Genomic DNA, 115,343 nt, shown 5'->3' with positions numbered 1-115,343 from the left:
GGAAACGGTCGCGGAAGGAGTAGATGCGCTCTTTGGCGCGCGACTTCTCTTCATCACGACGTGCCCCGCCAAATGCGGCATCAAAACCGTATTTATTCAGCGCCTGCTTGAGCCCTTCGGTTTTCATGATATCGGTATGCTTGGCGCTGCCGTGTACGAACGGGTTGATCCCCATCGCCACACCTTCCGGGTTTTTGTGCACAAGCAGTTCACAGCCATAGGCTTTCGCGGTACGGTCGCGGAACTCGTACATCTCACGGAATTTCCAGCCGGTATCCACGTGCAGCAGCGGGAACGGCAGGGTTCCCGGATAGAACGCTTTACGCGCCAGGTGCAGCATCACGCTGGAGTCCTTGCCGATCGAATACATCATGACCGGGTTGGCGAATTCGGCGGCCACCTCACGGATGATATGGATGCTTTCCGCCTCCAGTTGCCGCAGGTGAGTGAGTCGTTTTTGGTCCATAACCGTTCCTTAAGCCAGATTCACTACAGAAGAATCGAAATTTTCTGAGTCTGTTGTGTGTTGAAACCAGGCGAGCTGGTGATGCAGTTCCACCACTTCGCCGACCACCAGCAGTGCTGGCATGGGGGCGTCTTTTGCCAGGTTTTCGAGTTGTTGCAGGGTGCCTGTTTTTATCTGTTGATCCGCACGCGTCCCGCGCGAAATCACCGCCACCGGCGTTTCGCTGTCGCGGCCGTGTTGAATCAATTGTTGGCTAATTTCCGCGGCTTTCATCGTGCCCATATAAATCGCCAGCGTCTGGCGACTTTGCGCCAATTGTTTCCAGTCAAAGGGCGCGCTGTCCGCTTTATAGTGACCGGTGACGAACGTGACGCTCTGCGCGTAATCGCGGTGGGTAAGCGGTATGCCTGCGTACGCGGTTGCGCCTGCGGCTGCCGTCACGCCGGGTACCACCTGGAAAGGAATTCCCGCTTCTGCCGCCGCCTGAAGTTCTTCGCCACCGCGCCCGAAAATAAACGGATCACCGCCTTTAAGGCGCACCACGTTTTTGCCTTCTTTTGCCGCTTCAATCAGCAGACGATTCGTCTCGTGCTGCGCCACGGCATGGGTACCAGCACGTTTTCCAACGCATACCAACTCCGCATCACGGCGAATCAGTTCACGAACCGCATCGCTGACCAGATGATCGTAGAAAACAATGTCAGCTTGCTGAATGACCTGGAGGCCGCGCAACGTTAATAGCCCGGCATCACCCGGCCCCGCACCTACCAGAATAATCTCCCCCACGCGGCGCTGAGGCTGGGTCAACTCGTCCTGTAATGCCGCTTCCGCCGCCTGTTGATTGCCGGCAAGCAACATGTTGGCAATACGTCCCCGGAACACGCGTTCCCAAAATCGACGACGCTCGGCGGTGGTTTTCAGGTGCGTTTTGATCGCATGACGCCAGTAACTGGCCGCTTCGGCCAGCAGGCCTAAGCGCGTAGGCAGCAGCGCTTCAATTTTTTCACGCAGGATACGCGCCAGCACGGGGGCGGTGCCGCCGGAAGAAATCGCCACCAGCAGCGGCGACCTGTCGACTATCGACGGGAAAATAAAGGAGCACTGCGACGGGCTGTCCACCACATTTACCAGGCGTTGGCGGGCATTTGCTGCATCATAAATACGCTGATTGAGCGCGTTATCGTCCGTTGCAGCGATAACCAGGAACACACTATCAAGCTGTGTTTCCTGAAAAGCGTCAGCCAGCCATGAAATTTTGTTGTCTGCCACCCATTGTGTCAGTTCATCGCACAGCGTTTCGCTCACGATCTGAACGTGAGCGCCCGCGCGAAGCAGAAACGCAATTTTACGCGCCGCGGTGTCATCGCCGCCCACAACCAGGGCAGTGCGGTCTTTCACAGCGGCAAAAAGGGGCAGATAATCCACAGAGTTACAACTCACTAACAATCAGTCATAGAGCGACTATAGGGTGCCCCTTAGTGCAAATGAAATTACGAAATGGAATGAGTAGTTCCTCAAAGGAATAACAGCCTGGAAAAGCAAATATCAAAAAGTGCTTAACACCCTCTTTTTTGGGCATTTAAGAAGAAATGAAATTGTGTAATCACCGCCTCGGTTTCATACTGGCTGCGTCTATTTTTTTGCATTGTTTAAAGGATTTCCCTATGTCTTCCGCACTGCGTCGCCGACTCTTCGCGCTGGCGCTCGGCGTATGCTCTGCCTTCCCGGCACTGGCGACAACAACGTCGCCCGGTTCTATCGCGAACACCCAGGCTCGTTATATCGCAACCTATTTCCCAGGCCGGATTACCGGCACACCAGCAGAGATGCTGTCGGCAGATTATTTGCGTCAGCAGTTTGCCAAAATGGGTTATCAAAGCGATATCCGCACCTTCCACAGCCGCTATATCTACACCGCCCAGAATAACCGCCAGAACTGGCATAACGTCATTGGCAGCACCGTCATCGCGGCCCATGAAGGTAAATCGCAGCAGCAGATTATTGTGATGGCGCATCTGGACACCTATGCGCCGCAAAATGATGACGATGTGGAAAAAAACCTCGGTGGGCTGACGCTTCAGGGTATAGATGATAACGCGATGGGGCTGGGCGTGATGCTGGAGCTGGCCGAGCGTCTGAAGGATGTACCGACGGAGTACGGCATTCGCTTTGTCGCCACCAGCGGCGAAGAAGAAGGCAAGCTGGGCGCGGAGAATCTGCTGAAACGCATGAGCGACGCCGAGAAGAAAAATACGCTGCTGGTCATTAATCTCGATAATCTGGTCGTCGGCGATAAGCTCTATTTCAACAGCGGCGTAAAAACACCGGCGTCGGTACGAAAACTCACGCGCGACCGCGCGCTGGCGATTGCGCGCAGCCACGGCATTGCCGCGTTTACCAATCCAGGGTTGAATCCTGATTACCCGAAAGGCACAGGATGCTGTAATGACGCGGAGGTGTTTGATAAAGCAGGTATTCCGGTGTTATCTGTCGAAGCCACTAACTGGTCGTTAGGCAAAAAAGATGGTTATCAGCAGCGGGCAAAAACCCGCAGCTTCCCGGAGGGGAATAGCTGGCACGACGCGCGGCTGGATAATCAACAGTATCTCGATAAAGCCCTCCCGGGGCGAATTGAGCGCCGCAGCCGCGATGTAGTGAAGGTGATGATGCCGCTGGTGAAGGAGCTGGCGAAGGCGGGGAAGGTTTAGGTTAAAAGGGTGCCGGAGACCCAACCCTCACAATCCAATACGCGGGGTTTTACCCCCGCGTGATGGCTACTTCTTCGATTCGTAAGCGAGAACTGCCTTAAACTCCATACCACGCTCTCTGATACTTAACTCACACAACGAGTCGCCTACCATCAGCGTGAATCCCAGTACTGTAAAACACAGCACGATGATTGCCACAAGGGCATATTTTGTCAGCATGTCTTGCCTCCCTGCAAAGAAGAGACTAACATCCGAATTGTTTGGGTTCGAACGTAAGCCTCAGGTTGATAGAAATATCGCCTGGGGCTTTTGTCCATCTGGAACCTCGCGAATGCTTAACGCCAGACAGCCTCAAGCACCCGACGCCATTCTATGCCTGTTGATTCCCCCCGCTACGTTCACGTTTAAAATCAGGAATCCTTCTCGCAAAATAAAAACGCCCCCATCATTTCTGACAGAGGCGTCTCATTTATCCGGACAACATTTACCCTTCGTGTAATCCACATTCCCTTTTTAAGCCAAAGAAGCGCGTGTCTTCTTCCGCCATGCCGGGTTCCCATTTACGAGTTGTATGGGTATCACCGACGGATAAATACCCTTCATCCCACAATGGATGATATTTAAGACCGTGTTTTTGCAGGTACTGATAAATAGTTCGGTTATCCCAGTCGATAATCGGCAGCACTTTAAATACGCCACGCTGGATAGCCAGCACTGGCAAATTAGCGCGGCTGCCAGATTGTTCACGGCGTAATCCTGCAAACCAGGTTTGCGCATTCAGTTCTTTTAGCGCCCGGTTCATGGGTTCGACTTTGTTGATATCATTGTATTTTTCAATGCCTTCAACACCCTGCTCCCATAGTTTACCGTAGCGGGCTTCCTGCCAGGCTGCGCTTTCAGTGGCGCGATATACTTTCAGATTGAGCTTGAGTTTGTCCGTTAACTCGTCAATAAAACGGTAGGTTTCCGGGAACAGATAGCCAGTATCGGTAAGGATCACCGGGATATTCGGGCGGATCTGATTCACCAGATGCAGGCTCACCGCCGCCTGAATGCCGAAACTGGAAGAGAGCACATATTCACCAGGCAGATTTTCCAGTGCCCAGGCGACGCGGCCTTCAGCGTCCAGTTTTTCAAGCTCGGCATTCGTTTGGGCCAGCGCCAGAATGCGCTCTACCTTTGGCAGTTCGTTCAGGGTGTTTAGATCGAGTTTGGACATAATTACCTCTGCACTTTTCCCCTCACCCTAACCCTCTCCCAAAGGGAGAGGGAATGGTCAGGAGATGCGTTAATCCCACAAATCGCGCGCCGGGTCGAGCACCGGGCGGATAATGCCCGCACGCACCGTAAAGTCGCCGAAGCCTTCACCCGCTTCGCGCTCTTTCGCCCAGCGCCCTACCAGTTCATCAATCACCACAAGGATTTCAGCATCGGTGATGTTCTCTTTGTACATCCGCGGAATGCGAGTTCCCATCCGGTTGCCGCCGATATGTAAGTTATAGCGGCCTGGCGCTTTCCCGACGAGACCAATTTCCGCCAGCATCGCGCGGCCACAGCCGTTCGGGCAACCCGTCACGCGCAAAACGATATGCTCATCGCTGACGCCATGGGAGGCCATCACCGCTTCCACCTTGTCGACGAACGACGGCAGGAAACGTTCAGCCTCCGCCATTGCCAGCGGGCAGGTCGGGAATGACACACACGCCATCGAGTTTTCACGCTGCGGGGTGACAACATTCATCAGGCCGCTCGCTTGCGCAATTTTCTCAATCTTCGCTTTCTGGTTTTCCGGGACACCCGCAATGATCAGGTTCTGGTTAGCGGTAATGCGGAAATCCCCCTTGTGGATCTTCGCGATCTCCAGTAGCCCGGTTTTAAGGGGACGCCCCGGATAATCAAGGATACGACCATTTTCGATAAACAGCGTCAGGTGCCATTTGTCGTCGATACCTTTCACCCAACCGATACGATCGCCACGTCCGGTGAACTCATATGGGCGGATTGGTTCGAATTTGATCCCCGCGCGACGTTCCACTTCCGCTTTAAATGTCTCAACCCCCACGCGCTCCAGCGTGTATTTGGTTTTCGCGTTTTTACGGTCAGTACGGTTACCCCAGTCGCGCTGGGTGGTCACGACAGCTTCCGCCACCGCCAGCGTGTGCTCCAGCGGCAGATAGCCGAATTCGCTGGCTGTACGTGCGTAGGTTTTTTTATTGCCGTGTTCGATAGAAAGCCCACCGCCCACCAGCAGGTTGAAGCCCACCAGTTTGCCATTTTCCGCGATCGCCACGAAGTTCATGTCGTTGGCATGCAGATCGATATCGTTCTGCGGCGGGATCACTACCGTGGTTTTGAACTTACGCGGTAAATAGGTCTGACCGAGGATCGGTTCTTCATCAGTAGTCGCAACTTTTTCCTGGTCGAGCCAAATTTCGGCATACGCGCGGGTACGCGGTAGCAGATGTTCAGAGATTTTCTTTGCCCATTCATACGCTTCCGCGTGTAGCTGCGACTCGTACGGGTTCGAGGTGCAGAGAACGTTACGGTTCATGTCATTGGCCGTTGCCAGCGCATCAAGACCGACCGAATGCAGCATCTGGTGCACCGGTTTGACGTTCTTTTTCAGAATGCCGTGAAACTGGAATGTCTGACGATTGGTCAGACGAATGCTGCCATAGAGGGTGTTTTCACCGGCAAATTTATCAATCGCCTGCCACTGTGTAGGGGTGATCACCCCACCCGGCAGACGGCAGCGCAGCAGCATCGCATGACGCGGCTCCAGCTTCTGTTCAGCTCGTTCGGCGCGGATATCACGGTCGTCCTGCTGATACATACCGTGGAAGCGGATCAGCAGAAAGTTATCGCCCTTAAACCCGCCGGTCAGGCCATCGTTTAAATCTTCTGCAATGGTGCCACGCAGGTAATTGCTCTCAAGCTTCATGCGCTCGGCATCTGCCAGCTTACCTTCGACCACTAAAGGCCCTGGATGTTTTTCGCTCATTAGTAGACATCTCGCTGATAACGGCGCTCTACGCGCAGCTCACTTAAAAATTCATCCGCCGCTTCGGTGTCCATGCCACCAAATTCGGCAATCACTTCCAGAAGTGCCTGTTCAACGTCTTTCGCCATGCGATTAGCGTCGCCGCAGACATAAATGTGGGCACCGTCATTAATCCAGCGCCACAGCTCTGCGCCCTGTTCGCGCAGTTTATCTTGTACGTAAACTTTTTCTTTTTGATCGCGCGACCAGGCAAGATCGATACGCGTCAGCACGCCTTCTTTGACGTAACGCTGCCATTCCACCTGATAGAGGAAATCTTCCGTAAAGTGCGGGTTGCCAAAGAACAGCCAGTTTTTGCCCGGCGCTTCGTCGGCTGCGCGTTGCTGCATAAAGGCGCGGAACGGCGCAATACCGGTGCCGGGGCCAATCATAATCACCGGCGTTTCCGGGTTGGCTGGCAGGCGGAAGTTGTCGTTATGTTCGATAAAGACGCGAACTTCGCCCTCTTCTTCCACGCGGTCCGCAAGGAAGCTGGAGGCCCCCCCCGCACGGGCGCGGCCTTCGATATCGTAGCGAACCACGCCAACGGTGACGTGCACTTCGCTTTCCACTTCCGACTGCGATGAGGCGATAGAGTAAAGACGAGGCGTCAATGGTCGTAGCAGATCAATCAGGGCTTGCGCATCAAGCTGTGCCGGAGAGAAGCGCACCATGTCGACAATCGGCGTCGTCGACGCGTAGTGCTGCAACTTCGCTTTATCGCCCACCAGCGGCAACAAGGTTTCACTGCGGGTTAAGGTGGCGTAGTTCTCGACAATATTCGCGGTGTTGACGGTCAGTTCAAAATGCCACTGTAAGGCTTCTGCAAGCGGTAGCGTTTTGCCATCGACAGTGACGGATTCATCGCCTTTCAACCACAGCAGTTCAACCAGCTCTTTTACAAGTTCAGGATCGTTTTGATACCACACACCCAGCGCATCACCCGGCTGATAACGCAGGCCAGAGTCACCTAAGTCGATTTCGATATGGCGGACATCTTTTTCTGAGTTGCGGCCAGTGATCTTCTGATTAACGGACAAGCTGGCCGTCAACGGTGCTTCTTTGCTGTACGGACTGGTATAAATTTCATTCACCGCGCCCGTGGCCGCAACGGCAGCCTGCACGGGTGAATCTTTCGGTACGCGTGATTTCAATGTTTCGACGACGCGCGCACGCCATTCGCTGGCGGCTGCCTGATATTCCACATCCGCATCAACACGATCGAGCAGACGCTCGCCGCCAAGCTCCGCCAGTTTGCTGTCGAAATCTTTCCCGGCCTGGCAGAAGAATTCATACGACGTATCGCCCAGCCCCAACACCGCGAATGCAGTGCCATCAAGTTTCGGCGCTTTTTTCGAGAACAGGAACTTATGCAGCGCCACCGCTTCTTCCGGCGGCTCCCCTTCCCCTTGGGTGGAAGCCACGATAACCAGCAGTTTTTCTGACGCGATTTGTTTAAATTTATAATCCCCGGCATTCACCAGGTTCACGTTCAGCTTAGCGGCAAGTAAATCGTCACGGAGCGCTTCAGCAACGCGGCGAGCGTTACCCGTTTGCGAAGCTGAAATCAGCGTGATGGTTGGTGCGGCAACGGCAGCAGGCGTTGCTGCGACCGCCGCCGCACCTGGCTGCTGATTAAGCACGCCCCAGAAATAGCCAGAAACCCAGGCAAGCTGGGTCGGCGTTAAGTCAGTGGTGGCCGCCTGAAGGCGTGCCAGTTGCTCCGTATTAAGCGGCAGCAGCGCGGAAGGGGGGACCTGTGTTGTCATGCTTGTTATGTTCCAGTATCAAAGCTGTTTTAAATCGGGAAAAACAAAACTGAATGTAAGGTTAACGAGCTGGATAATAACAATTAAAGAAGGGTTGGAAATAACAAATAACCAAATGGACTAACCTGATTTCCCGGTAGTTAATAGCAATAAAAGTGATTGGATAACCTGTTGATATAATTAACAAATGACGTATAGACACAATCCATTACGCTCTTCGCGGCCATTTATGGGTTTTAATTAATGATAAAAAATGTGCTTTCCGGTACTATGCGGCGGTTTTTTCCGCAAGACTGAGAGTTCATGATGTCCACCACACTGTTTAAAGATTTCACTTTCGAAGCCGCTCACCGTTTGCCTCACGTACCCGAAGGGCATAAATGCGGTCGCCTGCACGGCCACTCCTTCATGGTGCGCCTTGAGATTACGGGTGAAGTCGATCCGCATACCGGTTGGATCATGGATTTCGCCGAACTGAAAGCGGCGTTCAAACCGACTTACGATCGTCTGGATCACTACTATCTGAATGATATTCCAGGCCTGGAGAATCCAACCAGTGAAGTGCTGTCACGCTGGATTTGGGAACAGGTGAAACCAGTCGTACCGCTGCTGAGTGCAGTGATGGTAAAAGAGACCTGTACGGCGGGTTGTGTTTATCGCGGAGAATAATTTTCTGCGAGGCGATGAAAGCCCGGTATACGCGACCGGGCTTTTTTATTAGGCAATATTCAAATACTTATGCGTCTGCATCGACAAGCGCCAGTTGCGCGCGATACAGGTATCAATGCACAGACGGGTCGCATCCTCTTTCTGGCTGATCGGCTGAAGCGCAATCACACGCTGTTTATCATCCGTCAGCGTCTCCAGCAGCTCGTCCAGCGCTTCAATGTCGCGTACTCGGCCTACCGGATGTTTAATTTCGTCGGCACGTTCCAGAGCCTGTGATAACACATCATAACCACCACGCATGTTCACTTTCGGGGAAACCGTCACCCAGGTGGTGTGCGTGCAACGTACTTCGTGAGTACCACTGGTTTCTATCTGGCAGCTGTAGCCATGTTGCTCAAGCAGCGTAGTCAGCGGGGTGAGGTCGTGAATGCACGGTTCGCCGCCGGTGATGACAACATGCTTCGCCGTCCAGCCCTGACGCGTAATGGCGGTTAACAGATCGTCTTCGCCTGCCGCGCCCCATTTATCGCTCTCTTTGGTTTTTGCCAGGATGCTGAACAGAGACACTTCCCGATCGCTAAGTTTTTCCCAGGTATGCTTGGTATCACACCAGGCGCAGCCCACCGGGCATCCCTGTAAACGAATAAAGATAGCGGGAACGCCAGTGAAGTAACCCTCGCCTTGCAGGGTCTGGAACATTTCATTAATCGGGTACTGCATAATCATCTCTGTAAAAGGGGTCTGCGGTAATTATCGCAGATTTCTGCGGGAGGGTCATGTTTGCTGGTGCTTTCACCTGCAGACACAAAAAAACCCGCCGAAGCGGGTTTTTATCAAGAGCTAAAAAGCGGGGCGATTAAGCCTGCCCTTTGATCTCTTTACGACCGTTGTACGGAGCTTGTTCGCCCAGTGCTTCTTCGATACGAATCAGCTGGTTGTATTTAGCAACACGGTCAGAACGGCTCATAGAACCGGTTTTGATCTGGCCTGCAGCGGTACCAACAGCCAGGTCAGCGATGGTAGCATCTTCAGTTTCGCCAGAACGGTGAGAGATGACAGCAGTGTAGCCAGCGTCTTTCGCCATTTTGATCGCAGCCAGAGTTTCGGTCAGAGAACCGATCTGGTTGAATTTGATCAGGATGGAGTTAACGATGCCTTTTTCGATGCCTTCTTTCAGGATCTTGGTGTTGGTTACGAACAGATCGTCACCAACCAGCTGGATTTTGTCGCCCAGTACTTTGGTCTGGTATGCGAAACCATCCCAATCAGATTCGTCCAGGCCATCTTCGATGGAGACGATCGGGTACTGTTTGGTCAGTTCTTCCAGGAAGTGAGTGAATTCTTCAGAGGTGAACGCTTTGTTGCCTTCGCCAGCCAGAACGTATTTACCGTCTTTGTAGAATTCAGATGCTGCGCAGTCCATCGCCAGGGTGATGTCTTTACCCAGTTCGTAGCCTGCTGCTTTAACCGCTTCAGCGATAACAGCCAGCGCTTCTGCGTTGGAACCCAGGTTCGGCGCATAGCCGCCTTCGTCGCCAACTGCAGTGTTCATACCTTTCGCTTTCAGAACTTTAGCCAGGTTGTGGAACACTTCAGAACCCATACGTACAGCTTCTTTCAGGGTTTTCGCGCCAACCGGCTGAATCATGAATTCCTGGATGTCGACGTTGTTGTCAGCGTGCTCACCACCGTTGATGATGTTCATCATCGGAACCGGCATGGAGTATTTACCCGGGGTGCCGTTCAGTTCAGCGATGTGAGCATACAGCGGCAGGCCTTTAGCGGCAGCGGCAGCTTTAGCAGCAGCCAGAGAAACGGCCAGGATTGCGTTCGCACCGAAGTTAGATTTGTTTTCAGTACCGTCCAGGTCGATCATGATTTTGTCGATGCCAGCCTGATCTTTAGCATCTTTACCCAGCAGAGCCTGAGCGATTGGGCCGTTAACAGCTGCAACCGCTTTCAGTACGCCTTTACCCATGAAACGGGATTTGTCACCATCGCGCAGTTCCAGAGCTTCGCGGGAACCAGTAGAAGCACCTGACGGAGCAGCTGCCAGACCGACGAAACCACCTTCCAGGTGAACTTCTGCTTCAACAGTCGGGTTACCACGGGAGTCGATGATTTCACGACCGATGATTTTAACGATTTTGGACATTAGGTTTTCCTCAGTACAAGTTAAACTAAAACTCCAGACAAACAACGCCCCTCATGGGGCGTTGCCGTTCTAACTTTTTTACTTACTTCGCCTGACGTTTCTGGTACTCGCTGGCGGCTTTTACAAAGCCTGCAAACAGCGGATGCCCATCACGCGGTGTAGAAGTAAACTCCGGATGGAACTGACAAGCAACGAACCACGGGTGATTCGGAACTTCGATGATCTCGACCAACTGATCATCCCCGGAACGGCCCGCAACGCGCAGACCTGCAGCTTCAATCTGTTTCAACAGCATATTGTTGACTTCGTAGCGGTGACGATGACGCTCAACGATGGTTGGCGCATTGTACAGCTGACGAACCAGGCTATCGTCGGAGAGCTGGCACTGCTGTGCGCCCAGGCGCATGGTGCCGCCGAGATCGCTCTTCTCGCTACGCACTTCAACATTGCCTTCTTCATCACGCCACTCGGTAATGAGCGCCACAACCGGGTACTTACAGTCTGGCACAAATTCCGTAGAGTTGGCGTTATCCATACCCGCCACGTTACGTGCAAACTCAATCAACGCAACCTGCATACCCAGGCAAATACCCAGATACGGAATATTGTTTTCACGCGCATAGCGTGCGGTAGCAATTTTACCTTCGACGCCACGGTAGCCGAAACCACCAGGAATCAGGATAGCATCTAAATCTTTCAGGATTTCGACGCCGCGTGTTTCAACATCCTGCGAATCAATCAGCTTGATGTTAACGCTCACGCGATTTTTCAGGCCACCGTGTTTCAGCGCTTCGATAACGGATTTGTAGGCGTCCGGCAGTTCAATGTACTTGCCGACCATACCAATCGTTACTTCACCTGCCGGATTGGCTTCTTCATAGATAACCTGTTCCCATTCAGACAAGTTAGCTTCCGGACAGTTCAAGCTGAATCGTTTACAAATATAATCATCCAACCCCTGAGATTTCAACAGGCCCGGAATTTTATAAATGGAATCGACATCTTTCATCGAAATAACGGCTTTTTCTGGCACGTTACAGAACAATGCAATTTTTGCACGTTCGTTAGCCGGGATCGCGCGATCGGAGCGGCAAACCAGGATGTCAGGCTGAATACCAATGGAAAGCAGTTCTTTTACAGAGTGCTGCGTCGGTTTGGTTTTCACTTCACCCGCGGCGGCCATGTATGGCACCAGGGTCAGGTGCATGAACAGCGCATGTTCACGACCAATATCAACCGCCAACTGACGAATCGCTTCAAGGAACGGCAGGGATTCGATATCACCAACCGTGCCGCCGATTTCGACCAGCACCACGTCGTGGCCTTCGCCGCCCGCCAGTACGCGTTCTTTGATAGCGTTAGTGATGTGCGGGATAACCTGTACGGTCGCGCCCAGATAGTCGCCACGGCGCTCTTTGCGCAGGACATCGGAGTAAATGCGGCCGGTCGTGAAGTTATTGCGGCGAGTCATTTTAGTGCGGATGAAACGCTCGTAGTGACCCAGGTCCAGGTCGGTTTCAGCGCCGTCTTCAGTAACGAACACTTCCCCGTGTTGGATCGGGCTCATGGTGCCTGGATCGACGTTGATGTACGGATCCAATTTCATCATGGTTACGTTGAGGCCACGGGCTTCAAGAATGGCTGCCAGGGAGGCTGCGGCAATGCCTTTACCCAGAGAGGATACGACCCCGCCGGTCACAAAAATATAGTTCGTTGTCATGCTGAACCTGAGAAGTTAGGGTGAAACGATGGAATAACCAGGACGGGAAAACAGTATACCCGAACATGACGAGCGCCACAAACTTTCATTCTCCCTCCCCTGTGTTCTTCAGGCCGCGTTAATGTTGGTTTTCTCCGGGTTTAACAGGGTATTACACTGCTATTCACCCGAGGAATTACTCCGTTATCACCTTGATGTCTCACGAATTAGTGATGAAAGCATCTCAGCACGGAGTCTCAACAGAGATAAGGAGTGAGAAAATAGCCGCTTTTGGCTAAATGTTTTTGACGCAAATCAAGCGCTTGTCATTTAGAAAATCACACAAATTGCGCTTGATCGCGAAATTTCCTTAGAGATCATGTTCCTGTCGTTTTACTTCCTGCCATACCTCTTCCATGGTATTCAGGTCTACTCCCGTCATTTCCAGGCCTCTGGCGGCGACGATTCGTTCAACTTCACGAAAACGGCGTTCAAATTTAAGATTGGCCTTTTGTAGCGCGGTTTCGGCTTTTACGCCTAAATGACGTGAAAGATTGACCGTGGCGAACAATAAATCCCCCACCTCCTCTTCCAGTTTGGCTTCATCAATAACCGCCTGCTTCGCTTCGTGCATCACCTCGTCGATTTCTTCATGCACTTTATCGAGCACCGGGCCAAGCGTGTCCCAGTCAAAGCCAACCGCCGAGCAGCGTTTTTGAATTTTGTGCGCGCGCATTAACGCCGGGAAACTGTGCGGAATATCATCCAGCGCGGAGGTCTGCGCTTTTTCAGCACGCTCTGCGGTTTTGATTTGCTCCCAGCGCGCCAGCACTTCGCTGCTGTTGCCTGCGGTCGCCTCACCAAAAATATGCGGGTGCCGGCGCTCTAACTTGTCGCTAATGGCCGCACAGATATCCTCGAAATTAAAACGCCCCTCTTCCTGCGCCATCTGGGCGTAAAACACCACCTGGAACAACAAGTCGCCGAGTTCACCGCGCAGATCGTCAAAATCTTCACGGGCGATGGCATCGAGCACTTCGTAAGTTTCTTCCAGGGTGTAAGGCGCGATGGTATTGAAGGTTTGTTCTTTGTCCCACGGGCAGCCAGTTTCCGGGTCGCGCAGGCGCTGCATGATGGTGAGAAGACGGGTGATTTGGTTCATGAAACATCCTGGTAAAATCGAAAACAGGTAGGCCGGATAAGGCGAAGCCGCATCCGGCACTATTGTAACGCCGGATACGGCTTCGCCTTATCCGGCCTACGGGAAATTAACCGCCGTGCAGACGTCGTGCGTCTATCACATCCGGCACCTGGTTCAGTTTGCCGAGCACGCGGCCCAGTACCTGAAGGTTGTAAATTTCAATGGTCATGTCGATGGTCGCCATCTGCTGCCGGGTATCGCTGCGGCTGGCAACGCCGAGGACATTAACCTTTTCGTTGGCAAGAATGGTGGTGATATCGCGCAATAAGCCGCTGCGATCGTTAGCGGTGACGCGCACGACCAACGAGTAACCTGCCGAGTAGCTTTCGCCCCACACGGCATCCACCAGACGTTCTGGCGCATGCGCGCGCAGTTCGACCAGTTGCTCGCAATCCGCACGGTGAACGGAAATACCACGCCCCTGGGTAATAAAGCCGACAATCTCATCGCCCGGAATGGGCTGGCAGCAGCGGGCAATGTGATGCATGAGGTTACCCACACCTTCTACCACCACACGACCATTGTCCTTGCTGCGGTTTTGCGGAGCGTAGGTTTTCTGCTGCAGCTGCTTAAGCGCCGCCGCATCTTCTTCTGCCGCGCTCGGCTTATTGAACTGCGCCTGCAGGAAGTTAACCATTTGGTTGAGACGAATGTCGCCGCCACCAATCGCCGCTAACAGCTCTTCCACATCGTTGAAGTTGTAACGCGGCAGCAGATGTTTTTCCGCTTCTTTCAGGCTGATACCCAAATGCTCCAGCTCGTCGTCGAGAATTTGACGCCCGGCCAGCACGTTTTTATCGCGATCCTGTTTACGGAACCAGGCGTGAATTTTTGAGCGCCCGCGGCTGGTTGTAACGTAGCCCAGGTTCGGGTTCAGCCAGTCACGGCTCGGGTTCGGCTGCTTCTGGGTGATGATTTCAATCTGATCGCCCATCTGCAACTGATAGGTGAACGGGACGATGCGCCCGCCAATTTTCGCGCCAATGCAGCGGTGGCCCACATCACTATGGATGTGGTAGGCGAAATCAAGCGGCGTCGAGCCCGCCGGTAAATCGACTACGTCGCCCTTCGGCGTAAACACGTAGACACGATCGTCAAAGACCTGGCTACGTACTTCGTCGAGCATTTCGCCGGAATCAGCCATCTCTTCCTGCCACGCAATCAGCTTACGCAGCCAGGCGATACGGTCTTCATGGCCGCTACGCGGGCCCGCCGCAGCCGTGCCCTCTTTGTATTTCCAGTGCGCGGCGACGCCCAGCTCAGCGTCTTCATGCATCTGTTTAGTACGGATCTGGATCTCAATCGTTTTGCCGCCCGGCCCCAACACGACGGTGTGGATGGATTGATAGCCATTCGGTTTCGGGTTGGCGACATAATCGTCAAATTCATCCGGCAGGTGGCGATAGTGAGTGTGCACTATCCCCAATGCAGCATAGCAATCCTGCAAACGCTCAGCGACGATTCGCACGGCGCGCACATCAAACAGCTCATCGAACGCGAGCTGTTTTTTCTGCATTTTGCGCCAGATGCTGTAGATGTGTTTCGGTCGCCCATACACTTCCGCCTTCACACCTTCGGTTTTCATCTCCGCACGCAGGTGCTCAACGAATTCAGAAATGTAATGTTCGCGGTCGATACGTCGTTCGTGCAGGAGTTTGGCAATGCGCTTGTACTCTGCCGGGTGCAGATAGCGGAAGCAGTAGTCTTCCAGCTCCCACTTCAACTGGCCAATACCGAGTCGGTTCGCCAGCGGCGCATAGATGTTGGTGCACTCTTTCGCCGCCAGGACGCGTTCATCTTCCGGCGCGTCTTTCACTTCACGCAGATGCGCGATGCGCTCTGCCAGCTTGATAACCACGCAGCGGAAGTCGTCGACCATCGCCAGCAGCATGCGGCGTACGTTATCAACCTGTTCGGAGGAGACGGAATCCGTGTGAGTGGCTTTTAACTGACGAATAGCCGCCATATCGCGCACGCCGTGAATTAGCGTGACGACCGATTTTCCGGCGCTTTCGGTCAGCACCTCTTCAGAGACAACGTTAGCGTCCACCAACGGGAACAGCAAGGCGGCGCGCAGGGTGTCGTTATCCATACTGAGCATCGACAGAATCTCAACCATTTCAACACCGCGCCAGAGCAGCAGCTCGGCGTCGGGGTGATTTTGAGTGTGCTGTCGACAATAATCCCAGGTCTCGGCTAAGCGCTCACACGACTGCTGGCTGGAAATTCCCAGACTTGAGATCCATTTTTGTGAGTCAAACTCACCAGCTTTATTTAGATGTGCACTTCTTACCGCAACCATTGTCCTCTCCTTAAGGGACCGGGCCTGTCGAAGTCGACAAGCCACAATTATTACTTACGCTCAAACAACACCATTGATTCCAGATGCCCAGTGTGAGGGAACATGTCAAGCATTGCCATACGCTGAATTTGGTAACCCGCACGTAATAGCGCTTCACTGTCGCGCGCAAGCGTAGCGGGGTTACAGGACACATAGACCATCCGCGTTGGCGCTAATTTTATAATATGTTGCATCACACCCGGCGCGCCGGCGCGGGCAGGATCGAGTAAAATTTTGTCAAAACCGTGTTTCGCCCAGCTCTGACGCGTCACGTCCTCTTCCAGATTCTCATGGAAAAATGTGACATTCTGTAAATTATTCAGCGCTGCATTTTCCTGGCCTTTCGCCACCAGCGCCGGTACGCCTTCTACGCCAATGACGCTGGCGGCGCGTTTCGCCAGCGGCAGCGTGAAATTCCCCATACCGCAGAACAGATCGAGTACCCGGTCCTGTTTCTGTACATCAAGCCATGCAAGCGCGGTGGCAACCATTTTTTGGTTTACGCCATCGTTCACCTGAATGAAGTCGCGCGGGCTGAACGTTAAGCGTAGTCCGTCTGAGGAATACCAGGGCGTTTCACCACTTACACGTTCAAGTATCTCGCTTTCAGGAGCGAGATACAGGGAAAGACCTGAAGAATGCGAAAAGCGTTCCAGTTTTTCTCTGTCCTGCGCACTCAGCGGCGCGGTATGGCGAAGCACCAGCAAAGGGCCGTTGTCAGCGCTCACTAACTCAACATGCCCGAGGCTGCGTTTGCCTTGCAGCGTATTCAGGCATTCGCGCAACGGCGCCAGCAATGCTTCAAGAGTGGGCACCAAAACAGGGCACTGCACCACATCGACGATATCGCTGGCGTTGGCCTTACGAAAACCCATCTGCAATTGCTGCGTTTTAGGCTGATAGTTCAGGCTCAGGCGCGCGCGACGGCGGTAGCCCCAGGGCTGGGCCGCAATCACTTCTTCGACTTCGCGCTTCATCAGGCGAGCCAGTGCGGCCTGTTTGCTGCGCTGCTGTAGTGCAATTGAGGCATGTTGCTGCTGGCACCCACCGCAAACGCCAAAATGCGGGCAACGCGGCTTTTCACGCGCCGGACTGTCGCTTAAGCGCCGTTTTACCTGCCCGCGGGCATACTGTTTTTTATCTTCCGTCAGGGTAATTTCCGCGCTTTCGTCAGGAAGTAATCCATTGATAAATAGCGCCTTACCATTGTGACGCGCAACACCCTGACCAAAGGGATCGAGGTCGCTGACTGTCACAGTTATGATCTGGCGCGTCGTCACGCGCCGTTTTGCAGAGTAGAATTGCGCCATCGTAGAGATTTTTCTCAATCAAACATATTACCCTGATTCTCCCACAACGGACCTTCATGACCAACTACAGCCTGCGTGCGCGCATGATGATTTTGATCCTGGCCCCGACCGTACTCATCGGTTTGCTGCTCAGCATCTTCTTTGTCGTTCACCGCTATAACGACCTGCAGCGTCAACTCGAAGACGCTGGCGCCAGCATTATCGAACCGCTTGCCGTTTCCAGCGAATATGGAATGAATTTGCAAAATCGCGAATCCATTGGCCAGCTCATCAGCGTATTGCATCGCCGCCATTCGGATATCGTGCGGGCAATTTCGGTGTATGACGAACATAACAAACTGTTCGTGACCTCGAACTATCAGCTCGACCCGACCGAACTACGCTTGCCCAACGGGCAGCCGTTCCCCCGGCGGTTGAGCGTCGTGCGCCACGGCGACATCATGATTTTACGCACGCCGATTATCTCAGAACATTATTCACCGGATGAATCCCCGCAATCCGAGGCAAAAACCCCAGTCAATATGTTGGGCTACGTCGCGCTGGAGCTGGATCTCCGTTCCGTGCGGCTTCAGCAGTACAAAGAGATTTTCATCTCCAGCGTGATGATGCTGTTCTGTATCGGTATAGCGCTGATCTTCGGCTGGCGTTTGATGCGCGACGTAACCGGGCCGATTCGCAACATGGTGAACACGGTTGACCGCATCCGCCGGGGACAACTCGATAGCCGCGTGGAAGGCTTTATGCTGGGCGAGCTGGATATGCTGAAAAATGGCATTAACTCGATGGCGATGTCGCTTGCGGCCTATCATGAGGAGATGCAGCACAACGTCGACCAGGCCACCTCAGACCTGCGTGAGACGCTGGAGCAGATGGAGATTCAAAACGTTGAGCTGGATCTCGCCAAAAAGCGCGCCCAGGAAGCGGCGCGCATTAAGTCTGAGTTTCTTGCCAACATGTCGCACGAATTGCGTACCCCGCTCAACGGCGTCATCGGCTTTACCCGTCTGACGCTGAAAAGCGAGCTGAATCCCACTCAGCGTGACCACCTGAATACCATTGAGCGTTCGGCGAATAACCTGCTGGCGATCATCAACGATGTGCTCGACTTCTCGAAACTGGAAGCCGGTAAACTGATTCTGGAAAGCATTCCGTTCCCGCTGCGTAACTCGCTGGATGAAGTGGTGACACTGCTTGCCCACTCCGCTCATGATAAAGGGCTGGAGCTGACCCTCAATATCAAAAACGATGTGCCGGATAACGTGATTGGCGACCCGCTACGCTTACAGCAGGTGATCACCAACCTGGTCGGCAACGCGATTAAATTTACCGAGCACGGCAACATTGACGTGCTGGTTGAGAAACGCGCGCTTAGCAACAACAAAGTGCAAATCGAAGTGCAAATTCGCGACACGGGAATTGGCATTCCAGAGCGCGATCAGTCGCGGCTGTTCCAGGCATTCCGTCAGGCCGACGCCAGTATTTCTCGCCGCCACGGCGGCACCGGGCTGGGATTAGTGATCACCCAGAAACTGGTGAAAGAGATGGGCGGAGATATCTCCTTCCACAGCCAACCCAATCGTGGTTCAACCTTCTGGTTCAATATTAATCTGGATCTGAATCCGAATGTGATCTCCGACGGGCCCTCCACACAGTGCCTGAAAGGCAAACGCCTGGCGTATGTGGAAGCCAATGCCGCGGCGGCCCAGGCCACGCTGGATATGCTGGCTTCAACGCCGCTGGAAGTCATTTACAGCCAGACCTTCTCTGCACTTCCCGTTGAGCATTACGATATGATGCTGGCGGCGATTCCGGTGTCGGTTCGCGATCTTGCGCACCATCGAGAGAAACTCGCCCAGGCGCGCGCCATGACCGATTATCTTCTGCTGGCGTTGCCGTGCCACGCGCAGGTGGATGCCGAAGCATTGAAAAAAGAGGGGGCGGCGGCCTGTCTGCTCAAACCGCTCACCTCCACGCGTCTGCTGCCCGCGCTTACGGATTTCTGTCACCTTACCGAGCCGGCGCTCATCCCGCAGGACAACGATTCGCGTCTCGCCATGACGGTGATGGCGGTGGACGATAACCCGGCGAATCTTAAGCTTATCGGTGCCCTGCTCAGCGATCAGGTACAGCACGTTGAGCTGTGTGAAAGCGGCAAGCAGGCCATTGAACGCGCCCGGGAAATGCAGTTTGACCTGATCCTGATGGATATTCAGATGCCGGATATCGACGGCATTCGCGCCTGTGAATTGATTCGCCAGTTGCCGCATCAACAGCAAACGCCAGTGATTGCGGTAACTGCGCACGCGATGGCCGGGCAGAAAGAAAAGCTGCTGAGCGCGGGCATGAACGATTATCTGGCAAAACCGATAGAAGAGGATAAGCTGCATAATCTTCTGCTGCGGTATAAACCGGGGCTATCTGCGGCGGCACTGCCGACGGCGTCTGAACCCATAGAACCTGCTATCGATCTCAATACCACGCTCGACTGGCAGTTGGCACTGCGTCAGGCCGCGTATAAACCAGATCTTGCACGCGAGATGCTGCAAATGCTGGTCGCGTTCCTGCCAGAGGTGCGTAATAAGGTAGAGGAGCAACTGGTGGGTGAAGAACCGGAAAATCTGGTGGATGCCATCCATAAACTGCACGGTAGTTGTGGCTACAGCGGCGTGCCGCGCCTGAAGCACTTATGTCATCTGATTGAAGGGCAACTGCGCAACGGTACGCCGGCGGAAGATCTGGAGCCGGAGTTCCTGGAATTGCTGGATGAGATGGATAACGTGACGCGCGAAACGAAGAAGATGTTGGGGTGAGTGCTTGCTATCGCCCCCTCCCTTAAGGGAGAGGGGACAGACCGTGCTAATATCGTAGAATTGTGCGGGTTTTCTCCCTCTCCCTGTGGGAGAGGGCCGGGGTGAGGGGAAAAAACTACAACCTTTCTCCCATCCTCAACACCGCCGCGATATTCCGCGCCGCCATAAACAGATTATCTTCGGCATCCCGCAAGGCTTCTTCCAGCGTGCAGATACGATACAGCACGCTAAACACCGCATCTAACCCATGCTCATGCACGACGCCGACATCCGGCGTCAGACTACCGCCAATCGCGATGACCGGTACGTTATAGCGCTTTGCCACGCGTGCCACACCTACCGGTACTTTGCCGTGAATGGTCTGACTGTCGATACGCCCTTCCCCGGTAATCACCAAATCAGCGTCAGCCACCAGCTTGTCGAGATGCAGCGCGTCGGTGACAATTTCGATGCCAGGGCGAAGCTCTGCGCCGCAGAAGGCGTACAGCGCCGCCCCCATACCGCCCGCCGCACCGCCGCCTTCCAGCGTCAGCACGTCAATATCCAGACAACGTTTCACGCACTGCGCGTAATGTTCAAGCGCCGTATCAAGGCGGGTAATCATCTCGGGCGTAGCGCCTTTTTGCGGGCCAAACACAGCGGAAGCGCCTTCTTCGCCCGTCAATGGGTTGGTGACGTCACAGGCGACTTCAATACGGCACTCAGCCAGCCGTGCATCCAGTTCGCTGATATCAATACGTTCCAGCGTCTCCAGCCCTGCGCCGCCCGGGGCAATGGCCTGGTTATCCGCGGTCAGCAACTTGACGCCCAGCGCCTGGGCCATGCCTGCGCCGCCGTCATTGGTCGCGCTGCCGCCGAGGCCAATAATAATATGCTTTACGCCCGCATCTAAGGCGTGGCGAATCAGTTCCCCAGTTCCCCAGGACGTTGTGGTAAGCGGGCAGCGTTTGTCCGTCGGAACAAGCTCCAGCCCGCTTGCCGCCGCCATTTCAATAAAAGCGCTCTGCTCATCGCCAGACAAGCCGTAAAAACCCTGCACCGTGTCGCCCAGCGGGCCGGTAACCTCGACTTCGACGACGCGCCCCTGAGTAGCGGCAACCATCGCTTCGACGGTGCCTTCACCGCCATCCGCAACGGGAAGTTGATGATAATCCGCGTCGGGGTAAACTTCGCGAAAACCCCGCTCGATGGCTCCCGCCACCTCCAGCGCGCTCAGGCTTTCCTTGTATGAATCCGGGGCAATTACAATCTTCATTGGCTGTCCTTATGCGTCGGGAGTGCCATGATCTTACATCTGAATCAGAAAAAATGCCGACCCCGGCAGGGATCGGCATTTTGATTAACGCACCATGCAAGGGCGCTTATTATCGAACGTCCAGTTCGGGATGAGATACTGCATGCCCATCGCGTCATCGCGTGCGCCCAGCCCGTGTTTCTTATACAACTCGTTGGCCTGCATAACGCGGTCCATATCGAGTTCCACGCCCAGGCCTGCCGTAGTCGGCACCTGCACCATCCCGCCCTTGATTTCAAACGGTTGTTTGGTGAGGCGCTGATTCCCTTCCTGCCAGATCCAGTGAGTGTCAATCGCAGTCACATTCCCCGGCGCGGCAGCGGCCACGTGGGTGAACATCGCCAGCGAAACGTCAAAGTGATTGTTGGAGTGTGAGCCCCAGGTCAGGCCGAATTCATGACACATCTGCGCCACGCGCACCGAGCCCTGCATAGTCCAGAAGTGCGGGTCCGCCAGCGGAATATCGACAGATTGCAGCGAAAGCGTGTGGCCCATCTGACGCCAGTCGGTGGCGATCATATTGGTCGCAGTCGGCAGGCCGGTGGCACGACGGAATTCCGCCATCACCTCACGTCCGGAGAAGCCCTGCTCCGCACCACACGGATCTTCCGCATACGCCAGCACGCCCTTCAAATATTTGCCGATTTTAATCGCTTCGTTGAGCGACCAGGCGCCGTTCGGATCGAGCGTGACGCGCGCCTGTGGGAAGCGTTTCGCCAGCGCCACTATCGACTCGGCCTCTTCTTCCCCGGCCAGCACGCCGCCCTTCAGTTTAAAGTCGTTAAAACCATATTTTTCATACGCCGCTTCCGCCAGGCGCACGACCGCATCCGGGGTCATCGCTTCGTCGTGGCGCAGGCGATACCAGTCACACTTTTCATCCGGCTGGCTCTGATACGGTAGTGGTGTCGCTTTGCGGTTGCCGACGAAGAACAGGTAGCCGAGCATTTCCACTTCGCTACGTTGCTGACCATCGCCCAGCAGGGAAGCCACGTTTACGCCCAGATGCTGACCGAGCAGGTCGAGCATCGCGGACTCAATACCGGTGACCACATGAATGGTGGTACGCAGGTCGAAGGTTTGCAGCCCACGGCCGCCGGAATCACGATCGGCAAAGGTATTACGCACCTGCGTCAGGACGTTCTTGTATTCGCCCAGCGTTTTACCGACTACCAGCGGGATCGCATCTTCAAGCGTGGTGCGGATCTTCTCGCCGCCAGGGATTTCCCCCACGCCCGTATGGCCGGAATTGTCTTTAATCACCACAATGTTGCGGGTAAAGAACGGCGCGTGCGCCCCGCTCAGGTTCATCAGCATACTGTCGTGGCCCGCAACCGGGATGACCTGCATGGAAGTAACAACTGGCGTTGAATGTTGAGACATGATTCAGTCCTTTTTTAATGAGTTGCGGCCGAAAACAGGACGTTTGCGGTCGAATGTCCAGCCGGGGATCAGATACTGCATCGGGCCGGCGTCATTACGCGCGCCGCCCGGCAGTCTTTTGTAGGCGTCATGTGCCTTTTGTACCTGATCCCAGTCCAGCTCTACGCCCAGCCCGGGCGCATCGGGAACGGCAATTTTGCCGTCGGTAATCTGGAGCGGATTTTTGGTCAGGCGCGCATCGCCCTCCTGCCAGATCCAGTGGGTATCAATCGCCGTCGGGTTACCGGGTGCTGCCGCGCCCACATGGGTAAACATCGCCAGCGAGATGTCGAAATGGTTGTTGGAGTGGCAACCCCAGGTCAGCCCCCAGTCGTCGCACAGTTGCGCGACACGCACTGCGCCGGAGAGTGTCCAGAAGTGCGGGTCTGCCAGCGGAATGTCTACTGCGTTGAGCATCACCGCATGGCCCATTTCGCGCCAGTTGGTGGCAATCATATTGGTCGCAACCGGCAGGCCAGTTGCGCGGCGGAATTCCGCCATCACTTCGCGCCCGGAAAAGCCCTGCTCGGCGCCACACGGATCTTCCGCGTAGGTCAGGACATCATTGAGACCTTTGCACAGTGAGATGGCTTCATCAAGCAACCAGGCACCGTTGGGATCGACGGTGATACGCGCATCCGGAAAGCGTTTTTTCAGCGCCTTCACCGATTCAATTTCCTGTTCCCCCGGCAGCACGCCGCCCTTCAGTTTGAAATCTTTAAAGCCATAGCGATCCTGCGAGGCTTCCGCCAAACGCACCACCGCATCGCTGGAGAGCGCTTCCTGGTGACGCAGATGATACCAGTCATGATTGCCGGGCGTGCTTTCCAGATACGGCAAATCCGTTTTGCGACGGTCACCGACGTAGAAGAGATAGCCCAGTACCGTCACCGCATCACGCTGCTTACCTGGGCCCAGCAGTTCACAAACCGGGACATTGAGCACCTTGCCAAGCAGGTCGAGCAGTGCCGCTTCCAGCGCTGCCACAGCATTAACCCGCAGCTCAAACGTCCACGCGCCTTTGCCGAAGGTGTCAAAATCTGCCGCCTGGTTGCCTTTATGCACCTGCTGAACCACTTTATTCAACCGGGCTACTTCCTGCCCCAGTACCATCGGAATGGCATCCACCAGCGTCTGGTAAATCACTTCACCACCAGGCGCTTCCCCCACGCCGGTATTCCCGGCGTTATCGGTCAGCACCACGATATTACGGGTGAAATAGGCATTATGCGCGCCGCCAATATTGAGCAGCATACTGTCATGCCCGGCGACGGGAATGACTTTCATATCGGTGATGATCGGGCTGGATTGCGTTGTCATGATGCTTGCCCCGCAACAGGTTTCAGTTCGATACGTTTAATGTCACCGACCAGCACGAGATAGCTCAACACGGCCACCAGCGCATGCACTCCAACATAAATCAGCGCACCGTTAAACGAGCCCGTGGTACCCACGATATAGCCAATTGCGATTGGCGTGACGATACCGGAAATATTGCCGAACATATTGAACAAACCGCCGGAGAGACCGCTTATCTCTTTCGGTGCGGTATCGGCCATCACCGCCCACCCCAGCGCGCCAATCCCTTTACCGAAGAAGGCCAGCGCCATAAAGCCGATGATCATCCACTCAACGTTCACGTAGTTACAGAACACCATCACCATCGACATCAGCATACCGAGCACGATCGGGGTTTTGCGGGCGATATTCAGCGAGCCTGTGCGACGCATCAGCCAGTCGGAGATAATGCCGCCCAGCACGCCGCCCGCGAAGCCGCAAATCGCCGGGACAGAGGCCACGAATCCCGCTTTCAGAATCGACATGCCGCGCGCCTGCACCAGATAAACCGGGAACCAGGTGATAAAGAAATACGTCAGGGCGTTGATGCAGTACTGGCCGATATAAACGCCAATCATCATACGTGAGCCCAGCAACTGCTTGATTTGCCCCCACTTAACGCTTAACGGTACTTTCGCCTTTGCGCCCTTTTGATCCATATTGATCAGCGCGCCGCCTTCCGCGATGTATTCAAGCTCTTTTTTGTTCACACCCGGATGTTGATTGGGTTCGTGGATCACTTTCAGCCAGATAAAGCTGATGACGATCCCCAATCCGCCCATGAAAAAGAAGACGTGCGACCAACCCACCTCATGAGTCAACCAGCCCATGATCGGCGCGAAAATAACCGTGGCGAAGTACTGTGCGGAGTTAAAAATCGCTACTGCCGTCCCCCTCTCCTGTGCCGGGAACCATGCCGCGACGATTCGACTGTTACCGGGGAAGGAAGGCGCTTCCGCAAGACCGACCAGGAAACGCAGGGTAAACAGCGCGACGATGATACCAAACCCGCTGAAGATATCGACGAAGCCCTGCAGAAGCGTAAACATCGACCAGATGAAGATTGACCAGAAGTAGACGCGTTTCGAACCGAAGCGGTCAAGTAGCCAGCCGCCCGGTATTTGACCGATAACATAGGCCCATGAGAATGCGGAGAAAACGTAACCCATACCCACCGCATCGAGGCCAATATCTTTCGCCATCTCCGAGCCGGCGATAGACAAGGTGGCGCGGTCGCCGTAGTTGAAGGACGTGACGATGAACAACATCACCACTATCCAGTAACGAGCATTGGTGCGCTTTTCCGCCCCGCTCGCAGCCTGACTTAATGAACTCATTGTTGTACTCCTGAATTATAGCTTTCGGCTACATTCACTCTGAACAGCACAACCTGTAGGGTAATCAGAATGACGTATTTGTGTTTTTATCGCAGCGTATCGTTATGTCTTGCTGACTGCGTTTTATAACTGGCTCAGGAAGTATAAAAAGAGGTCACCTGTGGCTCACCGTGCATCTTCACAGCATTCACGCGGTAAATAAAAGAGATTTATGGCTTCTGCACAACGCGCTGGAAGGTACCTCACGGAAATGAAAACCTTTTGCGGGAAGCGTGTGTAATAAGCATCGGGAAAGGCAGAATGTGAAACGGCTCTCTTGACGCAGTGAAAACGCCCTGCGCTAAGACTTTATTAATTAGGCAAATATTGGCATTCGCCTGAAGCAGATGGGGAAAATGAGGAATAAAATAGTGAAAGCTGCTGGTGCAGCGAACTGGCGATTTAAGGGAGCGCCCTCTGCGTAGGGAGAGGGCGACACCTTACTTAAGCAACGTTGCCCACTGCTCAACCCACGGGTTCGACACGCCTTCTGGTTCTGGGTCTTCGCTGGCATCGATCATCAGCATTTCGCCAATGCGCTGCGCGCCCTGTTCCTGTAGCAGTGCATCAAACGTTTTCCCGCCGCCGCAGAAATTAGCGTAGGTGCTGTCACCCAGCGCAATAATGCCGTAGCGCAGATGTGGCTGATACATATCTTTGAGATCGTTAAACAGCGGCATGATACTGTCCGGCAAATCGCCCTGCCCGGTTGTGGAGGTCACCACCAGTACATATTTGCCGACGTACTCTTCCCATTCGCTGACCTGCGGGTCTTCAAACACCTTGGCGGTATGGCCCTGATTGCCCAGGATCGCCTGCGCTTCTTCAGCGACTAACAGCGAATTGCCATACATGGTGCCAACAAAAATCCCTACTTCAGCCATGATTTAACTCCCTGTTTACTTTCAGATGATCTCATCCTGACCGCTGTTGGCAACAAACTCAACCCTTTCGTTATCGGGGAGAAGCCCGCGCCAGCCAAAGTGTGACAAGGCCTGCATCCAGGTGTCGTCAAGCCCGGCGCGCAGCGTAAGTGGTTCGCCGGTAAACGGATGCGTCAGCGAAAGGGAACTGGCGTGCAGCATCAGGCGCTGGCAGCCAAAATGTTCCGCCGCGCTGCGGTTCTGACGCAAATCACCGTGTTTACTGTCACCGATAATGGGATGACGCAAATGCGCCAGATGGCGGCGCAACTGGTGTTTACGTCCGGTTTTCGGTTCCAGCTCAACCAGCCCGTAACGGGTCGTTGGGTAGCGCCCGGTAGCGACCGGCATTTCGACTGTTGCCAGTCCGCGATAATGTGTGACCGCAGGCTGCGGATCTTTGTTCTCTTTCGCGAATTTATCGGCGATTTTGTCGAGTTCTTCCACCAGCGGGTAATCAAGCACCGCATCGTCCATTAGCCAGCCACGTACGATAGCGTGATAGCGTTTCTGCATTTGATGCTGCTCAAACTGCTGAGACAACAAACGCCCCGCCTCGCTGGAAAGCCCCATCAGCAGAACGCCGGAGGTCGGGCGATCGAGGCGGTGGGCAGTAAACACGTGCTGACCAATCTGGTCGCGCACCGTTTGCATCACCACCACTTTTTCGTCGCGATCGAGCCAGCTGCGGTGAACCAGCCAGCCGGAAGGTTTATTGACGGCCACCAGCCACTCATCCTGATAAATAATTTCCACCATCAGTGAGCGTCATCAGCAAAGAAGGCGTCCAGCTTTTGCAGCTCGATCAGGATGATATCGCGCTGCGGATGCTGTGCATCCAGCGCCATTTCATAATACGGCGCGATGGCAAAACTTTGCGGCAGCGGTTGGCCGTTATCCAGCAGTTGATGCATGCGCGGAATCAATACCCACTGCAACCACTCCAGCGGCTCCAGCGTGTCCATGCAAAACGGTTGGTCGCTGGTAAATTTGCTTTCATGCGGCGCTTCGTCCTGCCAGTGTTGATGCAGGCGCAGCATCGCTTCAATGGCTTGCAGTTGTTCGCGCAGGTTATCGTGAAGTGTCATGGGTACCTCGATGGAAACGAAATCGCGTGCAGGATACACCAGCCGGACGCAAAACAAAAAAAGGGAGCACTGTATAAACAGTGCTCCCGGTTCGTTTCGCAGCATTCCAGCTACTTTTCGTGCTCCCTGCTCGTCCGTGACAACTTTTCCTGCGGCCTTGCGGCCTGTTCATCCGTAAACTGTTGCGTCCTGCTCACACCACCCCGATGCGAATCTACCCAATCCCTGAGTATGTCCTGAACTTCTTGCTCCACCAGGCATCCTGTCTGGCTCTCATTCTCCATCCTGGAGGTGTCCTTTAACGCGTCCTGCGTTATCCTTTTGCCTCGTCCTGAAGCCTATCCTTGTTACACCATCCTGGCGTATCCACTTACCTCATCCTGAGGCCTATCCCTGAAGCACCGTCCTGGTGTGTCCTGTTTGAAGTGTCATCATCCTGATGTTCACTTCACTGTGCGACTCCTTGTCGACGGACATAGAATCGCTTATTCCGCCCCGTCTTACAAGGGCTCTTCAGGCAATCCTGTAAGGAGATTTTCATATGAAAGAGCCTAAGAAAAATCTTAATAAGCTGATTTATAAGGAAAACATAATAATGCTTCAGTCGCTGTCCTACTTACAGCCTGGCGATCTCCTACAAGGCTTGTAAGAGATCTCTCACAAGCTCTCGGGCAAAGTGGATTACAAATCGGGGTCTAGTTGAGTGAGGAAGCTCTCAAGAGAGGGGGCGAGAGTCTGGCGCTTACGGGTGCCTAGCGTCTCTTTAAGCACTTCGCCGGTCAGATTACAGACGGAAATCACGTCCAGTTCACTGTCGAGCGTGGCAATGAAAAGCGTTGGTGATAGCTTCAGGCGTTTCTGAGTGACTAAGTGACCAATCAGATTCTCCTGCACGCGGCGAAAATCGTCCGGGCTCCATACCTGTAGCAGCGTCAGTCGTTGTCCGGCAAAACGGGCTTCCATGTCGCCAGCATACTGAGTGGTATAATAAGTATGAAGCGGTGGTTGTACCACAATGTCCAATGCACGTTCAACGGCATTTACATTCTGCTCACCGCTAAAGGGCAACGGTTGCCAAAAAACCGCGTCGTCGGTGGTACTGACGATGCAGGGAGACGCTACGCCAAACAGCTCTTCGCTGCGCGGCCAGCAGTGATTCTGCTGCTGCCAGGCGTCGCAATAACGTTGGGTAAAGGCTTTAAGCGCTTCTGCGGTCTGAAGGTCCACCGATTTCTCTCTTCTGGTTAGTCAGGTTACACTTGGCGCATAGTCTACCTGCTTTATAACGGTGAAACATGTCTTCTTATGATAATCATCAGGCGCTGACGGGCCTGACGCTCGGTAAATCAACGGATTACCGCGACACTTACGATGCCGGATTATTACAGGGCGTTCCGCGTAGCCTGAATCGCGATCCGCTGGGCCTGCGTGCCGATGCGTTGCCATTCCACGGCGCCGATATCTGGACATTGTATGAGCTCTCCTGGCTCAACGCCAAAGGGTTGCCGCAGGTGGCCGTCGGTCACGTCGAGTTGCGCCACACCACCGTCAATCTGGTTGAGTCCAAAAGCTTTAAGCTGTACCTGAACAGTTTTAACCAGACGCGTTTTGGATCATGGGACGATGTTCGCCAAACACTGGAGCGCGATCTCAGCGCCTGCGCACAGGGAGACGTCACCGTTTCGCTTTATCGTCTGGATGAAATTGAAGGGCAGCCTATCGCCCACTTCCACGGCACCTGCATTGATAATCAGGATATCGAGATTGATAACTATCAGTTCAATGCCGATTACCTGCTGAACTCCACTGGCAGCAAAAAAGTGGAAGAGACGCTGGTTAGTCATCTGCTGAAATCCAACTGCCTGATTACCCACCAGCCAGACTGGGGCTCCGTGCAAATCCAGTATCGCGGGCCGCAGATTGACCGCGAAAAACTGCTGCGTTATCTGGTGTCGTTCCGTCACCATAACGAGTTCCACGAACAGTGCGTCGAGCGTATTTTCAGCGATATTCTGCGCTTCTGTCAGCCGGAAAGCCTGAGCGTTTATGCACGCTATACCCGTCGCGGCGGGTTAGATATCAACCCATGGCGTTCGAATACGGACTTTGTGCCAGCTATTGGGCGACTGGTCAGGCAGTAAGTTCCCCCCCTCACCCTAACCCTCTCCCACGGGGAGAGGGGACCGATTGTGCACCTTGTTACATTCAGCGCGGTTTTCTCCCTCTCCCTCTGGGAAGGAGGAGTGATTGTGCACATTGTTACGTTCAGCGCAGTTTTCTCCCTCTCACTGTGGGAAGGAGGAGTGATTGTGCACATTGTTACGTTCAGCGCAGTTTCTCCCTCTCCCTGTGGGAAGGAGGAGTGATTGTGCACATTGTTACGTTCAGCGCGGTTTTCTCCCTCTCCCTGTGGGAAGGAGGACTGATTGTGCACATTGTTACGTTCAGCGTAGTTTTCTCCCTCTTCCTGTGGGAAGGAGGAGTGATTGTGCACCTTGTTACGTTCAGCGCAGTTTTCTCCCTCTCCCTGTGGGAGAGGGCCGGGGTGAGGGGAAGCTCCTCACAAACCTAAATAATTTCTCAATTTGCAACCATTCTCCCACACAGGATGGTTGTAGTATTCCTACAGGCAAGGCTATTGTAATCAGCAGGGAAGACGATTCTCGTCCCGTAAGGAGCTCACTTGATTACACATATTAGCCCGCTTGGCTCAATGGATATGTTGTCGCAGCTGGAAGTCGACATGCTTAAACGCACGGCCAGCAGCGACCTGTACCATCTGTTTCGTAACTGCTCGCTGGCGGTACTGAATTCAGGCAGCCTGACCGATAACAGTAAAGAATTGCTGTCCCGTTTTGAGAATTTCGATATTAACGTGCTGCGCCGCGAGCGCGGCGTGAAGCTGGAACTCATCAACCCGCCAGAAGAGGCGTTTGTTGATGGCCATATTATTCGCTCGCTGCAGGCCAACCTGTTTGCCGTTCTGCGCGATATCCTGTTCGTTTATGGCCAAATCCACAACACCGTACGCTTCCCGAATCTTGATCTGGAAAGCTCTACGCATATTACTAACCTGGTCTTCAGCATTCTGCGCAACGCCCGTGCGCTACACGTCGGCGAAGCGCCAAGTATGGTCGTTTGCTGGGGCGGTCACTCGATTAACGAAAACGAGTACCTCTACGCGCGCCGCGTGGGGAATCAGCTTGGCCTGCGCGAACTGAATATCTGCACCGGCTGCGGCCCTGGTGCAATGGAAGCGCCCATGAAAGGTGCGGCGGTTGGTCACGCACAGCAGCGTTACAAAGAAGGCCGTTTTATTGGCATGACTGAACCGTCAATCATCGCCGCTGAGCCACCTAACCCGCTGGTTAACGAGCTGATTATCATGCCGGATATCGAAAAACGTCTCGAAGCGTTTGTTCGGATTGCGCACGGCATCATAATCTTCCCCGGCGGCGTCGGTACAGCGGAAGAACTGCTGTATCTCCTTGGTATTCTGATGAACCCGGCGAACAAAAATCAGGTGCTACCGCTCATCCTTACCGGGCCGAAAGAGAGCGCCGATTACTTCCGCGTGCTGGATGAGTTTATCGTCCATACGCTGGGTGAAAGCGCGCGTCGTCACTACAAAATCATCATCGACGACGCCGCGGAAGTGGCCCGTCAGATGAAGAAAGCGATGCCGCTGGTGAAAGAAAACCGCCGTGATACGGGTGATGCTTATAGCTTTAACTGGTCGATTAAAATCGCGCCAGATCTGCAGATGCCGTTCGAACCGACCCACGAAAACATGGCGAACCTGAAACTTTATCCGGACCAGCCGGTTGAAGTCCTCGCCGCTGACCTGCGCCGCGCCTTCTCGGGTATCGTCGCCGGTAATGTGAAGGAAGTAGGTATTCGGGCTATCGAAGAGTTTGGGCCGTACAAAATCCACGGCGACAAAGCGATGATGCGCCGCATGGATGATCTGTTGCAGGGCTTTGTCGCCCAGCACCGTATGAAGCTGCCAGGCTCCGCTTATATCCCTTGCTACGAAATCATGGCCTGATAAAGCCTGCCACCATGTCGCCCGCCTGCCGGGCGACTTATCCCTTCCTGGCCGTTGAATCTATTAGCATAAAACGCCACCCCGTTACGTTTATCCCCTCACTTCATCTAATGGCGTTGAACTAAAAATGACAACAATTCCTTATTGTTAATCACTCAATCCCGGGCGTTTGCCTGAAGACCAAAGCGTGAATTATTAACAACAAAGAGAAATAAACCGTCTAAAACGCTATTTTTAATACTTTTATTAGTGCAATCCGCGTATTTACACTCCTGCCTATTTACCAACCATACTGCTAATGCTAGCTTTCGCGCCCATAAATTTCCGCCTAAATAACAATCACAGGCAGATGAACTGCAAACACAGCGAAGAGGAGTGAATTATTACATTTGGGATCATGATCACTGATAGATTCATCAGTTAAATGTATCTTTCCGCCCCGTCGTAGTGATGGGTGGAAAATCATAAAAAAACCGTCACTGAAAAGATTTCATATTACTGTCGGTCTTAATTCCATTGGATTTAACTAAAAACCGGCAATTTTAGTCCTCCAGGAGATACAGATGGAAAGCACTCAAACCAGCACCATCGCGTCAACACAATCCGCTAGCGGATGGCGCAAAACAGATACCATGTGGATGCTGGGTCTGTACGGTACAGCAATCGGCGCGGGCGTTCTGTTCCTGCCGATCAACGCAGGCGTCGGCGGTATGATCCCGCTGATTATCATGGCCATTCTTGCCTTCCCAATGACCTTCTTCGCACACCGCGGTCTGACCCGCTTCGTGCTGTCCGGTAAAAATCCGGGTGAAGACATCACGGAAGTGGTTGAAGAACACTTCGGCGTGGGCGCAGGTAAACTGATTACCCTGCTCTACTTCTTCGCTATCTATCCGATTCTGTTGGTATACAGCGTAGCCATCACCAACACCGTAGAAAGCTTCATGACGCACCAGCTGCAGATGACTGCTCCGCCGCGTGCGATTCTGTCGCTGATTCTGATCGTCGGTATGATGACCATCGTGCGCTTCGGCGAGCAGATGATTGTTAAAGCGATGAGTATTCTGGTGTTCCCGTTCGTAGCAGCCCTGATGCTACTGGCTCTGTACCTCATCCCACAGTGGAACGGCGCGGCGCTGGAAACCCTGTCCCTGAGCTCTGCGACCTCTACCGGTAACGGTCTGTGGATGACACTGTGGCTGGCAATCCCGGTTATGGTCTTCTCCTTCAACCACTCACCGATCATCTCCTCTTTCGCCGTCGCGAAACGTGAAGAGTACGGTCAGGGTGCTGAGAAGAAGTGTTCTAAAATCCTGGCTTGCGCGCACATCATGATGGTGCTGACCGTAATGTTCTTCGTCTTCAGCTGCGTACTGAGCCTGACTCCGGCAGACCTGGCGGCGGCGAAAGCACAGAACATCTCGATTCTGTCTTACCTGGCGAACCACTTTAACGTCTCCTTCATCGAATGGATGGCGCCAATCATCGCGATTATCGCTATCACGAAATCGTTCCTGGGCCACTACCTGGGCGCACGTGAAGGCTTCAACGGGATGGTGATTAAGTCTCTGCGTGGCAAAGGCAAATCCATCGAAATCAACAAACTGAACAAAATCACTGCGCTGTTCATGCTGGTTACCACCTGGATTGTGGCAACCCTGAACCCAAGCATCCTGGGTATGATTGAAACCCTGGGCGGCCCGGTTATCGCGATGATTCTGTTCCTGATGCCGATGTATGCAATTCAGAAAGTACCGGCGATGCGTAAATACAGCGGCCACATCAGCAACGTATTCGTTGTGGTTATGGGTCTGATTGCTATCTCCGCTATCTTCTACTCTCTGTTCAGCTAATCCCCCGCGCCGCCTTCGGGCGGCGCGTCTCTTCTTCTCCTACAGCAATGGACGCATCATGATCAGCGTATTCGATATTTTCAAAATCGGCATTGGTCCCTCCAGCTCTCATACTGTCGGGCCAATGAAAGCAGGCAAACAATTCACGGACGACTTGATTGCGCGTGGGATCCTGACCGACATCACCCGCGTCGTCGTCGATGTTTACGGCTCACTCTCCCTCACCGGGAAGGGCCACCATACCGATATCGCCATCATCATGGGCCTGGCGGGTAACCTGCCGGACACCGTCGATATCGACAGCATTCCTGGTTTTATTCAGGACGTGAATACCCACGGTCGTTTACTGCTGGCAAATGGCCAGCATGAAGTAGAGTTCCCGGTTGATAAATGCATGAATTTCCATGCCGACAACCTCTCTTTGCATGAAAACGGCATGCGCATCACCGCACTGGTGGGCGAGAAAGCGGTTTACAGCAAAACCTATTATTCCATCGGCGGTGGCTTTATCGTCGATGAAGAGCACTTCGGCCTGCAGGCTGAAGCGCCTGTCGCCGTACCTTATCCGTATAGCAGCGCGGCAGATTTACAGCGTCATTGCCAGGAAACGGGGCTCTCCCTCTCAGGCCTGATGATGCAAAACGAACTGGCGTTGCACAGCAAAGAAGAGCTGGAAAAGCATTTTGCTGACGTCTGGGCGGTGATGAAAGGCGGCATAGAACATGGCACCACCACCGAAGGCGTCCTGCCGGGTAAACTGCGCGTACCGCGCCGTGCCTCCGCGCTGCGCCGCATGCTGGTTAGCCAGGATAAAATCAGCAGTGACCCGATGGCGGTCGTTGACTGGATCAACATGTTCGCGCTGGCGGTCAATGAAGAAAACGCCGCTGGCGGACGCGTGGTCACCGCGCCAACGAACGGCGCCTGCGGGATTGTTCCGGCAGTGCTGGCGTACTACGACAAATTTATCCGTGAAGTGAACGCCAACTCGCTGGCGCGCTATCTGCTGGTAGCCAGCGCCATCGGCTCGCTTTACAAAATGAATGCCTCAATTTCCGGCGCGGAAGTGGGCTGTCAGGGCGAAGTGGGCGTGGCCTGTTCTATGGCCGCCGCTGGTCTGGCAGAACTATTGGGCGGCAGCCCGGCGCAGGTGTGCATCGCCGCGGAAATCGGCATGGAGCACAACCTCGGTTTAACCTGCGACCCGGTTGCGGGTCAGGTTCAGGTGCCGTGCATCGAGCGTAACGCGATCGCCTCTGTGAAAGCGGTCAACGCAGCCCGTATGGCGCTGCGTCGAACCAGCCAGCCGCGCGTATGCCTCGATAAGGTTATCGAGACGATGTATGAAACAGGCAAAGACATGAACGCCAAGTATCGCGAAACCTCTCGCGGCGGCCTGGCAATGAAAGTGGTTGCCTGCGATTAATCCCCCCAACTGCCCGGTGGCACGCTGCGCCGGGCAGTTTTTTGCGAGCCTCCTTCCTGATTTTTTATCCCGCGTAGCCTCCCCCTGATGCAAATGTTACCCTAGCCTCAATTGTTACAAGGAGGTCCCGGTGTCCGTTCATCTGCTTATCGTCGACGCGCTTAATTTGATTCGCCGCATTCATGCCGTGCAGGGTTCCCCCTGCGGTGAAACGTGCCTGCGGGCGCTGGAGCAACTCATTGCTCACAGCCAGCCCACGCACGTCGTCGCCGTATTTGATGATGAAGAGCGGGGCCAGGGTTGGCGACATCAGCGTCTGCCCGACTATAAAGCGGGCCGCGCCCCGATGCCGGATACGCTGATAGAAGAGATGCCGGCATTACGTGCGGCGTTCGAACAGCGCGGCTTCAGATGCTGGGCCCTGCCGGGCAGCGAAGCCGACGATCTTGCGGCAACGCTTGCGGTAAAAGTCGCGCAGGCCGGGCATCAGGCAACGATTGTGTCCACGGACAAAGGCTACTGTCAGTTACTCTCGCCCACCATTCGCATTCGTGATTACTTCCAGAAACGCTGGCTGGATGCGCCGTTTATCGCCAGCGAATTTGGCGTCACGCCGCAACAATTGCCAGATTATTGGGGGCTGGCGGGGATCAGCAGTTCAAAAGTGCCGGGTGTCGCGGGAATCGGGCCCAAGAGCGCCACCCAGTTGCTCAATGAGTTTGAATCGCTGGAAGGGATTTACACGCAACTGGATAACGTACCGGAGAAGTGGCGTAAAAAGCTTGAAGAACATAAAGAGATGGCGTTTATCTGCCGTGACGTCGCACGGCTGGAGACTAATTTACAGCTTGATGGGAATTTGCAGCAGTTGCGGCTGGTGCGGTAGGACGCCCCCTCACCCCGCCCTCTCCCTCAGGGAGAGGGAGAAAGACAGCTCAGTTCTGTGAGGTACGCACAATCGGTCTCCTCTCCCTGCGGGAGAAGGTTAGGGACAGCTCAATTCTGTGAGATACGCACAATCAGTCCCCTCTCCCTGCGGGAGAGGGTTAGGGACAGCTCAGTTCTGTAAGGTACGCACAATCAGTCCCCTCTCCCTGTGGGAGAGGGTTAGGGTGAGGGGTCAGGCCTCACCGCTCGTCGCGACGTCCACCGACCGCCGCCCACCAGCGACGCACGTGTACCGTCACTTCTTCGCGGTCGTGATACAACTGACGCGCCTGAATCTCAGCATTAATGCCGTGTTCTTGCAGCGCCTGCTCAATGTGCGCCAGGTTTGACGACACTTCTTCATAGCGCTTTTTCATTGGCAGCTTGAGGTTGAAGATCGTTTCGCGACACCAGCCATTTACCAGCCACTGCGCCATCAGCGCGGCGACTTTCGCCGGTTTCTCGACCATATCGCACACCATCCACGAGATGTTGTTACGACTCGGGCGATAGCGGAAACCATCTTCGCGCAGCCAGGTCACCTGCCCGGTATCCATCAGGCTTTGCGCCATCGGGCCATTATCGACCGAGGAAACCCACATGTTGCGTTTTACCAACTGATAGGTCCAACCGCCAGGGCAAGCCCCGAGGTCAACCGCATACATTCCGTTCGCCAGGCGCTCATCCCACTCATCGGCAGGAATAAAGACATGGAACGCCTCTTCCAGCTTCAGGGTTGAACGGCTTGGCGCATCGGATGGGAATTTAAGGCGCGGAATGCCCATATAGAACGGGGAATTATTGGTGCTGTAGGAATAACCGGTGTAGCAGCACCCCGGTGCGATAAAGAACACATGCACGACCGGGCGCTTTGGCGTCTCGTATTTCGCTAATACACCCGCTTCACGTAGTGCCGAACGCAGCGGCACGGTGAATTTGCGACAGAACTTCATCAGCTCTTTGCTTTCATTGGTGTCCGCCACTTCAACGCGCAAATCGCCGCCTTTCTCGACCACACCCTGCAACATGCCGACAACCGGTGTAATGCGATCTTCCGGCGGCAAATCTTTGAGTAATTCACCGACAACAAACATCTGACGGGCGAAAATCAGCGATCTGAACGGCAGCTCACGGGCCAGCTTATCGGCCTCGCCTTCCTGATAACACTCAAAAATCACATAGCCCGAGTTCTCTTTTACTCGCGCAAAACCAAAGACTTCACGGCGTGCGGCTTTATCCGTAATTTCCGCAGCACACTCTTTCTCAAACCCAGGGCGGCAATAGAGCACAACCTTATTCATGAACAACACCCTTACGTTTAAGACGAATAGCGCCGACCAGCATCAGCGCCCAACCCGCGAGGAAGCTAACGCCCCCCACCGGAGTAACAAACGCCCACAGGCGTAAATGAGAGAGCGCCAGACAGTAAAGGCTGCCGCTGAATAACACGGTACCCAATGCCAGGAAGACGCTACTCCAGTAGAACCAGATGCTGATGCGACGCTGCATCGCAACGGATAAGCCGAGGATCGCCAGCGTATGGAACGCCTGGTACTCGAGCCCGGTTTGGATCCAGCCCATCTCAACAACACCCAGAGATTTGCTTAACACGTGCGCGCCAAAAGCGCCCAGTGCAACAAAGATAAAACCGCTAATGGCGGCGAAAATCAGCATAAAACGGCTGGTCATGCGATTACCCTAAATTCATTTATTGTTCGTAACGGAAGCGGAATGTTTCTTGTTCATTGGCCGCTTTCGCCAGTATCCATTGCCGGAAGGCAGCTATTTTACCCAGTTCAGCCTGACTGTCATGACAAACCAGATAAAAAGCGTTTTTACTGACCAGGACATCATTAAACGGGCAGACCAGGCGACCTGCTTCTATTTCCGACTGCGCCATGACGTTATTCGCCAGCGCGACGCCTTGTCCATGAATGGCAGCCTGTAGCACCATTGCGCTATGGCTGAAGATCGGCCCTTGCTGCACGTTGATGTGGTTAAGCCCCAACTGGCGGGTATAGGTTTGCCAGTCACGACGTGAAGCATCATGCAATAAGGTATGCTTCGCGAGATCTGCCGGCGTTTTGAGCGCTTTATCGCCCGTCAGCAGCAGCGGCGAGCACACCGGAAGCAGATATTCTGCGTACAATTTTTCGACACGCAGACCCGGCCAGTTTCCGCGACCATAAAAAATCGCCACGTCCACATCGTCAGCCAGCTTGTCTTCCTGACGGTCGACAGCCTGGATTCTGACGTCAATTCCCGGATAAGCTGAGTTAAAGCTTGTAAGACGAGGCACCAGCCACTGAATCGCAAAACTGGGCAATAAACTGACCGTCAACGCCCCTTTTGCACTTCGTGCCTGTAGTTTACGCGTTGCCTCGGTTAATTGCGAAAAGATCTCTTTGATGTCGAGGAAATAGCTCTGCCCCTCTTCCGTGAGCAACAGTGAACGATTGCGGCGACGGAACAGCTTCAGTCCTAAAAAATCCTCAAGTGACTTGATTTGGTGGCTTACTGCGGCCTGCGTCACAAAAAGCTCATCGGCGGCGCGAGTAAAACTCAAATGGCGGGCTGCTGCATCAAATACACGTAATGCATTCAGTGGTGGCAATCGCTTCGACATGGTCCCAGAACCCAAATGTTAATAGGATTTAACAAATAGGAAACAACGTTTAACCTATTAGTTTTTTTTATCTGAGCCATTATAAATTGTCCGTTGAGCTTCTACCAGCAAATACCTATAGTGGCGGCACTTCCTGAGCCGGAACGAAAAGCTTTTTTCGGAATGCGTGTTCTGATGGGCTTTTGGCTTACGGTTGTGATGTTGTGTTGTTGTGTTTGCAATTGGTCTGCGATTCAGACCACGGTAGCAACGCTACCCTTTTTCACTTCCTGTACATTTACCCTGTCTGTCCATAGTGATTAATGTAGCACCGCCCAATTGCGGTGCTTTTTTTTGCCTGTCAGCCTGATTTAGTCTTCCAGAGCAACCATCTCTTTCACGTCGGTACGGTTAATCTGTTGCTTGTTACCGTTGGCATCTTTGTAAGAAATCATCCCGGTTTCGTCATCCGTTTTCGGCTTACCATCAGAGACGATACTACGGCCATCATTCGTGTGCATGACGTAGTTCGGGGAAGAACAGGCGCCCAGGGCAAAGGTCATTACACAAGCTGAAATAATTGCGGCAGTCTTTTTCATCTTCTACTCCTTTAAGCGATTTATGCCAGATAGTTCATATTCCGTAACAGGCAAAAACATTTGCCTAACGTTATTTAGCATATGTCACTGGTCAGATTTCGCCAGTATATCCAGATTATTCTGATGGTTAGCACAAGCCTTGTCATAAGGCCAGTTTTGCGCCACGATCGCACTACTGAACCGAGGAATATCATGAACGCTTTTAACCCCGCGCAGTTTCGCGCCCAGTTCCCTGCGTTAGCCGATGCAGGCGTCTATCTCGATAGCGCCGCCACGGCCCTGAAACCGCAGGCCGTCATTGATGCCACGCAACACTTCTATTCGCTCAGCGCAGGCAACGTCCACCGTAGCCAGTTCGCGCAGGCGCAAAAGCTCACCGCACGTTATGAAGCCGCACGCGATCAGGTTGCCGCGTGGCTGAACGCACCTTCCGGCAAAAATATCGTTTGGACACGCGGTACGACAGAAGCCATCAACATGGTGGCGCAGTGCTACGCGCGGCCTCGTTTGCAGACGGGTGACGAGATTATTGTTAGCGAAGCAGAGCACCACGCCAATCTGGTGCCGTGGCTGATGGTTGCGCAACAAACCGGGGCGAAAATCGTTAAGCTTCCGCTGGGACGCGATCGTCTGCCCAATCTCGATCTTCTGCCTTCGCTTATCACATCGCGCAGTAAAATTCTGGCGCTGGGGCAAATGTCAAACGTGACCGGCGGCTGCCCGGATCTCGCTCGCGCCATTACCCTTGCTCATCAGACAAATATGGTGGTGATGGTCGACGGCGCGCAGGGCGCGGTGCATTGCCCTGCGGATGTGCAACAGCTGGATATCGATTTCTACGCTTTTTCCGGGCATAAACTGTATGGCCCGACGGGTATCGGCGTGCTGTACGGCAAAAGCGATCTTCTCGATGAGATGTCGCCGTGGCTTGGCGGTGGCAAGATGATCAGTGAAGTCACTTTCGACGGTTTTACCACGCAACCGGTACCTTATCGTCTGGAAGCAGGCACGCCAAACGTAGCGGGCGTTATTGGCCTGAGCGCCGCGCTGGAGTGGCTTGCGGAGACAGATATCGTGCAGGCAGAAAACTGGAGCCGAGGGCTGGCAACGCTTGCGGAAGATGAACTGGCGAAACGACCGGGGTTCCGTTCCTTCCGCTGTCAGGATTCCAGCCTGCTGGCGTTCGATTTTAAAGGCGTTCACCATAGCGATATGGTTACGCTTTTGGCAGAGTACGGTATCGCCCTGCGCGCCGGGCAGCACTGCGCACAACCGCTGCTGGCGGCTCTCGGCGTGAGCGGCACGCTGCGCGCTTCCTTTGCCCCCTATAATACGCAAGATGACGTTTACGCGCTGGTCAACGCCGTTGATCGGGCGCTCGAATTACTGGTGGACGAATGACAGCTTCTCTCCTCGCCGGGCACCCGTTCGGCACAACCGTGACACCCGACTCGCTGCGCCAGCTTTTTGCGCCCCTGCAGCAGTGGGAAGAGAAATACCGACAGGTAATTTTGCTGGGCAAGCAGCTTCCGGCGCTCAGCGACGATCTCAAAGCGCAGGCTCGGGAAATTCCCGGCTGTGAAAATCGCGTCTGGCTGGGCTACCAGGTTACGTCTGATGGCGCGATGCATTTCTTTGGTGACAGTGAAGGCAGAATTGTGCGCGGCCTGCTGGCTGTGTTGCTGACAGCGGTAGAAGGAAGAAGCGCCAGCGATCTGGCTTCAGCCGACCCACTGGCGCTGTTTGATGAGTTGGGGCTACGTGGTCAACTTAGTGCTTCACGCTCGCAGGGCCTGGCGGCCCTGAGTGAAGCGGTAACCGACGCTGCACGTCAGGCGCTGGCCTGACGCTCCGCTTTTGCCATCATTTTTTTCAACGCATGGGACACCGCAACAAAACCGAAGGTTGCGGTAACCATCGTCGCCGCGCCAAAGCCGGAGGCGCAATCCATCCGTTTAGGCCCTTCCGCCGTGCTTTTCATCGCACACACTGAACCATCCGATTGCGGGTAAACCAGCGCTTCAGTTGAAAACACGCAGTCTACACCCAGCTTGCCTTTACTGTTTTTCACCACGTTGAACTCACTCTTCAGCCGCTCACGCAGTTTAGCCGCCAGCGGATCCTGAATCGTTTTCGCCAAATCGGTGACCTGAATCTGCGTCGGGTCGATTTGCCCGCCCGCCCCGCCGGTGGTCACCAGTGGCACTTTATAACGGCGACAGTAAGCAATCAGCGCCGCTTTAGGGCGCACGCTGTCGATGGCATCAATCACATAGTCATAGCCTGCGCTCATGTACTGTGCGACATTTTCCGTAGTAACGAAATCATCTATCACTGTGACGCGGCATTCCGGGTTGATTTGGCGGATACGCTCGGCCATCACTTCCGCCTTGGCCTGCCCGACATTGCCAGTCAGCGCATGCAGCTGACGGTTGGTATTGGTCACACAGACGTCGTCCATGTCGATAAGCGTGATAGCACCAATACCCGTACGCGCCAACGCTTCCGCCGCCCAGCAGCCGACACCGCCGATACCTACCACGCAAACGTGCGCGCCCGCAAAGAGCTGTAACGCGTTTTCACCGTACAACCGCGCCGTGCCGCCAAAACGCTGGCGCCAGGCGTCACTGATGACAACTGACATAGAACCTCGGAGTTGAAATACATTAAGAGTGGGAGTGAAGGCTTCCCCTCACCCCGGCCCTCTCCCTGAGGGAGAGGGAGAAAAGCGAGCACAATCGGTTCCCTCTCCCTCAGGGAGAGGGTTAGGGTGAGGGTGTCTGCATCAGCCGCTAAACACATTCCCCGCGCCCGGCGCAGTTTTCAGCACCCACACGCGACCATAGTGATTATACCAGCCTGCGCGGTGTCCGGCATCCGGGCCGATCCCCTGATAGATATCAAAGTGTTGGCCTTTAATCGCCCCACCCACATCCAGCGCGACCATCAGACGCAGCTCATACTGACCGTTAAACTTGCCGTTATTGTCCAGCAGCGGCACTTCCGCCAGCAGCGTGGTGCCTGCCGGAATAATGCTACGGTCCGATGCCACAGACGCACGACCAATCAGCGGCACCGCGCTTGCCCCTTTTACTGGCGCAAACGATTGAGGTTTAAAGAAGACGAACGACGGATTCTGCTCCAGCAGTTCGCGGACTTCCGCTTCACTGTGTTTTTCGCCCCACTCACGAATCGCCTGCATCGACATATCTTCACGTTTCACTTCCCCACGGTCGATCAACACTTTGCCAATACTGCGATAAGGCCAGCCATTTTTACCGGCATAGCTAAAGAAGTTAAGCGGCGAACCGTCGCCAAAGTCGATATAGCCACTACCCTGCACATCCATAATGAAGTTATCCATTAGCGAGTTGCTGTAGGCCAGGATGTAGCTGTCGCTCAGGCCACCAGCATAAATACTGGCGCGTGATGGCAGTTTTCCGCGCTTCGGCGGCATGCGGTAAATCGGATACTGGAACTCACCCTGACGGGTATGGCGCGCCTGAATTACCGGCGTGTAGTAGCCGGTAAACTGGACGTTACCGTAATTATCGGCACCTTCCATCTGCCAGGCGTCGAGGCCGAACTGGCGCATGTTGCGCGTATCGCCCCCGGCACGCAGCCACTGTTGCACGGCGTTATACACATTGCTCTGGTTGCCATACAGGCGCGGCGACGCGCTGCGAATTTGATTAACCTGCTCTGCAAAGTCACCGGCGTTGATTGGCGCGCCGACGGCCTCAGGTTGATTGACCAGTGAGAAAGGCTGGGTAAATTTCCCGTCTTTATACTGTTGACCGCGATCGGTCGGTTTGGAAGAACAAGCAGCCAGCATCGCCAGCATTGCGCCCGTTACCACATACTTTGCCCAACGTCCTTTCATGGTATCTCGTCTTCTGCGTAAATCGTGAATGCCCGAAGAAGATAACAAACCGCCAGGCCTATTGAAACGTGATAACGTCCCCTGAGCGAAATTTCGTACAAAAAACAAACCGAGCTGGCGCTTTTTAACGCGTTTTCGGAAAAAATAACCATTTAAATCAAAAAATAGTTGCATCAGAAAGCGAGCAGAGTATAGTGCGCATCCACGGACGCGGGGTGGAGCAGCCTGGTAGCTCGTCGGGCTCATAACCCGAAGGTCGTCAGTTCAAATCTGGCCCCCGCAACCAATTACAATGTGAAAAGAGTTACTTGAAAGAGAGTAACAGACGGACGCGGGGTGGAGCAGCCTGGTAGCTCGTCGGGCTCATAACCCGAAGGTCGTCAGTTCAAATCTGGCCCCCGCAACCAACACATTGTACATAAGAGAAAAGGTTACTCGATGGAAGAGTAACAGACGGACGCGGGGTGGAGCAGCCTGGTAGCTCGTCGGGCTCATAACCCGAAGGTCGTCGGTTCAAATCCGGCCCCCGCAACCAACAAAATCAAGCACCCATTTGGGTGTTTTTTTTTGCCTGTTATTTGCCCCAGCCATAAAAAAGAGCGCCGTAGCGCTCTTTGCCTGTGTCTTATCGCCTCGCCAGCGTCGCGCCATCGGCAAAATAGGCTTTTATTCCCGCCAGAATAGACTCGGCAACAGCCTGCTGGAAAGTTGCCGTCTTGAGCTTTCGCTCCTCTTCAACGTTACTGATAAACGCCGTTTCGACGAGGATCGACGGAATATCCGGTGCTTTCAGAACCGCAAAGCCCGCTTGCTCAACCTGGTTCTTATGCAGCTTATTCACTTTGCCCATATGCTGAAGCACTGCCTTACCGAATTTAAGGCTATCGGCGATGGTCAGCGACTGCACCATATCGAACATGGTGTGGTCGACGTAGCGATCGCCGCTTTTACTTACCCCACCGATTAAGTCGGCGGCGTTCTGAGTCTGCGCGAGGAATTTCGCGGCGGTACTGGTTGCGCCTTTGGTTGAGAGCGCAAAGACGGAGGAACCGCTCGGCTGACGGCTGGTGAAAGCATCGGCGTGAATAGAGACAAAAAGATCCGCGCGCTGCTTCTGGGCTTTCGCCACGCGCACCTTCAGCGGAATAAAGATATCTTCATTTCGCGTCATGTAGACCTTCATGTTGCCTTCTTTCTCAATAAGCGACCGCAGGCGTCGGGCAATTTGCAGCACCACATCCTTTTCACGCGTTTTATATTTACCCACCGCGCCGGAGTCTTCCCCGCCATGCCCCGGATCGAGCATGATCACAATCGGGCGATCGCGCCCGGCCTTACCAGGCTGCGGCCCACTCTGCGCGGGTGGAACCTGTTTATCGAGGTCACCGCGGTTGTAATCTTCCAGCAGCGCCAGCAGCGGATCCTGCACATCCTGCGCATTCGCCGGGTACAGATCCATCACCAGACGCTCTTTAAACCCGGCAACCGGCGCCAGCGCAAACAGCTGTGGCGTGACGTTCTGCTTAAGCTCAAACACCATTCGCACGGTTTGCGGATCGAACTGCCCAACGCGCGCGGATTTAATAAAGGGATCGTCAGCACGGATTTGCGCGGTCATGCCTTTCAACACCGAGTTCAGGTTCACGCCTTCAAGGTCGACTACCAGACGTTCCGGGTTGCTTAGCGCAAACTGTCGGTATTTCAGTTCCCGATTCGACTCAACCGTCACACGCGTATAGCTGGACGCAGGCCAGACGCGTACGGCCACCACCTGGCTTGTGGCAGCCATACCTACCTGACTGACGCTTAATAACCACATGGCGCCCGCCCCTTTTAACAGGCGGCGGCGGCTAAATGACTGACTTCCCGACATGCTTCTCCCAAGCCAAAAATGTTTACTTTGGTATTACGCATAATAAGTTTGACCAAAAACTTTAACCAAAGGCGCATAAACTGTCATCTATAAAAGGGTAAACATTCTTTTGCTAAGCCCTTTTTCAGAATCCATTTTGCCCATTCGCGGAAAATTCGCGCTTGCACTCACGGCCAAAACAGAATAAAAATACATTTATTGCGAATAAAAATGCACTGAGAGGTCATGCCGTGGTGAAGGAACGTAAAACCGAACTGGTCGAAGGGTTTCGTCATTCAGTTCCCTATATCAATGCCCATCGGGGAAAAACGTTTGTCATCATGCTGGGCGGAGAAGCCATCGAACATGACAATTTCTCCAGTATTGTCAATGACATTGGCTTATTGCATAGCCTGGGAATTCGCCTGGTGCTGGTCTATGGCGCGCGTCCGCAAATCGATGCCAATCTTGAAGCGCATCATCATGAGCCGATCTACCACAAGCAAATTCGCGTGACCGACGCCAAAAGCCTCGAACTGGTTAAACAGGCAGCCGGATTGTTACAACTTGATATCACCGCGCGTTTATCCATGAGCCTCAACAATACGCCATTGCAGGGGGCGCATATCAACGTGGTGAGCGGTAACTTTATCATTGCCCAGCCGCTGGGCGTTGATGATGGCGTTGATTACTGCCATAGCGGACGCATTCGTCGTATCGATGAAGAAGCGATTCATCGTCAGCTCGACAGCGGCGCAATCGTACTCATGGGCCCGGTTGCCGTTTCTGTCACCGGCGAAAGCTTCAATCTCACCTCCGAGGAGATTGCCACGCAGTTGGCTATCAAATTGAAAGCGGAAAAGATGATAGGCTTCTGCTCTTCTCAGGGCGTTTACGATCGTGAGGGCAACATCGTACCAGAGCTGTTCCCCAACGAAGCGCAGGCCCGCGTTGAGGAGCTTGAGCAAGAAGGCGATTACTTATCTGGCACCGTGCGTTTCCTGCGCGGTGCGGTCAAGGCGTGCCGTAGCGGTGTGCGCCGCAGTCACTTAATCAGCTATCAGGAAGATGGCGCGCTGTTGCAGGAGCTTTTCTCCCGCGACGGTATTGGAACCCAGATTGTGATGGAGAGCTCCGAGCAGATCCGCCGCGCCACCATCAACGACATCGGCGGCATACTCGATCTCATTCATCCGCTGGAGCAGCAGGGTATTCTGGTACGCCGCTCCCGCGAACAACTGGAGATGGAGATCGACAAATTCACCATTATTCAGCGCGATAACACCACCATCGCCTGTGCGGCGCTCTATCCGTTCCCGGAAGAGAAAATTGGCGAGATGGCCTGTGTGGCGGTGCATCCGGATTATCAAAGCTCATCACGCGGGGAAGTGCTGTTGCAGCGCATCTCTACGCAGGCTAAACAGATGGGGCTGAGCAAACTGTTTGTGCTGACCACCCGCAGCATTCACTGGTTCCAGGAGCGCGGATTCCAGCCGGTGGACGTGGAGTTGCTGCCGGAAAGCAAAAAGCAGATGTATAACTATCAGCGGCGCTCAAAAGTGCTGATGGCGGATTTGGGGTGACGTTTTACGCCGGATGGCGCTATTGCTCATCCGGCCTACAAAACATCATAACGCAGGTCGGATAAGGCGAGGCCGCATCCGACAACCCCGTTAATCCTCGGCGAAAATCGCGGCCAGCCCGCTGCGACGCTCGGTTCTGGCGACAATCGCCTGCCCTAACAACGCCGCATCGGCATACATCGACAAGCGTGATTTCGCACGCGTAATCGCCGTATACACCAGTTCCCGCGTCACAATCGGCACGGGCTGCGTTGGCAAGACCAGCGCGGCATGGTCAAATTCAGAGCCCTGGGATTTATGCACCGTCATCGCCCATGCCGTATCGTGCTCGGGCAAACGGCTCGGCTGCACCGATTTAATGGTTCCATCCGGCATCGGGAACCAGACGCGCAGCCCCTGTCCGCGATCGAGCGCCACGCCAATGTCACCGTTAAACAGCCCCAGCGCACTGTCGTTTCGGGCAATCATTACCGGACGCCCTTCATACCAGCGAGAATGCCGCTGCGGCACAATCATACGATGACGGGCCAGCGATAACTCCAGCTGTTGATTCAACCCGCTGACACCCCACGGCCCTTCGCGCAAAGCGCACAGAAGCTGATATTCACCAAAGGCCTGCAAAATTTCAGCCGGCTCAGCCTGCTGACGCAGACATTGCAGATAGCGTCCATAGCCCGCCCGCGCATCGTCGAGCATCGCTTCATACTCATCGCTGGTGCGCAGGGATTTCAGTTCAATATCAGAAAAGCCGTGCGCAAACACATCACGTACGCCCGCGCGATCGCCCTGATTCACCGCGCGCGCCAGTTGCCCGATTCCGGAATCACTGCCGAAACGGTAGCTGGTACGGAGCAGACAGAGACTGTCACGCAATGCGCCCGCCGCCTCTCCCTCACCTTCTGGCACAGGTGTACCCGTTAGACGGCTGAGCTGTAGCGCGCGCGCTGGCGTATAGCCGCTGTTAACCCACGCGCAGATATCGCCCAGCACCGCACCGGCTTCCACGGAGGCCAACTGGTCACGGTCGCCAAGGAAAATCACCCGTCCGTGACGTGGCAGCGCGTCAACCAGGCGCGCCATCATTGGCAGGTCAATCATTGAGGCTTCGTCCACCACCAGCACATCCAGATGCAGTGGGTTTCCGGCGTGATAGCGCATACGCTGGCTGCCTGGCTGCGCGCCTAACAGACGATGCAGCGTGCTGGCATCGGTTGGCAGCATCGCTTTCTGACTTTCGCTCAGCGGCAATTTGCGCAGCGCAGCGCCCAGCGATTCTGTCAGTCGGGCCGCGGCTTTCCCGGTCGGTGCGGCCAGGCGAATACGGCATTTATTCTCGCCTGCAATGCGCACCAGCGCCGCCAGCAGTTTTGCCACTGTCGTGGTTTTTCCGGTGCCTGGCCCGCCAGAAATCACCGAAATACGTCGGGTGAGCGCCACAGCAGCGGCGACTTTTTGCCAGTCAACGCGGTCAGATGGCGGGAAAAGATCGGAGAGCGCTTCGGCAATCAGCGATTCGTCAATATTCTCCGCAAGCTGCGCATCGCGGAAGAAACGTGCGACGTTACGTTCATTGCCCCACATGCGGTTCAAATAGAGACGATCACCGCAAAGAATCAACGGCGTCGGGCGCTCGCCCTGGCTTACCGCCTGAGAGGCCAGCAGCATGGCCGCCCAGTCTTCGGGTATTTCGACCGCATCCAGCAGTTGCGTCCACAATACTTTTGCTCGTCCATTCAGCGTTGGCGCTTGCTGCAAATGGCTGAGCGGCAGGCAAACGTGCCCCTCTCCAGCGTCGCGACTCAGAATCGCCGCCGCCAGCATGACGGCGGGATGCTCATTACGGGCGATAGTCAGCGCAAACTGCACATCCAGCGGGCGCAGCAGTTTCAGCTCGGTGGCTTCAATCAATAAATTTTCCAGGCTCACGATGCCATCTCCTGCGTCTGCCCGGCAAACAGGGCATCCATTGCATCAACCAGTTCGAATTGGGGACGCGTGCTGAAAATCCCCTGCTGGCCCGGTTCGCCATCCACGCCACGCAGGAACAGGTAAATCACGCCGCCAAAGTGTTGCTCATAGTCGTAATCGGCCAGGCGGTGTCGAAGATAGCGGTGCAACGCCAGCGTATAGAGCTGATACTGCAAATCGTAGCGGTGCGACTGCATCGCCTGCGCCATCGCTTGTTGGGTATAAGCGTCGCTGTTTGCGCCCAGCCAGTTCGATTTATAGTCGAGCAGGTAATAGCGCCCGTTGTGGCGGAACACCAGGTCAATAAAGCCCTTCAGCATCCCGCGCACCTGACGGAAATCAAGGGGCGGACAGCCCGCCGAAAGCGAGTCGTAGCGGCGCACCACGGCATCCAGCGCCACCGGGTCGAGCGGTTTTTCGATAGGAAGATAGAACTCCATCTCCACCTGTTTTTGCCGTGCATCAAGCTGATTTAACGCCACGCCTTCCGGCGTGAGCGGCGTTGCCAGCACCTGGGAAATCCAGCGCGTCAGCACCGGTTCCCAGTGCTCTTCAAAACCGTTAAGCAGCAATTTTTCACGCATCCATTCGGCTTCAACCGGCTGCGTAAAATCGAGATCTTCAAACAGGCTGTGCAGGAAGGTACCTGGCGATGCGCCGCGCGGGAAGTGATGCGGCGTGAGCGCCTCCTCTTCCATCGCCTCCCCCACGCCTGCAGCGTCGATATCCAGACGCGGCAGCAGATCCTGCGCCACACTATGACCGCGCTGCTGCAGGCCGGAATAACTGGTCACGCGCCAGTCATCAACCATACGCCGCATCACCTGGCGCGCCGTCAGTTCAGGCACCTCTGGCTGTAACGCCTGCCAGCGGGTGTCGTCAGGCTCGCAGGCTTTAGTCAGCGCAATATGTTCATCACACAGCGCGCGCAATGCGGCTTCCAGCCCGGCGGCGTCAAGCTGCTCACCTTTTTGCAGCAGGCGGCCCGGCGCACTGTGGTGGATATCGGTTTCTGTCGCTTTGTCGCTGCGACGCGAAGTCAGCGGTGCCATGCCCAGGCTGCAATGCCAGACGGCGCGGGTTAGCGCCACATAAAGCAGACGTAAATCTTCCGCCAGCCGCTCCGCTTCCGCCAGTTCCAGGCTTTCCTCGCCCTGCTGGAGATCCAGCACCGCCGAGAAGGATTCGCGGTCGTGGTAAAACGCCTGATCCTGTTTGCGGAAACGGGCGATAAAAGGCAGCCAGACCAGCGGGTACTCCAGACCTTTCGATTTGTGGATTGTGACAATTTGCACCAGGTGCTTGTCGTTCTCCAGACGCATCTGTTGATTCGAGGCGTTGGTGTTGGGCTCGGCGATTTGTTGATTCAGCCAGCGCACCAACGCGTGCTCACTTTCAAGCTGTGTCGCCGCTTCCTGTAACAGTTCGCTTAAATGCAGGATGTCGGTTAAACGGCGCTCGCCGCCGTGGGTCGCCAGCAGGTTTTCGGCGATGTTTCGCGCGCTCATCAGGGCGCGCAGCATCGGCATCACGCCACGCTTTTGCCAGATATCGCGGTACTGGCTGAACTCTTCCACCAGCGCATCCCAGGCATCTTCATCCTGATTCAGGTGCTCGATATCCTGCGCGTTCAGGCCAAACATCGCCGTCGCCAGCGCGCAGCGCAGCGTGGTTTCACGTTCAGGGCTTAATGCCGCTTGCAGTACCCAAAGCAACTCCTGCGCTTCTGGTGTTTCAAATACGCTGTCACGGTTGGAGAGATAAACCGAAGGGATCGCCAGCGCATTGAGCGCATCGCGAATCAATGATGCTTCCTGGCGATTACGTACCAGCACCGTGATGTCGGATGCCTGTACCGGACGGGCTTTTTCGCCGCGCCACAACAGCGCCGTGCCCCGTTGCCCCCCGGTCAGCCAGTCGCGAATTTGCGCCGCGCACTGGCGCGCCATAAAGGCCTGATAATCGCCCGCGCCAACGCCCTGCCCCGGCATCAGGCAGAAATTCATGGCGGGTTGCGTTTCGCCATTAATTTCAAATTTCAGCGACTGGTTTTTGGCGGCGGATTTTACCGGCAAAAAAGGGATATCGCGGAACATGAACGGGTTATCAACCGTGGAAAAAAGCTTGTTGACGCTTGCCACCACGCCCGGCGCAGAACGCCAGTTGGTGTCCAGCGTATAGTGCGCCGCCACGTCGCTGCGCGCGCGCATATAGGTAAAAATATCCGCACCGCGAAACGCGTAAATGGCCTGCTTCGGGTCGCCAATCAGCAGCAGCGCGGTGTCCGGTTGCTGTCGCCAGATACGGCGGAAAATGCGGTATTGCTGTGGGTCGGTATCCTGGAATTCATCAATCATTGCTACCGGGAAACGCTGACGAATCGCCGCTGCCAGCGCGTCGCCGCTTTCGCTTTGCAGCGCGGTGTCCAGGCGGCTGAGCATGTCATCAAAACCCAGTTCGCCGCGGCGGCGTTTCTCCTGCGCCACCGCTTCGCGAATTTCCACCATCGCCTGAGTGATCACCAGGTCGTTCAGGCTGAGCGGTGCGGCAAGCAGTGCCTCAATGGCGCTGAACAGCGGGTGCGTCGGCACCTCACCGCCTGCTTTGGTGCGTTCGGCTAAAAAGGCCTGCGAGAATTTTTCCAGCGCATCCGGAAGCTGATAACCGCGTGTTTCTTCGCTCGCCCAGGCGCTGACTTTATCAATCCATTTGCCCTGGTTGCCGCGATTAAATTTGCGCCGGTCAATGCCGGAGTTTTCCAGCACATCATTCAGTTCGCTCACCGCCGCCAGCCACTGGCGTTTAACCGCTTCAATGTGGGCGACGATTTTTTCGTGCCGCGACGCCAGCGTCTCGCTGCCATCCGGCGGACGTTTGAGGGTTGGCGCTTCGCCCTGTAAGTAGCGGTCGATGGATTTCAGGAGATCCTGCGGCCCTTTCCAGGTGTCAAAAATCACCTGCGCAATTTCGCGCTTCAATGGGTAGCAGTGACGTCGCCAGAAATCGGCACAGGCCTGGTAGCGAAGCTGAGATTCATCTTCAATGAGCTGTTGTTCAAACAGCATGCCCGACTCAAAAGCGTTGAGGCTGAGCATGCGCTGACAGAAGCCGTGAATGGTAAAGACCGCCGCATCGTCCATCTGCCGCTCGGCCAGCAGCAGCACTTCCGCGGCCTGCTGTTTATCAGCGATTTCATCCAGCAACCGGGCGTACAGCGGGTCAACGGTGGTTTCGGGTTCATTGGGGCTGTAGCGCAGACAAGCGATACGCAGCTCGTGAATGTTGCTGCGGATACGCCCGCGAAGCTCTTCTGTCGCCGCTTCGGTGAAGGTCACTACCAGCAGTTCTTCGACGTTGACGGGCCGGGGGAAAGCAGCGCTTTCGCCCAGACCTAATAAGAGACGCAGATAGAGTGCGGCGATGGTGAAGGTTTTTCCGGTGCCCGCAGAGGCTTCAATCAGGCGCTCGCCATACATGGGCAAGCGCAGGGGATCAAGGGACTCGGCGGTATCGGTCATTCGTTCTCTCGTCTCAACGGTAAGGTTTGCTGCAATTCACTGATGCTTTGCCATACTTTCCAGCCTTCAGGATGCGCGTAGTCCTGTTTTCCGTTATCACTACCGGAAACCTGCGACAGTACGGTCATGCCCTCCGGCTCAACCACCGTTTGATGGAAGAAATCGGCAACTTTAAGCGGCGTCAGTAACTTAATCTGGGCCACTACTTTATCACGTGAATCGAACGCCATATTACCCCTGTCGAAATCTTTACTGAGCTGTGACGCTTCTTCGCTCAGGGTTTGCGGGGCCTGCACCATTTGCGCAATCACCGCCTGCTGAATTTGCGCGAACTCTTCCGGTTTCATGGCGCGCAGCTTCGCTTCCGCCATCGGGAAGAAGGCCTTAAATCGCTCCCACAAGAATGCTGGCTGTTTATCACTGCTTTGCAGCAGGAAGCCCATACCCCACTGACGGCCTACATTCATCGAGAAGGCAAATACCGCGTAACCCAGTTGCTCTTCCGTACGCAGTTGTGTGTAGAACCACGGCTGGACAATTTGTGCCAGGACAGCGCTGGTCGCGGATGTGCTGGCCTCATCGGCATTGATCGGTGCAAATACCGCCGCCAGTGCAGAATCTGTGCTGGGGCTGGCTTTTTCAAACATGGCTGACTGTTTTTTATCAATCAGCACGTCTTTATTGCGACACCATTCGGTACCCTTTGCGCCAAGCTGCGCCTGGATATTGTGCGCCAGCGTGCTGGAGGCCTCTTTGCTCAGATTACCAATCACCATAAATTCCGGGCGGGCGTTGGTTTTCAGGCGATCGCGATAAGCCATTACCTCTTGCAGAGTAATGGACGACAGCAATGCCCGGCGCTCTTCACGCTGGAAGTACGGCACCTGAGAAAGCATCTGCACCGGCATAATCGCCTGTTCGTAGGCTTTGCCTTTATCGGCGGAATCCATCATCTGTGCGTACCAGGATTTCGCCTGTGCCAGCTGTTCTTCCGTTGTCTGATAGCTGAAATAGCCCTGCAACAGCGCATCAAACAGCTGCGGCAAACGCTGGGTATATCCGTTAGCGTTCAGCATCAGGCCATTATTTGCGCCGGTCGAGAAGCTGATGCCACCCACCGCCGCCTGATTGCTGAGCTGGTCGAGCGAGATCCCCGCCAGATAATCATTGAGCGCGAACATCACCTGATTACGGGCGCTGTCCATCGCTTTCGGATTCCGCAGAATCAGCGTGACATCGGCCTTCGGTTCGCTGGCAAAGTAGTGGCTCGGCATATACACCAGACGCAGCGTTGGCTCATCAATGATAAGTTCAGGGTGCGTATAGCTTTTTTCCGGCTTAATCAGAGTGAAATCATCCGGAATATAGGGGTTCAGCTCCGGCAGCTTCAGCGAGATCGTTTCGGCTTTTTGCTGCCACTCGGTAAACGTCTGCGCGCTGATTTTGTCGACCTGATAAGGCGCATTCACGAAGTAGGCCGTTTTGTTATGCGGCTCTTTCTCGCTGATATACCAGACGCGCGCATTCTGCGGGGTCATCATCTCCAGCCGTGCTTTTACCGCTTGTTCATCAAACTGGTCGGCGATATTCACCGCATCCAGCGTATGCTGGACCGGCACGCGGATCATGGTGTCCGCCAGCCATTCGACATAGCCCATATCGCGGCTGATTGACGGATAACGGAAGTCGAGATCCAGCACGTGCGCCAGCTCATCGAAGTAACGCTTATCGATGCCTTTTTCCCGTAACAGATTGAGATAGCTAAAGATAGCCGCCACAACCTCATCGCGATGCGCGAGGCCCTTATCGGTTAAGGTCGCGGAAATCGCCAGTACGCCACTGTTGCCGTTCACCACGGGGTCGGAGTCGGCGCGAATGCCTTCCACCAGCCCCTGATTTTGCAGCCAGTCGGACAGCGTACCCGGGCTACGGTTGCCAATCATGTAGGTCACCAGCTCGTCGGTTTTGCTGCGGAACTGAGCGGTGTTGTTGTCGATGCGAAATTCCACACGCAGCACTTTACGCGGCAGCGCCGGGACGTAGTGAATCAATACGCCCTTTTGCGCGTCGGTCACCACGGGCACATCAATTTGCGGCACGGTAATGGATTTGTTAGGCACACGACCATAGGTTTGCGCCGCCATCTGCGCCAGCTCCGGCAACGGTTTATTGCTGTAGATAACCGCTTTCATCAGATTGGCAGAGTAGTATTGATCGCGGAAGGCGAGCAGCGCCTGATGCACCGGGCTTCCGGGCTTGTCGCTCAGCGTTTCAAGGTTACCGCCGGAGAAGCGCGAACCGGGGTGCGCCGGGTTAATGGTTTCGGCACTCACCTGCGCCATGCGCATGCCGTCGCGCGAGCGGGCCATGGTCAACTCGGCGTTCACCGCATTACGTTCGTGCTCGACGTATTTTTTATCCAGTTTGGGTGATGCAATCGCGTCCGCAAGGCGGTCAACCGCGCCCTGCAGCGCATCATTCTCAACTTCCAGATAAAAAGCCGTACGGTAAGGCGCGGTACTGGCGTTGTGGCTGCCACCGTGCATTTTCAGATATTCAGCGAGGCTGTCAGGCTGCGGATACATCTTCGAGCCCATCAGCGTCATATGTTCGAGGAAGTGCGCGAGGCCAGGATGAACATCGGGATCCTGCAATGAGCCCACCGGCACAACCAGCGCCGACAAGGATTTCACCGCCTGAGGATCGGAAACCAGCAGCACCACCATGCCGTTATCGAGCTTGATAGCCTGATAATGACGAGGATCTTTTTCACTTTTGCGGATGGTTTCCTGTATGGGTTGCCATCCGGTGTCTGCCTGACTAATAGGTGCCCAAAGGGCGGTAATCAAAACAACAACACTCAACCAGATACTACGGGGCATTCACGGACCTCATCATTAACAAACCGGCGGCTGAACGTGTCAGCCGGTGTATCGTATGCGCATCAGTCCGTGACTTCTTGCGCATAGTAAACGAAGGGTTTTAATTGCGCAATTTTTATACAGCCATTATGACTGGTGATAACGAAAAACGGGCAACAGGTAGCGCTGCGTCTGTTCGATAATGGCTTCATATTGCTCATTTTCGAGCGTACGCCACAGGCGTTGGTACCATATATCACTCCCTTCACCACTCACTACCATATTACCTTCATACGCCTGAAGGAACTTGCTTCGCGCTTTTTGCTGCGTTTCATCGTCCATCAGAAGGGCATTGCTTTCAGCGTCGAAGCAGGCTTTAAGCCAGGCACCGCCGCTTTCAGGCAAGAACAACAACGGTTGCATCATGCCAAGTCGGTAACCTTCAACCAGCTCCGCGAGATAACCGTGCGCTTCCGTGGCCGACAGCGGCGGGAAGCGCCACTCCCCCTCTTTGCGCAGCAGCAGACGGCTCTCGCCGGTTCCGCCACTGGCACAATAGACAAGGTGTTCCAGCCAAAGTTGCATTCCCTGTGAAACGCTGAGCAAAGATGGGCGCCAGCGCAACAATCCGTTCGACTGTACTTGCGCCAGCCAGCCGGTAATGTTAACGCCTGCACACTCAAGGTCGATTTCCATGCTTTGCGCAGGCTCGCGTAGCTCGATAACGCGCGAGGCCAGCGCCTCCATTTCCTGACGCTGCACCTCCCAGGCGATTTCGCCGTAAGGGCCATAAGGCAGCGTACCCGCCGCCCGATAACGGCGGTACATCAGCCCGGCGTCCTGCTCTTCAATCAGCGTATTCAGTAGCTGTTGATTGAGCTGATAACGGGTTAACCCTTCCAGGGTAAACGGTTCGGTATCCGGGATTTCACTCTCTTCGGAACGGAAATTCACCTGTAAGCGCATCTGGAAGAAGGCGCGTACCGGGTGCTGCCAGAAACGCTGAAGCTGCTCCAGCGGCAGATGCGTGATATCGAGCGGCGCAAGTGGCTGAATAAACGGCGAATGGGCCTCGCCCTGCTGACTCGCCGCTGCCAGCCATTCGCGGGCGTAGCTTTGCCGCTCATTGGCGGCGAAGTTCTCCGGATCAAACGGCATTCGCGTGTGCTGGTGCATGATATGCGCTTTCACGCGCTTATCGCTTTCGTCGCAGTTCAGCGCTTCATCGCCTTCCAGACAATGGCTTTGGCCGATGTAATCCAGCAGTTCCTGTACCAGCACGGACGGGTAACGTTCGCTGTTATCCTGAATGGAGCGGCCAATATAGCTGATGTAGAGCGTCTGCCCGGCGGACATCAGCGCTTCGAGGAACAGATAGCGGTCGTCATCACGACGGCTGCGGTCGCCTCGTACCGGTTTCTGGCTCATCAAATCGAATCCCAGCGGCGGTAGCGCGCGTGGATACACACCATCATTCATGCCCAGCAGGCACACCACTTTGAACGGTATTGAACGCATCGGCATCAGGGTACAGATGTTCACCGGCCCCGCAAGGAAACGCTGGCTGATACGCTCCTGATCGAGCCGGGACGCCAGCTCGTCGCGCAGCAGTGAAAGCGGGACCATACCCTCGTATTGAGACTGCGTACCCTGGGCAATAATCGCCTGCCACTGCTGCTCAATCAGCGCCAGCGCGGCTTCCGTATCCTGATCCGGCAGGAAGAAGTCGTTGAGCATATCGCGGCATACGGGTAGCCACTCTTCCAATGGACGATCCTGGGATAAGCCCTGTCGCCAGTGGTTAAGCTGCATTAATAGCGATGCCAGATGCCCCACCAGCTCAGCAATCAGACCGCTGGACTCATCATAGGGTAAGACCGATTGCCACTCGCCCTGCTGGCTTTCCATCGCGTAGCCAAGCAGCATGCGCGTCAGGCCAAAGCGCCAGGTATGTTGCCCGGTAGCAGGAAGGTCGAGTTCTCGAACGTTATCGTCATCGAGCCCCCAGCGAATACCAGACTCATTAACCCACTGACGCAGGTAACGCAGCCCCTCTTCATCAATGTTGAAGCGGGCGGCCAGCACGGGTACGTCCAGCAGCGCCAGCACGTCTTCGCTCACAAAGCGGCTATCGGGCAGCGAGAGTAGCGTGATAAAGGCCTGCATCGCCGGGTGAGCCTGACGCGCGCGGCGGTCGGAAATCGCATACGGCAGATAGCGCTCGCCGGTGGCGCTGCCAAACACCGCCTGAATAAATGGGCTGTAGCTGTCGATGTCCGCTACCATCACAATGATATCGCGCGGCGTTAGCGTCGGATCTGCTTCCAGCATCGCCAGCAGGCGATCGTGCAATATTTCCACTTCACGCTGCGGGCTGTGGCAGACGTGTACCGTCAGGCTGCGATCGTCGGGCTTCATCACGCGTTTGGCGCCGCTGTGGGCAAACTCTTGCGCCGTGCGCCCGGCGATGGCGGAATTTTTTAATTCCAGAACGTCATGCTGCAGATTGTGCAGCAGGTTATCCGGGTCGATATCAACAAACGCTTCCAGCTCCTGATAACGCTCAAGGCCAGCAAGCAGGTAAATATAATCGCGCCCCAGCTTGCCCCAGGAGGCCAGCATCGGGTTGGTAACATTCTGCTCGCCGTCGTCGTTAAACAAGCCCGGCGCGGCATCCGCGTCACGAAACAGCGGCAACTCGCGTTCTTCACGGAAGTGACGACGCTGGCGCGCCTGCAAACGCGCCAGAAACGCCGGATCCTGAATATCGCCCCAGTAGTAACGGCAAGGGTTAGTGAACAGCACGTAGATATCAATGTGCTTGCCCAGCGCCTGAAGAGCGTGGAGATATACCGGCGGCAACGCCGAAATACCGCAGATAAACACGCGCGAAGGCAGGCCTTCCGGGCGCGTTTCGCTTTGTTCAAGGATATCGATAAAACGTTGATAGAGATTGGCACGGTGCCAGAGCGGCTGGCCAAGCGCTTTAGTGTGCGCCACCAGCGCTTTCCACAACGGTGCCTGCCACAGTTGCGCCTCGCCAAGTCCATCCACCAGCGTGTCGTTTTCCCAGTTGGTTAGCCACTGCGGGCGATACACCAGATACTGGTCGTAGAGATCCGCTACCCGTGAGGCAAGCTGGAACAGTTTGCGCTTGTCGGCATCATCGTGCAGATAGTGACGCAGCGGGGTAAATGCGTCGTCATCCAGCATTTGTGGCAGCAGAGTCATCAGCTTCCAGCTCATGCTCTGCTTGTTGAAGGCGCTTTCGCCGGGAATATCCGGCAGCACGCGGGTAAACATATCCCAGATAAAGCTGGCAGGGAGCGGAAAGTCGATATTCGCCGCAATGCCAAAGCGTTGCGACAGGGTCATCTGTAGCCATTGCGCCATCCCGGTGCTTTGCACCAGCACCATTTCAGACTCGAATGGGTCATCGAGCCGCTGCTGCTCAACAATGAACTCCATTAATGCTTCCAGCACGTCCAGACGGTTGGAGTGGTAGACCCGTAACATATTCGCTCCTGACTACAGATTGACGGGGCAATGCAGCCGCGTCATGTGACCTTGCTTACCCAGCGGGGTGGTAATAGTAACATTGATGCTGACACAACGTTGGCTTGTTGTCTGCACGCGCTGGCTACTCCAGCCCTCCGGCATGGGTTGTACCTGCCGCTGGGTTTGCAGCCATGCATAGCGCCAAAGCTGGTGATACTGGTTAAGCTGATGGTTGCCCAGCGCCAGGCTACGATAATATCCGCCCAACGCCGTAATGACGCTGACCATCAGCAGCATCGCCAGGAGCACTTCCGGCAGGCTAAAGCCGCGCATTTTGGTTAAGGTATCTGACACAGGGCCTTCTCCTGTAAGGGGCAAAAATCGCTCCAGCCGTGAGGTGAAAACACAACGCTGTTATCCTGCAGCGTGCCGGATTGCCAAAGCTGAATGCCGTTACTCTCCGCCATCAGCAGTATGGCGTCATCATTAAGCCGTCGCAGACACACGCGGCTGGCGTCGCTACCTGCCCGGCACTGCACAGCCATCGTCCTATTCCACGGCACGGTTTTCCCCCACTGCAGTGCGGAGTGCGCCCGCGCCGTATCGCGCAGGGCCAGCGTTTCATTATTCACCATCGCGACTTGCCGACGCTGGGTCTGATTAAGCCCCTGTAACATCAAGCTGCCTAACACCAGCAGTAACAGAACCAGCGCCAGTGACGATGCCCCCCGTTCGCGATTCACAGGTTGTACCCCGTCACGCTATACAGCGCATTGATGTTACCCGCGCCATTGATACCAGATGCACTCAGCGCGACCGTTAACTCCGGTGGAAACCCCGCGCTGTTATGACGCGTAACCTGAAATTGCGTGATGGTGACCGTCGCCGGATCGGTCATTTTGTCCCACCCTTTTCCCTCGCAGCCCGACGCGCCGCGTAAGGTTTCCAGCACGCCCTTTTGCAGGCGGAACCCGATACTGTCGGCATTGGTCATCGGTGATGCCTGCCAGATACCGTCGCTATTACCATCCCAGCGAATAATGACGCACCGCCCCTGCTGCGCAAGTTCCAGTGGCTCGCCCTGACACTCACCGTTGCAGTATCCGGCGCGTTGAAGATGCTTCGCCACCGTGTACAGCCGCTGCCAGACCTCGTCTTCCAGCGCCTGCTGGCGAGTTTGATGTAAAATTCCACGCTGCAATGCGGGTAGAAAACGTGACGCTCCCAGCAGCAATACGCTGCTGATAGCCATCGAAATCAGCACTTCCGGCAGCGAAAAACCGCGCATGATCACTGGCACTCATCACCCCCTTCACTCTCACACAACCTTATTCGTCCAAAGCTTGAGAGAATCACCTCCCAGTGTCCGGCAGCGCTTTGAACTGAAATACTCCCGGCCCACGCTGTATTACGTAGCCCGAAAAAGCCCAGAGAAGGTGTGATACTCGCCAGTTGCACCTCGCCCCATGGCGGCAGAAAAACCCGCGGGTTTGCCGGTGGGCAGCCCTCCACCACAGTGTCATCTGCCACCAGACACCAGCGCGTATCAGCGTAATGGGCTTTAATCATTCGGTCACGGTTATGCCAGTTAGCGTCATTACGCAAAAAAAGCAGGTAATCACGCAGCTGCGTCGCGGTTTGCCAGAGCCGCTGTTGCTGCTGCCAGCTTTGCCAGCCGTATAGCCCACCCGCGCTAAGGATGATAACCAGCGAGACCGCAACCAATGTTTCAATCAGGGTGTAACCCGTTTGTCTGTTCATGGCGGGAGTATCGGAAAACTGAAGAGACGTTGCGAGAGGCAGATTACGTTTCTACGAGGCGCTTTCCAGTGAATTTACAAGGTTGCAGCGGCTTGCAAAAAAGTGGGAAGGCGAATTCCAGACATAAAAAAACCGGCACGCTGAAGGTGCCGGTTTTTCATTCACGACGATTAAATCGCCACAGGCGCTTTAATCCCCGGATGCGGGTCGTAGCCTTCAATCTCGAAATCTTCGAATCGGTAATCAAAGATAGATTCCGGCTTACGTTTAATGACCAGCTTCGGCAACGCGCGTGGTTCGCGAGTCAGCTGCAGCGCAGTCTGCTCCATATGGTTGCTGTAAAGGTGCGTGTCGCCGCCCGTCCAGACAAAATCGCCCACTTCCAGATCGCACTGCTGCGCCATCATATGCACCAGCAGTGCATAACTGGCGATGTTAAACGGCAGGCCGAGGAACACATCGCAGGAGCGCTGATAGAGCTGGCAGGAGAGCTTGCCATCCGCCACGTAGAACTGGAAAAATGCGTGGCACGGGGCCAGCGCCATTTTATCCAGCTCGCCCACGTTCCACGCCGACACAATAATGCGGCGGGAATCCGGGTCGTTTTTCAGCTGATTCATTACCGCGGTGATCTGGTCGATATGGCGGCCATCCGGCGTAGGCCAGGCGCGCCACTGCTTACCGTAAACCGGGCCTAAATCACCGTTTTCATCGGCCCATTCGTCCCAGATGGTCACATTATTTTCACGCAGATACGCCACGTTGGTGTCGCCCTGCAGGAACCACAACAGTTCGTGGATGATGGAGCGTAAATGACAACGTTTCGTCGTCACCAGCGGGAAGCCATCCTGCAGATTAAAGCGCATCTGGTGGCCAAAAATAGAGGTCGTGCCCGTGCCGGTACGGTCATTTTTCTGGGTGCCTTCATCAAGCACCTTCTGCATCAATTCAAGATACTGTTTCATGATTCCTCAGGAGACGTGTTGCTGCGGACGGCGGAATGCCCAAACCATCATAATGATACCCGCAAGCACCATCGGAATGGAAAGGATCTGCCCCATGCTGATGTACTGCACCCACGCACCGGTGAATTGCTGATCCGGCTGGCGGAAGAATTCAACGATGATTCGGAACAGGCCGTAGCCTATCAGGAACAAACCAGAGACCGAACCCGCCGGGCGCGGTTTGCGGATAAACCAGTTGAGGATCAGGAACAGCACTACGCCTTCCAGCGCCATTTCATACAGCTGAGACATATGGCGCGGCAGCGAGCCGTAGGTATCAAACAGCGATTGCCACTCCGGATGCGATGGCAGCAGCGCCAGATCTTCCGCACGCGAGTTCGGGAAGAGCATGGTGTACTTGAAGCCAGGGTCGACGCGGCCCCACAGTTCGCCGTTGATAAAGTTACCCAGACGTCCGGCGCCCAGGCCAAACGGGATCAGCGGAGCAATAAAATCGGAAACCTGGAAGAAGGTGCGTTTGGTGCGTTTCGCAAAGACAATCATCACGATAATCACGCCAATCAGCCCGCCGTGGAAGGACATGCCGCCATCCCAAACGCGGAACAGATACAGCGGATCATTCAGGAAGAGATCAAAGTTATAGAACAATACATAACCAATGCGCCCGCCGAGGAATACCCCCAGGAAGCCCGCATACAGCAGATTTTCAACTTCGTTTTTCGTCCAACCGCTGCCAGGACGATTCGCGCGACGGCCTGCCAGCCACATCGCGAAGACGAAGCCAACCAGATACATCACGCCATACCAGTGCAGCGAGACCGGTCCAATAGAAAAAATTACCGGGTCAAATTCCGGGAAACGCAGATACCCACTATTCATCTGTCACCACAAGTTCTTGTTATTCCGCCGAAAGTGGTCAGCGGTATGGATGTGCGCCTACGTGAAACGGGCGCGCCAAAGGGCAGAATGATAGCACAAGGCGTGCAGTAGAGGGGGCGAGGAAGATGTAAAAGATGTGTAAGAGAATCCAAACCAGTGCAGACAATCGCATTTTCATGGTCGGAGTGAAGGAATATATATTATTAATATTAAATCCAACCTGATTAATAATATTCACAAATAGGAAAACAGAAAAACACCCTGTTCCAAAAAAATAAAACCGCATTAATATCACAAAAAAATAATTCCCCCGCCTTTATCATGCGTTATCTCTGTTTTTATTTGAAGGTCTTAGCTATGAAAAAAAGCATTCTTACGGTAGCACTTTGTGCATTGAGTTTTTCAGCGATGTCGGGGACTAAAAAAGTAATGATTATTGGGCTGAATGGTACATTACCAGCAGCTATCGATCAGGGAATACAAAATGGCAGTTTCCCCCAGTTTTCGAGCCTTGTGAAAAGCGGGGCGATTAACTGGAATATGACTTCCGTTGCCGATGTGAAAAACACGCATAATACTTTTTCCGCGCCGAACTGGGCGAGCCTGTTAACCGGCGTTGAGCCAGAACACCATGGCATTGTGAACAACGATATAGAGAACCCCCATGCCGTAGACAGCACATTTAAAAACTACAATCCCAAAAAATACCCGCCTGTCATGATGTACATGGATAAAATTGGCATTGAAAGCTCTGGCTACATCGCCTGGCCGGCGTTAGACCAAACATTTGGCCGCTACTTTACCCATCGCGCGACCACCACAGATGGAAATGATGCTGCCATTATCGATAAAGTCGTCGCTGATTTACCCACCACATCTTCTGATTTTATCTTTATTCAAATGAGTGGTGTTGAAAATGTCGGTAATAACCATGGTTATGGTTTCAATACACCAGCTTATAAAGCGGCTATACAATATTCAGATAATCAATTAAAAAGAGTGCTGACCGCGCTTAAAGGCCGCAAAGATTTTAAAAATGAAGAGTGGTTACTTTTCGTCATGACCGATCACGGTGGAAATGCGAATGGTACCTCTTATTCCAATGGCAACTTACCAGAAAACTTTAATACTTTCCTGATCGTCAATTATATTAAGAAAGGAAAATGGCAGGATTTACCCACGATGAATAATCGCAGTAGCGATGCCAGCGCCATCACGCCAGCCGTGATGAACTTCCTGGAATTTACGCCGGATATTCCATTCGACAGCCAACCTGTCGCGATTTTCAACTAATCCGATTCACGTCAGGCGGGAGAAAACGTGACTCCCGCCAGCCCGTTTACCGTCCGCCGCGAATTAACCCACCCAGACCACGACGCTCCATAAACGCCGCCACCTGATGGCGCACTTCTGTGGTGAGCTGCGCTTCCAGACTACGCTGCGCCAGCGTTTGCGCCTCCTCAAGCTCAACGTTGCGGAGCAAATACTTCACGCGCGCCACTGATCGTCCATTCATCGACAAATGCCGGAAACCCAGTCCAACCAGTATCGTTACGCACATCGGGTCGCCCGCCATTTCACCGCACAGACGAAGATCGATATCATAGCGCTCCGCTTCCTGTGCCACCATTGACAGCACGCGCAGCATAGCCGGATGCAGGCTATCGTAGATATTCGCCACTCGCGTGTTGTTACGATCGACCGCCAGAATGTACTGGGTAAGATCGTTGGTGCCAACGGAGATAAAATCGATGCGATTTGCCAGATGCGGCAGCATAAAGACCATCGAGGGCACTTCCAGCATGATGCCGACACGCGGTTTCGGGATCGCGTAGCCGATCATCTCTTCCACTTCACGCCCTGCGCGGTCAATCAGACGACGCGCTTCATCAACCTCTTCAAGGCTGGTAACCATGGGCAGCAAAATGCTGAGGTTACCGGTCGCGGCGTTGGCGCGCAGCATGGCGCGCACCTGAATCAGGAAGATCTCCGGCTGATCGAGCGTAATGCGGATCCCACGCCAGCCCAGGCACGGGTTCTCTTCGCTGATGGGCATGTACGGCAGTTGTTTATCCGCACCGACATCAAGCGTACGCAAGGTCACCGGTTTATCGTTAAACATCTGCAACATGCCCTGATACTGCGCGACCTGCTCCTCTTCCGATGGGAAGCCGCTTTGCAGCATAAAGGGGATTTCGGTGCGATAGAGGCCAATGCCGTCAATGCGCCGCCCCTGTTTCTCTTCGTGCTCCGGGCTGAGGCCCGCATTGAGCATGACTTTTATCCGTTCACCGCTTTTAAGTTGCGCCGGACGCTCAACATCATCTTCGGCGATGCGGCTCAGTTCATGCTCTTCGCTGATAAGACGTTGATATTCCTGAATCAGGATCGGTTCAGGATCCACCAGTAGCTCGCCGCGATAGCCATCCACCACCAGGTTGCGGCCATGCAGCACCGAAGGTTGAATATCCGCGCCCATAACGGTGGGGATGCCGAGTGCACGCACCATAATCGCCGCATGCGAGTTTGCTGCGCCATCGCGAACGACCACGCCGACAAGTCTGTCCTGCGGCACTTCCGCAAGCGTGGTGGCCGAGAGTTCATCAGCCACCAGCACGAAACGTTCCGGCCAGGCATTGGCGCCCTGAATGGTATCGTCGAGGTGGAACAACAGACGCTGGCCCAGCGTACGCAGATCGCCCGCGCGCTCTTTCAGATAGCCGTCACTCAGCGCCGCAAACTGTTCGGCAAATTTCTCGATAACTTTTTTGACCGCCCACTCAGCGACCGAGCCTTTATCCACTTCGGCAAACAGCGCCCGGCGCAGGCTGGCGTCGGAAAGCAGGTGTGAATAGAGGTCGAAAATCGCCGCCGTTTCTTTTTGCGCCCCGGCGGCATAACGCTTGCTGTAGCGACGGAATTCATTGGCCGCCTCTTCCAGCGCGCCAGTCAGCCGTTCACGCTCTTGCGCGGTATCGAGCGTCGAGGCCTCGTAGATCTGCTCCATCAACGGCAGCGTGGCATCCATCCAGCCTTCGGCTATCGCCACCCCGGACGAGGCCGGAAGCGCGCGAATACGCGTCTGGCGATACTGACCAAACAGCGCAGTGAGCTGCGACTGGGAAAGTATCGCCGCCATTTGCGTGGCGAGGGTGACCAGGAAAGACTCTTCGCTTTCATCGTACTGACGCAGCTCGCGCTGCTGAACCACCAGCACGCCAAGCAGTTGCCGCCGCTGAATGATCGGCACGCCAAGGAAGGCGCGGAAACGCTCTTCTTTGACGGAAGGAATGTATTTAAAACTGGGGTGTTTTTGCGCGTCGGCCAGGTTGATGGGTTCGGCCAGTCGGCCAACCAGGCCGACAATACCTTCATCAAAGGCGAGCGTGACCGTACGACCGCGCGGTTTTTTTAAGCCGCGCGTCGCCATCAGGTAATAGCTGCGTCGGTCGTGGTCGGCCAGGTAAACCGAGCATACCTCGGTTTCCATCGCCAGACAGATATCTGTAACCAGAATATCCAGCGCCTCGTTTAAACGCGGCGCACTGGCAACCTTCTCGACTATTTCGCGTAAGCGAGTGAGCATAATGTGCGTGACTTAACCTCTTTTACGTCGATAAGCTGGTGCGCTTTGCGGCCTGGAGTTGCTTTCCGCAAGCGCCATCACAACACTGGCGAACTCTTTCATCACCCGGCGGTATACATCACGCTTAAACGAGACGACCTGACGCACCGGATACCAGTAACTCACCCAGCGCCAGCCATCGAACTCCGGCGTGCTGCTGGTTTGCATATTGATATCTGCGTCATTGCCAATCAACTGCAAGAGAAACCACTTCTGCTTCTGGCCGATACAAACCGGCTTTGTGTCCCAACGCACCAAACGTTTCGGCAACTTGTAACGCAACCAGTTTCGGGTAGAAGCGAGGATCCGCACATCCTTGCGGCTTAATCCTACTTCTTCAAACAGTTCCCGATACATCGCTTGCTCTGCGGTTTCACCTGGGTTTATCCCGCCTTGCGGGAATTGCCAGGAGTGCTGACCGTAGCGCCGAGCCCACATGACCTGGCCCTGACGGTTGCAAATTACAATACCAACGTTTGGGCGGTAGCCATCGTCATCAATCACCGGACTACCTCAAAATAAGCTTCAATGTGAATGATTGTTTCATACTCCCCGGAAACGGTAAACCACTCTCTCGTCCCGCTCATAACGAATAACATTTGAATAACTCACAGTAATGAGCCGAGTTATAAACAGAAGCGTGAGCGTAAAGGCGATTTTATTCACTTTTTCTGTGGATAGAGTTGTGAAGAAGTATGGAATTAACCCGGGAAAACCCGGAGTAGTCCTAATCATCAGAGATGAGAGCATCTCAGGAAAACGCTATTTTTCATAAAGTTATTATCATCATTTATCAGTCATTACAGCGTAACGTGATGATCATCACATCACCGATCCTTTGATTGATGAAAGATCGAACAACGACGATTTTATCCACAGCTTGTGCCAATATCTTAGGCATCTTTTGTGCGAAAATTCGATTTTCGTCGCACGTCAAGGCTGTAAATTGAAACAGTAGTGGCGCTTTTCCCCAGTTATCCCAATTTTCTGTGGATAACATGGTGTAAGATCCTGTTCATTGCCAGTGACCAGAATTGGAAAACCTTTTTTCTACAACTTTTTCATGAGCCAAAAACCAGAAAAAATCCATATTAATCATTACATTGGTATATTTACTCAGAAAAAGTTAAACTCTATCCACAGCGTGCAAAACTCACGTTCATTTTTTGACCAAAAGGTTCACCCCATGTCTGCCCTGATTCCTTTGACCTCTTCCCCACAAACTCAGGCTGAGTTGTTAACACAAGCGCAGCGTCTCGCCGGGTATTCCTTAGGGGAGCTGGCGGCCATCGCGGGGCTTCCCATTCCGAAAGATTTGAAACGTGATAAAGGCTGGATTGGCATTCTTCTGGAGCTATGGCTGGGGGCCAGCGCGGGCAGTAAACCCGAGCAGGATTTCGCCGCGCTGGGCGTCGAACTTAAAACGATTCCCATTGATAGCCTGGGCCGTCCGCTGGAAACCACATTTGTCTGCGTTGCACCGCTCACCGGCAACACCGGGGTGACATGGCAGAACAGCCACGTACGCCATAAACTGAAATGCGTTTTGTGGATCCCGGTTGAAGGCGAGCGCGCGATTCCACTGGCCGAACGCCGGGTAGGATCGCCGCTGCTGTGGACGCCGAGCGCTGAAGAAGAGAGGCAGTTGCAGATGGACTGGGAGGAACTGATGGACCTCATCGTGCTGGGTCAGGTCGAGAAAATTACCGCTCGCCACGGCGAAGTGCTGCAACTGCGCCCTAAAGCCGCCAACAGCAAAGCGCTAACGGAAGCCATTGGCGCGCACGGCGAACCTATCCTGACGCTGCCGCGCGGTTTTTACCTGAAGAAAAATTTCACCTCCGCCCTGCTGGCCCGTCACTTCATGCTACAAACGTATTAATATTTTTACCCCGCCGCCGCTCAAGCTTATAATTGACGCTTTCGTTTTGGCAGGACTTTATAGATGTTATTTGCATGGATAACCGATCCCAACGCCTGGCTGGCGCTTGGCACCCTGACGCTTCTGGAGATCGTCCTTGGGATCGACAATATTATTTTCCTCTCTTTGGTTGTCGCGAAACTTCCCACCGCACAACGTGCCCACGCCCGTCGCTTAGGGCTACTGGGCGCGATGATTATGCGTCTGGGGCTGCTGGCCTCCATCGCCTGGGTGGTTAAGCTGACTAACCCGCTGTTCTCAGTGCTGGGACAGGAAATCTCGCTGCGCGATCTCATCTTACTCGTCGGCGGGCTATTCCTCATCTGGAAAGCCAGTAAAGAGATTCATGAATCGATCGAAGGCGATGAAGAGGGGCTGAAAACCAACGTTCACTCCTTTATGGGCGCCATCGTGCAGATTATGCTGCTGGATATTATTTTCAGCCTCGATTCGGTCATTACAGCGGTAGGTCTGTCCGATCACCTGTTCATTATGATGGCCGCCGTGGTGATTGCCGTCGGTGTGATGATGTTCGCCGCTCGCCCGATCGGCGAGTTTGTTGACCGCCACCCGTCGGTCAAAATGCTGGCGCTGTCGTTCCTGATTCTGGTGGGCTTCACCCTGATCCTGGAAAGTTTCGATATTCACGTACCGAAAGGTTACATCTACTTCGCGATGTTCTTCTCCATCGGCGTCGAGAGCCTGAACCTCATCCGCAACAAAAAAAATCCGCTCTAATCTCCCCTCTTCAGCCCTCTTTTGAGGGCTGAATCTTATTTTTTTAAGACTTTACTGCTTTATGCTCTCAAAATATTGAGTTATTACTACAATGATAAACGTGCGGCCATAAAAGGGGATTAAGGATGAAAAAATGGGCGGTGTTGATTTCCGCAGTGGGTTTGGCTTTTGCTGTGTCGGGTTGCAGCAGTGATTATGTGATGGCAACCAAGGATGGCAGGATGATCCTGACGGACGGAAAACCGGAAGTCGATGACGACACGGGGCTTATCAGCTACGAAGATCAGCAGGGTAACAGAATGCAGATCAATCGCGACGACGTTTCGCAAATCATTAAACGTTAAGAAAATGAGGTCAGCCGCCTGCTGGCCTTTTTTGATCTTTTTGCTTCCACTTTCTCTCTCCCTCTGCCATTTTTATATTCCTTTGTCGGGACATTCCTGACGTTGTTAAGAAAAAGGAAGCTGGCTATGCACTACCACCGTATTCCCCACAGCTCGCTGGAGATAAGCACTCTTGGGCTGGGCACTATGACGTTTGGTGAACAAAATAGTGAAGCCGACGCCCACGCACAGCTCGATTACGCCGTCAGTCAGGGTATCAACTTGATTGACGTCGCCGAAATGTATCCGGTGCCACCGCGCCCGGAGACTCAGGGTTTGACCGAGACCTACGTCGGTAACTGGATTGCCAAACGCGGTAACCGCGAAAAACTCATCCTGGCCTCCAAAGTCAGCGGCCCTTCGCGCAATAACGACAGCGGCATCCGCCCAAACCAGGCGCTTGACCGCAAAAACATTCGCGAAGCCCTGCATGACAGCCTGACCCGCCTGCAAACGGATTACCTCGATTTATACCAGGTACACTGGCCGCAGCGCCCAACCAACTGCTTTGGCAAACTGGGCTACACCTGGGCCGATTCCGCACCGGTAGTTTCATTACTCGATACGCTGGAAGCGCTGACCGAATTCCAGCGCGCCGGGAAAATTCGCTACATTGGCGTCTCGAACGAAACGGCCTTCGGCGTGATGCGCTATCTGCATCTGGCGGATAAACACGACCTGCCGCGCATCGTCACCATCCAGAATCCATACAGCCTGCTTAACCGCAGCTATGAAGTGGGGCTGGCCGAGGTGAGTCAGTTTGAAGGCGTTGAACTGCTGGCTTACTCCTGCCTGGCATTCGGCACGTTAACCGGCAAATACCTTAACGGTGCGAAACCTGCTGGCGCGCGCAATACGCTGTTCAGCCGCTTCACCCGCTACAGCGGTGAGCAGGCGCAGAAAGCGGTAGCCGCGTATGTTGATATCGCCAAACGTCACGGGCTCGATCCGGCGCAAATGGCGCTGGCCTTTGTGCGTCGTCAACCGTTTGTCGCCAGCACCCTGCTGGGCGCAACCACGCTTGAACAGCTGAAAACTAACGTCGAGAGCTATCACCTTGAACTGAGCGAAGAGGTGCTGGCAGAGATTGAAGCGGTGCATCAGGTTTATACCTACCCGGCACCGTAAGGAAAAAGGCGAGAGGAGGAAATCCTCTCGCTTATAACGCACGCTTAACGCCGATGCCCCCACAGCCACAGGCCGATAATCGCCAGCGCAAACAGCACGCCAAAGCCGATACCTACGCCAATAACCGGGATGCCCACCATTACCGCCAGCGAGTAAATCCCCAGCATTATCAACATGGCGCTGTTTTCGCCAAGGTTCTGCACGGCGATAGCGTTGCCTGCACCCACCGAGTGTTTACCAATATCCTGGAGCAGTGCGTTAAGCGGCACGACAAAGAAACCGCCGCAAATCCCGATAGCAAACAACAGCGCATAGGCTGGCAGAATCGCATGCTGTAGCGCGAAAATCGCCACCACCACACCAATCAACACCCCTGCTGGCATGCAACGGGCGACCGTTTTCAACGTTACCAGTTTGGCCGCCGCGCCTGCACCAACCACAATGCCCACCGCAACCATCGCATTGAGATAGGTTGGCGTAGCGTTATCGGCAATGCCAAGCGCCACCGGCACCCACAGCACCAGCAGGAAACGCAGCGTTACGCCTGCCCCCCAGAACAGACTGGTACCCAACAGCGAGAAACGCGCTTCGCCGTTGTGCCATAGCGTTTTGCAGGCGCTGAAAAAACTGTTGGTCATCGGGCGGAAACGCCAGGACTGCCCCGGGCGCGCCGCCGCCAGCTTCGGAATAAACAGGTTCGCCACCACCGCGCCGCCGTAAGCGATAGCACAGGCCACCAGCGCCGCAATCACGTGCCAGTCGGCGAGTACGCCACCCGCCACCGAGCCCAGCAGTATGGCGGCAATGGTCGATGCTTCCATCAACCCGTTGGCTTTCACCAGCTTATCGCCGGTTGTCAGCTCGCCCAGAATGCCATACTTGGCCGGTGAGTAACCCGCCGCCCCAATGCCCACCAGCAGATAGCCAATGAACGGGTTTACACCGACGCAAATGCTCGCCGCACCAATCAGCTTCAGGCCGTTAGTCATCATCATGACGCGCCCTTTGGCAAAGCTGTCTGCTATCTGTCCAACGAACGGCGCAAAAAGGATGTAAGCGCCCACAAACACCATCTGTAAAACGGGTTGACTCCAGTCGGGGTAAAACTGCTGTTTCATCAACGCCAGCGTGGCAAACAGCAGCGCGTTATCACCGAATGCGGAGAGAAACTGGGCGGCAATGACCGCCATCATGCCCTTCGACCAGATAGAGGTGTTAGTGTGTACTGACTCACTCATTGTGCTGTTCTGCCTCTTCAACCATGCCTTTGAGCGTCACGAAGTCCGGCTTGCCGCTGCCCAGAAGCGGCAGTTGTTTTAGCCAGCGAATATCACGCGGTACTGCCAGCTCCGGTACGCCATGTGCCCGCGCGTACTGCAACAGTTTGTCGCGGGTCAGCTCATTATCGGTGGTAAACAGCACCAGCGCCTCCCCTTTGCTGGCATCCGTTTTCACGGCGGTCGCGTGCATTTTCTCAGGCGATACCGCCAGCGCCACCTGCTCAACCATTTCCAGCGACACCATTTCCCCGGCAATTTTTGCGAAGCGCTTGGCGCGGCCCTGAATTTGTACAAAACCCTGTTCGTCAAAAGCGACGATATCGCCCGTGTCGTACCAGCCCTCTTCCCGCTCGCCGTGTTGGTTCTCGGCGCTCGGTTTTTCCAGCACGCCAGGATTCTCAACGCGCAGGTAGCCAGTCATGATATTCGGGCCTTTTAACTGCAAACGTCCGCCTTTCTCAATGCCAGGGATTGCCAGCAAACGCGCGTCCATACCCGGAAGAATTCGCCCAACAGTCCCTGGCTTCGCCGCCATCGGTACGTTGATAGACACCACTGGCGCACACTCCGTCACGCCATAGCCTTCCAGAATGCGCAGGCCAAATTTGTCCTGCCACAGTTCTTTGGTGCTTTGCTGGAGTTTTTCCGCCCCCGCCACCACGTAGCGCAGACGATAAAAATCATACGGATTCGCGAATCGCGCATAGTGACCAAGGAAGGTGGAGGTGCCAAACAGTACGGTACAGTTACGGTCATAAACCAGCTCCGGCACGATGCGGTAATGCAGCGGGCTCGGATAGAGGAACACCTGCGCGCCGGTCAGCAACGGCGTAAACAGCCCTACCGTCAGACCGAAGGAGTGGAACAGCGGTAGCGCGGACATAAAGCGATCGTTCGCGGTAAAGTCGGCGATGGTTTTAATCTGCTCGACGTTCGCCAGAATGCTTTTATGGCTGTGTACCACCCCTTTGGGGTTGCCTTCAGAACCGGAGGTAAAGAGGATAATCGCCGGATCTTCCGGTTTTTGTTCAACCTGCGCCAGACGTGGCATCAGCAGGCGCGAGAAAATCCACAGTTTGTCCTGGGTCGTGACATCGCCTTTTAAATCTTCAAGGAATACCCAGCGAACCTGAGTCAGTTGTTCCGTCAGGTGCCAAAGCTTGCCTTTATCAAGGAAGGTGCGCGAGGTAAAAATCGTCTTCAGTTCCGCCGCGGTAATGGCGCTGGAAAGCCCCTTCACACCGGCCGTGTAGTTCATCATCGCCGGAATACGTCCGCGCGCAATCGCTCCAAAAATGACCGCCGCGCTGATCCCCGCGTTCGGCAGCATCAGGCCGATGCGTTCACCTTTCTGAGTATATTTGTCGAGGATACGCGCCACAAACAGCGTTTTGGTCATCAGTTTGTGGTAGCTGTCTGGCTGGAAGTTAATGTCTTCCACGCACGGCTTTTTCGCGCCGTAACGATACTGGGCGCTAATCAACGATTCAAAGAGGGTTTCACGCGGGCGCACCGCCATTCGCGCTTCCATCATAATTTGATGCAGCATTTCGCCCGCCATTTTACGGCGATCGCGCGCGCGCGGCGCATCCGGCATATCGATGCGGGTCGGCGGCAACAGATGCAGCCGAATTTGCGGGAAGAGGCGCTGTTTCACCAGTCCTTTCAGACGGCTGAAGTAAGTCAGCTCGGCCCCTTCAATTCGTACCGGGATAATCGTCGCGCCTGACTTCGCCGCCACAAAGGCCGCGCCGTCATAGATTTTCATCAGCGAACCAGAAACCGAAATACGCCCTTCAGGAAAAATCACCACCGGACGGCCCTGTTCAATCAGGCGCACCAGGTGTTTGATGGACATGGGTTTAGTCGGGTCTAGCGGCACAAAATCGATTAGCGGCGCAAGCCAGCGCATAAACCATTTTTGCGAAATAGAAGAGTAAACAGCAAAAACCGGGCGCACTGGCAGGAACAGCGCCAACAGGATGCCGTCAATGAATGAGACATGGTTCGGGGTAATCAGCACCTTAGATTGCGATAAAGCCGCTGTGTCGCCGGTCACCCTGACCCGAAACAGAACTTTAAAAAGCTGCCGAAAAAAACCAATAACCATACCAACTCCTTTTGCCAAAGTTTTCTCTGCAAGCAGGGTACATGAGAAAACAGCGGAAAAGCAGCAAACCCCAGTTTCTTGACAAAAAAAAACCTGCGCATCTGCGCAGGTTGGTGTAATTCAAGTCAGTCAACCTTATGGATGACTTCACCTATCAATACCTCTGGGATAATCAGAGTAGCAATCCCGTTGCTGCTTTCTCCAGCACAGAACCGCAACAGCCCTTCGCAAAGTGTAAGCAAAAGTTTGGATTCGTTTTTTTAGAATCACTTACCGCCTTTTTGTGCCATTGGGTCAATATCAAAGATATTTCTATCAACCCTCTCCCGGCCTTGAACCTGTGATAAATTTCCGTAACACTACAGTGGTGTAACCGTTTACCCATCAAAAAGGCAGTGTATGGCGACTATCAAAGATGTGGCTCGACTGGCTGGCGTCTCTGTCGCCACCGTCTCCCGCGTAATCAACAATTCCCCGAAAGCCAGCGATGCTTCTCGTCAGTCGGTATCGTCGGCTATGGAAACGCTCAATTACCACCCAAACGCCAACGCCCGTGCGCTGGCGCAGCAGTCAACGGAAACCGTGGGTCTGGTGGTAGGCGATGTGTCCGACCCCTTCTTTGGCGCCATGGTCAAAGCCGTTGAGCAGGTGGCATACCACACTGGTAACTTTTTGTTGATCGGCAACGGCTATCACAACGAATTAAAAGAACGCCAGGCCATTGAGCAATTGATTCGTCACCGCTGTGCGGCGCTGGTGGTACACGCCAAGATGATCCCCGATGCGGAACTGACCGGGTTGATGAAGCAGATGCCCGGCATGGTGCTGATTAACCGGATTTTGCCGGGTTTTGAAAAACGCTGCGTAGCGCTGGATGACCGCTATGGCGCGTGGCTCGCAACACGTCATTTGATTCAACAGGGACATACAAAGATTGGCTACATCTGCTCGAACCACGCGATTTCCGATGCGGAAGACCGCTTGCAGGGCTATTACGACGCGCTAAAAGAGAACGGGCTGCCGTGTAATGATCGGCTGGTGACCTTCGCTGAACCCGATGAAAGCGGTGGAGAACAGGCAATGACTGAGTTGCTGGGGCGCGGAAAACAGTTCACCGCCGTGGCCTGCTATAACGACTCGATGGCCGCAGGGGCAATGGGCGTGCTCAATGATAACGGCATCGATGTACCGCAGGAGATCTCTCTGATTGGCTTCGATGATGTTCTGGTCTCACGCTACGTGCGCCCTCGCCTGACCACCATTCGTTACCCAATTGTCACCATGGCGACGCAGGCGGCAGAACTGGCGCTGGCGCTGGCGGAAAAACGTCCGGTTCCTGAGGTAACGCACCTCTTTAGCCCAACGCTTGTGCGCCGTCATTCGGTATCGGTGCCTGCGGAAAGTGATAAAGCATAGTGTTTCAGACGGGGAGCGCCGCACGCCCCCGTCTTATTTTATTGTTATTTCCCCACCATCCCGAGCACTTTTCCTAAAAGCCCCTGTTTATGTATCGCCTCTCATTTCGCTTAACGCTTTCTGGAAATAATAAATAGATTATTTCGTGAAGGAGACTTCAGCGTCATGGCTAACATTGTTTATCTCACCCTCAAGGGGGAAACCCAGGGGCTTATTTCAGCGGGATGTTCTTCATTACAATCAGTAGGTAATAAAGCGCAAGTCAGTCATAGGGATCAGATATTGGTTTACGCGCTCTCCCATTCAATAAGCAGAGTGCAAAACGTCAATCACCACGAGGTGATTATTGTTAAGCCTCTCGATAAGTCATCACCACTATTAGGTAAAGCCATCTCAGAAAACGAAACATTAGAATGCGAGTTTGATATCTACCGAACCTCTCCTGAAGGACGTAATGAACGGTGTTATCAAATCAAACTGTCCAAAGCCCATATAGCCAACATAGATTTCGTTATTCCACACTGTATTCTTGAGCCCGGTGGAGAAATGCAGGAAAAAATTGCTTTCTCCTACGAATCTATCAACTGGGAGCACAATATTGCCGGCACCTGTGCCTTTAGCTTTTGGCAAGACCGTATTCTTTAACATCTGGATATGGATTACTATATGGAGTGAGTAAATGCTTAGAAATGATAGTATGGGGGACTATTTAGGCGATATATTATCTGGCAGACAGCAGATTAATAGCCTCAACCCCGACCACGCATTCTTACAATCTCTGCCACTACTGGAAGAGATGATGGAAAACAACACACAATATTTTCTATTGCTGACTATTGATGAAGCTCAGGGTATTGTAGATGATTTAATTGGCTATACCGATGATTTTATGTCATATCGAATGGGAGCGGGTAATATTAAAGATGTCTGGGATGGCTTGCGAAATACAACATTGCTCATGACCTGGCGAGATGCAAATAAAATTTGTTTTAATCTCAGAGCTCTCTTCATCAAGGCCACGCCGTATCGTGTGAATGGAGTTGAATACATCAAGATCAGTGGTTATCCGGGCCTGCGTAGAATTCTTAATGGCACACGTTATCGTGCAAATAATCTTCAGATGCTGGAATTTGGGATTGGGAAGCGAGGGATAAACTCAGCCATTATCAATGGTGCTAAGTTTTGTATCTACTTCTCCTTAGCCTGGCGAGGATTAGAGTTGATTCTTAAATCAGAATATAACCTTATTGACTTTCTTGGCGATATTTCCATGGATACTGCTAAGTTGGTCATTTCCAGCCTGGCAACATTTGTTGTTTGGAACCTATTAATTTTATCACCGCTATCAATAATTATAACAACGGGACTCGTTTTGTCCTTTAACATACTGACAAATGTTGGACTTAACAAACTTGATTGTAAATTAGAGACATCCCTAAAATTAAAAAATATTATAAGGGATGCATTTATTGAACAGTCTCTAAATCAATATTGGCATAGAAAACACTTTGATCATGAAAATTACTTCCTTTATCAAGTCAGGAACTAGCTAAATGTTACAAAATATAAAAACCAAAATTAAAAAAATAATCACTTCATCTTGGGATAAAATAAAAATCCCATTTTCTGGAGTTTTTGTAATTGTATTTGCGATATGGTTCATAAAATCGACAACAGAAGATATGGCCATGTATCAGTTTACCTCTCTCTTTCACTATGGAGAAGTTATTTACTTCAACAGCTATGAGATAGTTCTTCCTCTAGGCATTCCAATTTTTTTCTTTGCTATGGTAACTGTAGTATTTGCTTTCTTCAACAAAGGAAAGATCCCAAAAAAAATAGACTTCACCATGAACTTCATTACGTTAATCTTAATCATGCTAATCATTCTTACTCAATTCCTTTGTCTGCTCGTCACCATCTGGCTGGGAGTATTTTCCCCCTACAAAACCTGCGAACCAGAAGGCTTCAGGTATTACTACGTTCGGGATGTTGGAGACTGCCAACGCCTGATGAGGGAAGAGGCGCGCAGAGACTGAAAGGACAAAACGTACGTAAACTTCTCTCCTTCATAATAGTACCTGGTAGCTAACTACAAGAGATAACATCAAGATTGAAAATAAAATCTAAAGCAATTACAAAAAAAGATAATAACAATCCACCACGTTGGAATAGAGTAAAATCTTTCATGAGCGGTGCCATTATCAGCACTGTTTCTATACTCATTCTTTATGACTATTCCACCACACTGACAGTATTCAAACTTACATCAATCTTTCATTATGGCGACATCATATATTTTAATGGTTCTGATTTTTCATTATTAATGACGGCACCGGGATTTTGTTGCGGGTTTATTTTGGGCGTACTAACGATTATCTTCGGCGTTAAACGCCCCAAAAACGTTGATTTTATAATGTGCATCGCGGCTTGCATAATGATCCCACTTTTAATCATTACGCAGGTCATTGTTCTGCTCGTCACCATCTGGCTGGGAGTATTTTCCCCCTACAAAACATGCGAACCAGAAGGCTTCAGGTATTACTACGTTCGGGATGTTGGAGACTGCCAACGCCTGATGAGGGAAGAGGCGCGCAAAGAGTAAGAAGGCTCTGCCTGTGATCCCAGGTGCCGCGGTTCCAGCACTTCCCTTCAAAACCGTGATCCCGATAGTTATTTGCCGCGTTCTCAACGCATATCCCCCTGAATGTCTGTGATAAACTGCGGAAATCACGTGGCATCAGGAACAGACAATGACAACAATGCTGGATGTCTCAATTCGCGCAGGCGTTTCGAAAGCAACGGTTTCCCGCGTCTTGAACGGCACAGGTCAGGTAAAAGAGAGCACCCGTCAGCAGGTGTTCAAAGCAATGGAAGAGTTGGGCTACCGGCCAAATTTTCTGGCGCGCTCACTGGCAAACCGCACCAGCAATAGCATTGGGCTGATTGTCTCAACCTTTGACGGCTTCTATTTTGGCCGCCTGTTACAGCAGGCGTCGCGCCAGACGGAAGTCTGGGGCAAGCAGTTGATTGTCGCCGATGGGCACGACGAGCCGGAGCGAGAGAAGCAGGCAGTACAGATGCTGGCCGATCGCCAGTGCGATGCGATTGTGCTCTATACCCGTTTTATGAGCGAAGAAACCATCATGTCGCTCATCGATTCCATCCCTATGCCGTTGGTGGTGATCAACCGCGACGTCAGCCAGGCGCGAGAGCGCTGCGTCTTCTTCGAACAGCAGGATGCTGCGTTTCAGGCGGTAGAATATCTGATTTCACAGGGCCATCGCGATATCGCCTGCCTCACGGTTCCTATTCACACGCCAACGGGGAAAGCGCGTTTGGAAGGGTATAAAAATGCGCTCGAAAAACATGGCATTGCGTGGGATCCGGCGAAGATCAAATATGGCGATGCGGGCATGACCTGCGGATTTGAGAAGTGCAATGAACTGATTAGCGAAAAAGTGCCGTTCAGCGCGCTATTCGCCTGTAACGATGATATGGCGCTGGGCGCGTCAAAAGCGCTGCATCAGGCGGGGCTGCGTATTCCGCAGGATATTTCGCTGTTTGGCTTCGATGACGCACCAAGCGCGAAATGGCTGGAGCCTGGCCTGTCGACGGTGTATCTGCCGATCGATAACATGATTGTGACCGCTATCGATCAGGCCATTAAGCTCGCCAACGGCGAGCCGATTGAAACGATCCCACCGTTTACCGGCACGCTGGTGCTGCGTGATACGGTGACGACGGGGCCCTATTACGCCAGTTCCAGCGACAGCAGTTCCTGAATCGTCTGGCGGCGGCGAATCAAACGCGCTGCACCATGATCAAACAGCACTTCCGGCAGCAGCGGGCGGCTGTTGTAGTTCGATGACATCGATGCGCCATACGCGCCAGTATCGTGCAGCACCAGATAATCGCCCGGCTTCACCGCAGGCAGGGCACGCGTTTCCACTTTTCCGCCTTCCTGCTGCGTAAAGACATCGCCCGATTCACACAGCGGGCCGGCAACCACCGTTTCAACCAGTGGCGCCTGCGACAGGTCGCGCCCGTCGGCGGCGAGCGCGGAAATATGGTGATAGCTCCCATACATTGCCGGACGCATCAGGTCATTAAACCCGGCGTCGATCAGCACAAAGTGGCGGCTTCCCATTTCTTTCACGCTCCGCACCTGTGCCACCAGCACGCCAGACTCCGCCACCAGGAAGCGCCCCGGTTCGAGTTCCAGTTTTACCGGGTGACCCAGATGTTTAGCAATCTGCTCACGCGCACCGTTCCACAGACCATAGTAGTGATCGGTGTTGATCGCTTCTTCACCTTCACGATACGGAATCGATAATCCGCCACCGGCAGAGATTGCTTCCAGATCCTGGCCAAATTCAACGACCTGACGTACCATTGCGCCGCAAACCTGCCCCAGATGCGCATAATCCACGCCGGAACCGATGTGCATGTGAATGCCTACCAGCTTCAGTTGATAACGCTGAATCACGTCCAGCGCGGCCGGAAGATCGCTGTACCAGATACCGTGTTTGCTGTTTTCGCCGCCAGTGTTGGTTTTCTGACTGTGACCGTGACCAAAGCCGGGATTCACGCGCAGCCACACGCGATGGCCTGGGGACACCTCACCCAGCTGCGCCAGCATATCGACAGATCCGGCGTTAACCGGGATTTGCAATTCCTGAACGCGCGAAAGCGTCGCGTCGTCGATAGTGTCGGCGGTAAAAACGATATCATCAGAATCCGCGCCCGGCTGATAGCCCGCCACCAGCGCGCGCTCAATCTCACCCAATGACACCGAATCCACCTTGACGCCCTGCTCGCGCATCAGACGCAGAATATGGATGTTCGAACATGCTTTCTGGGCAAAACGCACGACGTCAAACTGGCTCAGTTTGGCAATCTGCTGGCGAATAATTTGCGCGTCATACACCCAGACCGGGCAGCCAAATTCAGCGGGCAGGCGCAGCAGGTTTTCTGCAGTCAGATCGGTGTCGGTACTGTTAAGGGGGCGTGGCATAGATGGCTCCGGTGTCAAATATTGCTTTTTACCGATTACGCCACAGGCTGAAGGGAATAAAAAATATCGTTTTATGGTGAGTCTATGCAAAAATGATATACAACCCTCACCCTAACCCTCTCCCTGAGGGAGAGGGGACAGACCGATACGGGTTTCCTCCCTCTCCTTCAGGGAGAAGGGACAGACCGACACGGGTTTTCTCCCTCTCCCTCAGGGAGAGGGTCGGGGTGAGGGGAAAAAACGCACAAACCAGGAGTCTCTCATGCCCGCCGTCAACCTGCGTCATATTGAAATCTTCCATGCGGTAATGACCGCCGGTAACCTGACGGAAGCCGCGCACCTGCTGCACACCTCGCAGCCCACGGTCAGCCGCGAACTGGCGCGCTTTGAAAAAGTGCTCGGTTTGAAGCTGTTTGAACGCAGCCGTGGCCGCCTACATCCTACCGTGCAGGGGCTAAGACTGTTTGAAGAGGTGCAACGCTCCTGGTATGGGCTCGATCGCATCGTCAGCGCGGCGGAAAGCCTGCGCGAGTTTCGTCAGGGCGAACTGTCGATTGTATGCTTACCCGTCTTTTCACAATCCTTTTTACCGTTGCTGATCCAACCTTTTCTGGCGCGCTACCCGGATGTCAGCCTGCAAATCGTGCCGCAGGAGTCGCCGCTTCTTGAAGAGTGGCTCTCTGCCCAGCGCCACGATTTGGGGCTAACGGAAACACTGCACACGCCCGCAGGGACTGAGCGCACGCCGCTGCTTACGCTCAACGAAGTCTGTATTCTGCCGCAGGATCACCCACTGACCGCAAAAAGCGTACTGACGCCGGAAGATTTTCAGGGCGAGAACTATATCAGCCTGTCGCGCACCGACAGCTATCGCCAGCTGCTGGATACGTTATTCAACGAGCATCAGGTGAAACGGAGAATGGTGGTAGAAACCCATAGCGCGGCGTCGATTTGCGCGCTGGTGCGGGCAGGCGCGGGAATTTCAGTGGTTAACCCGTTCACCGCCCTGGATTACGTTAACAGCGGTGTAGTGATACGCCGTTTCAGTAAAGATGTGCCTTTTACCGTGAGCCTGATTCGCCCGCTCCACCGGCCCGGTTCGGCGCTGGTTGAGGCATTTACGCAACACATACAGGCAAACCTGGGCACGATTACCGATACGTTGAATAACGTTCTCGCGCCGTGAGAGCTGCCGGATGGCGGCAATATTGTAGGCCCGGTAAGCGAAGCGCCACCGGGCATTAAGGCTCAGGAGAGCATAAAATCCACCGCGTCCGCCGCGTGGATCGCCGCTGTGTCGAATACCGGCAGCGGGCTGAGCTCCGCAGGCACCAGTAGGCCAATTTCGGTACAACCGAAAATCACGCCCTGCGCACCCTGCGCTTTCAGTGCGGAAATCACCTCGAGGTAATAGTCACGTGACGCCTCGCAGAAGGTGCCAAGGCACAACTCATCAAAGATTATCTGGTTGATACGCGCGCGGTCGTCGCTGTCCGGGATCGGCGTACTGATGGCAAATTCCTGTTGCAGACGGCCGCGATAGAAATCCTGTTCCATTGTGTAGCGCGTACCGAGCAGCGCAACGTTGTTCAGCCCCGCTTTTTGAATCGCACGTCCGGTCGCATCGGCAATGTGCAGGAATGGCACAGTAACGGTGTTCTCAATTTGTTCTGCGACTTTGTGCATAGTATTGGTACACAGCACGATACCTTCCGCGCCAGCCTGCTCCAGCCCTTTCGCCGCCTGCGCCAGAATCTCACCCGCACGCGGCCAGTCACCGTTCGACTGACAGGCTTCTATCTCGTGAAAATCAACACTATGCAGCAGAATTTGTGCCGAATGTAGCCCGCCCAGACGCTGCTTCACACCTTCATTAATGAGTCGATAGTAGGGAATGGTTGATTCCCAGCTCATGCCACCTAACAGCCCAATCGTTTTCATTTTCATCCCTCGGTTTTTCACGTACCGTCCAGTGAACCAAACTTGTGATCAACTTTCCACTTCTCCAGCAGCCGATTTCTTTTTCACGCATTCTGAGATAAGTTAAATGAAACATTGTTTCAACTTACTACAGGACGGCCTGATGTTTATTTTTCATAAAGAGACCACCCTTGAAGATCTGGGTAACGGCGTCACCCGTCGTATCCTCGCCCATGATGGCAAAATGATGGCGGTAGAGGTGAACTTTGAGCAGGGAGCCATAGGCCCGCTGCATAACCATCCGCATGAGCAGTTGACCTACGTGCTTTCCGGGGAATTTGAATTCACCATCGGCGACGAAAAACACGTCGTGCGTGCGGGGGATACGCTCTATAAAAAACCGGAAATCATGCACGGATGTGTTTGCCTGCAGGCCGGTACGCTGCTCGATACCTTTACTCCGATGCGCCAGGATTTTCTCAAAGACTAATATCCTCACCCCGCCTAAGGCCCTCATTTCATGGGGGCCTTTTTTACTTCATATAATCAAGCATTAGCCTGATAACCATTAATGGAATCACTAATTTCAGGGGGTTAGGGGATAATTTCACTTATCTACTTCCATACCACCCACGCAGAAACACTACCCATCTCACTTAATTGAAACATCGTTTCGACTTCGATCACATTTCCATCATTAAACGCATGACGCGGAAACAAATAGCAATAAAATAAAATTAAAACGGTGTTTTACTAATCACGCATTACAAAACATCAGAGTTGAAACAGCAAAACACCACCAATGGAATGAAAAGTTAAAAAGCCTTATACAACATTTATTTACAGGGAAGAATCGTATGACCGACACCAAGCTAACACCGTGAATTCCGCGCCCCGTGCCCCTCGTGTGGAGCGATGACCGAACCTCAATCCGTTTTACAAACTTGTTTGCCAGGTAGGTATCTATGAATGAAAACAGAATGCTGGGTTTGGCCTGGATTTCGCCCTATATCATTGGGTTGATAATCTTTACGGCCTTCCCGTTTGTGTCATCTTTCTTTCTCAGTTTTACTGAGTACGACTTGATGAGTCCGCCGGTATTTAACGGCATTGAGAACTATCGCTATATGTTTACCGAAGATACGCTCTTCTGGAAATCAATGGGCGTAACGTTCGCGTATGTATTTTTAACCATTCCGCTGAAACTCGCATTTGCCCTGGGCATTGCGTTTGTTCTTAACTTTAAATTACGCGGGATTGGGTTCTTCCGTACCGCCTATTATATTCCGTCAATTCTCGGTAGCTCGGTGGCCATCGCCGTATTGTGGCGCGCACTGTTTGCCATCGACGGCCTGCTGAACAGCTTCCTCGGCGTGTTCGGTTTCGACGCCATTAACTGGCTGGGCGAGCCGTCTCTGGCGCTGATGTCTGTCACTCTGCTGCGCGTCTGGCAGTTCGGTTCCGCGATGGTTATCTTCCTGGCTGCACTGCAAAACGTTCCACAATCGCAGTACGAAGCCGCGATGATCGATGGCGCCTCCAAATGGCAGATGTTTATGAAAGTGACGGTGCCGCTGATTACGCCGGTTATCTTCTTCAACTTCATCATGCAAACCACTCAGGCGTTCCAGGAGTTTACCGGCCCGTACGTGATTACCGGCGGCGGCCCAACTTACTCCACTTATCTGTTCTCGCTCTATATCTACGACACGGCGTTTAAATACTTCGATATGGGGTATGGCGCAGCGCTGGCGTGGGTTCTGTTCCTGGTCGTCGCGGTCTTCGCCGCCATCGCCTTTAAGTCTTCAAAATACTGGGTGTTCTACTCCGCCGATAAGGGAGGCAAAAATGGCTGATATTCAACAAATCGACGAAGCAAGAAGCATTGCTGAACGTGAGGTTGCCCGCACCCTGAGACGCGAAAAAATCAACGCATGGGTTCGCTATACCATACTGCTGTTCGTTGGCCTGCTGATGCTTTACCCGCTGGCGTGGATGTTCTCGGCGTCGTTCAAGCCGAACCACGAGATCTTCACCACCCTGGGCCTGTGGCCTGCTCATGCCACCTGGGAAGGGTTTATCAACGGCTGGAAAACCGGTACCGAATACAACTTCGGCCATTACATGCTGAACACCTTCAAATATGTGATTCCGAAGGTGATTCTGACCATTATCTCTTCCACCATCGTCGCCTACGGCTTTGCCCGCTTCGACATTCCGTGGAAGAAATTCTGGTTCGCCACGCTCATCACCACCATGCTGCTGCCGAGCACCGTACTGCTGATTCCTCAGTACCTGATGTTCCGTGAAATGGGCATGCTGAACAGCTACATGCCGCTGTATCTGCCGCTGGCCTTCGCCACGCAGGGGTTCTTCGTCTTCATGCTGATTCAGTTCCTGCGCGGCGTGCCGCGTGACATGGAAGAAGCGGCGCAAATTGACGGCTGTAACTCGATTCAGGTGTTGTGGTACGTGGTGGTGCCGATTCTGAAACCGGCCATTATCTCTGTCGCACTGTTCCAGTTCATGTGGTCCATGAACGACTTTATCGGCCCGCTGATCTACGTCTACAGCGTCGATAAGTACCCGATTGCACTGGCACTGAAAATGTCCATTGACGTCACCGAAGGTGCGCCGTGGAACGAAATTCTGGCAATGGCGAGCATCTCCATTCTGCCGTCCATCATTGTGTTCTTCCTGGCTCAACGCTACTTCGTACAGGGCGTGACCAGCAGCGGAATTAAAGGTTAAGAGGGATATATCATGGCTGAAGTGATTTTCAACAAACTGGAAAAAGTGTACTCCAACGGCTTCAAAGCGGTACATGGTATCGACCTTAAAATTGCTGAAGGCGAATTTATGGTGATCGTTGGCCCATCGGGCTGCGCCAAATCCACCACCCTGCGCATGCTGGCCGGGCTGGAAACCATCAGCGGTGGCGAAGTGCGCATTGGTGAGAAAGTGGTGAACAACCTCGCGCCGAAAGAGCGCGGCATTGCGATGGTGTTCCAGAACTATGCGCTCTATCCGCACATGACCGTGCGCGAGAACCTGGCGTTCGGCCTGAAGCTGAGCAAAATGCCGAAAGATCAAATCGACAGACAGGTCGATGAAGCAGCGAAAATTCTTGAGCTGGATGAACTGCTGGACAGGCTGCCGCGCCAGCTCTCCGGCGGCCAGGCGCAGCGTGTGGCCGTAGGCCGCGCGATTGTGAAAAAACCCGACGTATTCCTGTTCGATGAACCGCTCTCCAACCTCGACGCCAAACTGCGCGCGTCGATGCGCATCCGTATTTCTGACCTGCATAAGCAGTTGAAGAAATCGGGCAAACCGGCAACCACCGTGTATGTCACCCACGATCAGACCGAAGCGATGACCATGGGCGACCGTATCTGCGTCATGAAGCTGGGCCACATCATGCAGGTCGACACGCCGGATAACCTCTACCACAAGCCGAAAAACATGTTCGTCGCGGGCTTCATCGGCGCGCCGGAAATGAACATTCGCGCCAGCAAACTGGTGGATAAAGAGGGGCATCTCTATCTGACCATCGGCGACGAATTCCTGCCGCTGAGCAACGTGTTAGAGCAGAAACTGGCAGGCCATAAAAATGAAGACGTGTTCTACGGTATTCGCCCGGAATTCGTTTCCGTATCAGATGAGCCTTTTGCCGAAGGCGGTTGCACCGGCGAGATGGTACGCGTTGAAAACATGGGCCATGAGTTCTTCGTCTACCTGAAAGTAGCCAACTACGAACTGACGGCGCGCATTCCTTCAGACGAAGCTAAGCCCATGATTGATAAGGGTCTTAATCGCAAAGTGTACTTTACGTTTGACATGAATAAGTGTCATATCTTTGACGCAAAAACAGAACAGAACCTCTCTCTTTAATGGAGTATTAAAATGAAAAAAGTGCTTTTAAGCGCAGCAATCTCCACCATTTTGGGGCTGACTGCTTTACCCTCAATGGCAAAAGATGTGGATTTACGTATGTCCTGGTGGGGCGGCAATGGCCGTCACCAGGTTACTCTGAAGGCGCTGGAAGAGTTCCATAAACAGAACCCTGATATCAACGTTAAAGCGGAATACACCGGCTGGGATGGTCACCTCTCCCGCCTGACCACCCAGATTGCGGGCGGTACCGAGCCGGATGTGATGCAAACCAACTGGAACTGGTTGCCGATTTTCTCCAAAACAGGTGATGGCTTCTACGACCTGAATAAAATGAAAGATGTCATCGACCTGAGCCAGTTCGATGCCAAAGAGCTGCAAACCACCACGGTGAACGGCAAGCTGAACGGCATTCCGATTTCGGTAACTGCGCGTGTGTTCTATTTCAACGATGAAACCTGGAAAAAAGCCGGCGTTGAGTACCCGAAAACCTGGGACGCGCTGATGGAAGCGGGCAAAACCTTCGAAAGCAAACTGGGTAAGCAGTACTACCCGGTGGTGCTTGAGCATCAGGATACCCTGGCGCTGCTGAACTCGTATATGGTGCAGAAGTACAACACCGCCGCCATTGACGAGAAGACCAAAAAACTGGCCTGGAGCAAAGATCAGTGGAATGAGTTTTTCCAGATGTACAAAAAACTCATCGACAGCCACGTGATGCCGGATACCAAGTACTACGCCTCTTTCGGTAAGAGCAACATGTACGAAATGAAGCCGTGGATCCAGGGCGAATGGGCCGGAACCTACATGTGGAACTCCACCATTAATAAATATTCTGACAACCTGAAGCCGCCTGCAAAACTGGAGCTGGGTAACTATCCGATGCTGGAAGGCGCAACCGACGCGGGCCTGTTCTTCAAACCGGCGCAGATGCTCTCTATCGGTAAGTCGACGAAAAACCCCGAAGCGGCGGCGAAGTTAATCAACTTCCTGCTGAACAACAAAGAAGCGGTCGATACGCTCGGCCTGGAGCGCGGCGTGCCGCTGAGCAAGGCTGCGGTGAAATTCCTGACCGAAGACGGCATCATCAAAGAGGACGATCCGGCGGTATCCGGCCTGCGTCTGGCGCAGTCTCTGCCGACCAAACTGAGCGTGTCGCCGTACTTTGATGACCCGCAGATCGTCGCCCAGTTCGGCACCACCCTGCAATACATCGATTATGGTCAGAAATCCGTGGAAGAGGCTGCCGCAGACTTCCAGCGCCAGGCGGAACGTATTCTGCGTCGCGCCATGCGTTAATCCCCACCTTGTCACTCAATACCCTGGCGCTTCGGCGGCGGGGTATTTTTTTATCAGGAGTTGATTGATGAAAGGTAAAATCATCCCGCTAAATTTCCGTTCACAGCCGGACAGTGAAACAGGGCATGAGGTCATTCGCCTGACGCCGCCGCATATTATTTGTCACCGTAACTACTTCTATCAGAAGTGTTTTACCCGCGATGGCAACAAGCTCATTTTTGGCGGCGCGTTTGAAGGACACTGGAATTACTACCTGCTAGACCGCGAAGCGCAACACGCTACGCAACTCACGGACGGCGAAGGCGATAACACCTTCGGCGGCTTCCTTTCCGCAGACGACCAGGCGCTGTGGTATGTGAAAAACAACCGCCAGTTAAGGCGCGTGGATCTCGATTCGCTGGAAGAGCAGGTGATTTATGACGTCGATGACGCGTGGGTGGCCTATGGTACGTGGGTCGCCAACAGCGACTGTACGCAGCTTGTCGGCATCGAAATCAAAAAAAGCGACTGGCAGCCGCTGACCGACTGGGGAAAATTCCGCGATTTCTACTTTACGCGGCCGGAATGCCGCCTGATTAACATCGACCTGAAAACGGGTGCGCAGCGCACCATTTTGCAGGAGAAGCGCTGGCTGGGGCATCCGATTTACCGCCCGTTTGATGATAATACCGTGGCGTTCTGTCACGAAGGCCCGCGCGATGCGATCGATGCGCGTATGTGGCTAATCAATGCCGACGGCACTTACCTGCGCAAGGTTCGCCAGCATCAGCCCGGCGAAAGCTTTACTCATGAGTTCTGGGTACCGGATGGCTCCGCGCTTTATTACGTGGCGCATCAGGATAATTCACCGCAACGCTATTTATATCGCGCCGATCCGGCAACGCTTGAAAATACTCTGCTGATGGCGATACCGCCCTGCTCTCACCTGATGAGTAATCATGACGGCTCGCTCGTTGTAGGCGACGGTGCACCGCATAACGGGAGCAACGACCCGTTTATCTGGGTGTTTGATATTCACAGCGGGGAGCAGAAAGCGGTGTGTCAGCATAACAGTAGCTGGAAGGTGCTGGACGGTGACCGCCAGGTGACGCATCCGCATCCTTCGTTTTCACCGGATAATCAGTGGGTGCTGTATACGTCAGATGTCGAGGGGATGCCGGCGCTCTATTTGGCGAAGGTGTAAACCCTCACCCTCACCCTAACCCTCTCCCTCAGGGAGAGGGAACCGACTGTGCACAATTGTTACTTCTCGGCCTCCCAGTGGAACAGTGCACCGTTGCTACTTCTTCCTGTGAGAGAGTGTAGAGGGGATGCCGGCGCTCTATTTGGCGAAGGTGTAAACCCTCACCCTAACCCTCTCCCTCAGGGGGAGGGAACCGACTGTGCACAGTTGTTACTTCTCGGCCTCCCAGTGGAACAGTGCGCGGTTGCTACTTCTCCCTGTGGGAGAGTGTAGAGGGAATGCCGACGCTCTATTTGGCGAAGGTGTAAACCCTCATCCTAACCCTCTCCCTCAGGAAGAGGGAACTGACTGTGCGCGTGTTTTCTCCCTCTCCCCGTGGGAGAGTGTAGAGGGAATGCCGACGCTCTATTTGGCGAAGGTGTAAACCCTCATCCTAACCCTCTCCCTCAGGGAGAGGGAACCGACCGTACGCGTGTTTTCTCCCTCTCCCTGTGGGAGAGGGCCGGGGTGAGGGCATCAGCGCGCACTCACCCCAACTATCCTTCACACCCCAATATTTCGCAGCTTCTCTCCTGCCATCAGTTTGCGTTCGATATGCTCCAGCGTGACATTTTTGGTTTCCGGAATCAGCCAGAACGTAATCCCGATAAAGGCAATATTCAGCCCGGTATAAAGCCAGAACGTCCCTGCCGCACCGATGCTGTCGAGCAGCGTCAGGAAGGTCGCGCCAATAATCATATTGGAGACCCAGTTGGTTGTGGTGGAACAGGTGATACCAAAGTCGCGGCATTTCAGCGGCTGAATTTCAGAACACAGGATCCACACCACCGGCGCGGCACTCATCGCATAACCGGCGATGCACATCATGGTCATGCCCACCGACAGCCAGGAAAGCCCGCTGCCTGCCGTGCCGTTATCAAACTGCATCAGGCAGTAACCCAGCACCAGCGTACCCAGCGCCATCACGCTAAAACCAATCTTCAGCGCCGGTTTACGTCCGGCTTTATCCACCATAAAGATGGCGATAAATGTCGCAAACATAAAGGTCAACCCGACAACCAGCGTCGCCAGCATCTGCTGTTCCGTGGTGGTGAACCCCGCCATTTTGAAGATGCGCGGCGCGTAGTACATGATGATGTTCATCCCGGTGAACTGCTGCATCGCCTGCAATAGCATGCCGAGAAACACCGCGCGGCGGACGTTGCGGTTAGCTTTGAACAACTTCCAGCCGCCCTGCTTCAGCTTCAGGCTTTCGCGAATTTCATTGAGCTCTTCACGCGCTTTTTCAGAGGTATCACGCAGCATACGCAACACTTCTTCCGCTTCGATATGCCGCCCTTTCTCCGCTAGCCAGCGCGGGCTGTTCGGCAGGAAGATCACCAGCACAATCAGGATCACCGCTGGCAACGCCAGCACGCCAAGCATCGCGCGCCAGTTACCGGTGTAGCTGAATGCGGTATCAGAGAGAAACGCCAGCACAATGCCCAGGGTGACCATCAACTGATACATGCTGATCATCTTACCGCGCACGTGTTCGCTCGCCATTTCAGAGAGATAAAGCGGCGCGGTGTAAGAGGCAATCCCCACAGCGATACCCAACAACACACGCGCCGCAATCAAGATTTCCACGCTACTGGCCAACGCAGAGCCCAGCGAGCCCAGCACGAACAACACCGCCGCCGCCATCAGGCTGTATTTGCGCCCCAGGCGGAAGGAGAGCCAGCCGTTGAACAGCGCCCCCAGCGCCGCACCGAGCATCATGCTGCTGACCACCCACTCCTGCAAACGGCTGCTCAGAGCAAAGTGATCGGTGATAAAGGGCAGCGCCCCGGCAATCACGCCGATATCTAAACCAAACAACAGACCGGCCACCGCCGCAGAAACGGAGACAAACAGATTCATTCGCCGCGTATCGCGCTGCGAGCGTGGAGACACAACTGAATCACTATTTAAGGTAACCATCTTTTCCTGCCTGCACTGAATAGAACATTCCCTGAACATACGGGATTTCCAGAGAGATACGTCAGGCGGTTCATCGCGTAGATATGGATTAAATAGCTGCACATATCGGTTATGTGATGGACATTACAATTTTAAAATTGAAGAACATTTCATCAATTATTTTTAATTGTCTGTTTTTAAATAGATTTATCTTTAATGATTTCACTAGAGAAATAATCACATGGATAAATCAATTTACACGATATGGATTGATGTGATTTACAGGCAAAAAAAACCCTGCCGCGAAGCAGGGTTCTTACCGCCAGGCCGGAATTAACGAGCCAGCCAGCCACCATCTACGGCAACGGTATAGCCGTTGATGTAATCAGATGCGCTGGAAGCCAGGAAGACAACCGGCCCCATCAGATCGCTCGGCAGACCCCAACGACCCGCCGGGATACGATCGAGGATCGCCGCGCTACGCTCTTCATCCGCACGCAGTTGCTGGGTGTTGTTGGTCGCCATGTAGCCCGGTGCAATAGCGTTGACGTTGATGTTATGTTTCGCCCACTCGTTGGCCATCAGGCGAGTGACGCCCATTACGCCGCTTTTCGATGCGGTGTAAGACGGTACGCGGATGCCGCCCTGGAAGGAGAGCATGGAGGCGATATTGATAATTTTGCCGCCTTTACCCTGCGCGATGAAGTGTTTCGCCGCCGCCTTAGACATAAAGAACACGCTCTTAATGTTCAGGTTCATCACGTCGTCCCAGTCTTTTTCGCTGAAGTCGATCGCGTCTTCACGACGAATCAGACCGGCGTTGTTGACCAGAATATCGATATGACCGAATTCCGCTACCGCACGGTCAAGCAGCGCAGGGATACCGTCGATGGAACGCAGATCGGCAGTCAGGCTCAGGAAGCGACGCCCCAGCGCGGTGACGCGCTCGATGGTCTCAGCCGGCTCAACGATGTTGATACCCACGATGTCGCAGCCCGCTTCCGCCAGGCCAACCGCCATACCCTGGCCCAGACCGGTATCACAACCGGTGACAACGGCAACTTTACCCTGCAGAGAGAATGCATCTAAAATCATATTAAATTCCTTATTGATTGCGCCTGTTCGCGACAGGCATTATTTCTTTTGCTGCCCGCGACTTAGCGCAGATCCTTAACCGCCACGTGATCCATGTCATCGAAGACCTGGTTCTCACCAACCATTCCCCAGATGAAGGTATACGCTTTGGTACCCACACCGGAGTGAATAGACCAGCTCGGCGAAATCACTGCCTGTTCGTTATGCATCACGATGTGACGCGTTTCCTGCGGCTGCCCCATCATATGGAACACGCAGGCGTCCTCATCCATATTGAAGTAGAAGTACACTTCCATACGGCGCTCGTGGGTGTGGCACGGCATGGTGTTCCACAGGTTCCCCGGCGCGAGTTCAGTCAGCCCCATGCTGAGCTGGCAAGTTTCCAGCACATCAGGCACGAAGTATTTATTGATGGTGCGACGGTTGCTGGTGAGGTTATCGCCCAGCGTGACCGGAGAAACGTCATCCGGGGTGACTTTTTTGGTCGGATAAGTGGTGTGGGCCGGTGCGCAGTTATAGTAGAACTTCGCCGGTTTCGCCGTATCGACGCTGGCGAAGACCACTTCTTTTGCCCCTTTCCCGACATACAGCGCGTCGCGGTGGCCGATTTCATAACATTTACCGTCAACGGTAATGGTGCCTGCGCCGCCGATGTTAATCACCCCCAGCTCACGACGTTCCAGGAAGTAGCTCACGCCTAATTGTTTGCCCACTTCGCCGCCCACGGAAACGGTTTTTGCCACCGGCATAATGCCGCCGACGATGATGCGATCAATGTGGCTGTACACCATGGTGTACTCATCCGCGACAAACACTTGCTCAACGAGAAATTCGTTGCGCAGGCCCTGCGTGTCCAGCGTTTTTGCATGTTCACTATGAATGCTTTGTCTTACGTCCACCGAATGCCTCCAGAAAATCCGTTGCTCTTTATTAGCGACCTGAAACAGGGTTCCGCTTTGTCAATGAGGTCATCTTATCGCTGATGAAATGGGTTTTCAATTACAATTAAAACGTTGTTTCACTTTTTCTGTCTAATATTACTAAAAATGCAAAAGGGATCACGAATATGCCGTTATCCATCCCCGGTGAAAAAATAAAGTCTTTTTAATTCAGTAAAATATAAACATTGAGAATTAACTGAAATGTGAGAAATATCCGTCAAAAAACAAAGTTCATTTGGAGCGGCATCGCTTTCGATAACCTGATCTGGGTTGAATTTACAGCCTTTTCGTACAAAGTGCGCTCACCATCACAAACATTGAAACGTCGTTTTGATAAATTATCACTATATTTTTAAAACGACATCCACATCGGCCGGTGAGCGTTAAGCCACCATTGCTTGAGAAAAAGGAGTGCAACATGGCTAAAGGTATGCGGGTAAAACTGAACTATGAGGTCAGCCGCGATCCAGACACAGGCGCGGAAGTCACCCGCTTAACCCCACCAGAAGTCACCTGTCATCGTAACTACTTCTATCAGAAGTGCTTTTTCAACGATGGTAGCCATCTGCTTTTCGCAGGTGAGTTTGACGGCCACTGGAACTACTACCTGCTGGATGTCGCCAATGCAGAAGCGGTGCAATTAACGGAAGGCGAAGGTGATAACACCTTCGGCGGTTTTCTCTCACCGGATGACCAATCGCTCTACTATGTGAAGAACGATCGCACCCTACTGGAAGTGAACCTGAAAACGTTGGTGGAACGGGAAGTGTATCGCGTGCCGGACGAATGGGTCGGCTACGGTACCTGGGTGTCCAACAGCGACTGCACCAAACTGGTAGGCATTGAGATTGCCAAAAGCGACTGGACGCCGCTTAACAGCTGGCAGCTGTTCCACGACTTCTTCCATAAAGGCCCGCACTGCCGTCTGCTACGCGTTGACCTGCAAACGGGCGAAAGCTCGGTTATCCACGAAGAGAAAAACTGGCTCGGCCACCCGATTTATCGCCCGTTTGACGATCATACCGTCGCGTTCTGCCACGAAGGCCCGCACGATCTGGTCGATGCCCGCATGTGGCTGGTAAACGAAGACGGCAGCAACGTGCGTAAAGTCAAAGAGCATGCGGAAGGTGAAAGCTGCACCCATGAATTCTGGGTACCTAACGGTTCGGCGCTGGTGTATGTCTCTTATCTGAAGGGTAAGCAGGGTCGCACCATTTATCGTTACAACCCGGACACCGGCGTCAACGAAGCGCTGATGCAGATGCCAGCCTGTTCGCATCTGATGAGCAACTTCGACGGTACGCTGCTGGTCGGTGACGGTTCCGGTACGCCGGTCGATGTGAAAGACACCAGCGGCTACACCATCGATAACGATCCCTATTTATACGGTTTCGACGTGGCGAAAAAAGCGTACTTCCGCATCGCGCGTCATGACACCTCCTGGGCGACGGTACAAAACAGCCGCCAGGTCACGCATCCGCACCCTTCTTTCCTGCCACACGATGGCGCGGTGTTGTTCAGTTCCGACAAAGACGGTAAACCGGCACTTTATATTGCCAAACTTCCGACACAGCGTGATTTTATTCAGGCCTGAATGGCTGAATATAAAGTATGAGTGACTGAGTGTTTGATGTAGTGTTTCTGTAACTGGCCTTGCCCTCCTTTATGGGGGGCTTTTTTTTATCTGCCGTTTATATTAGAAATATGATTGAAAAAAAGAAAACAGAAAAACCCGGCTAACTACGCCGGGTTAATAACGAGGTGGAAGAATTAATTAGAAGGTATATGCCACACCGACACGGAAGCGCGTCTGGCGATCGTTACGGTCATTCACACCCACGTTACCCACTTCGCCATACGGTGCCCAGTTTTTATCCCAGCGGTAAGCCAACTTAACGTTATATTCCTGAGAATACGGTTTGTTGTTATTACGCGCGGTTCCTTCGCTGCTGCGTGCATACACATAGTTCAGCTCGGTGCGCCAGTCGCCGAATACATAACCCGCCCAGGCGTCGCCACGGTTGACTTTATCATCGTCTTTACCGGCATTTGAAGGATAGCGTGTGTAATCATAACGATAACGCGCGGCAACATAAAAACCACTGTCGAAGCTGTACTGAACCCGCAGGTTCGGTTTGTAAATAGAGCGGCTATCATTACTTTCAATATTGAACCCCGGCGTTACCGAGAAATTCTTATTGGCTTTCCACTGCCAGCTAATACTCTCTTCATGACCATTACCGATAAAATCCGCATACGGCTTATCGGTATTATCCCCCCCCGACTTCCATTTAGCTTCAACAGAGAAACCAAAGCCATTTGCAAAACGATGTGAAACAGAAACACGGTCAGCGTTAGTTTTATCTGTTTTACCACCATCAATAAATTCGTGACGTAAATCGACAGTTACCGCTGATGCAGCAAAAGATGCTCCACACAATACAGCCAGGGCCAGAGTTTTTTTCAACATTTGCTATCCCTCAATTGAAATCATGTTTCGTTTTTATGGAATTGCATTTTATTTTTTTAATACGTGTATTTTAGTGATCAGGATCGTAATTATTTGTTTCAAAAAATACGGCACGAAATGGCGTGATCGGCTTCAATAAAAAGATGTCAAAACACAATAAATATGCGATGCACATCACATGCAATTCATTTTTCACACATAATCCGCTAAAACTCCTGTTTTTAATAACCGATACAAATCAACAAGTTAATGATGCATTAAAAAATAAAATAACCAGGGTTATTTTATTTCATCAAATAATAAGGATTTTATTAATGTGTTTTTATAGAATTAACTCAGCGCAAACCATGACAAGCGACGACAAAAGTGTAAGCAAAAAGCCTTTCGTTACGTCATTTGCATTAGCATTAATACGGGGGGATAAAAAGGGATTAACTCAGGGTAATCTTAACGCTACCGGGGGTTTTAGTAGCGTTGTAAGAGATTATGCAGCAGGCAAATCACGTTCCACGGCCAGCGCCACGCCCTGACCGCCGCCAATGCACAGCGTCGCCAGGCCTTTACGGGCATCGCGTTTCATCATTTCGTGAACCAGAGACACCAGAATTCGGCAGCCGGACGCGCCAATAGGATGGCCTAAGGCGATAGCGCCGCCGTTCACATTCACTTTCTGCTCATCCCACTCCAGCATCTTGCCGACAGAAATCGCCTGGGCGGCAAACGCTTCGTTGGCTTCAATAAGATCGACATCGTTCAGTTGCCAGCCCGCACGCTCCAGACAACGACGGGTGGCGTACACCGGCGCGATACCCATCAACGCGGGATCGACGCCGACGCTGGCAAATGCGCGGATACGCGCCAGGATGGGTAAATTCAGCTCCAGCGCTTTGCTTTCGCTCATCATTAACACCGCCGCTGCGCCATCGTTGATCGACGACGCGTTCCCGGCAGTGACGGATCCAAGCTGATCGAATGCCGGGGTGAGGCGCGCCAGTCCTTCCGCGCTGGGATCGGTTTGCGGCTGCTCATCCGTTTCGACACGCAGCGTTTCCCCGTTCGGCTGGGCGTTCACTACCGGAACAATTTCATCGCGAAAGCGACCGGAATCGATAGCCTTACGCGCCTTGTGTTGTGAACTTAGCGCCCAGGCATCTTGTTGTTCACGGCTGATGCCATATTCGCGCGCCAGATTCTCCGCCGTCACGCCCATATGATAATCGTTAAACGCATCCCATAATCCGTCGTGCACCAGGCTATCAATTAGCTGACTGTTACCCAACTGCGCACCGGTGCGGCTATCGGTCAGAACGTGCGGCGCGCGGCTCATATTCTCCTGGCCGCCCGCGATCACCACATCCGCTTCACCACACTGAATGGCCTGGGTCGCCAGATGCAGCGCTTTCAGGCCCGAGCCACAAACATCGTTGATCGTAATAGCAGAAACCGTATTGGGCAGGCCGCCTTTAATTGCCGACTGGCGCGCAGGATTTTGCCCGGTACCCGCCGTCAGCACCTGACCAATAATCACTTCATCAATAACATGCGGTTCAATTCCGCTACGTTCGACCAGCGCATTGATCACCAGGCTACCCAGCTCGACAGCCGAATGGCGGGAGAGCGCCCCCTGGAAGCAGCCGATGGGTGTACGGACTGCACCTACGATAACGACATCTTTCATCTCTACCTCAGCGCAAAATAACCAGGCTATAGTAGATGATTGTTATCAACTTTTATCGTAATTGTTTAAAAAAAGTGAGATTTATCACAAAGGTTTTCCGTTACGCTGACACCTGTTGCAGATACGCTTTGACCCAGCTTCCAGCCGCGCCCGGCGGCGCGCTTTTATTCCACAGCAAATCGATAGAAACGGCGATCGGCCAGCCGGGAAGTGTCAGCATGGTTAACGGCGCGGAACCGGAAAACTCCTCCACTAACGCACAGGGCAACACACACCAGCCGAAGCCCTGAGCGGCCATGCTCATCAACATCAGATAGTTAGGTGCAGACCACACCGGGCCGCGCGCAGGCGTGGGGCGATTTTCGAGATAAGTATTCAGCCGCAATTCGCGCCAGGTATGCAGTTGATCCCACTCGACGCTGGGCTGCGCGGTTAACGGATGATCGAGGGAAACGTAAATAGCCATGTGCGTCTGCATCGGCAGACGAGTATGTCCAATATTGGTGGGATAACTTTCCCGCGCCTCAATCAGCCCCACCTGCGCGCGTCCTTTTTGCAGCAAATCAATAACATCGTCGTCTTCACCGACCAGACATTCAAACTCTGTATGCGGAAAACGACGGTCAAACTGCACCATCAGCTTTTCCAGCACATCAGGGTGGAGCGTATCCGACAACACAAATGCCAGCCGCGCTTCCGTTTCGCTGCTCAGGGCCACCGCCAGTTCATCCAGCCGCTCACTGGCGGCCAGAATCGCCTGCACGTAACTCAGTACACGCTGGCCTTCGGGCGTTAACACCGGCTGGCGCGACGAACGATCGAACAACGTCACGCCGAGATCGGCTTCAAGATTGGCAATCGCGGTGCTGATGGTGGACTGGCTTTTCCGTAAGCGCCGCGCGGCAGCTGAAAATGAACCGCTGTCGACGGTTTCGACAAATGCGGTAAGGGCTTCGGGTGAATAGCGCATAATCTATCTACTTTATCGATGGAATCTATCTTTTACTTATCATATTTATCCATAAAATGCCCAGCAATAGAGAGAACAACCAGAGGTAATTGAGATGCAACACGACAACCTTCACCGCAGAAAGCTGCCGGAGCGCATTTTCCACGCCGTGTGCTTTGAAGGCATCGCCACGGCGATCCTCGCCCCGACCGCCGCATACCTGATGCAACGCTCGGTGCTGGAAATGGGTGGGTTAACCATTATTCTCGCCACCACGGCGATGGTGTGGAATATCATCTATAACGCCATTTTTGACCGCCTGTGGCCGGTGACGCGCGTCACCCGTACGGCGAAAATCCGCGCCTTCCACGCGCTGGGATTTGAGTGTGGCTTTATCGTGATTGGGGTGAGCATTGTATCGGTGGTGCTTGGCGTGACCCTGATGCAGGCGCTAACGCTGGAGATTGGTTTCTTCCTGTTCTTCCTGCCCTACACCATGCTCTATAACTGGGTGTATGACATGCTGCGCGAGCGCGTGATGAAGCGCCGTGTGCAACGGGCGATGGATTGTGCGCGCTGATGCCCTCACCCCGGCCCTCTCCCACAGGGAGAGGGTGAATTACGTATGTGCACAATCTCTCCCCTCTCTCACAGGGAGAGGGTGGGTTCCGTATGTGCACAATCTGTCCCCTCTCTCACAGGGAGAGGGTGAGTTACGTATGTGCACAATCTGTCCCCTCTCTCACAGGAAGAGGGTGAGTTACGTATGTGCACAATCTGTCCCCTCTCCCACAGGGAGAGGGTGAGTTACGTATGTGCACAATCTGTCCCCTCTCCCACAGGGAGAGGGTGAGTTACGTATGTGCACAATCTGTCCCTCTCTCACAGGGAGAGGGTGAGTTACGTATGTGCACAATCTGTCCCCTCTCCCTCTGGGAGAGGGTTAGGGTGAGGGGTAAAAGTATTCATAACCACCACGAATCATAATTATGGTAAATTACGCTCCATTTTGTATGTTCCATGGTTATTAAATTCGCATAATGTCTAAAATTTGGTCAAAAGAAGAGACGCTCTGGAGCTTTGCCCTGTACGGCACTGCTGTAGGCGCCGGTACCCTGTTCCTGCCAATCCAGTTAGGATCCGCAGGGGCCGTGGTACTGTTTGTTACCGCGCTGGTCGCGTGGCCGCTGACCTACTGGCCGCATCGCGCCCTGTGTCAGTTTATCCTCTCCTCCAACACGCCTGCGGGTGTCGGGATAACCGGTGCAGTCAGCCACTACTACGGCAAAAAAATTGGCAATCTCATCACCGCGCTCTATTTCCTGGCGTTTTTTGTGGTGATTCTGATTTACGCCGTCGCCATCACCAACTCCATCACCGAACAGATAGCCAAGCATATGCCGGTCGATCTGACGGTACGCGTGCTGGTGAGTCTTGGCGTGGTATTACTGCTGAACATGATTTTCCTTGCCGGTCGCCAGGCCACCATCAAAGTGATGGGCTTCCTGGTGTTCCCGCTGATCGCCTACTTCCTGTTTTTGTCGATTTACCTGACAGGCAGCTGGCAGCCCGCGCTACTCACCGGGCAAATGGAAGTGACGCCGCACACGCTGCACCAGGTGTGGTTATCCATCCCCGTGATGGTTTTCGCTTTTAGCCATACGCCAATTATCTCTACCTTCGCTATCGACCGTAGAGAGAAATATGGCGAGCTCGCGATGGGTAAATGCAAAAAAATCATGAAGGTCGCGTATCTGATTATCTGCCTGAGCGTGCTGTTCTTTGTCTTTAGCTGCCTGCTCTCCATTCCGGTGGATTACATCAATACCGCCAAAGATCAGGGCGTGACGATTCTCTCAGCACTGTCGATGATGCCCAACTCACCCAACTGGTTGTCCGTATCCGGCATTATCGTGGCGATTGTGGCGATGTCGAAATCGTTCCTCGGCACCTACTTTGGCGTCATTGAAGGCGCGAGCGAGATGGTAAAAGCGTCTCTCAATCAGGTTGGCGTGCGTAAAAGCCGTTCGTTTAACCGCATGATGTCAATTCTGCTGGTCTCTACCCTGACCTTCATCGTTTGCTGCATCAACCCGAACGCTATTTCGATGATCTACGCGATAAGCGGCCCGCTGATTGCCATGATTCTGTTTATCATGCCGACGCTCTCTACCTATCTTATCCCATCGCTGAAGCCGTACCGTTCTGTCGGCAGCCTGATTACGCTGATTGTGGGCATACTCTGCGTCTCAGTGATGTTCCTCGGTTAACGCCGTTAGCAGGGCAGTTCTGGCTGCCCTGTTATCCCGTTTGAAACAAATGATGAGCAAAAATCAGTTTGTTCCGCATGACTAAAATGCATTTTTTTTGTAAAGTCCCCACTATTTTGTAGAAGATAGATAAGAAATACCCTGGTCGTTAAAATAACGCGATCGCGGCATTACGCCCGGCGTATTTTAAGTACGTTTTTTTCCCCCGCGGACGCGCGTTAATGAAATTAGCATTCAATATTATCGACTGGATCGCCCGCGCGCCTGGACTGGGCGAGACCGAGCAGTGGCTATCATGGGTGCAATCGCCTTATGCCATTGATCCTGCCAGCCCGCAGGCGAAACTGGTTGAATTGCCGATGATGACCGCGCGTCGTCTGAGTTCAGGTAGCAAGCTGGCCGTAGAGTGTGGCCTTACCCTGCTGCGCCGTCATGCCATTGATGCCGTGCTCTACACCAGCCGCCACGGTGAGCTGGAGCGTAATTACCGTATCCTTAGGGCGCTGGCGAGTGATGAGGCTATTTCGCCGACCGATTTCGCGATGTCAGTGCATAACGCGGCGGTCGGAAATCTGACTATCGCCGCAAAGCAGCCGATTGTCTCCTCATCGCTCACCGCGGGGCGCGACACATTCCTGCAAGGTTTATGCGAGGTGATGTGCCTGCTGCAGGCGGGCCACCGGCGTATTTTAATGGTCGATTTTGACGGTGCGCTGCCAGACTTTTACCGCGATCGACTGCCCGCACAGATGCCTGCCTGGGCCTTTGCGACAGCGCTGGTGATTGAAGAGGGTGACCAGTTTCAGTGCATCACCGAGCCGGGCGGAACGAAAGAAGAGCCCGCGCTGCCGCAAAGCCTGCAATTTTTACAGAATTACCTGGGCCACACAGCCCATTTCGTCCTTGAAGGCGAACGATTACGCTGGCGCTGGAGCCAGAAATGATAGCAAGGCGTATCAATCACCTTTGGCGGTTACTGATGACCGTAGTGTGCTTCGCGCTGTTTGGTCTGGGCGGCCTGCTGCTGTCGCTGTGCTGGTTTAATCTGTTGCTGTTGGTCATACGCGATGACGACAAGCGCCGGCGCCTGGCGCGCCGCAGTATTTCGGCGAGCTTCCGCGTTTTTTTGGGGTTCGCCAGCGTGACGGGCGTCCTGCGTTACCGTGTACAGGGCGCTGATATTTTACGGCAGGCACGCGGTTGCCTGGTGGTGGCGAATCATCCGACGCTGATTGATTATGTCCTGCTGGCCTCGGTGATGCCGGAAACCGACTGTCTGGTAAAGAGCGCGCTGTTGAAGAACCCGTTTGTCAGCGGTGTGATCCGCGCGGCAGATTACCTGGTCAACAGCGAAGCGGAACGTCTGCTGACAGAAAGCCAGGCCCGTTTACAGCGTGGCGACACGCTGATGATTTTCCCGGAAGGGACGCGTACGCGCCACGGCGAAACCATGACTATCCAACGCGGCGCCGCCAATATTGCGGTGCGCTGCGAACGCGATTTACGCCTGGTGAGCATTCGCTGTAGCGAGCATCTGCTGGATAAGCAGCGCCCGTGGTATCACGTCCCGGAGACGACGCCGCTGTTTGAGGTTATCGTTCGGGAGCGAATCTGTGTCGACGACTTTATTACCGCGAATAAGCAAGAACCGGCGCTGGCCGCGCGCGCGCTAAACCGGCATCTATTACAGAAATTACAATCAATTGGTTAAAACATCATTGTGCAGGAATTAACGATGCAAGAGCACTACTGCGAGATTAAACATCTCATCATTAACACATTGAATCTGGACGAACTGAGCGTGGACGACATCGACACCGATGCGGCCCTGTTCGGTGACGGTTTAGGTCTGGATTCTATTGATGCGCTGGAGCTGGGGCTGGCGGTAAAAAACCAGTATGGCATCGTGCTTTCTGCTGAAAATGAAGCGATGCGTCAGCATTTCTATTCGGTGGCGACGCTCGCTGCCTTTATTCAATCCCAACGCGCCTGAGGAGCTGCCATCATGACCGACCAAACTGCTGTCTATCAGGAAGTCACTTCCCTGCTGGTAAAACTGTTCGAAGTCGACCCGGCGGCAATCACCCCCGAGGCGCGTCTGTATGAAGATCTTGAACTCGATAGCATTGATGCTGTGGATATGATTGTTCAATTGCAGAAGAAGACCGGCAAAAAAATTAAGCCGGAAGAGTTCAAAGCCGTGCGTACCGTGCAGGATGTGGTTGACGCCGTCGAGCGCCTGCTGCGCGAAGCCTGATTTTTCGTGCGTTTGCCGCCCCTCAAGATCATCACCGCGAGTGTGCTGCTGGCCTGGCCATTTTTAGTCTGGTTTGGTCTGGCACATAACGGTCTGCAATGGCTCCTGCCCATGCTGGCGGTCGTTCTGCTGTTGCGTCTGCGTCAGGCGCAGGACAACGCCGGGCCGATGCGCCGGGTGATGCAAAGCGTCGCGCTAGCCGGGCTGGCGCTCTGTCTTGCCAGCGCATTGCTGGGAACGCATCAGTTGTTGCTCTACTGGCCTGTGGCGGTCAATGGCATCATGCTCGCCCTGTTTGGCAGTTCGCTGTTCAGCGCAATGCCGCTGGTTGAACGGCTGGCGCGCCTGCAATCTCCGCAACTCTCCGCGCAGGGTGTGCGCTACACGCGACGCGTCACGCAAATCTGGTGCGGCTTTTTTATTCTTAACGGCACCGTGGCCCTGATTACCGCGCAGATTGGCGATATGGCCCTATGGAGCGCGTGGAACGGGATGATCGCCTACCTGCTGATGGGCGCGCTGATGGCCGGTGAATGGCTGGTGCGCCGCCGGGTAATGAAGCGAGAAACCGCATGAACGCCCCGCGCCCGTTATCCCGCTGGCTGAGTGCCGAACGCCCCGATAGCACGCCTGTCGCCTGGTCAGGCGAGCGCCTCTGGACACTGGGCCAGTTGCGCAACGACGTGGCCGCCCACTGTGCGTGGCTGCAAACGCAGAAGGGCCAGCGCTGGGCGCTGTGTCTGGAAGAGGGCTATCGGTTTTTGGTCGCCCTGCTGGCGACGCTGCATGCCGGAAAAACGCCGGTGCTGCCGGGTCACGCTCGCCCTTCGCTGCTTGAAGAACAACGTTCGCTGTTCGACGGCATCTTAAGCGAGGGTTCTCTGAACTGGGATGGCCCTTTACGCATCATCAATACCCCCATCCGTGACGATGCTCAACCGCTTCCCGCGATACCCGATGACGCCGGGCTGGAACTGTTTACCTCCGGCTCCACCGGGCAGCCCAAACGTATTTACAAAAGCCTGGCGGCGCTGGATGCGGAATCCGCCCTGTTGGCCGCGCGCTTTGCCGGTCGGCTGGCCGATTGCCGGGTGGTCTCTTCCGTCTCGCCACAGCATCTCTACGGCCTGACGTTCCGCATTTTTCTGCCGATGTCATTGGGCCTGCCGCTGCATGCCGACACCCTTGCCTGGCCTGAACAGCTGGCCGCGCTCCCGCCACCGCAGCGTTATCTGTTTATCAGCAGCCCGGCGTTTCTGAAGCATCTGGATGCGCGACTGACAGCCCCGGACGTCGCCATGGTGATCACCGCTGGCGGCATGCTGCACTGGCAGGATGCGCAGCACGCGTTTCGCTGGCTGAATGTCTGGCCCGATGAAATCTATGGCAGTAGCGAAACGGGCGTACTCGCGTGGCGGCAGCGCAATGCGGAGGAGATCGCCTGGCAGCCTTTCCCCGGCGTGACGTTCAAAGCAGAAAACGACGACTGGCGCGTAGTATCGCCACTGATTGCCGAGCCTGCCGGGCTACTGCTGGAAGACACACTGCGCTTCACTGCGGATAACCATTTTCATCTGCTGGGGCGGCGCGGGCGCGTGGTCAAAATCGCCGAAAAACGGGTTTCGCTGGCGGAAGTCGAACAGCGCGTATTAGCGCTGGAGGGCGTGCGTGATGCCGCCGCCATACTGATTACGCGCGGCACGCGTCAAAGCGTGGGGGTGCTGCTGGTGCTGGATGATGAAACGCGTCAGGCGTGGCGTGGCGCAAGCCGCAAACAGGCGCAGGCGTGGCGTCAGGCGCTACGCCCGTGGCTGGAACCCGTCGCACTTCCCCGCTTTTGGCGCGTGGTGGATGTTATTCCAGTGAATACAATGAATAAGCGCATCGATGCGCAATTACAGGAGTGCTTTCATGACCATGATGCCGGATGAAATTTCCTGCCAGCACACGGACGCGGGCGAGGCGGAGATTGTCCTGCATCTGCCCGCCACACTGTTCTGGTTTAAAGGCCACTTTGCCGTGCAGCCGCTGCTGCCGGGCGTGGCACAACTGGATTGGGTCATGCACTATGCCAGCCGTTTACTGACCCCTGACTATCGCTTTCACAGCATTCAAAACGTTAAATTCCAGGCTCCGCTACTGCCGGAAAACCGTATCACCTTAACGCTGACGTGGCAGGAGACGCGAGAGATGCTCACCTTCTGCTTCCAGCGCCACGATGGTGACGTGCGCCACACCACCAGCAGTGGGAAAATCCGTTTATGCCGTTAAGCTTCGCGCCCTGCGTGGTGATCCCCTGCTACAACCACGGCGCGATGATGGCGCAGGTGCTGGCGCGCCTTGCGCCGTTTGCCCTGCCCATTATCATCGTCGACGATGGCAGCGACGACGCGACCCGGCGCGAATTACGCACGCTTGCCGACAATCACGCCAGCGTTACGCTTATCCGCCAGCCGCACAATGCGGGGAAAGGCGCGGCGGTGATCCGTGGATTGGAAGAGGCGGCGCGTGCGGGTTTCAGCCATGCGGTTCAGGTCGATGCCGACGGGCAGCACGCGATTGAAGATATCCCGGCGCTGCTCGCGCTTTCGCAGCAACATCCCGAGGCGCTGATTTCGGGTCAGCCGATTTACGATGACTCCATCCCCCGCTCACGCCTGTATGGACGCTGGATAACCCACGTCTGGGTGTGGATTGAAACGCTGTCGCTGCAGCTTAAAGACAGCATGTGCGGCTTTCGCGTTTATCCGATTACGCCAACGCTAGAACTGGCGCAGCGTGTACCGCTCGGCCAGCGAATGGACTTCGACACCGAAGTGATGGTGCGCCTCTACTGGCAGGGCCATCGCAGTTATTTTCTACCGACGCGCGTGACGTACCCGCAGGATGGGCTTTCCCATTTCGATGCGTTGAAAGATAACGTGCGCATCTCGTGGATGCACACCCGCCTTTTCTTCGGCATGCTGCCGCGTATTCCGTCGCTGCTGTTTCGCCGTCGCAATGTGCACTGGGCAGAGCAAAAAGAGGTGAAGGGGTTATGGGGCATGCGCCTGATGCTGCGCATCTGGCAACGGCTGGGGCGTGACGCGTTTTCGCTGCTGCTGAAGCCGGTGGTGGCTGTGTACTGGCTGATTGCCGCCACGGAACGCCGCGCCTCGCAGCAGTGGCTCGCACGCGTACATCAACAGCAGCCGAACGCGAAACGGCTGAGCAGCTATCGCCACTTCCTGCGCTTTGGCGAGGCAATGCTCGATAAAGTCGCCAGCTGGCGCGGCGAACTGCGTTTCGGGCACGAAGTAGTGTTTGCCCCGGGCGCGGAAGTGGCACTGGCGATGCATGAACCACGCGGCAAATTGCTGCTGGCGTCGCATCTTGGCGATGTGGAAGCGTGTCGGGCGCTGGCGCAGCGCGAAGAAGGCCGGGTGATCAACGCGCTGGTGTTCAGTGAAAACGCCCAGCGATTCAAGCAAATCATGCAGGAAATGGCGCCGCAGGCCGGGCTGAACCTGATGCCGGTCACCGACATCGGCCCGGATACCGCCATGCTGCTGAAAGAGAAACTGGATCGCGGCGAATGGGTGGCGATCGTCGGCGATCGCATTGCCGTTAACCGTCAGCGCGGCGGCGACTGGCGCGTTATCTGGAGCCGCTTTATGGGCCAGCCCGCGCCGTTCCCGCAGGGGCCGTTTATTCTCGCCGCACTGCTGCGCTGCCCGACCTTACTGATTTTCGCCCTGAAACAGCAGGGCCAATTACACATTCATTGCGAACCGTTCGCCGACCCACTGCTGCTGCCGCGCGCAGAGCGTCAGGCGGCGCTTCAGCAGGCGGTAGACCGCTATGCGCAGCGGCTGGAGCATTACGCGCTTCTGGCGCCGCTGGACTGGTTCAACTTTTTTGATTTCTGGCGGCTGCCCGACGCGGCCCATAAGGAGTAAAGGGTGCTTAACGATCCCCGCTTTACCACTGAGGTTGAACTCACCATCCCGTTTCATGACGTCGATGCGATGGGCGTGGTGTGGCACGGCAACTATTTCCGTTATTTCGAAATCGCCCGTGAAGCGCTGCTCAATCAATTCGACTACGGCTATCGCCAGATGAAAGCGTCAGGCTACGTCTGGCCGGTAGTGGATACGCGCGTCAAATATCGCGATGCCCTGACCTTCGAGCAGCGTATCCGCGTGCGGGCGCATCTGGAAGAGTACGAAAACCGACTGCGCATTGCCTACCAGATTTTCGATGCCGAAAGCGGCAAGCGCACCACCACCGGCTACACCATTCAGGTGGCGGTTGAAGAAGCCAGCAAAGAGATGTGCTTCGTCAGCCCGGCTGTCCTTTTTGAACGCATGGGAGTCGCGCCATGAAATTCCTGCCGCTTATTTGCCTGTTGATTGCCCCGTGGGTGCACGCCGTGACGCTGGACACCCTGCAACAGCGCTTTACCGAACAGCCGATTGTGCGCGCCCACTTCGAGCAAATCCGCACCATTAAAACGATGCCGCAGCCGCTACGTTCTCAGGGCGAGATGCTGATTGCCCGCGACAACGGCTTACTGTGGGATCAAAAAACGCCGTTCCCGATGCAAATGATGCTTACCGATACCCGCATGGTGCAGCAGGTGAACGGCCAGCCGCCGCAGGTGATCACCGCCGACAATAACCCGCAGATGTTCCAGCTTAATCATCTGCTGCGCGCGTTATTCCAGGCCGATCGCCGCGTGCTGGAACAAAACTTCCGCATCGTGCTTCAGGACAAAGGCGATAACCGCTGGGCGCTGCGCCTGACGCCCATTACCTCGCCGCTGGATAAGATTTTTGCCTCTATCGACCTGAGTGGGCAGCAGTTTCTCGAAACGATCCAGTTGAACGATCAACAGGGTGACCGCACCGATATCGCTCTCTCACAACACCGCCTGACGCCAGCCACTCTGACCCATGACGAACAACAACGTTTTAGCGCCCAATAACGGCCGCCGTCCGGCGCTCATCTGGGCTGTTTTTTGCCTGATTCTGCTGGGCACGCTGCTGGCGCTGTTACCCGGCGCGAGGATGAACAGCAGCGTGCTGGCGATGTTGCCGAAACAAGCGCTGGGCGACATTCCGCCCGCGCTGAACGACGGTTTTATCTCGCGCCTTGATAAGCAAATGATGTGGTTGGTCAGCCCCGGTAAAACGCCCGATCCCCACATCGCGCAGGCGTGGTTTGAGCAACTGAAAAGCACCCCGGCGCTGGCGCAGGTGAAGGGCCCGATGGATGCCAAAAGCCAGCAGGATTGGGGCGCGTTTTACTGGCAGCATCGTAACGGCATGGTAGACAGCGCCACCCGCGCTCGCCTGCAAAACGGCGGCGAGGCGCAGGCACAGTGGGTTCTCTCACAGCTCTACTCCGCCTTTTCCGGCGTCAGCGGTAAAGAAGTGCAAAACGATCCCTTTATGCTGACGCGCGGTTCCCAACTGGCGTTAATGCAAAGCAGCCAGCGTTTGCGCCTGATGGACGGCTGGCTGGCAACGCAGGATCAAGACGGTAACTACTGGTATCTGCTGCACGGTGAGCTGCAAAGCGATGCGTTTGATATGCAGCAAACCCATCAACTGGTGCAGGCACTGACTGCCGCCGAAGCCCGGCTTAAAACGCGCTTCCCGCAGGCGCAGGTGTTGTCACGCGGCACGGTGCTGTACAGCGATTACGCCAGCCAGCAGGCGAAACGCGATATCTCCACGCTCGGCGCGGCAACGATATTCGGCGTGCTGCTGCTGATTGTGCTGGTGTTCCGCTCGCTGCGCCCACTGCTGTTGAGCCTGCTCTCCATCGGCATTGGCGCGCTGGCGGGCACCACGGTGACGCTGCTGCTGTTTGGCGAACTGCACCTGATGACGCTGGTGATGAGCATGAGCATCATCGGCATCTCTGCCGACTACACGCTCTATTATCTGACCGAACGGATGGTGCACGGCGCGGAGAACTCACCGTGGCAAAGTCTCAATAAAGTACGAAACGCGCTGCTGCTGGCGTTGCTGACCACGGTTGTCGCCTATCTGATTATGATGCTCGCCCCCTTCCCCGGCATTCGCCAGATGGCAATCTTTGCCGCCGTGGGGCTGACCGCGTCCTGCCTGACGGTGGTGTTCTGGCACCCGTGGCTCTGTCGCGGGCTGCCGGTGCGCCCGGTGCCGATGTTCGCCCTGCTGCTACGCTGGCTCGCCCTGTGGCGACGCAACAAGGCATTGATTTACGGGCTGCCCGCCGCACTGACGGTGGTTTCGCTGATCGGACTCTCCACCCTTCAGGTTAACGATGATATCGCCCAGTTGCAGGCGCTGCCGCCGCATCTGCTTGAGCAGGAAAAACAGATAACGCAGCTTACCGGGCAGAACGTCGATCAGAAGTGGTTTGTGGTCTACGGCGACTCGCCAGAGCAGACGCTGACGCGCATGGAAGCATTTAGCACTCATCTGGATAGCGCTCGCCAGCAAGGCTTATTCGCCCGATACCGCACGATTCCACTCAATTCTCGCGCGCGTCAGGCGCAGGATTTGGCGCTGCTTAATCACGCGGCACCCGCAATCAGCCAGGCACTACAACAGGCGGGGCTACCTGACGTGAAACCCGACCTTCGCGCCATGCCGGTGAACGTGTCCGACTGGCTGGCAAGCCCTGTCAGCGAAGGCTGGCGCTTGATGTGGTTGACGCTGCCGCACGGCGTCAGCGGCGTGCTCATTCCCGTGGATGGCGTGGAAGATAGCGCGGCGTTAAAGGCGCTGGCGGAACAGCACACCGGCGTCGCCTGGGTTGACAGAAAACAGAATTTTGACGCGCTGTTTGGGCTGTACCGCACCGTATTAACGGTGCTGCTCGGCGTGGCGCTGGCCGCGATCGCCGTAGGCGCAATCCTACGCATGGGCTGGCGAAAGGGGGTAATCAGTTTGCTTCCTTCATTGCTTTCCCTGGGCTGTGGGCTGGCGGCGCTCTCCTTGAGCGGGCACAGCGTCAATCTTTTCTCATTACTGGCGCTGGTGCTGGTATTGGGTATCGGTATTAACTACACCCTGTTTTTCAGCAACCCACGCGGTACGCCGCTGACGTCATTGCTCGCCATCACGCTTGCAATGATGACCACCTTGCTGACGCTGGGCATGCTGGTCTTCAGCAGCACCCAGGCCATTAGCAGTTTTGGGATTGTCCTGGTCTGCGGTATCTTCACTGCCTGGCTACTGTCGCCGCTGGCGATGCCAACGAAAAAAAGAGAAAAACGATGATGATACGCAACGCCTGGCGCGCCCTTATGCTGGCCTCCGCGCTACTGCTTGCGGGCTGTAGCCACGATCATGATGGCACCCGCCCCACCGCCTGGCTGCAACCGGGCGCGCGCATAACGCTGCCTGCGCCAGGCATGACGCCCGCCTTTACGTCGCAGCAGCTTTTGACCGGCACCTTCAACGGCAAAACCCAATCGTTAATGGTGATGCTGGATGCCGATGAACACAAAATCACCCTCGCCGGGCTGTCGTCGCTGGGGATCCGTCTGTTCCTGCTGACCTATGATGAAAAAGGCCTGCGCACGGAACAAAACATCGTCGTACCGCAGTTACCGCCCGCAAGCCAGGTACTGGCAGACGTAATGCTCAGCTATCTGCCGATTAGCGCGTGGCAGCCGCAGTTGCCTAAAGGCTGGACACTTACCGACGCGGGCGACAAACGCGCGCTGCGTAACGCCCGTGGCGAAACGGTAACCGAGATAACCTACCTGACGCGCAAAGGCAAACGCGAGCCGGTCAGCATTGAGCAGCACGCCTTCAAGTACCACATCACCATTCAATACCTGGATGACTGATATGATTTATATCTCTGCCGTTGGCATGATTAACGCGCTGGGTAACAACGTACCTGAGGTCGCCGCGAACCTGACGCGCGGCATCGCGCCGGGCATGCGTGCCCGCGCAGGCTGGTTGCAGGGCAAGCCAGATGCCGTTTTTGGCGGCGTGGAGGCGGAACTGCCTGTCATTCCGGACACCTTTGCCGAACATCGCAGCCGCAATAATCAGCTTTTGCTGGCGGCATTGGCGCAGATCCAGCCGCAGGTGGATGACGCAATTGCCCGGTATGGGCGAGAGCGCATTGCCGTGGTGATGGGCACCAGCACGTCCGGGCTGGACGAAGGCGATAAACATGTCAGCCAGCAGCATCCCCAGTGGCACTACGCGCAGCAGGAACTGGGCGATCCGTCGCGATTTCTCAGCCACTGGCTGGCGCTCGACGGCCCGGCATTTACTCTCTCCACCGCCTGTTCATCCAGTGCGCGCGCGATTATTAGCGGTCGCCGTCTGATTGAAGCGGGTTTAGCGGATGTCGCTATTGTGGGCGGCGCGGACACCTTAAGCCGTATGCCGATCAACGGTTTCAACAGCCTGGAGTCGCTCTCAGCCTCGCGCTGCCAGCCATTTGGTCGCGATCGTAGCGGCATTACCATCGGGGAAGGCGCGGGGCTGATGCTGCTGACCCGCGAGCCGCAGCCAATCGCCCTGCTGGGCGTCGGCGAATCGAGCGATGCGTGGCATATGTCGGCCCCGCATCCGGAAGGCGAAGGCGCAATTCGCGCAATTCTTCAGGCGCTGAAAGAGGCCGGGCTCGCGCCGCAGGACGTGGGCTACATCAATATGCACGGCACCGCCACGCCGTTGAATGACAAAATTGAATCACAGGTAGTGAATCGCCTCTTCGGTGATACGGTTCCCTGTAGTTCCACGAAACATCTCACCGGGCACACATTGGGTGCGGCAGGCATCACCGAGGCGGCCATTGCGATGCTGATTCTGCAGCATAATTTGCCGCTGCCGCCGCAGGATTTCAGCCAAATGCCGGTCGATGAGACGCTGCTGCCCTGCGGCCTGCTTCACGCCGCCGCGCCGCTGGCGCGCCCGGTCATTCTTTCCAACTCTTTCGCCTTTGGCGGCAACAACACCAGTATTTTGTTAGGACGACGTTCATGAGTCACTACTTACCGCCGGCGGACTATTTACCGCACGACGCTCCCATGCTTCTGCTTGAGCAGGTTTCCGCGGTCAGCGAAAACGACGTGCAGTGCCAGGTAACGGTTAATCCCGCAGGCGTGCTGGCCCCCTTTCTTGATGTGTCAGGCAACCTGCCCGGCTGGTACGCGCTGGAACTGATGGCGCAGACGGTCGGCGTCTGGTCCGGCTGGCATCGTCAGGATGAGGGCGAGCAACAACTGACGCTGGGTATGGTGCTCGGCGCGCGTGAGCTGGTGTGTGCGGCAGGCTATTTTCCTGCGCTCGCTACGCTTGATATTCACGCCCACCTGCTGATGCGCGACAGTCGTTTCGGCAGTTTCGAATGCACAATAATGATTGATAACACACCGGTGGCCACGGGCCGCGTCAACACATTCCAGCCATCGTCCGACGAGTTAACGTCGCTGTTTCAGCAGGGAGAAAACGCATGAGTCGTTCCGTTCTGGTTACCGGTGCCAGCAAAGGCATCGGTCGTGCCATCGCCCTACAGCTGGCCGCGGATGGTTTCACCCTTGGCGTTCACTATCATCAGGATGAACCCGGCGCGCGCGAAACGCTGGCCGCCATTGAACAGGCTGGCGGTAAAGGTCGATTGCTGCGCTTTGATGTGGGCGATCGCGCCCAGTGCTTAACGGTGCTGGAAGAGGATATGGCCGAGAACGGCGCGTGGTACGGCGTGGTGAGCAACGCTGGAATTACCCGCGACGGCGCATTCCCGGCGCTGAGCGAAGAGGACTGGGATGCGGTTATTCACACTAACCTCGACAGCTTCTACAACGTGATTCACCCCTGCATCATGCCCATGATAAGCGCACGTAAAGGCGGGCGAATCATCACGCTTTCCTCCGTTTCCGGCGTGATGGGTAACCGTGGACAGGTGAACTACAGCGCCGCCAAAGCGGGGATTATCGGCGCGACCAAAGCATTGGCAATTGAACTCGCCAGGCGCAAAATCACCGTCAACTGCATCGCGCCGGGGTTGATTGACACCGGAATGATTTCAATGGAAGAAGCAGCCCTGAAAGAAGCCATGGCGATGATCCCAATGAAACGCATGGGGCAGGCTGAAGAGGTCGCCGGGCTGGCGAGTTATTTAATGTCGGACATCGCGGGCTACGTCACCCGGCAGGTGATTTCGATCAACGGAGGCATGTTATGACACGTCGTGTCGTGATCACGGGCATGGGCGGCGTCACCGCGTTCGGCGAAGACTGGCAGGACGTATCGCGCGGGTTACTGAAGTATGAAAACGCCGTGCGGCATATGCCAGAGTGGCAGGTCTACGCTGGTCTGCATACCCTGCTGGGCGCGCCCATTGATGACTTCACGCTGCCCGCGCACTACACCCGCAAGCGCATCCGCGCTATGGGCCGCGTGTCGTTGCTTTCGACCCGCGCCACGGAACTGGCGCTGGAACAGGCCGGATTGATTGACGACCCGGTTCTGACCAACGGCCAGACCGGTATCGCCTATGGTTCATCTACCGGCAGCACCGGCCCGGTGAGCGAGTTCGCCACCATGCTGACCGAAAAGCATACCAATAACATTACCGGCACCACCTACGTGCAGATGATGCCGCACACCACGGCGGTGAATACCGGGCTGTTTTTCGGCCTGCGCGGACGCGTCATTCCCACCTCCAGCGCCTGCACTTCCGGTAGCCAGGCGATTGGCTACGCCTGGGAAGCGATTCGCCACGGTTATCAAACCGTGATGGTCGCGGGCGGCGCAGAGGAACTTTGCCCCTCGGAAGCCGCCGTGTTCGATACGCTCTTTGCCACCAGCCAGCGAAACGATCGGCCGAAAACAACGCCCTCCCCGTTCGACCAGACGCGTGACGGGCTGGTGATTGGTGAAGGCGCCGGCACGCTGATTCTGGAAGAACTGGAGCACGCGAAGGCGCGCGGGGCGACCATCTACGGCGAAATCGTCGGCTTCGCCACCAACTGCGATGCCGCGCATATCACCCAACCGCAGCGCGATACGATGCAAATTTGCATGGAGCAGGCGTTACAGATGGCGGGCGTCAGCGCACAGCAGATTGGCTATATCTCCGCGCACGGTACGGCAACCGATCGCGGCGATCTGGCGGAAAGCCAGGCCACGGCGGCGATCTTCGGTGATACCACGCCGATCTCCTCGCTGAAAAGTTATTTCGGCCATACGCTGGGAGCCTGCGGCGCACTGGAGGCGTGGATGAGCTTACAGATGATGCGTGAAGGCTGGTTCGCACCGACCATTAACCTGACACAGCCCGATGAAGCCTGCGGTGCGCTGGATTACATCATGGGCGAAGCGCGTCACATTGACTGCGAATATCTGCAAAGCAATAACTTCGCCTTCGGCGGGATCAACACCTCGCTGGTCATTAAGCGCTGGGCATAAGCATGTATCGCCTGCTGCGCGCAAAGATATCGGACTATATCGACGCTCAGGCGGCGGGACGCGCGCTGCTTGAACGGGCGCTCTCCCCTGCCGTGGTGCCTGAGATTATTCGCAACCGTAACGGCAAACCCGGCTTTACTCATGGCTATCCGCTGTGGTTTAACATCAGCCACAGTGGCGATGATATCGTTCTGCTGCTGAGCGACGAGGGCGAGGTAGGCTGCGATATTGAAATCATACGCCCGCGTAAAAATAGCCAGCGTATTGTTGAATCGGTATTCAGCGCCGGGGAACAGGCGCTGATGGCAGCCGCGGAAGATAAGCGCGTCGCGTTCTGGCAAATCTGGACGCGTAAAGAGGCGATGCTTAAACAGGCAGGTAGTCAGATCTGGCAAATCGCGGAATTCGACAGTTGTAAACCCGCTCCGCTGTTTTTACTGCAACTTCGTTGGTCAGAAAATCGAATAGTCACGCTGTGTACCCCGACCCCCATTTCAGCGCGGGAAAACGATTTCATTGTTAAATAATAACGTGAATATCACTGTGACAAATAATACACCACTAAAGTATTATCATAATATACGATGATATATAATACCTAAATCAGATCAAAATTCGTGCATATGTAGGGGTGATGTTGATATATTCCATCAGTAATATGAATAATAGAAACAAAGCGGAAACATAAAATTTAGCATAATCATTTTTTGTGATAGAGATAACACAAATTTCAATTGTCTATGGATTCGCTTTGCCCGTATAGTGGCTCTCTGTTAGAAGATAGTTACCTTTACTAACTTTAATTAGCATTATTGTAACTATTGTAATCATTAATTTTGAGGCACTGATTATTTTACGCACTCTATTTTCTGAGGCCCGAACGCGGATAACGCTGCATGAATTGATCAAAGAACTCGAAAAACAGAATATCGTTTTCTACGTTCATTTCGTCTCAACCGGAAACGTGACGCTTGTTGATAGCGAAGGAAATATTCGCATTATAGAAGGCGAGTATAGCCTCAAACGCGTCAGCTTGCGGGCTAATGAAGACCTCATCCGCGCGGCATCGCGTCGCCATTTCGCAGGTAAAATAGGCTATGAAGAGTATTGTACTTTGGTGGCCAGCGCCGGGGTATATAAGTGGATAGTGGATATAAAACAGATGACACGAAAATATGTCGGATTATCGGACAAAGTGATTTTCAGCGAAGAGATAACACCGGTAAATACATCTGAGCATACATGGCGTTATAATTAACCGCGTGATTATCGTAAGGGCAACCACATCCAGAGCCCATGCAAGATAAGCCATATCCCCGCACACGATAACGTAATTAACGAGACCATTTTCACTGAACCTCCCTGGTTCATTTCCATCGCAACTTTCCTTTTTTGCACCAGACGATAAGAGATAAGCATCGCCTGATAACAATGTTATCAGGCGATATTCTATAACAAAAAAAGCACAACAGGATATACGTAATAATAATGACGGATAACGCTGAGGATTTACTTCAGGCTCGTTTTAAAGAATGCCGTCAGTTTGTCGAAGGGAATGAGATCCGTACGATCATAAAGATCAACATGCCCGGCGTTCGGCACAATATACAGCTCTTTCGGCTGCCCGGCGCGTTGATAGGCATCTTCACTAAACTCCTTCGAATGCGCGTGATCGCCTGAAATAAACAGCATCGGGCGTGGCGAAATGGTCTCGATATCATTGAACGGATAGAAATTCATAAATTTGCCAATGCTGCTTAACATCGGTTTGGTGGTCAGCTCTTCTTTCTCGCCTTTCGGCGTATAGCCGCCGCGTGACGTACGGTAGAAATCGAAGAATTCACGCTGTATTGCCGGCGTGGAGTCATCCAGCTTGTTCACCGTACCCGGTATATAAGCAGTCTCGCCGCCCTGGTACTCGGCAAAGCGCTGCTCGATGGCCGTCTTAATCAACGCTTCTCGCTGTTCAACGGTTTGCGAGTGCTTGAGGCCATTACGGAACGCGGCCCCCATGTCATACATGCTGACGGTCGCAATGGCTTTCATACGCGGGTCGATTTTAGCCGCGCTGATCACAAAGCTACCGCTACCGCAGATACCCAGTACGCCAATATTTTCCGCGTCCACCCACGGCTGCGTGCTGAGGTAATCAACCGCCGCGCTGAAATCATCGGCGTAGATTTCCGGCGAAATCATATGGCCCGGTTTACCCTCGCTCTCGCCCCAGAAAGAGAGATCAATGGCCAGCGTGACGAAGCCCTGCTCCGCCAGTTTTTGCGCGTAAAGGTTAGAACTCTGTTCTTTCACCGCGCCCATCGGATGCCCAACGATAATCGCCGGATGCTTCGCGTTTTTATCCAGCGTTTTAGGCATAAACAGATTGCCCACCACGTTCATTTGATACTGGTTTTTAAAGCTGACGCGCTGTTGGGCCACGCTATCGCTTTTGTAGAAATTGTCCGCTCCGCGCGACATATCCGCAGCGGAAGAGGCAAATGCGCTAATCAGTAAGCCCAACGCCAGTGTGACGCTTTTCATAGGTTAACTCCTGAGTGTGTGTTTACGTGAGGTTGTGAAAGTGA

General features: G+C 54.3%; 102 protein-coding genes and 3 tRNA genes (2 of these 105 cut by a window edge). 54 read left to right on the top strand and 51 right to left on the bottom strand.

Translation table 11 applies throughout. From position 1 onward, the window contains the following. Together cysD and cysG are read right to left on the bottom strand one after the other, a co-directional pair. On the bottom strand, positions 1-466 hold the 5' portion of the coding sequence (cysD, locus tag ACOXYR_RS03350) for a sulfate adenylyltransferase subunit CysD (protein ID WP_015963247.1). The gene continues 443 nt to the left of window position 1, outside the view; 466 of the gene's 909 nt are visible here — the first part of the coding sequence; the start codon lies at positions 464-466; its stop codon lies off the left edge, out of view. 9 nt (positions 467-475) lie between these two features. After that, positions 476-1,891, bottom strand: a complete 1,416-nt coding sequence (cysG, locus tag ACOXYR_RS03345; RefSeq protein ID WP_373300345.1) for a siroheme synthase CysG — start codon at positions 1,889-1,891, stop codon at positions 476-478. Positions 1,892-2,130: 239 nt separating this feature from the next. Between cysG and ACOXYR_RS03340 the strand changes: the two genes are divergently transcribed. Further along, positions 2,131-3,174, top strand: a complete 1,044-nt coding sequence (locus tag ACOXYR_RS03340; protein WP_108476360.1) for an aminopeptidase — start codon at positions 2,131-2,133, stop codon at positions 3,172-3,174. Positions 3,175-3,240: 66 nt separating this feature from the next. Here ACOXYR_RS03340 and ACOXYR_RS03335 read toward each other — a convergent pair whose 3' ends face one another. From ACOXYR_RS03335 to cysJ, 4 genes are all read right to left on the bottom strand, one after another. Further along, on the bottom strand, positions 3,241-3,393 hold the full coding sequence (locus ACOXYR_RS03335) for a Hok/Gef family protein (protein WP_000956460.1): 153 nt from the start codon (positions 3,391-3,393) through the stop codon (positions 3,241-3,243). Between the two features lie 265 nt (positions 3,394-3,658). Next, a complete protein-coding gene (gene cysH / locus ACOXYR_RS03330; RefSeq protein ID WP_113857692.1) occupies positions 3,659-4,393 on the bottom strand; it encodes a phosphoadenosine phosphosulfate reductase in 735 nt (244 codons plus the stop codon). 69 nt (positions 4,394-4,462) lie between these two features. Next, positions 4,463-6,175, bottom strand: coding sequence for an assimilatory sulfite reductase (NADPH) hemoprotein subunit (gene cysI / locus ACOXYR_RS03325; protein ID WP_108476358.1), 1,713 nt, complete (start codon positions 6,173-6,175; stop codon positions 4,463-4,465). Beyond that, positions 6,175-7,983, bottom strand: a complete 1,809-nt coding sequence (gene cysJ, locus ACOXYR_RS03320; protein WP_421356366.1) for an NADPH-dependent assimilatory sulfite reductase flavoprotein subunit — start codon at positions 7,981-7,983, stop codon at positions 6,175-6,177. Before cysJ ends, cysI begins: the two co-directional genes overlap by 1 nt. A 303-nt stretch (positions 7,984-8,286) precedes the next feature. Here cysJ and queD point away from each other — a divergent pair, with 303 nt between their 5' ends. After that, positions 8,287-8,652 carry a 6-carboxytetrahydropterin synthase QueD gene (gene queD, locus ACOXYR_RS03315; protein WP_015963241.1) on the top strand — a complete coding sequence of 122 codons (366 nt, stop codon included), beginning with the start codon at positions 8,287-8,289 and terminating at the stop codon, positions 8,650-8,652. 48 nt (positions 8,653-8,700) lie between these two features. Here queD and queE read toward each other — a convergent pair whose 3' ends face one another. From queE to rlmD, 6 genes are all read right to left on the bottom strand, one after another. After that, the gene (gene queE / locus ACOXYR_RS03310; RefSeq protein ID WP_108476441.1) at positions 8,701-9,372 is read right to left on the bottom strand and encodes a 7-carboxy-7-deazaguanine synthase QueE; all 672 of its coding nucleotides are present in this window, start codon (positions 9,370-9,372) and stop codon (positions 8,701-8,703) included. 136 nt (positions 9,373-9,508) lie between these two features. Continuing rightward, positions 9,509-10,807, bottom strand: coding sequence for a phosphopyruvate hydratase (eno, locus tag ACOXYR_RS03305; protein ID WP_108476356.1), 1,299 nt, complete (start codon positions 10,805-10,807; stop codon positions 9,509-9,511). A gap of 82 nt (positions 10,808-10,889) precedes the next feature. Further along, positions 10,890-12,527 (bottom strand): glutamine hydrolyzing CTP synthase, encoded by a 1,638-nt coding sequence (pyrG, locus tag ACOXYR_RS03300; protein WP_108476355.1) that lies wholly within the window; start codon positions 12,525-12,527, stop codon positions 10,890-10,892. 349 nt (positions 12,528-12,876) lie between these two features. Continuing rightward, positions 12,877-13,668: a nucleoside triphosphate pyrophosphohydrolase gene (gene mazG, locus ACOXYR_RS03295; protein ID WP_407731506.1), complete on the bottom strand. Its 792-nt coding sequence runs from the start codon at positions 13,666-13,668 to the stop codon at positions 12,877-12,879. A 106-nt stretch (positions 13,669-13,774) separates the two neighbouring features. Next, positions 13,775-16,009, bottom strand: coding sequence for a GTP diphosphokinase (gene relA, locus ACOXYR_RS03290; protein WP_108476353.1), 2,235 nt, complete (start codon positions 16,007-16,009; stop codon positions 13,775-13,777). Between the two features lie 50 nt (positions 16,010-16,059). Further along, complete coding sequence (gene rlmD, locus ACOXYR_RS03285) at positions 16,060-17,358, bottom strand: 23S rRNA (uracil(1939)-C(5))-methyltransferase RlmD (RefSeq protein ID WP_421356365.1); 1,299 nt, start codon at positions 17,356-17,358, stop codon at positions 16,060-16,062. 56 nt (positions 17,359-17,414) lie between these two features. Between rlmD and barA the strand changes: the two genes are divergently transcribed. Continuing rightward, positions 17,415-20,168, top strand: coding sequence for a two-component sensor histidine kinase BarA (gene barA, locus ACOXYR_RS03280; protein ID WP_421356364.1), 2,754 nt, complete (start codon positions 17,415-17,417; stop codon positions 20,166-20,168). A 115-nt stretch (positions 20,169-20,283) separates the two neighbouring features. On the opposite strand, the gene ACOXYR_RS03275 is transcribed toward barA, so the two are convergent. The 8 genes from ACOXYR_RS03275 to syd all read right to left on the bottom strand — a co-directional run bounded on the left by ACOXYR_RS03275 (position 20,284) and on the right by syd (position 28,836). Then, positions 20,284-21,423, bottom strand: coding sequence for a glycerate kinase (locus ACOXYR_RS03275; protein WP_108476350.1), 1,140 nt, complete (start codon positions 21,421-21,423; stop codon positions 20,284-20,286). A gap of 84 nt (positions 21,424-21,507) precedes the next feature. Continuing rightward, positions 21,508-22,848, bottom strand: a complete 1,341-nt coding sequence (gene gudD / locus ACOXYR_RS03270; RefSeq protein ID WP_421356374.1) for a glucarate dehydratase — start codon at positions 22,846-22,848, stop codon at positions 21,508-21,510. After that, positions 22,849-24,204 carry an enolase C-terminal domain-like protein gene (locus tag ACOXYR_RS03265; protein WP_421356363.1) on the bottom strand — a complete coding sequence of 452 codons (1,356 nt, stop codon included), beginning with the start codon at positions 24,202-24,204 and terminating at the stop codon, positions 22,849-22,851. After that, positions 24,201-25,559, bottom strand: a complete 1,359-nt coding sequence (gudP, locus tag ACOXYR_RS03260; RefSeq protein ID WP_108476347.1) for a galactarate/glucarate/glycerate transporter GudP — start codon at positions 25,557-25,559, stop codon at positions 24,201-24,203. The genes ACOXYR_RS03265 and gudP overlap by 4 nt, the downstream gene beginning before the upstream one ends. Positions 25,560-26,038: 479 nt before the next feature. Beyond that, positions 26,039-26,482 carry a flavodoxin gene (locus tag ACOXYR_RS03255; protein WP_108476346.1) on the bottom strand — a complete coding sequence of 148 codons (444 nt, stop codon included), beginning with the start codon at positions 26,480-26,482 and terminating at the stop codon, positions 26,039-26,041. A gap of 21 nt (positions 26,483-26,503) precedes the next feature. Beyond that, positions 26,504-27,280, bottom strand: a complete 777-nt coding sequence (gene truC, locus ACOXYR_RS03250; RefSeq protein WP_421356362.1) for a tRNA pseudouridine(65) synthase TruC — start codon at positions 27,278-27,280, stop codon at positions 26,504-26,506. Then, positions 27,280-27,609: a YqcC family protein gene (locus tag ACOXYR_RS03245; RefSeq protein WP_108476344.1), complete on the bottom strand. Its 330-nt coding sequence runs from the start codon at positions 27,607-27,609 to the stop codon at positions 27,280-27,282. Before ACOXYR_RS03245 ends, truC begins: the two co-directional genes overlap by 1 nt. A 681-nt stretch (positions 27,610-28,290) precedes the next feature. Then, entirely contained in the window at positions 28,291-28,836 is a 546-nt protein-coding gene (syd, locus tag ACOXYR_RS03240; RefSeq protein ID WP_189623939.1) for a SecY-interacting protein, read from the bottom strand. A 68-nt stretch (positions 28,837-28,904) separates the two neighbouring features. Between syd and queF the strand changes: the two genes are divergently transcribed. The 5 genes from queF to xni all read left to right on the top strand — a co-directional run bounded on the left by queF (position 28,905) and on the right by xni (position 35,822). Continuing rightward, entirely contained in the window at positions 28,905-29,750 is an 846-nt protein-coding gene (queF, locus tag ACOXYR_RS03235) for an NADPH-dependent 7-cyano-7-deazaguanine reductase QueF (protein ID WP_407731509.1), read from the top strand. Positions 29,751-30,292: 542 nt separating this feature from the next. Next, complete coding sequence (ppnN, locus tag ACOXYR_RS03230; protein ID WP_108476340.1) at positions 30,293-31,657, top strand: nucleotide 5'-monophosphate nucleosidase PpnN; 1,365 nt, start codon at positions 30,293-30,295, stop codon at positions 31,655-31,657. Between the two features lie 563 nt (positions 31,658-32,220). Further along, positions 32,221-33,510 (top strand): HAAAP family serine/threonine permease, encoded by a 1,290-nt coding sequence (locus ACOXYR_RS03225; protein ID WP_108476339.1) that lies wholly within the window; start codon positions 32,221-32,223, stop codon positions 33,508-33,510. 58 nt (positions 33,511-33,568) lie between these two features. After that, positions 33,569-34,936, top strand: coding sequence for an L-serine ammonia-lyase (locus ACOXYR_RS03220; RefSeq protein ID WP_113857707.1), 1,368 nt, complete (start codon positions 33,569-33,571; stop codon positions 34,934-34,936). Positions 34,937-35,066: 130 nt separating this feature from the next. Continuing rightward, positions 35,067-35,822, top strand: coding sequence for a flap endonuclease Xni (xni, locus tag ACOXYR_RS03215; protein WP_108476337.1), 756 nt, complete (start codon positions 35,067-35,069; stop codon positions 35,820-35,822). A gap of 241 nt (positions 35,823-36,063) precedes the next feature. On the opposite strand, the gene rlmM is transcribed toward xni, so the two are convergent. The 4 genes from rlmM to ACOXYR_RS03195 form a co-directional block, all read right to left on the bottom strand. Beyond that, on the bottom strand, positions 36,064-37,164 hold the full coding sequence (gene rlmM / locus ACOXYR_RS03210; RefSeq protein WP_108477164.1) for a 23S rRNA (cytidine(2498)-2'-O)-methyltransferase RlmM: 1,101 nt from the start codon (positions 37,162-37,164) through the stop codon (positions 36,064-36,066). Then, complete coding sequence (locus tag ACOXYR_RS03205) at positions 37,157-37,552, bottom strand: DUF423 domain-containing protein (RefSeq protein ID WP_108477165.1); 396 nt, start codon at positions 37,550-37,552, stop codon at positions 37,157-37,159. Before ACOXYR_RS03205 ends, rlmM begins: the two co-directional genes overlap by 8 nt. 19 nt (positions 37,553-37,571) lie before the next feature. Then, on the bottom strand, positions 37,572-38,489 hold the full coding sequence (gcvA, locus tag ACOXYR_RS03200) for a glycine cleavage system transcriptional regulator GcvA (RefSeq protein ID WP_015963219.1): 918 nt from the start codon (positions 38,487-38,489) through the stop codon (positions 37,572-37,574). Positions 38,490-38,839: 350 nt separating this feature from the next. Next, positions 38,840-39,067 (bottom strand): YgdI/YgdR family lipoprotein, encoded by a 228-nt coding sequence (locus tag ACOXYR_RS03195; protein WP_015963218.1) that lies wholly within the window; start codon positions 39,065-39,067, stop codon positions 38,840-38,842. A gap of 192 nt (positions 39,068-39,259) precedes the next feature. Between ACOXYR_RS03195 and csdA the strand changes: the two genes are divergently transcribed. Beyond that, the gene (csdA, locus tag ACOXYR_RS03190; protein WP_421356361.1) at positions 39,260-40,468 is read left to right on the top strand and encodes a cysteine desulfurase CsdA; all 1,209 of its coding nucleotides are present in this window, start codon (positions 39,260-39,262) and stop codon (positions 40,466-40,468) included. Then, positions 40,465-40,914 carry a cysteine desulfurase sulfur acceptor subunit CsdE gene (gene csdE, locus ACOXYR_RS03185; RefSeq protein ID WP_189623933.1) on the top strand — a complete coding sequence of 150 codons (450 nt, stop codon included), beginning with the start codon at positions 40,465-40,467 and terminating at the stop codon, positions 40,912-40,914. The genes csdA and csdE overlap by 4 nt, the downstream gene beginning before the upstream one ends. On the opposite strand, the gene tcdA is transcribed toward csdE, so the two are convergent. Together tcdA and mltA are read right to left on the bottom strand one after the other, a co-directional pair. Beyond that, positions 40,899-41,711 (bottom strand): tRNA cyclic N6-threonylcarbamoyladenosine(37) synthase TcdA, encoded by an 813-nt coding sequence (tcdA, locus tag ACOXYR_RS03180; RefSeq protein ID WP_113857710.1) that lies wholly within the window; start codon positions 41,709-41,711, stop codon positions 40,899-40,901. The genes csdE and tcdA overlap by 16 nt on opposite strands. Before the next feature lie 141 nt (positions 41,712-41,852). Beyond that, positions 41,853-42,950, bottom strand: coding sequence for a murein transglycosylase A (gene mltA / locus ACOXYR_RS03175; protein WP_108477169.1), 1,098 nt, complete (start codon positions 42,948-42,950; stop codon positions 41,853-41,855). Between the two features lie 209 nt (positions 42,951-43,159). Between mltA and ACOXYR_RS03170 the strand changes: the two genes are divergently transcribed. The 3 genes from ACOXYR_RS03170 (at position 43,160) to ACOXYR_RS03160 (ending at position 43,485) form a co-directional block, all read left to right on the top strand. Continuing rightward, positions 43,160-43,236 (top strand) — tRNA-Met (locus tag ACOXYR_RS03170). Between the two features lie 44 nt (positions 43,237-43,280). Then, positions 43,281-43,357 (top strand) — tRNA-Met (locus ACOXYR_RS03165). Between the two features lie 51 nt (positions 43,358-43,408). Continuing rightward, positions 43,409-43,485 (top strand) — tRNA-Met (locus ACOXYR_RS03160). A gap of 90 nt (positions 43,486-43,575) precedes the next feature. On the opposite strand, the gene amiC is transcribed toward ACOXYR_RS03160, so the two are convergent. Beyond that, complete coding sequence (amiC, locus tag ACOXYR_RS03155; RefSeq protein WP_108477170.1) at positions 43,576-44,823, bottom strand: N-acetylmuramoyl-L-alanine amidase AmiC; 1,248 nt, start codon at positions 44,821-44,823, stop codon at positions 43,576-43,578. Positions 44,824-45,053: 230 nt separating this feature from the next. Between amiC and argA the strand changes: the two genes are divergently transcribed. Then, positions 45,054-46,385 (top strand): amino-acid N-acetyltransferase, encoded by a 1,332-nt coding sequence (gene argA / locus ACOXYR_RS03150; protein WP_421356501.1) that lies wholly within the window; start codon positions 45,054-45,056, stop codon positions 46,383-46,385. Positions 46,386-46,475: 90 nt separating this feature from the next. On the opposite strand, the gene recD is transcribed toward argA, so the two are convergent. From recD to lgt, 10 genes are all read right to left on the bottom strand, one after another. Continuing rightward, positions 46,476-48,311, bottom strand: a complete 1,836-nt coding sequence (gene recD, locus ACOXYR_RS03145) for an exodeoxyribonuclease V subunit alpha (protein ID WP_421356500.1) — start codon at positions 48,309-48,311, stop codon at positions 46,476-46,478. Next, on the bottom strand, positions 48,308-51,871 hold the full coding sequence (gene recB, locus ACOXYR_RS03140) for an exodeoxyribonuclease V subunit beta (protein WP_421356499.1): 3,564 nt from the start codon (positions 51,869-51,871) through the stop codon (positions 48,308-48,310). The genes recD and recB overlap by 4 nt, the downstream gene beginning before the upstream one ends. After that, entirely contained in the window at positions 51,868-54,753 is a 2,886-nt protein-coding gene (gene ptrA / locus ACOXYR_RS03135) for a pitrilysin (RefSeq protein WP_421356498.1), read from the bottom strand. Before ptrA ends, recB begins: the two co-directional genes overlap by 4 nt. Positions 54,754-54,879: 126 nt before the next feature. Further along, positions 54,880-58,248, bottom strand: a complete 3,369-nt coding sequence (gene recC / locus ACOXYR_RS03130; RefSeq protein ID WP_421356497.1) for an exodeoxyribonuclease V subunit gamma — start codon at positions 58,246-58,248, stop codon at positions 54,880-54,882. Positions 58,249-58,260: 12 nt separating this feature from the next. Beyond that, on the bottom strand, positions 58,261-58,584 hold the full coding sequence (locus ACOXYR_RS03125) for a prepilin-type N-terminal cleavage/methylation domain-containing protein (protein ID WP_421356496.1): 324 nt from the start codon (positions 58,582-58,584) through the stop codon (positions 58,261-58,263). Next, complete coding sequence (locus tag ACOXYR_RS03120; RefSeq protein WP_108477177.1) at positions 58,569-58,973, bottom strand: DUF2509 family protein; 405 nt, start codon at positions 58,971-58,973, stop codon at positions 58,569-58,571. Before ACOXYR_RS03120 ends, ACOXYR_RS03125 begins: the two co-directional genes overlap by 16 nt. Further along, a complete protein-coding gene (locus tag ACOXYR_RS03115; protein ID WP_421356495.1) occupies positions 58,970-59,530 on the bottom strand; it encodes a prepilin peptidase-dependent protein in 561 nt (186 codons plus the stop codon). The genes ACOXYR_RS03120 and ACOXYR_RS03115 overlap by 4 nt, the downstream gene beginning before the upstream one ends. After that, complete coding sequence (locus tag ACOXYR_RS03110; protein ID WP_407731521.1) at positions 59,521-59,991, bottom strand: prepilin peptidase-dependent protein; 471 nt, start codon at positions 59,989-59,991, stop codon at positions 59,521-59,523. Before ACOXYR_RS03110 ends, ACOXYR_RS03115 begins: the two co-directional genes overlap by 10 nt. Before the next feature lie 170 nt (positions 59,992-60,161). Next, complete coding sequence (gene thyA / locus ACOXYR_RS03105) at positions 60,162-60,956, bottom strand: thymidylate synthase (protein WP_421356494.1); 795 nt, start codon at positions 60,954-60,956, stop codon at positions 60,162-60,164. Positions 60,957-60,962: 6 nt separating this feature from the next. After that, the gene (gene lgt, locus ACOXYR_RS03100) at positions 60,963-61,835 is read right to left on the bottom strand and encodes a prolipoprotein diacylglyceryl transferase (protein ID WP_015963202.1); all 873 of its coding nucleotides are present in this window, start codon (positions 61,833-61,835) and stop codon (positions 60,963-60,965) included. Between the two features lie 357 nt (positions 61,836-62,192). Here lgt and ACOXYR_RS03095 point away from each other — a divergent pair, with 357 nt between their 5' ends. Further along, positions 62,193-63,128: an alkaline phosphatase family protein gene (locus tag ACOXYR_RS03095; protein ID WP_421356493.1), complete on the top strand. Its 936-nt coding sequence runs from the start codon at positions 62,193-62,195 to the stop codon at positions 63,126-63,128. 46 nt (positions 63,129-63,174) lie between these two features. Here the strand turns inward: ACOXYR_RS03095 and ptsP are convergent, their stop codons facing one another. Both ptsP and rppH read right to left on the bottom strand, forming a co-directional pair. Beyond that, the gene (ptsP, locus tag ACOXYR_RS03090; protein ID WP_113857720.1) at positions 63,175-65,421 is read right to left on the bottom strand and encodes a phosphoenolpyruvate--protein phosphotransferase; all 2,247 of its coding nucleotides are present in this window, start codon (positions 65,419-65,421) and stop codon (positions 63,175-63,177) included. 12 nt (positions 65,422-65,433) lie between these two features. Then, on the bottom strand, positions 65,434-65,964 hold the full coding sequence (rppH, locus tag ACOXYR_RS03085; RefSeq protein WP_015963199.1) for an RNA pyrophosphohydrolase: 531 nt from the start codon (positions 65,962-65,964) through the stop codon (positions 65,434-65,436). Between the two features lie 441 nt (positions 65,965-66,405). On the opposite strand from rppH, the gene ACOXYR_RS03080 reads away from it, so the two are divergent. From ACOXYR_RS03080 to ACOXYR_RS03060, 5 genes are all read left to right on the top strand, one after another. Next, the gene (locus ACOXYR_RS03080; protein WP_373300349.1) at positions 66,406-66,555 is read left to right on the top strand and encodes a hypothetical protein; all 150 of its coding nucleotides are present in this window, start codon (positions 66,406-66,408) and stop codon (positions 66,553-66,555) included. A gap of 91 nt (positions 66,556-66,646) precedes the next feature. Further along, a complete protein-coding gene (gene mutH / locus ACOXYR_RS03075; RefSeq protein ID WP_421356492.1) occupies positions 66,647-67,342 on the top strand; it encodes a DNA mismatch repair endonuclease MutH in 696 nt (231 codons plus the stop codon). Positions 67,343-67,405: 63 nt separating this feature from the next. Further along, positions 67,406-68,119 carry a TerC family protein gene (locus ACOXYR_RS03070; RefSeq protein WP_108475951.1) on the top strand — a complete coding sequence of 238 codons (714 nt, stop codon included), beginning with the start codon at positions 67,406-67,408 and terminating at the stop codon, positions 68,117-68,119. Between the two features lie 125 nt (positions 68,120-68,244). Then, positions 68,245-68,463 (top strand): YgdI/YgdR family lipoprotein, encoded by a 219-nt coding sequence (locus tag ACOXYR_RS03065; RefSeq protein ID WP_015963194.1) that lies wholly within the window; start codon positions 68,245-68,247, stop codon positions 68,461-68,463. A 126-nt stretch (positions 68,464-68,589) separates the two neighbouring features. Further along, positions 68,590-69,630, top strand: a complete 1,041-nt coding sequence (locus ACOXYR_RS03060) for an NADP(H)-dependent aldo-keto reductase (protein ID WP_108475950.1) — start codon at positions 68,590-68,592, stop codon at positions 69,628-69,630. Between the two features lie 44 nt (positions 69,631-69,674). On the opposite strand, the gene lplT is transcribed toward ACOXYR_RS03060, so the two are convergent. Further along, positions 69,675-70,868, bottom strand: a complete 1,194-nt coding sequence (gene lplT, locus ACOXYR_RS03055; protein ID WP_407731522.1) for a lysophospholipid transporter LplT — start codon at positions 70,866-70,868, stop codon at positions 69,675-69,677. After that, positions 70,861-73,020 carry a bifunctional acyl-ACP--phospholipid O-acyltransferase/long-chain-fatty-acid--ACP ligase gene (gene aas / locus ACOXYR_RS03050; RefSeq protein WP_189623925.1) on the bottom strand — a complete coding sequence of 720 codons (2,160 nt, stop codon included), beginning with the start codon at positions 73,018-73,020 and terminating at the stop codon, positions 70,861-70,863. The genes lplT and aas overlap by 8 nt, the downstream gene beginning before the upstream one ends. Positions 73,021-73,419: 399 nt before the next feature. On the opposite strand from aas, the gene galR reads away from it, so the two are divergent. The 6 genes from galR (at position 73,420) to ACOXYR_RS03020 (ending at position 78,221) form a co-directional block, all read left to right on the top strand. Continuing rightward, a complete protein-coding gene (gene galR, locus ACOXYR_RS03045; RefSeq protein ID WP_108475947.1) occupies positions 73,420-74,436 on the top strand; it encodes an HTH-type transcriptional regulator GalR in 1,017 nt (338 codons plus the stop codon). A gap of 165 nt (positions 74,437-74,601) precedes the next feature. Further along, positions 74,602-75,081, top strand: a complete 480-nt coding sequence (locus ACOXYR_RS03040; protein WP_350435979.1) for an Hcp family type VI secretion system effector — start codon at positions 74,602-74,604, stop codon at positions 75,079-75,081. Positions 75,082-75,115: 34 nt separating this feature from the next. Beyond that, a complete protein-coding gene (locus ACOXYR_RS03035; RefSeq protein WP_421356491.1) occupies positions 75,116-75,985 on the top strand; it encodes a hypothetical protein in 870 nt (289 codons plus the stop codon). A 4-nt stretch (positions 75,986-75,989) separates the two neighbouring features. Then, positions 75,990-76,475, top strand: coding sequence for a hypothetical protein (locus ACOXYR_RS03030; protein WP_421356490.1), 486 nt, complete (start codon positions 75,990-75,992; stop codon positions 76,473-76,475). A gap of 149 nt (positions 76,476-76,624) precedes the next feature. After that, positions 76,625-77,041 (top strand): hypothetical protein, encoded by a 417-nt coding sequence (locus ACOXYR_RS03025; RefSeq protein ID WP_421356489.1) that lies wholly within the window; start codon positions 76,625-76,627, stop codon positions 77,039-77,041. A 148-nt stretch (positions 77,042-77,189) separates the two neighbouring features. Next, complete coding sequence (locus ACOXYR_RS03020) at positions 77,190-78,221, top strand: LacI family DNA-binding transcriptional regulator (protein WP_108475946.1); 1,032 nt, start codon at positions 77,190-77,192, stop codon at positions 78,219-78,221. On the opposite strand, the gene lysA is transcribed toward ACOXYR_RS03020, so the two are convergent. Then, a complete protein-coding gene (lysA, locus tag ACOXYR_RS03015) occupies positions 78,191-79,453 on the bottom strand; it encodes a diaminopimelate decarboxylase (protein WP_421356488.1) in 1,263 nt (420 codons plus the stop codon). The two genes, ACOXYR_RS03020 and lysA, sit on opposite strands and share 31 nt — an antisense overlap. Positions 79,454-79,715: 262 nt before the next feature. Here lysA and ACOXYR_RS03010 point away from each other — a divergent pair, with 262 nt between their 5' ends. Further along, positions 79,716-80,639 (top strand): LysR family transcriptional regulator, encoded by a 924-nt coding sequence (locus ACOXYR_RS03010; RefSeq protein WP_421356487.1) that lies wholly within the window; start codon positions 79,716-79,718, stop codon positions 80,637-80,639. A gap of 62 nt (positions 80,640-80,701) precedes the next feature. On the opposite strand, the gene ACOXYR_RS03005 is transcribed toward ACOXYR_RS03010, so the two are convergent. Beyond that, positions 80,702-81,394 (bottom strand): aspartate/glutamate racemase, encoded by a 693-nt coding sequence (locus tag ACOXYR_RS03005; protein ID WP_421356486.1) that lies wholly within the window; start codon positions 81,392-81,394, stop codon positions 80,702-80,704. 142 nt (positions 81,395-81,536) lie between these two features. Here ACOXYR_RS03005 and ACOXYR_RS03000 point away from each other — a divergent pair, with 142 nt between their 5' ends. From ACOXYR_RS03000 to ACOXYR_RS02975, 6 genes are all read left to right on the top strand, one after another. Continuing rightward, positions 81,537-81,863, top strand: a complete 327-nt coding sequence (locus ACOXYR_RS03000; protein ID WP_108475942.1) for a cupin domain-containing protein — start codon at positions 81,537-81,539, stop codon at positions 81,861-81,863. 475 nt (positions 81,864-82,338) lie between these two features. Next, entirely contained in the window at positions 82,339-83,229 is an 891-nt protein-coding gene (locus ACOXYR_RS02995) for a carbohydrate ABC transporter permease (protein WP_108475941.1), read from the top strand. Further along, a complete protein-coding gene (locus ACOXYR_RS02990; RefSeq protein WP_108475940.1) occupies positions 83,222-84,124 on the top strand; it encodes a carbohydrate ABC transporter permease in 903 nt (300 codons plus the stop codon). Before ACOXYR_RS02995 ends, ACOXYR_RS02990 begins: the two co-directional genes overlap by 8 nt. A 12-nt stretch (positions 84,125-84,136) precedes the next feature. Further along, positions 84,137-85,264 (top strand): ABC transporter ATP-binding protein, encoded by a 1,128-nt coding sequence (locus ACOXYR_RS02985; protein ID WP_421356485.1) that lies wholly within the window; start codon positions 84,137-84,139, stop codon positions 85,262-85,264. 12 nt (positions 85,265-85,276) lie between these two features. Further along, positions 85,277-86,563, top strand: a complete 1,287-nt coding sequence (locus ACOXYR_RS02980; RefSeq protein ID WP_108475938.1) for an ABC transporter substrate-binding protein — start codon at positions 85,277-85,279, stop codon at positions 86,561-86,563. Between the two features lie 67 nt (positions 86,564-86,630). Next, positions 86,631-87,746 (top strand): oligogalacturonate lyase family protein, encoded by a 1,116-nt coding sequence (locus tag ACOXYR_RS02975; RefSeq protein ID WP_113857727.1) that lies wholly within the window; start codon positions 86,631-86,633, stop codon positions 87,744-87,746. Positions 87,747-88,289: 543 nt separating this feature from the next. Here the strand turns inward: ACOXYR_RS02975 and araE are convergent. From araE to kduI, 3 genes are all read right to left on the bottom strand, one after another. Then, positions 88,290-89,708 carry an arabinose-proton symporter AraE gene (gene araE, locus ACOXYR_RS02970; protein WP_189623919.1) on the bottom strand — a complete coding sequence of 473 codons (1,419 nt, stop codon included), beginning with the start codon at positions 89,706-89,708 and terminating at the stop codon, positions 88,290-88,292. Positions 89,709-90,020: 312 nt separating this feature from the next. Beyond that, positions 90,021-90,782 (bottom strand): 2-dehydro-3-deoxy-D-gluconate 5-dehydrogenase KduD, encoded by a 762-nt coding sequence (gene kduD / locus ACOXYR_RS02965; protein WP_421356714.1) that lies wholly within the window; start codon positions 90,780-90,782, stop codon positions 90,021-90,023. 62 nt (positions 90,783-90,844) lie between these two features. Continuing rightward, positions 90,845-91,681 carry a 5-dehydro-4-deoxy-D-glucuronate isomerase gene (gene kduI, locus ACOXYR_RS02960; RefSeq protein ID WP_108475934.1) on the bottom strand — a complete coding sequence of 279 codons (837 nt, stop codon included), beginning with the start codon at positions 91,679-91,681 and terminating at the stop codon, positions 90,845-90,847. Between the two features lie 460 nt (positions 91,682-92,141). Between kduI and ACOXYR_RS02955 the strand changes: the two genes are divergently transcribed. After that, complete coding sequence (locus ACOXYR_RS02955) at positions 92,142-93,317, top strand: oligogalacturonate lyase family protein (RefSeq protein WP_108475933.1); 1,176 nt, start codon at positions 92,142-92,144, stop codon at positions 93,315-93,317. Positions 93,318-93,497: 180 nt separating this feature from the next. Here ACOXYR_RS02955 and ACOXYR_RS02950 read toward each other — a convergent pair whose 3' ends face one another. From ACOXYR_RS02950 to ACOXYR_RS02940, 3 genes are all read right to left on the bottom strand, one after another. Beyond that, positions 93,498-94,193, bottom strand: a complete 696-nt coding sequence (locus ACOXYR_RS02950; RefSeq protein ID WP_108475932.1) for an oligogalacturonate-specific porin KdgM family protein — start codon at positions 94,191-94,193, stop codon at positions 93,498-93,500. A gap of 484 nt (positions 94,194-94,677) precedes the next feature. Further along, positions 94,678-95,871, bottom strand: a complete 1,194-nt coding sequence (locus tag ACOXYR_RS02945) for an acetyl-CoA C-acetyltransferase (protein WP_113857730.1) — start codon at positions 95,869-95,871, stop codon at positions 94,678-94,680. A 100-nt stretch (positions 95,872-95,971) separates the two neighbouring features. Further along, the gene (locus ACOXYR_RS02940; protein ID WP_108475930.1) at positions 95,972-96,841 is read right to left on the bottom strand and encodes a LysR family transcriptional regulator; all 870 of its coding nucleotides are present in this window, start codon (positions 96,839-96,841) and stop codon (positions 95,972-95,974) included. Positions 96,842-96,935: 94 nt separating this feature from the next. Between ACOXYR_RS02940 and ACOXYR_RS02935 the strand changes: the two genes are divergently transcribed. The 20 genes from ACOXYR_RS02935 to ACOXYR_RS02840 all read left to right on the top strand — a co-directional run bounded on the left by ACOXYR_RS02935 (position 96,936) and on the right by ACOXYR_RS02840 (position 114,019). Beyond that, a complete protein-coding gene (locus tag ACOXYR_RS02935; protein ID WP_113857731.1) occupies positions 96,936-97,400 on the top strand; it encodes a multidrug/biocide efflux PACE transporter in 465 nt (154 codons plus the stop codon). A gap of 460 nt (positions 97,401-97,860) precedes the next feature. Continuing rightward, positions 97,861-99,090 (top strand): amino acid permease, encoded by a 1,230-nt coding sequence (locus tag ACOXYR_RS02930; RefSeq protein ID WP_421356050.1) that lies wholly within the window; start codon positions 97,861-97,863, stop codon positions 99,088-99,090. 221 nt (positions 99,091-99,311) lie between these two features. Next, positions 99,312-100,034: a beta-ketoacyl synthase chain length factor gene (locus ACOXYR_RS02925; protein ID WP_407731532.1), complete on the top strand. Its 723-nt coding sequence runs from the start codon at positions 99,312-99,314 to the stop codon at positions 100,032-100,034. Then, a complete protein-coding gene (locus tag ACOXYR_RS02920) occupies positions 100,013-100,801 on the top strand; it encodes a lysophospholipid acyltransferase family protein (RefSeq protein WP_189624002.1) in 789 nt (262 codons plus the stop codon). The genes ACOXYR_RS02925 and ACOXYR_RS02920 overlap by 22 nt, the downstream gene beginning before the upstream one ends. 24 nt (positions 100,802-100,825) lie before the next feature. Then, entirely contained in the window at positions 100,826-101,083 is a 258-nt protein-coding gene (locus tag ACOXYR_RS02915) for a phosphopantetheine-binding protein (protein WP_421356049.1), read from the top strand. 12 nt (positions 101,084-101,095) lie between these two features. After that, a complete protein-coding gene (locus ACOXYR_RS02910) occupies positions 101,096-101,347 on the top strand; it encodes an acyl carrier protein (RefSeq protein WP_015963162.1) in 252 nt (83 codons plus the stop codon). Between the two features lie 6 nt (positions 101,348-101,353). Continuing rightward, positions 101,354-101,923, top strand: a complete 570-nt coding sequence (locus ACOXYR_RS02905; RefSeq protein WP_421356048.1) for a COG4648 family protein — start codon at positions 101,354-101,356, stop codon at positions 101,921-101,923. Beyond that, positions 101,920-103,278 (top strand): AMP-binding protein, encoded by a 1,359-nt coding sequence (locus tag ACOXYR_RS02900; RefSeq protein ID WP_421356056.1) that lies wholly within the window; start codon positions 101,920-101,922, stop codon positions 103,276-103,278. Before ACOXYR_RS02905 ends, ACOXYR_RS02900 begins: the two co-directional genes overlap by 4 nt. After that, positions 103,265-103,618 carry an ApeI family dehydratase gene (locus ACOXYR_RS02895; protein WP_421356055.1) on the top strand — a complete coding sequence of 118 codons (354 nt, stop codon included), beginning with the start codon at positions 103,265-103,267 and terminating at the stop codon, positions 103,616-103,618. The genes ACOXYR_RS02900 and ACOXYR_RS02895 overlap by 14 nt, the downstream gene beginning before the upstream one ends. Next, complete coding sequence (locus tag ACOXYR_RS02890) at positions 103,609-105,285, top strand: glycosyltransferase family 2 protein (RefSeq protein ID WP_421356047.1); 1,677 nt, start codon at positions 103,609-103,611, stop codon at positions 105,283-105,285. Before ACOXYR_RS02895 ends, ACOXYR_RS02890 begins: the two co-directional genes overlap by 10 nt. A gap of 3 nt (positions 105,286-105,288) precedes the next feature. Next, a complete protein-coding gene (locus tag ACOXYR_RS02885) occupies positions 105,289-105,711 on the top strand; it encodes an acyl-CoA thioesterase (RefSeq protein WP_108475921.1) in 423 nt (140 codons plus the stop codon). Next, positions 105,708-106,313: an outer membrane lipoprotein carrier protein LolA gene (locus tag ACOXYR_RS02880; protein ID WP_421356046.1), complete on the top strand. Its 606-nt coding sequence runs from the start codon at positions 105,708-105,710 to the stop codon at positions 106,311-106,313. Before ACOXYR_RS02885 ends, ACOXYR_RS02880 begins: the two co-directional genes overlap by 4 nt. Then, a complete protein-coding gene (locus tag ACOXYR_RS02875; RefSeq protein WP_421356045.1) occupies positions 106,282-108,603 on the top strand; it encodes an MMPL family transporter in 2,322 nt (773 codons plus the stop codon). Before ACOXYR_RS02880 ends, ACOXYR_RS02875 begins: the two co-directional genes overlap by 32 nt. Further along, entirely contained in the window at positions 108,603-109,178 is a 576-nt protein-coding gene (locus ACOXYR_RS02870) for a DUF3261 domain-containing protein (RefSeq protein ID WP_421356054.1), read from the top strand. Before ACOXYR_RS02875 ends, ACOXYR_RS02870 begins: the two co-directional genes overlap by 1 nt. Position 109,179: 1 nt before the next feature. Beyond that, the gene (locus ACOXYR_RS02865) at positions 109,180-110,334 is read left to right on the top strand and encodes a beta-ketoacyl-[acyl-carrier-protein] synthase family protein (RefSeq protein ID WP_113857740.1); all 1,155 of its coding nucleotides are present in this window, start codon (positions 109,180-109,182) and stop codon (positions 110,332-110,334) included. Beyond that, the gene (locus ACOXYR_RS02860; protein ID WP_189623909.1) at positions 110,331-110,807 is read left to right on the top strand and encodes a hotdog family protein; all 477 of its coding nucleotides are present in this window, start codon (positions 110,331-110,333) and stop codon (positions 110,805-110,807) included. Before ACOXYR_RS02865 ends, ACOXYR_RS02860 begins: the two co-directional genes overlap by 4 nt. Next, positions 110,804-111,535, top strand: a complete 732-nt coding sequence (locus tag ACOXYR_RS02855) for a 3-ketoacyl-ACP reductase FabG2 (RefSeq protein WP_108475916.1) — start codon at positions 110,804-110,806, stop codon at positions 111,533-111,535. The genes ACOXYR_RS02860 and ACOXYR_RS02855 overlap by 4 nt, the downstream gene beginning before the upstream one ends. Next, positions 111,532-112,761 carry a beta-ketoacyl-ACP synthase gene (locus ACOXYR_RS02850; protein ID WP_108475915.1) on the top strand — a complete coding sequence of 410 codons (1,230 nt, stop codon included), beginning with the start codon at positions 111,532-111,534 and terminating at the stop codon, positions 112,759-112,761. The genes ACOXYR_RS02855 and ACOXYR_RS02850 overlap by 4 nt, the downstream gene beginning before the upstream one ends. 2 nt (positions 112,762-112,763) lie before the next feature. Beyond that, positions 112,764-113,288: a 4'-phosphopantetheinyl transferase AcpT gene (acpT, locus tag ACOXYR_RS02845; protein WP_108475914.1), complete on the top strand. Its 525-nt coding sequence runs from the start codon at positions 112,764-112,766 to the stop codon at positions 113,286-113,288. A 275-nt stretch (positions 113,289-113,563) separates the two neighbouring features. Continuing rightward, a complete protein-coding gene (locus ACOXYR_RS02840; RefSeq protein WP_108475913.1) occupies positions 113,564-114,019 on the top strand; it encodes a DUF1398 family protein in 456 nt (151 codons plus the stop codon). A gap of 251 nt (positions 114,020-114,270) precedes the next feature. Here the strand turns inward: ACOXYR_RS02840 and ACOXYR_RS02835 are convergent, their stop codons facing one another. Next, on the bottom strand, positions 114,271-115,299 hold the full coding sequence (locus ACOXYR_RS02835; RefSeq protein WP_421356044.1) for an alpha/beta hydrolase: 1,029 nt from the start codon (positions 115,297-115,299) through the stop codon (positions 114,271-114,273). Positions 115,300-115,302: 3 nt separating this feature from the next. Next, positions 115,303-115,343: the end of an MFS transporter gene (locus ACOXYR_RS02830; RefSeq protein WP_421356043.1), read on the bottom strand. 1,129 nt of this gene lie beyond the right edge of the window; 41 of the gene's 1,170 nt are visible here — the last part of the coding sequence; the start codon falls outside the window, past its right edge; the stop codon is at positions 115,303-115,305.

The sequence above is a fragment of the Pseudocitrobacter faecalis genome, assembly GCF_965231525.1.
In the GTDB taxonomy this organism is placed as follows: domain Bacteria; phylum Pseudomonadota; class Gammaproteobacteria; order Enterobacterales; family Enterobacteriaceae; genus Pseudocitrobacter; species Pseudocitrobacter faecalis.
Note: the sequence above shows the minus strand (reverse complement) of the source record. Positions and strands in the feature narration are given on the sequence as shown.

Excerpts from the sequence above, each read along its gene's own strand:
- ACOXYR_RS02895 (WP_421356055.1), top strand. The coding sequence starts at position 103,265 with ATGATGCCGGATGAAATTTCCTGCCAGCACACGGACGCGGGCGAGGCG.
- queE (WP_108476441.1), bottom strand. The coding sequence starts at position 9,372 with ATGCAGTACCCGATTAATGAAATGTTCCAGACCCTGCAAGGCGAGGGT.
- lplT (WP_407731522.1), bottom strand. The coding sequence starts at position 70,868 with ATGAGTGAGTCAGTACACACTAACACCTCTATCTGGTCGAAGGGCATG.
- tcdA (WP_113857710.1), bottom strand. The coding sequence starts at position 41,711 with ATGTCAGTTGTCATCAGTGACGCCTGGCGCCAGCGTTTTGGCGGCACG.
- cysH (WP_113857692.1), bottom strand. The coding sequence starts at position 4,393 with ATGTCCAAACTCGATCTAAACACCCTGAACGAACTGCCAAAGGTAGAG.
- ACOXYR_RS03195 (WP_015963218.1), bottom strand. The coding sequence starts at position 39,067 with ATGAAAAAGACTGCCGCAATTATTTCAGCTTGTGTAATGACCTTTGCC.
- cysI (WP_108476358.1), bottom strand. The coding sequence starts at position 6,175 with ATGAGCGAAAAACATCCAGGGCCTTTAGTGGTCGAAGGTAAGCTGGCA.
- ACOXYR_RS03010 (WP_421356487.1), top strand. The coding sequence starts at position 79,716 with ATGCCCGCCGTCAACCTGCGTCATATTGAAATCTTCCATGCGGTAATG.
- thyA (WP_421356494.1), bottom strand. The coding sequence starts at position 60,956 with ATGAAACAGTATCTTGAATTGATGCAGAAGGTGCTTGATGAAGGCACC.
- ptrA (WP_421356498.1), bottom strand. The coding sequence starts at position 54,753 with ATGCCCCGTAGTATCTGGTTGAGTGTTGTTGTTTTGATTACCGCCCTT.
- ACOXYR_RS02975 (WP_113857727.1), top strand. The coding sequence starts at position 86,631 with ATGAAAGGTAAAATCATCCCGCTAAATTTCCGTTCACAGCCGGACAGT.
- relA (WP_108476353.1), bottom strand. The coding sequence starts at position 16,009 with ATGGTTGCGGTAAGAAGTGCACATCTAAATAAAGCTGGTGAGTTTGAC.
- ACOXYR_RS02935 (WP_113857731.1), top strand. The coding sequence starts at position 96,936 with ATGCAACACGACAACCTTCACCGCAGAAAGCTGCCGGAGCGCATTTTC.
- ACOXYR_RS03205 (WP_108477165.1), bottom strand. The coding sequence starts at position 37,552 with ATGACCAGCCGTTTTATGCTGATTTTCGCCGCCATTAGCGGTTTTATC.
- ACOXYR_RS02915 (WP_421356049.1), top strand. The coding sequence starts at position 100,826 with ATGCAAGAGCACTACTGCGAGATTAAACATCTCATCATTAACACATTG.
- gudP (WP_108476347.1), bottom strand. The coding sequence starts at position 25,559 with ATGAGTTCATTAAGTCAGGCTGCGAGCGGGGCGGAAAAGCGCACCAAT.
- rlmM (WP_108477164.1), bottom strand. The coding sequence starts at position 37,164 with ATGAATAAGGTTGTGCTCTATTGCCGCCCTGGGTTTGAGAAAGAGTGT.
- mutH (WP_421356492.1), top strand. The coding sequence starts at position 66,647 with ATGTCTGCCCTGATTCCTTTGACCTCTTCCCCACAAACTCAGGCTGAG.
- amiC (WP_108477170.1), bottom strand. The coding sequence starts at position 44,823 with ATGTCGGGAAGTCAGTCATTTAGCCGCCGCCGCCTGTTAAAAGGGGCG.
- ACOXYR_RS03000 (WP_108475942.1), top strand. The coding sequence starts at position 81,537 with ATGTTTATTTTTCATAAAGAGACCACCCTTGAAGATCTGGGTAACGGC.
- ACOXYR_RS03095 (WP_421356493.1), top strand. The coding sequence starts at position 62,193 with ATGAAAAAAAGCATTCTTACGGTAGCACTTTGTGCATTGAGTTTTTCA.
- araE (WP_189623919.1), bottom strand. The coding sequence starts at position 89,708 with ATGGTTACCTTAAATAGTGATTCAGTTGTGTCTCCACGCTCGCAGCGC.
- ACOXYR_RS03030 (WP_421356490.1), top strand. The coding sequence starts at position 75,990 with ATGTTACAAAATATAAAAACCAAAATTAAAAAAATAATCACTTCATCT.
- eno (WP_108476356.1), bottom strand. The coding sequence starts at position 10,807 with ATGTCCAAAATCGTTAAAATCATCGGTCGTGAAATCATCGACTCCCGT.
- ACOXYR_RS02990 (WP_108475940.1), top strand. The coding sequence starts at position 83,222 with ATGGCTGATATTCAACAAATCGACGAAGCAAGAAGCATTGCTGAACGT.
- ACOXYR_RS03245 (WP_108476344.1), bottom strand. The coding sequence starts at position 27,609 with ATGACACTTCACGATAACCTGCGCGAACAACTGCAAGCCATTGAAGCG.
- barA (WP_421356364.1), top strand. The coding sequence starts at position 17,415 with ATGACCAACTACAGCCTGCGTGCGCGCATGATGATTTTGATCCTGGCC.
- csdE (WP_189623933.1), top strand. The coding sequence starts at position 40,465 with ATGACAGCTTCTCTCCTCGCCGGGCACCCGTTCGGCACAACCGTGACA.
- ACOXYR_RS03065 (WP_015963194.1), top strand. The coding sequence starts at position 68,245 with ATGAAAAAATGGGCGGTGTTGATTTCCGCAGTGGGTTTGGCTTTTGCT.
- ACOXYR_RS02900 (WP_421356056.1), top strand. The coding sequence starts at position 101,920 with ATGAACGCCCCGCGCCCGTTATCCCGCTGGCTGAGTGCCGAACGCCCC.
- ACOXYR_RS02870 (WP_421356054.1), top strand. The coding sequence starts at position 108,603 with ATGATACGCAACGCCTGGCGCGCCCTTATGCTGGCCTCCGCGCTACTG.
- ptsP (WP_113857720.1), bottom strand. The coding sequence starts at position 65,421 with ATGCTCACTCGCTTACGCGAAATAGTCGAGAAGGTTGCCAGTGCGCCG.
- ACOXYR_RS03110 (WP_407731521.1), bottom strand. The coding sequence starts at position 59,991 with ATGAACAGACAAACGGGTTACACCCTGATTGAAACATTGGTTGCGGTC.
- recB (WP_421356499.1), bottom strand. The coding sequence starts at position 51,871 with ATGACCGATACCGCCGAGTCCCTTGATCCCCTGCGCTTGCCCATGTAT.
- csdA (WP_421356361.1), top strand. The coding sequence starts at position 39,260 with ATGAACGCTTTTAACCCCGCGCAGTTTCGCGCCCAGTTCCCTGCGTTA.
- ACOXYR_RS02925 (WP_407731532.1), top strand. The coding sequence starts at position 99,312 with ATGAAATTAGCATTCAATATTATCGACTGGATCGCCCGCGCGCCTGGA.
- ACOXYR_RS02995 (WP_108475941.1), top strand. The coding sequence starts at position 82,339 with ATGAATGAAAACAGAATGCTGGGTTTGGCCTGGATTTCGCCCTATATC.
- ACOXYR_RS02955 (WP_108475933.1), top strand. The coding sequence starts at position 92,142 with ATGGCTAAAGGTATGCGGGTAAAACTGAACTATGAGGTCAGCCGCGAT.
- lgt (WP_015963202.1), bottom strand. The coding sequence starts at position 61,835 with ATGAATAGTGGGTATCTGCGTTTCCCGGAATTTGACCCGGTAATTTTT.
- ACOXYR_RS03340 (WP_108476360.1), top strand. The coding sequence starts at position 2,131 with ATGTCTTCCGCACTGCGTCGCCGACTCTTCGCGCTGGCGCTCGGCGTA.
- ACOXYR_RS03020 (WP_108475946.1), top strand. The coding sequence starts at position 77,190 with ATGACAACAATGCTGGATGTCTCAATTCGCGCAGGCGTTTCGAAAGCA.
- recC (WP_421356497.1), bottom strand. The coding sequence starts at position 58,248 with ATGTTACGGGTCTACCACTCCAACCGTCTGGACGTGCTGGAAGCATTA.
- queD (WP_015963241.1), top strand. The coding sequence starts at position 8,287 with ATGATGTCCACCACACTGTTTAAAGATTTCACTTTCGAAGCCGCTCAC.
- ACOXYR_RS02890 (WP_421356047.1), top strand. The coding sequence starts at position 103,609 with ATGCCGTTAAGCTTCGCGCCCTGCGTGGTGATCCCCTGCTACAACCAC.
- ACOXYR_RS03220 (WP_113857707.1), top strand. The coding sequence starts at position 33,569 with ATGATCAGCGTATTCGATATTTTCAAAATCGGCATTGGTCCCTCCAGC.
- ACOXYR_RS02860 (WP_189623909.1), top strand. The coding sequence starts at position 110,331 with ATGAGTCACTACTTACCGCCGGCGGACTATTTACCGCACGACGCTCCC.
- ACOXYR_RS02855 (WP_108475916.1), top strand. The coding sequence starts at position 110,804 with ATGAGTCGTTCCGTTCTGGTTACCGGTGCCAGCAAAGGCATCGGTCGT.
- kduD (WP_421356714.1), bottom strand. The coding sequence starts at position 90,782 with ATGATTTTAGATGCATTCTCTCTGCAGGGTAAAGTTGCCGTTGTCACC.
- ACOXYR_RS02875 (WP_421356045.1), top strand. The coding sequence starts at position 106,282 with ATGACGAACAACAACGTTTTAGCGCCCAATAACGGCCGCCGTCCGGCG.
- ACOXYR_RS03265 (WP_421356363.1), bottom strand. The coding sequence starts at position 24,204 with ATGACAACGCAATCCAGCCCGATCATCACCGATATGAAAGTCATTCCC.
- rlmD (WP_421356365.1), bottom strand. The coding sequence starts at position 17,358 with ATGGCGCAATTCTACTCTGCAAAACGGCGCGTGACGACGCGCCAGATC.
- ACOXYR_RS02850 (WP_108475915.1), top strand. The coding sequence starts at position 111,532 with ATGACACGTCGTGTCGTGATCACGGGCATGGGCGGCGTCACCGCGTTC.
- lysA (WP_421356488.1), bottom strand. The coding sequence starts at position 79,453 with ATGCCACGCCCCCTTAACAGTACCGACACCGATCTGACTGCAGAAAAC.
- cysJ (WP_421356366.1), bottom strand. The coding sequence starts at position 7,983 with ATGACAACACAGGTCCCCCCTTCCGCGCTGCTGCCGCTTAATACGGAG.
- ACOXYR_RS03335 (WP_000956460.1), bottom strand. The coding sequence starts at position 3,393 with ATGCTGACAAAATATGCCCTTGTGGCAATCATCGTGCTGTGTTTTACA.
- ACOXYR_RS03025 (WP_421356489.1), top strand. The coding sequence starts at position 76,625 with ATGAGCGGTGCCATTATCAGCACTGTTTCTATACTCATTCTTTATGAC.
- ACOXYR_RS02945 (WP_113857730.1), bottom strand. The coding sequence starts at position 95,871 with ATGAAAGATGTCGTTATCGTAGGTGCAGTCCGTACACCCATCGGCTGC.
- ACOXYR_RS03225 (WP_108476339.1), top strand. The coding sequence starts at position 32,221 with ATGGAAAGCACTCAAACCAGCACCATCGCGTCAACACAATCCGCTAGC.
- galR (WP_108475947.1), top strand. The coding sequence starts at position 73,420 with ATGGCGACTATCAAAGATGTGGCTCGACTGGCTGGCGTCTCTGTCGCC.
- ACOXYR_RS03040 (WP_350435979.1), top strand. The coding sequence starts at position 74,602 with ATGGCTAACATTGTTTATCTCACCCTCAAGGGGGAAACCCAGGGGCTT.
- acpT (WP_108475914.1), top strand. The coding sequence starts at position 112,764 with ATGTATCGCCTGCTGCGCGCAAAGATATCGGACTATATCGACGCTCAG.
- pyrG (WP_108476355.1), bottom strand. The coding sequence starts at position 12,527 with ATGACAACGAACTATATTTTTGTGACCGGCGGGGTCGTATCCTCTCTG.
- mltA (WP_108477169.1), bottom strand. The coding sequence starts at position 42,950 with ATGAAAGGACGTTGGGCAAAGTATGTGGTAACGGGCGCAATGCTGGCG.
- mazG (WP_407731506.1), bottom strand. The coding sequence starts at position 13,668 with ATGAACCAAATCACCCGTCTTCTCACCATCATGCAGCGCCTGCGCGAC.
- ACOXYR_RS02910 (WP_015963162.1), top strand. The coding sequence starts at position 101,096 with ATGACCGACCAAACTGCTGTCTATCAGGAAGTCACTTCCCTGCTGGTA.
- ACOXYR_RS03275 (WP_108476350.1), bottom strand. The coding sequence starts at position 21,423 with ATGAAGATTGTAATTGCCCCGGATTCATACAAGGAAAGCCTGAGCGCG.
- ACOXYR_RS02880 (WP_421356046.1), top strand. The coding sequence starts at position 105,708 with ATGAAATTCCTGCCGCTTATTTGCCTGTTGATTGCCCCGTGGGTGCAC.
- ACOXYR_RS03070 (WP_108475951.1), top strand. The coding sequence starts at position 67,406 with ATGTTATTTGCATGGATAACCGATCCCAACGCCTGGCTGGCGCTTGGC.
- ACOXYR_RS02835 (WP_421356044.1), bottom strand. The coding sequence starts at position 115,299 with ATGAAAAGCGTCACACTGGCGTTGGGCTTACTGATTAGCGCATTTGCC.
- gcvA (WP_015963219.1), bottom strand. The coding sequence starts at position 38,489 with ATGTCGAAGCGATTGCCACCACTGAATGCATTACGTGTATTTGATGCA.
- ACOXYR_RS02930 (WP_421356050.1), top strand. The coding sequence starts at position 97,861 with ATGTCTAAAATTTGGTCAAAAGAAGAGACGCTCTGGAGCTTTGCCCTG.
- ACOXYR_RS02980 (WP_108475938.1), top strand. The coding sequence starts at position 85,277 with ATGAAAAAAGTGCTTTTAAGCGCAGCAATCTCCACCATTTTGGGGCTG.
- queF (WP_407731509.1), top strand. The coding sequence starts at position 28,905 with ATGTCTTCTTATGATAATCATCAGGCGCTGACGGGCCTGACGCTCGGT.
- aas (WP_189623925.1), bottom strand. The coding sequence starts at position 73,020 with ATGGTTATTGGTTTTTTTCGGCAGCTTTTTAAAGTTCTGTTTCGGGTC.
- ACOXYR_RS03060 (WP_108475950.1), top strand. The coding sequence starts at position 68,590 with ATGCACTACCACCGTATTCCCCACAGCTCGCTGGAGATAAGCACTCTT.
- truC (WP_421356362.1), bottom strand. The coding sequence starts at position 27,280 with ATGGTGGAAATTATTTATCAGGATGAGTGGCTGGTGGCCGTCAATAAA.
- ACOXYR_RS02940 (WP_108475930.1), bottom strand. The coding sequence starts at position 96,841 with ATGCGCTATTCACCCGAAGCCCTTACCGCATTTGTCGAAACCGTCGAC.
- ACOXYR_RS02950 (WP_108475932.1), bottom strand. The coding sequence starts at position 94,193 with ATGTTGAAAAAAACTCTGGCCCTGGCTGTATTGTGTGGAGCATCTTTT.
- ACOXYR_RS02865 (WP_113857740.1), top strand. The coding sequence starts at position 109,180 with ATGATTTATATCTCTGCCGTTGGCATGATTAACGCGCTGGGTAACAAC.
- ACOXYR_RS03255 (WP_108476346.1), bottom strand. The coding sequence starts at position 26,482 with ATGGCTGAAGTAGGGATTTTTGTTGGCACCATGTATGGCAATTCGCTG.
- ACOXYR_RS02985 (WP_421356485.1), top strand. The coding sequence starts at position 84,137 with ATGGCTGAAGTGATTTTCAACAAACTGGAAAAAGTGTACTCCAACGGC.
- ACOXYR_RS03035 (WP_421356491.1), top strand. The coding sequence starts at position 75,116 with ATGCTTAGAAATGATAGTATGGGGGACTATTTAGGCGATATATTATCT.
- ACOXYR_RS03005 (WP_421356486.1), bottom strand. The coding sequence starts at position 81,394 with ATGAAAACGATTGGGCTGTTAGGTGGCATGAGCTGGGAATCAACCATT.